Origin of the sequence: Pseudomonas sp. GV071, assembly GCF_003050835.1 — a bacterium.
Lineage (GTDB): Bacteria > Pseudomonadota > Gammaproteobacteria > Pseudomonadales > Pseudomonadaceae > Aquipseudomonas.
In genome coordinates, this window is sequence record NZ_QAOJ01000017.1 from 1 (window position 1) to 112,924 (window position 112,924).

At 61.8% G+C, this 112,924-nt stretch carries 104 protein-coding genes and 1 tRNA gene (1 of these 105 cut by a window edge); 51 read left to right on the top strand and 54 right to left on the bottom strand.

Going from position 1 to position 112,924, the window contains the following annotated elements; genetic code table 11:
- Positions 1-392 precede the first annotated feature (392 nt).
- Entirely contained in the window at positions 393-965 is a 573-nt protein-coding gene (locus C8K61_RS24490; RefSeq protein ID WP_108099141.1) for a DUF2780 domain-containing protein, read from the top strand.
- Here C8K61_RS24490 and C8K61_RS24495 read toward each other — a convergent pair.
- The gene (locus C8K61_RS24495) at positions 958-1,845 is read right to left on the bottom strand and encodes an acyltransferase (RefSeq protein WP_108099143.1); all 888 of its coding nucleotides are present in this window, start codon (positions 1,843-1,845) and stop codon (positions 958-960) included. The two genes, C8K61_RS24490 and C8K61_RS24495, sit on opposite strands and share 8 nt — an antisense overlap.
- Before the next feature lie 177 nt (positions 1,846-2,022).
- On the opposite strand from C8K61_RS24495, the gene C8K61_RS24500 reads away from it, so the two are divergent.
- The 9 genes from C8K61_RS24500 to C8K61_RS24535 all read left to right on the top strand — a co-directional run bounded on the left by C8K61_RS24500 (position 2,023) and on the right by C8K61_RS24535 (position 8,064).
- Positions 2,023-2,523: an ATP-dependent zinc protease gene (locus C8K61_RS24500; RefSeq protein WP_108099145.1), complete on the top strand. Its 501-nt coding sequence runs from the start codon at positions 2,023-2,025 to the stop codon at positions 2,521-2,523.
- Between the two features lie 95 nt (positions 2,524-2,618).
- Positions 2,619-3,299, top strand: coding sequence for a two-component system response regulator CreB (gene creB, locus C8K61_RS24505; RefSeq protein WP_108099147.1), 681 nt, complete (start codon positions 2,619-2,621; stop codon positions 3,297-3,299).
- Positions 3,299-4,726, top strand: a complete 1,428-nt coding sequence (gene creC / locus C8K61_RS24510) for a two-component system sensor histidine kinase CreC (protein ID WP_108099149.1) — start codon at positions 3,299-3,301, stop codon at positions 4,724-4,726. The genes creB and creC overlap by 1 nt, the downstream gene beginning before the upstream one ends.
- A 150-nt stretch (positions 4,727-4,876) precedes the next feature.
- Entirely contained in the window at positions 4,877-5,308 is a 432-nt protein-coding gene (locus C8K61_RS24515; protein ID WP_108099151.1) for a CBS domain-containing protein, read from the top strand.
- 150 nt (positions 5,309-5,458) lie between these two features.
- Positions 5,459-6,838 carry a cell envelope integrity protein CreD gene (gene creD, locus C8K61_RS24520; RefSeq protein WP_108099153.1) on the top strand — a complete coding sequence of 460 codons (1,380 nt, stop codon included), beginning with the start codon at positions 5,459-5,461 and terminating at the stop codon, positions 6,836-6,838.
- A 5-nt stretch (positions 6,839-6,843) separates the two neighbouring features.
- The gene (locus C8K61_RS24525) at positions 6,844-7,146 is read left to right on the top strand and encodes a hypothetical protein (protein ID WP_108099348.1); all 303 of its coding nucleotides are present in this window, start codon (positions 6,844-6,846) and stop codon (positions 7,144-7,146) included.
- The gene (locus C8K61_RS26785) at positions 7,143-7,307 is read left to right on the top strand and encodes a hypothetical protein (protein WP_156684115.1); all 165 of its coding nucleotides are present in this window, start codon (positions 7,143-7,145) and stop codon (positions 7,305-7,307) included. Before C8K61_RS24525 ends, C8K61_RS26785 begins: the two co-directional genes overlap by 4 nt.
- Complete coding sequence (locus tag C8K61_RS24530) at positions 7,295-7,561, top strand: hypothetical protein (RefSeq protein WP_146174333.1); 267 nt, start codon at positions 7,295-7,297, stop codon at positions 7,559-7,561. The genes C8K61_RS26785 and C8K61_RS24530 overlap by 13 nt, the downstream gene beginning before the upstream one ends.
- On the top strand, positions 7,537-8,064 hold the full coding sequence (locus C8K61_RS24535) for a hypothetical protein (RefSeq protein ID WP_146174334.1): 528 nt from the start codon (positions 7,537-7,539) through the stop codon (positions 8,062-8,064). The genes C8K61_RS24530 and C8K61_RS24535 overlap by 25 nt, the downstream gene beginning before the upstream one ends.
- Positions 8,065-8,066: 2 nt before the next feature.
- Here the strand turns inward: C8K61_RS24535 and C8K61_RS24540 are convergent, their stop codons facing one another.
- The 11 genes from C8K61_RS24540 to C8K61_RS24590 all read right to left on the bottom strand — a co-directional run bounded on the left by C8K61_RS24540 (position 8,067) and on the right by C8K61_RS24590 (position 22,823).
- Complete coding sequence (locus C8K61_RS24540; RefSeq protein WP_108099159.1) at positions 8,067-8,696, bottom strand: glutathione S-transferase; 630 nt, start codon at positions 8,694-8,696, stop codon at positions 8,067-8,069.
- Positions 8,697-8,886: 190 nt separating this feature from the next.
- Positions 8,887-11,295: a TonB-dependent receptor gene (locus C8K61_RS24545; protein ID WP_108099161.1), complete on the bottom strand. Its 2,409-nt coding sequence runs from the start codon at positions 11,293-11,295 to the stop codon at positions 8,887-8,889.
- A gap of 103 nt (positions 11,296-11,398) precedes the next feature.
- On the bottom strand, positions 11,399-12,370 hold the full coding sequence (locus tag C8K61_RS24550; RefSeq protein ID WP_108099163.1) for a FecR domain-containing protein: 972 nt from the start codon (positions 12,368-12,370) through the stop codon (positions 11,399-11,401).
- Positions 12,367-12,885 (bottom strand): RNA polymerase sigma factor, encoded by a 519-nt coding sequence (locus C8K61_RS24555; protein WP_108099165.1) that lies wholly within the window; start codon positions 12,883-12,885, stop codon positions 12,367-12,369. Before C8K61_RS24555 ends, C8K61_RS24550 begins: the two co-directional genes overlap by 4 nt.
- 123 nt (positions 12,886-13,008) lie before the next feature.
- Complete coding sequence (locus C8K61_RS24560) at positions 13,009-13,719, bottom strand: PolC-type DNA polymerase III (protein ID WP_256589548.1); 711 nt, start codon at positions 13,717-13,719, stop codon at positions 13,009-13,011.
- A complete protein-coding gene (locus C8K61_RS24565) occupies positions 13,716-15,650 on the bottom strand; it encodes a putative nucleotidyltransferase substrate binding domain-containing protein (protein ID WP_108099169.1) in 1,935 nt (644 codons plus the stop codon). Before C8K61_RS24565 ends, C8K61_RS24560 begins: the two co-directional genes overlap by 4 nt.
- A gap of 143 nt (positions 15,651-15,793) precedes the next feature.
- Complete coding sequence (locus C8K61_RS24570) at positions 15,794-16,873, bottom strand: M14 family metallopeptidase (RefSeq protein WP_108099171.1); 1,080 nt, start codon at positions 16,871-16,873, stop codon at positions 15,794-15,796.
- 115 nt (positions 16,874-16,988) lie between these two features.
- Positions 16,989-18,305 carry an MFS transporter gene (locus C8K61_RS24575; protein WP_108099173.1) on the bottom strand — a complete coding sequence of 439 codons (1,317 nt, stop codon included), beginning with the start codon at positions 18,303-18,305 and terminating at the stop codon, positions 16,989-16,991.
- A 158-nt stretch (positions 18,306-18,463) separates the two neighbouring features.
- Positions 18,464-19,369, bottom strand: a complete 906-nt coding sequence (locus tag C8K61_RS24580; RefSeq protein ID WP_108099175.1) for a LysR substrate-binding domain-containing protein — start codon at positions 19,367-19,369, stop codon at positions 18,464-18,466.
- Positions 19,370-19,591: 222 nt separating this feature from the next.
- Positions 19,592-20,953 (bottom strand): DUF1329 domain-containing protein, encoded by a 1,362-nt coding sequence (locus C8K61_RS24585; protein ID WP_108099177.1) that lies wholly within the window; start codon positions 20,951-20,953, stop codon positions 19,592-19,594.
- A gap of 40 nt (positions 20,954-20,993) precedes the next feature.
- The gene (locus C8K61_RS24590) at positions 20,994-22,823 is read right to left on the bottom strand and encodes a DUF1302 domain-containing protein (protein ID WP_108099179.1); all 1,830 of its coding nucleotides are present in this window, start codon (positions 22,821-22,823) and stop codon (positions 20,994-20,996) included.
- 659 nt (positions 22,824-23,482) lie between these two features.
- On the opposite strand from C8K61_RS24590, the gene C8K61_RS24595 reads away from it, so the two are divergent.
- Genes C8K61_RS24595 through C8K61_RS24605 form a run of 3 tightly spaced genes read left to right on the top strand, consistent with a single transcriptional unit; the run spans position 23,483 to position 26,577 of the window.
- The gene (locus C8K61_RS24595; RefSeq protein ID WP_108099181.1) at positions 23,483-24,478 is read left to right on the top strand and encodes an ABC transporter substrate-binding protein; all 996 of its coding nucleotides are present in this window, start codon (positions 23,483-23,485) and stop codon (positions 24,476-24,478) included.
- Positions 24,479-24,535: 57 nt separating this feature from the next.
- The gene (locus C8K61_RS24600) at positions 24,536-25,390 is read left to right on the top strand and encodes a proline/glycine betaine ABC transporter permease (protein ID WP_108099183.1); all 855 of its coding nucleotides are present in this window, start codon (positions 24,536-24,538) and stop codon (positions 25,388-25,390) included.
- On the top strand, positions 25,387-26,577 hold the full coding sequence (locus tag C8K61_RS24605) for a glycine betaine/L-proline ABC transporter ATP-binding protein (RefSeq protein WP_108099185.1): 1,191 nt from the start codon (positions 25,387-25,389) through the stop codon (positions 26,575-26,577). Before C8K61_RS24600 ends, C8K61_RS24605 begins: the two co-directional genes overlap by 4 nt.
- 169 nt (positions 26,578-26,746) lie before the next feature.
- Here C8K61_RS24605 and C8K61_RS24610 read toward each other — a convergent pair whose 3' ends face one another.
- From C8K61_RS24610 to C8K61_RS24625, 4 genes are all read right to left on the bottom strand, one after another.
- On the bottom strand, positions 26,747-27,151 hold the full coding sequence (locus tag C8K61_RS24610) for a phosphate ABC transporter substrate-binding protein (protein WP_108099187.1): 405 nt from the start codon (positions 27,149-27,151) through the stop codon (positions 26,747-26,749).
- 11 nt (positions 27,152-27,162) lie between these two features.
- On the bottom strand, positions 27,163-28,323 hold the full coding sequence (locus C8K61_RS24615; RefSeq protein ID WP_108099189.1) for a hypothetical protein: 1,161 nt from the start codon (positions 28,321-28,323) through the stop codon (positions 27,163-27,165).
- A 15-nt stretch (positions 28,324-28,338) separates the two neighbouring features.
- Positions 28,339-29,958 (bottom strand): methyl-accepting chemotaxis protein, encoded by a 1,620-nt coding sequence (locus C8K61_RS24620; RefSeq protein ID WP_108099191.1) that lies wholly within the window; start codon positions 29,956-29,958, stop codon positions 28,339-28,341.
- A 274-nt stretch (positions 29,959-30,232) separates the two neighbouring features.
- A complete protein-coding gene (locus C8K61_RS24625) occupies positions 30,233-32,410 on the bottom strand; it encodes a malate synthase G (protein WP_108099193.1) in 2,178 nt (725 codons plus the stop codon).
- 328 nt (positions 32,411-32,738) lie between these two features.
- On the opposite strand from C8K61_RS24625, the gene C8K61_RS24630 reads away from it, so the two are divergent.
- Both C8K61_RS24630 and C8K61_RS24635 read left to right on the top strand, forming a co-directional pair.
- Positions 32,739-33,185, top strand: a complete 447-nt coding sequence (locus C8K61_RS24630) for a GNAT family N-acetyltransferase (RefSeq protein ID WP_108099195.1) — start codon at positions 32,739-32,741, stop codon at positions 33,183-33,185.
- A 50-nt stretch (positions 33,186-33,235) separates the two neighbouring features.
- Positions 33,236-33,754 carry a glycine cleavage system protein R gene (locus C8K61_RS24635; RefSeq protein ID WP_108099197.1) on the top strand — a complete coding sequence of 173 codons (519 nt, stop codon included), beginning with the start codon at positions 33,236-33,238 and terminating at the stop codon, positions 33,752-33,754.
- Here C8K61_RS24635 and rarD read toward each other — a convergent pair.
- From rarD to C8K61_RS24650, 3 genes are all read right to left on the bottom strand, one after another.
- Positions 33,731-34,639: an EamA family transporter RarD gene (gene rarD, locus C8K61_RS24640; RefSeq protein ID WP_108099199.1), complete on the bottom strand. Its 909-nt coding sequence runs from the start codon at positions 34,637-34,639 to the stop codon at positions 33,731-33,733. The genes C8K61_RS24635 and rarD overlap by 24 nt on opposite strands.
- A gap of 76 nt (positions 34,640-34,715) precedes the next feature.
- Positions 34,716-35,690, bottom strand: a complete 975-nt coding sequence (locus C8K61_RS24645) for a serine/threonine protein kinase (RefSeq protein ID WP_108099201.1) — start codon at positions 35,688-35,690, stop codon at positions 34,716-34,718.
- A 60-nt stretch (positions 35,691-35,750) separates the two neighbouring features.
- Positions 35,751-36,491, bottom strand: coding sequence for a ComF family protein (locus C8K61_RS24650; protein WP_108099204.1), 741 nt, complete (start codon positions 36,489-36,491; stop codon positions 35,751-35,753).
- A gap of 89 nt (positions 36,492-36,580) precedes the next feature.
- Here C8K61_RS24650 and bioB point away from each other — a divergent pair, with 89 nt between their 5' ends.
- From bioB to C8K61_RS24690, 8 genes are all read left to right on the top strand, one after another.
- The gene (gene bioB / locus C8K61_RS24655; RefSeq protein ID WP_108099207.1) at positions 36,581-37,639 is read left to right on the top strand and encodes a biotin synthase BioB; all 1,059 of its coding nucleotides are present in this window, start codon (positions 36,581-36,583) and stop codon (positions 37,637-37,639) included.
- 66 nt (positions 37,640-37,705) lie between these two features.
- Positions 37,706-38,893 (top strand): 8-amino-7-oxononanoate synthase, encoded by a 1,188-nt coding sequence (gene bioF, locus C8K61_RS24660; RefSeq protein WP_108099209.1) that lies wholly within the window; start codon positions 37,706-37,708, stop codon positions 38,891-38,893.
- Entirely contained in the window at positions 38,886-39,617 is a 732-nt protein-coding gene (locus C8K61_RS24665) for an alpha/beta fold hydrolase (RefSeq protein ID WP_108099211.1), read from the top strand. Before bioF ends, C8K61_RS24665 begins: the two co-directional genes overlap by 8 nt.
- Positions 39,610-40,410, top strand: coding sequence for a malonyl-ACP O-methyltransferase BioC (gene bioC / locus C8K61_RS24670; RefSeq protein ID WP_108099213.1), 801 nt, complete (start codon positions 39,610-39,612; stop codon positions 40,408-40,410). Before C8K61_RS24665 ends, bioC begins: the two co-directional genes overlap by 8 nt.
- Position 40,411: 1 nt before the next feature.
- Positions 40,412-41,095 (top strand): dethiobiotin synthase, encoded by a 684-nt coding sequence (bioD, locus tag C8K61_RS24675; RefSeq protein WP_108099215.1) that lies wholly within the window; start codon positions 40,412-40,414, stop codon positions 41,093-41,095.
- 92 nt (positions 41,096-41,187) lie between these two features.
- Positions 41,188-41,427: a hypothetical protein gene (locus C8K61_RS24680; protein ID WP_108099217.1), complete on the top strand. Its 240-nt coding sequence runs from the start codon at positions 41,188-41,190 to the stop codon at positions 41,425-41,427.
- 186 nt (positions 41,428-41,613) lie between these two features.
- Positions 41,614-42,228, top strand: coding sequence for a putative metalloprotease CJM1_0395 family protein (locus C8K61_RS24685; protein ID WP_218277842.1), 615 nt, complete (start codon positions 41,614-41,616; stop codon positions 42,226-42,228).
- Between the two features lie 151 nt (positions 42,229-42,379).
- Positions 42,380-44,185: a phenylacyl-CoA dehydrogenase gene (locus C8K61_RS24690; RefSeq protein ID WP_108099221.1), complete on the top strand. Its 1,806-nt coding sequence runs from the start codon at positions 42,380-42,382 to the stop codon at positions 44,183-44,185.
- 80 nt (positions 44,186-44,265) lie between these two features.
- On the opposite strand, the gene C8K61_RS26865 is transcribed toward C8K61_RS24690, so the two are convergent.
- Positions 44,266-44,424 carry a hypothetical protein gene (locus tag C8K61_RS26865; RefSeq protein WP_178086507.1) on the bottom strand — a complete coding sequence of 53 codons (159 nt, stop codon included), beginning with the start codon at positions 44,422-44,424 and terminating at the stop codon, positions 44,266-44,268.
- Between C8K61_RS26865 and C8K61_RS24695 the strand changes: the two genes are divergently transcribed.
- From C8K61_RS24695 to C8K61_RS24705, 3 genes are all read left to right on the top strand, one after another.
- Positions 44,392-45,693 (top strand): diguanylate cyclase, encoded by a 1,302-nt coding sequence (locus C8K61_RS24695; RefSeq protein WP_108099223.1) that lies wholly within the window; start codon positions 44,392-44,394, stop codon positions 45,691-45,693. The genes C8K61_RS26865 and C8K61_RS24695 overlap by 33 nt on opposite strands.
- 122 nt (positions 45,694-45,815) lie before the next feature.
- Positions 45,816-47,609 (top strand): acyl-CoA dehydrogenase C-terminal domain-containing protein, encoded by a 1,794-nt coding sequence (locus C8K61_RS24700; RefSeq protein ID WP_108099225.1) that lies wholly within the window; start codon positions 45,816-45,818, stop codon positions 47,607-47,609.
- A gap of 259 nt (positions 47,610-47,868) precedes the next feature.
- On the top strand, positions 47,869-49,647 hold the full coding sequence (locus C8K61_RS24705; protein ID WP_108099227.1) for an acyl-CoA dehydrogenase C-terminal domain-containing protein: 1,779 nt from the start codon (positions 47,869-47,871) through the stop codon (positions 49,645-49,647).
- Between the two features lie 140 nt (positions 49,648-49,787).
- Here C8K61_RS24705 and C8K61_RS24710 read toward each other — a convergent pair whose 3' ends face one another.
- The 4 genes from C8K61_RS24710 to C8K61_RS24725 form a co-directional block, all read right to left on the bottom strand.
- Positions 49,788-50,447 (bottom strand): endonuclease, encoded by a 660-nt coding sequence (locus tag C8K61_RS24710; RefSeq protein ID WP_108099229.1) that lies wholly within the window; start codon positions 50,445-50,447, stop codon positions 49,788-49,790.
- A 382-nt stretch (positions 50,448-50,829) separates the two neighbouring features.
- A complete protein-coding gene (locus C8K61_RS24715; RefSeq protein WP_108099231.1) occupies positions 50,830-51,585 on the bottom strand; it encodes a hypothetical protein in 756 nt (251 codons plus the stop codon).
- Between the two features lie 204 nt (positions 51,586-51,789).
- Positions 51,790-52,350, bottom strand: a complete 561-nt coding sequence (locus tag C8K61_RS24720; protein WP_108099233.1) for an NADPH-dependent FMN reductase — start codon at positions 52,348-52,350, stop codon at positions 51,790-51,792.
- Positions 52,351-52,430: 80 nt separating this feature from the next.
- Entirely contained in the window at positions 52,431-53,324 is an 894-nt protein-coding gene (locus tag C8K61_RS24725; RefSeq protein ID WP_108099235.1) for a LysR family transcriptional regulator, read from the bottom strand.
- A gap of 171 nt (positions 53,325-53,495) precedes the next feature.
- On the opposite strand from C8K61_RS24725, the gene C8K61_RS24730 reads away from it, so the two are divergent.
- The 3 genes from C8K61_RS24730 to C8K61_RS24740 all read left to right on the top strand — a co-directional run bounded on the left by C8K61_RS24730 (position 53,496) and on the right by C8K61_RS24740 (position 55,796).
- Positions 53,496-54,587, top strand: coding sequence for a polyamine ABC transporter substrate-binding protein (locus tag C8K61_RS24730; protein WP_108099236.1), 1,092 nt, complete (start codon positions 53,496-53,498; stop codon positions 54,585-54,587).
- 11 nt (positions 54,588-54,598) lie between these two features.
- Entirely contained in the window at positions 54,599-55,558 is a 960-nt protein-coding gene (speB, locus tag C8K61_RS24735) for an agmatinase (RefSeq protein ID WP_108099238.1), read from the top strand.
- 79 nt (positions 55,559-55,637) lie between these two features.
- Positions 55,638-55,796 (top strand): YqaE/Pmp3 family membrane protein, encoded by a 159-nt coding sequence (locus C8K61_RS24740; RefSeq protein WP_074939855.1) that lies wholly within the window; start codon positions 55,638-55,640, stop codon positions 55,794-55,796.
- A 117-nt stretch (positions 55,797-55,913) separates the two neighbouring features.
- Here the strand turns inward: C8K61_RS24740 and C8K61_RS24745 are convergent, their stop codons facing one another.
- On the bottom strand, positions 55,914-56,423 hold the full coding sequence (locus C8K61_RS24745) for a hypothetical protein (RefSeq protein WP_108099240.1): 510 nt from the start codon (positions 56,421-56,423) through the stop codon (positions 55,914-55,916).
- A 100-nt stretch (positions 56,424-56,523) separates the two neighbouring features.
- Positions 56,524-56,724 carry a YjfB family protein gene (locus C8K61_RS24750; RefSeq protein WP_108099242.1) on the bottom strand — a complete coding sequence of 67 codons (201 nt, stop codon included), beginning with the start codon at positions 56,722-56,724 and terminating at the stop codon, positions 56,524-56,526.
- A gap of 367 nt (positions 56,725-57,091) precedes the next feature.
- Between C8K61_RS24750 and C8K61_RS24755 the strand changes: the two genes are divergently transcribed.
- The gene (locus C8K61_RS24755) at positions 57,092-58,924 is read left to right on the top strand and encodes a DUF3592 domain-containing protein (protein ID WP_158272541.1); all 1,833 of its coding nucleotides are present in this window, start codon (positions 57,092-57,094) and stop codon (positions 58,922-58,924) included.
- A 74-nt stretch (positions 58,925-58,998) separates the two neighbouring features.
- On the opposite strand, the gene C8K61_RS24760 is transcribed toward C8K61_RS24755, so the two are convergent.
- The 6 genes from C8K61_RS24760 to rpsU form a co-directional block, all read right to left on the bottom strand.
- Complete coding sequence (locus C8K61_RS24760; protein ID WP_108099246.1) at positions 58,999-59,769, bottom strand: nuclease-related domain-containing protein; 771 nt, start codon at positions 59,767-59,769, stop codon at positions 58,999-59,001.
- Between the two features lie 159 nt (positions 59,770-59,928).
- Positions 59,929-60,005 (bottom strand) — tRNA-Ile (locus tag C8K61_RS24765).
- A 16-nt stretch (positions 60,006-60,021) separates the two neighbouring features.
- Positions 60,022-63,756 (bottom strand): bifunctional diguanylate cyclase/phosphodiesterase, encoded by a 3,735-nt coding sequence (locus tag C8K61_RS24770; RefSeq protein WP_108099248.1) that lies wholly within the window; start codon positions 63,754-63,756, stop codon positions 60,022-60,024.
- 142 nt (positions 63,757-63,898) lie between these two features.
- Positions 63,899-65,749, bottom strand: a complete 1,851-nt coding sequence (gene rpoD, locus C8K61_RS24775) for an RNA polymerase sigma factor RpoD (protein WP_108099250.1) — start codon at positions 65,747-65,749, stop codon at positions 63,899-63,901.
- A 67-nt stretch (positions 65,750-65,816) separates the two neighbouring features.
- Complete coding sequence (gene dnaG / locus C8K61_RS24780; protein WP_108099252.1) at positions 65,817-67,826, bottom strand: DNA primase; 2,010 nt, start codon at positions 67,824-67,826, stop codon at positions 65,817-65,819.
- A 320-nt stretch (positions 67,827-68,146) separates the two neighbouring features.
- Positions 68,147-68,362 (bottom strand): 30S ribosomal protein S21, encoded by a 216-nt coding sequence (gene rpsU, locus C8K61_RS24785; RefSeq protein ID WP_002551877.1) that lies wholly within the window; start codon positions 68,360-68,362, stop codon positions 68,147-68,149.
- 198 nt (positions 68,363-68,560) lie between these two features.
- Here rpsU and tsaD point away from each other — a divergent pair, with 198 nt between their 5' ends.
- Complete coding sequence (gene tsaD / locus C8K61_RS24790) at positions 68,561-69,586, top strand: tRNA (adenosine(37)-N6)-threonylcarbamoyltransferase complex transferase subunit TsaD (protein ID WP_108099254.1); 1,026 nt, start codon at positions 68,561-68,563, stop codon at positions 69,584-69,586.
- 3 nt (positions 69,587-69,589) lie between these two features.
- Here tsaD and plsY read toward each other — a convergent pair whose 3' ends face one another.
- Positions 69,590-70,159, bottom strand: a complete 570-nt coding sequence (plsY, locus tag C8K61_RS24795; protein WP_108099256.1) for a glycerol-3-phosphate 1-O-acyltransferase PlsY — start codon at positions 70,157-70,159, stop codon at positions 69,590-69,592.
- 74 nt (positions 70,160-70,233) lie between these two features.
- Here plsY and folB point away from each other — a divergent pair, with 74 nt between their 5' ends.
- Together folB and folK are read left to right on the top strand one after the other, a co-directional pair.
- Complete coding sequence (gene folB, locus C8K61_RS24800; protein ID WP_108099258.1) at positions 70,234-70,590, top strand: dihydroneopterin aldolase; 357 nt, start codon at positions 70,234-70,236, stop codon at positions 70,588-70,590.
- Positions 70,581-71,093 (top strand): 2-amino-4-hydroxy-6-hydroxymethyldihydropteridine diphosphokinase, encoded by a 513-nt coding sequence (folK, locus tag C8K61_RS24805; RefSeq protein WP_108099260.1) that lies wholly within the window; start codon positions 70,581-70,583, stop codon positions 71,091-71,093. The genes folB and folK overlap by 10 nt, the downstream gene beginning before the upstream one ends.
- Before the next feature lie 79 nt (positions 71,094-71,172).
- On the opposite strand, the gene C8K61_RS24810 is transcribed toward folK, so the two are convergent.
- The 12 genes from C8K61_RS24810 to C8K61_RS24865 form a co-directional block, all read right to left on the bottom strand.
- The gene (locus C8K61_RS24810; RefSeq protein ID WP_108099262.1) at positions 71,173-72,402 is read right to left on the bottom strand and encodes a multifunctional CCA addition/repair protein; all 1,230 of its coding nucleotides are present in this window, start codon (positions 72,400-72,402) and stop codon (positions 71,173-71,175) included.
- A gap of 53 nt (positions 72,403-72,455) precedes the next feature.
- Positions 72,456-72,968, bottom strand: coding sequence for a DUF4136 domain-containing protein (locus C8K61_RS24815; RefSeq protein WP_108099263.1), 513 nt, complete (start codon positions 72,966-72,968; stop codon positions 72,456-72,458).
- A 77-nt stretch (positions 72,969-73,045) separates the two neighbouring features.
- Complete coding sequence (locus C8K61_RS24820) at positions 73,046-74,611, bottom strand: SpoVR family protein (protein ID WP_108099266.1); 1,566 nt, start codon at positions 74,609-74,611, stop codon at positions 73,046-73,048.
- A 9-nt stretch (positions 74,612-74,620) separates the two neighbouring features.
- Complete coding sequence (locus C8K61_RS24825) at positions 74,621-75,892, bottom strand: YeaH/YhbH family protein (RefSeq protein WP_108099268.1); 1,272 nt, start codon at positions 75,890-75,892, stop codon at positions 74,621-74,623.
- 126 nt (positions 75,893-76,018) lie between these two features.
- The gene (locus tag C8K61_RS24830; RefSeq protein WP_108099270.1) at positions 76,019-77,941 is read right to left on the bottom strand and encodes a PrkA family serine protein kinase; all 1,923 of its coding nucleotides are present in this window, start codon (positions 77,939-77,941) and stop codon (positions 76,019-76,021) included.
- A gap of 279 nt (positions 77,942-78,220) precedes the next feature.
- Positions 78,221-78,550 (bottom strand): thiosulfate sulfurtransferase GlpE, encoded by a 330-nt coding sequence (glpE, locus tag C8K61_RS24835; protein WP_108099271.1) that lies wholly within the window; start codon positions 78,548-78,550, stop codon positions 78,221-78,223.
- Positions 78,547-79,371, bottom strand: coding sequence for a symmetrical bis(5'-nucleosyl)-tetraphosphatase (locus tag C8K61_RS24840; protein WP_108099272.1), 825 nt, complete (start codon positions 79,369-79,371; stop codon positions 78,547-78,549). The genes glpE and C8K61_RS24840 overlap by 4 nt, the downstream gene beginning before the upstream one ends.
- Positions 79,371-79,751, bottom strand: a complete 381-nt coding sequence (gene apaG, locus C8K61_RS24845; RefSeq protein WP_108099274.1) for a Co2+/Mg2+ efflux protein ApaG — start codon at positions 79,749-79,751, stop codon at positions 79,371-79,373. Before apaG ends, C8K61_RS24840 begins: the two co-directional genes overlap by 1 nt.
- 38 nt (positions 79,752-79,789) lie before the next feature.
- A complete protein-coding gene (gene rsmA, locus C8K61_RS24850; protein ID WP_108099276.1) occupies positions 79,790-80,605 on the bottom strand; it encodes a 16S rRNA (adenine(1518)-N(6)/adenine(1519)-N(6))-dimethyltransferase RsmA in 816 nt (271 codons plus the stop codon).
- 111 nt (positions 80,606-80,716) lie between these two features.
- Positions 80,717-81,703, bottom strand: coding sequence for a 4-hydroxythreonine-4-phosphate dehydrogenase PdxA (pdxA, locus tag C8K61_RS24855; RefSeq protein ID WP_108099278.1), 987 nt, complete (start codon positions 81,701-81,703; stop codon positions 80,717-80,719).
- On the bottom strand, positions 81,700-82,992 hold the full coding sequence (locus C8K61_RS24860; protein ID WP_178086508.1) for a peptidylprolyl isomerase: 1,293 nt from the start codon (positions 82,990-82,992) through the stop codon (positions 81,700-81,702). The genes pdxA and C8K61_RS24860 overlap by 4 nt, the downstream gene beginning before the upstream one ends.
- The gene (locus C8K61_RS24865) at positions 82,973-85,690 is read right to left on the bottom strand and encodes an LPS-assembly protein LptD (RefSeq protein ID WP_108099282.1); all 2,718 of its coding nucleotides are present in this window, start codon (positions 85,688-85,690) and stop codon (positions 82,973-82,975) included. Before C8K61_RS24865 ends, C8K61_RS24860 begins: the two co-directional genes overlap by 20 nt.
- A 126-nt stretch (positions 85,691-85,816) precedes the next feature.
- Here C8K61_RS24865 and C8K61_RS24870 point away from each other — a divergent pair, with 126 nt between their 5' ends.
- The 3 genes from C8K61_RS24870 to C8K61_RS24880 are packed head-to-tail and all read left to right on the top strand — an operon-like array spanning position 85,817 to position 88,283.
- Positions 85,817-86,842: an aminoglycoside phosphotransferase family protein gene (locus tag C8K61_RS24870; RefSeq protein ID WP_108099284.1), complete on the top strand. Its 1,026-nt coding sequence runs from the start codon at positions 85,817-85,819 to the stop codon at positions 86,840-86,842.
- Positions 86,839-87,510: an N-acetylmuramate alpha-1-phosphate uridylyltransferase MurU gene (gene murU, locus C8K61_RS24875; RefSeq protein ID WP_108099286.1), complete on the top strand. Its 672-nt coding sequence runs from the start codon at positions 86,839-86,841 to the stop codon at positions 87,508-87,510. The genes C8K61_RS24870 and murU overlap by 4 nt, the downstream gene beginning before the upstream one ends.
- Complete coding sequence (locus tag C8K61_RS24880; RefSeq protein ID WP_108099288.1) at positions 87,510-88,283, top strand: TerB family tellurite resistance protein; 774 nt, start codon at positions 87,510-87,512, stop codon at positions 88,281-88,283. Before murU ends, C8K61_RS24880 begins: the two co-directional genes overlap by 1 nt.
- A gap of 91 nt (positions 88,284-88,374) precedes the next feature.
- On the opposite strand, the gene C8K61_RS24885 is transcribed toward C8K61_RS24880, so the two are convergent.
- Entirely contained in the window at positions 88,375-89,448 is a 1,074-nt protein-coding gene (locus tag C8K61_RS24885; RefSeq protein WP_108099290.1) for an alpha/beta hydrolase family protein, read from the bottom strand.
- A 111-nt stretch (positions 89,449-89,559) separates the two neighbouring features.
- Between C8K61_RS24885 and C8K61_RS24890 the strand changes: the two genes are divergently transcribed.
- The 12 genes from C8K61_RS24890 to trpC all read left to right on the top strand — a co-directional run bounded on the left by C8K61_RS24890 (position 89,560) and on the right by trpC (position 103,091).
- Positions 89,560-91,947, top strand: a complete 2,388-nt coding sequence (locus C8K61_RS24890; protein WP_108099291.1) for a PAS domain S-box protein — start codon at positions 89,560-89,562, stop codon at positions 91,945-91,947.
- 15 nt (positions 91,948-91,962) lie between these two features.
- Complete coding sequence (locus tag C8K61_RS24895) at positions 91,963-92,592, top strand: response regulator transcription factor (protein WP_108099293.1); 630 nt, start codon at positions 91,963-91,965, stop codon at positions 92,590-92,592.
- A 309-nt stretch (positions 92,593-92,901) separates the two neighbouring features.
- Positions 92,902-94,014, top strand: a complete 1,113-nt coding sequence (locus C8K61_RS24900) for an ABC transporter ATP-binding protein (RefSeq protein WP_108099295.1) — start codon at positions 92,902-92,904, stop codon at positions 94,012-94,014.
- Between the two features lie 60 nt (positions 94,015-94,074).
- Positions 94,075-95,106 (top strand): ABC transporter substrate-binding protein, encoded by a 1,032-nt coding sequence (locus tag C8K61_RS24905; protein ID WP_108099297.1) that lies wholly within the window; start codon positions 94,075-94,077, stop codon positions 95,104-95,106.
- Between the two features lie 89 nt (positions 95,107-95,195).
- Entirely contained in the window at positions 95,196-96,422 is a 1,227-nt protein-coding gene (locus C8K61_RS24910) for an ABC transporter permease (protein ID WP_108099299.1), read from the top strand.
- A 15-nt stretch (positions 96,423-96,437) separates the two neighbouring features.
- Positions 96,438-97,268 (top strand): ABC transporter permease, encoded by an 831-nt coding sequence (locus tag C8K61_RS24915; RefSeq protein ID WP_108099301.1) that lies wholly within the window; start codon positions 96,438-96,440, stop codon positions 97,266-97,268.
- Positions 97,269-97,449: 181 nt separating this feature from the next.
- Positions 97,450-98,124 (top strand): ribulose-phosphate 3-epimerase, encoded by a 675-nt coding sequence (gene rpe / locus C8K61_RS24920; protein ID WP_108099303.1) that lies wholly within the window; start codon positions 97,450-97,452, stop codon positions 98,122-98,124.
- Entirely contained in the window at positions 98,121-98,957 is an 837-nt protein-coding gene (locus C8K61_RS24925; protein WP_108099305.1) for a phosphoglycolate phosphatase, read from the top strand. The genes rpe and C8K61_RS24925 overlap by 4 nt, the downstream gene beginning before the upstream one ends.
- A gap of 164 nt (positions 98,958-99,121) precedes the next feature.
- Positions 99,122-100,612, top strand: coding sequence for an anthranilate synthase component I (gene trpE / locus C8K61_RS24930; protein WP_108099307.1), 1,491 nt, complete (start codon positions 99,122-99,124; stop codon positions 100,610-100,612).
- Positions 100,613-100,624: 12 nt separating this feature from the next.
- On the top strand, positions 100,625-101,221 hold the full coding sequence (locus tag C8K61_RS24935) for an aminodeoxychorismate/anthranilate synthase component II (protein WP_108099309.1): 597 nt from the start codon (positions 100,625-100,627) through the stop codon (positions 101,219-101,221).
- On the top strand, positions 101,218-102,267 hold the full coding sequence (gene trpD, locus C8K61_RS24940; RefSeq protein WP_108099311.1) for an anthranilate phosphoribosyltransferase: 1,050 nt from the start codon (positions 101,218-101,220) through the stop codon (positions 102,265-102,267). The genes C8K61_RS24935 and trpD overlap by 4 nt, the downstream gene beginning before the upstream one ends.
- Complete coding sequence (gene trpC / locus C8K61_RS24945) at positions 102,264-103,091, top strand: indole-3-glycerol phosphate synthase TrpC (protein ID WP_108099313.1); 828 nt, start codon at positions 102,264-102,266, stop codon at positions 103,089-103,091. The genes trpD and trpC overlap by 4 nt, the downstream gene beginning before the upstream one ends.
- Positions 103,092-103,258: 167 nt before the next feature.
- On the opposite strand, the gene crp is transcribed toward trpC, so the two are convergent.
- Positions 103,259-103,903, bottom strand: coding sequence for a cAMP-activated global transcriptional regulator CRP (crp, locus tag C8K61_RS24950; protein ID WP_108099316.1), 645 nt, complete (start codon positions 103,901-103,903; stop codon positions 103,259-103,261).
- A gap of 237 nt (positions 103,904-104,140) precedes the next feature.
- Between crp and C8K61_RS24955 the strand changes: the two genes are divergently transcribed.
- Together C8K61_RS24955 and speD are read left to right on the top strand one after the other, a co-directional pair.
- Positions 104,141-104,563 (top strand): OsmC family protein, encoded by a 423-nt coding sequence (locus tag C8K61_RS24955; RefSeq protein ID WP_108099318.1) that lies wholly within the window; start codon positions 104,141-104,143, stop codon positions 104,561-104,563.
- A gap of 264 nt (positions 104,564-104,827) precedes the next feature.
- Positions 104,828-105,622 carry an adenosylmethionine decarboxylase gene (speD, locus tag C8K61_RS24960; protein ID WP_108099320.1) on the top strand — a complete coding sequence of 265 codons (795 nt, stop codon included), beginning with the start codon at positions 104,828-104,830 and terminating at the stop codon, positions 105,620-105,622.
- 190 nt (positions 105,623-105,812) lie between these two features.
- Here the strand turns inward: speD and coq7 are convergent, their stop codons facing one another.
- The 3 genes from coq7 to C8K61_RS24975 all read right to left on the bottom strand — a co-directional run bounded on the left by coq7 (position 105,813) and on the right by C8K61_RS24975 (position 107,667).
- Positions 105,813-106,460 carry a 2-polyprenyl-3-methyl-6-methoxy-1,4-benzoquinone monooxygenase gene (gene coq7 / locus C8K61_RS24965; RefSeq protein WP_108099322.1) on the bottom strand — a complete coding sequence of 216 codons (648 nt, stop codon included), beginning with the start codon at positions 106,458-106,460 and terminating at the stop codon, positions 105,813-105,815.
- A gap of 65 nt (positions 106,461-106,525) precedes the next feature.
- Positions 106,526-107,329, bottom strand: coding sequence for a formylglycine-generating enzyme family protein (locus C8K61_RS24970; RefSeq protein WP_108099323.1), 804 nt, complete (start codon positions 107,327-107,329; stop codon positions 106,526-106,528).
- Positions 107,329-107,667 carry a histidine triad nucleotide-binding protein gene (locus C8K61_RS24975; RefSeq protein ID WP_108099325.1) on the bottom strand — a complete coding sequence of 113 codons (339 nt, stop codon included), beginning with the start codon at positions 107,665-107,667 and terminating at the stop codon, positions 107,329-107,331. The genes C8K61_RS24970 and C8K61_RS24975 overlap by 1 nt, the downstream gene beginning before the upstream one ends.
- Before the next feature lie 97 nt (positions 107,668-107,764).
- Between C8K61_RS24975 and C8K61_RS24980 the strand changes: the two genes are divergently transcribed.
- Positions 107,765-109,246 (top strand): AAA family ATPase, encoded by a 1,482-nt coding sequence (locus C8K61_RS24980; protein ID WP_108099328.1) that lies wholly within the window; start codon positions 107,765-107,767, stop codon positions 109,244-109,246.
- A gap of 3 nt (positions 109,247-109,249) precedes the next feature.
- On the opposite strand, the gene C8K61_RS24985 is transcribed toward C8K61_RS24980, so the two are convergent.
- The 4 genes from C8K61_RS24985 to C8K61_RS25000 all read right to left on the bottom strand — a co-directional run.
- Positions 109,250-110,038 (bottom strand): SDR family oxidoreductase, encoded by a 789-nt coding sequence (locus C8K61_RS24985; protein WP_108099330.1) that lies wholly within the window; start codon positions 110,036-110,038, stop codon positions 109,250-109,252.
- Positions 110,039-110,080: 42 nt separating this feature from the next.
- On the bottom strand, positions 110,081-111,178 hold the full coding sequence (locus C8K61_RS24990; protein ID WP_108099331.1) for a DUF805 domain-containing protein: 1,098 nt from the start codon (positions 111,176-111,178) through the stop codon (positions 110,081-110,083).
- Positions 111,179-111,269: 91 nt separating this feature from the next.
- Positions 111,270-112,535, bottom strand: a complete 1,266-nt coding sequence (locus C8K61_RS24995; RefSeq protein ID WP_108099333.1) for an alanine racemase — start codon at positions 112,533-112,535, stop codon at positions 111,270-111,272.
- A protein-coding gene (locus C8K61_RS25000) for a nitronate monooxygenase family protein (RefSeq protein ID WP_108099335.1) crosses the window boundary here: on the bottom strand, positions 112,532-112,924 show its 3' end. 570 nt of this gene lie beyond the right edge of the window; 393 of the gene's 963 nt are visible here — the last part of the coding sequence; the start codon falls outside the window, past its right edge; it ends in the stop codon at positions 112,532-112,534. Before C8K61_RS25000 ends, C8K61_RS24995 begins: the two co-directional genes overlap by 4 nt.

Genomic DNA, 112,924 nt, shown 5'->3' on the forward strand with positions numbered 1-112,924 from the left:
CTGCATGCGCAAGCTGCTAGTGATCCTGAACGCCATGCTCCGTGACCAGACCCATTTCGATGCGAATAAAGCTTGATTTGAAACACGGTTGCTCCCTACGTCGTCGCTCCAGGGGCCGGGCTGAGGGCCATCCATGGCCCCATCCCTCTGCGCGGCTCCCGGCCGCTCCGACCCCTTACGCAACGACTCCGCTCGGCCTGCGCTCAAGGGGCGGTAGATCAAGATCACAAGCCACGGCGCGGCGCTTGCGCGCCTTGTAGGTGGGGGCGGGCGGCGATTCGCTTTAGCCTCGAGCTTTTGGTTGTTGTTGCAGGGCATAATTCTCGCCCTCGGGAACATCACCCGTTCCTCCCAGTCCAACCGCTCACTATTCCCCCGCTGAGGTTTTTCCGATGTCTGCTTCCCGTCGCCTGGTGTTGCTTGCTGCGTTGTCTGTGCTGAGTTGCCAGGCGTTTGCGTTCAATTTGAATGATGCGGCCAGCCTCTATTCGGCGAGCCAGGGCGGTGGTGGTAACGATAAGTCGGCGGAGTTGTTGAGCAACCCGCAGAACCTGCAGTTGCTGGCGGCGCTCAAGCAGTTGAAGGTCACGCCGCAGCAGGCGGTGGGTGGTACCGGGGCGATGTTGGGGTTGGCGAAGAATCAGTTGCCGAATAATGAGTACAGCCAGCTGACGCAAACCGTGCCGGGGCTTTCGAAGTTTGAAGGAGCCAATGGGCTGGCACAGTTGGGGTCGTTGAGTGGGTTGCTGGGTAAGTCGGCCGGCAAACCGGTTAGCCCGGAAGCGACCGCGGCCGTTTCTAATGTGAATAACCCGCAAGACTTGAGCGCAGCCTTCAGCGCGCTGGGCATGGACAGCGGCATGATCGGCCAATTCGCGCCGCTGCTGTTGCAGTACCTCGGTCAGCAGGGTGTGGGTAACTCGCTGCTGGGTAACCTGGGCAGCTTGTGGACGCCAGCTAGCTGATCTCGGTTTTCATCGCGCTGAGGCGGGCGTCTTTTTCCGCCCAGCGCTCGGATATCCAGGTCTGCATATACACGCGAAATTGCGGGTCGTTCTGGTAGTCGCCTTGCCACAGCGCCGGGTCCATCGGCAGCGTCTGGATGTCCACCACCACCTTGGGCACGCGCCCGCAGAGCAAGTCCCAGAAGCCTGGAATGCGCTGTCCGGGGTAGAACACGGTGATGTCGAGGATCGCGTCCAGCTGTTCGCCCAGGCTGGCGAGGACGAACGCCACGCCGCCGGCTTTGGGTTTCAGCAGGTGTTTGTACGGTGATTGCTGTTCGGTCTGTTTGGCGGGAGTGCAGCGTGTGCCTTCGAGGTAATTCACTACGCTAACCGGCAGGTTGCGGAATTTTTCGCAGGCTTGTTGGGTAATCAGCAGGTCTTTGCCAGCCATCTCCGGGTGTTTGGCCAGGTAGGCCTTGGAATAACGTTTCATGAACGGGTAGTCCAGTGCCCACCAGGCCAAGCCCAGCAGCGGTACCCAGAGCAGTTCCTTTTTCAGAAAAAACTTGAAGAACGGCGCCTTGCGGTTGAAGGCCTGCATCAGTGCGGGAATGTCCACCCAGGACTGGTGGTTGCTGATCATTAGGTAGGAGCGGTCCATGCGCAGTTCATTGTCGCCACGGATTTCCCAGACGGTGGGCAGGCACAGGGCGAAGATGAACTTGTCGATGTCCGACCAGGTTTCGGCAATCCACACCACCCCGGCGGAGCAGGCCGCGCGCAGCTTGCCTGGCAGAACCAGCTTGAGCAGGGCAAGAATCATCAACGGACCGATCAACACCAATGTGTTGAGCAAAAGCAGCAAGGCGACGGTCATACCGGTGAGCAAACGGCGCATGTAGGCTCCTAACTAGGCGCAGGCGGCCAATGATAATCAGGCCTGGCGGGCCTTCCAAGTCGCTGGCTGGAAGTTTGGCCGACACAGTGTTTTGCATCACCGGCTACATTTTCTTCACCCGATTCCCTGTATGAAGGGGGCACGTTCAGCCCCATAACGACTGGAGTGACCTATTCCGTGAAATCTTTTCTTGCCGTGCTGGCGCTTGTTGCGCTGCCTGTTCTCGCCGCCGAACCAACCGTTTACGGCCGCTACGAATACATAAAACTGCCCGAGCTCGATCAAACCTTCAAAGCCAAGATGGACACCGGCGCACTGACCGCCTCGCTGTCGGCCAAGGACATCGAACTGTTCAAAAAAGATGGCGATGACTGGGTACGTTTCCGCCTCGCCACTAAAGACGCCAGCGACAAGGTGTACGAGCACAAAGTGGCGCGCGTGAGCAAAATCAAAAGCCGTTCCGACGAGGAAGACGGCGAAGAGGGCGCCTCGGTGGCCAAACGCCCGGTGGTGGCCATGCGCATGTGCATGGATGGGGTCAGCCGCATCATCGAGGTCAACCTGACCGACCGCAGCAGCTTCAACTACCCGCTGTTGATCGGTGCCAAAGCCCTGCGTGAGTTCGACGCCGCGGTAAACCCGGCACGGCGTTTCACGGCTGGCCAGCCGAAGTGCTGATTGGTCCGTTGGGTTGAGCGCAGCGAAGCCCAACAAACCGCAACGACGTACCCGTGTTAGATTCTGCGCCTTGCCCTTCATGTTGCAGGACGCACATGCCGACCATTCTGCTGGTCGAGGATGAAGCCTCGATCGCCGACACTCTGATCTATGCCCTGCAAAGCGAGGGCTACAGCACGCACTGGCTGACCCTGGCCGGTGAGGCGCTGGCCTATCAGCAAACCACTCCCGCCGACCTGTTGATTCTTGACGTCGGCCTGCCCGATATGACCGGCTTCGAGGCGTGCAAACAACTGCGGCGTTTTTCCGAGGTGCCGGTGATTTTTCTCACCGCGCGCAATGCCGAGATCGACCGCGTGGTGGGCCTGGAAATCGGTGCCGATGACTACGTGACCAAGCCCTTCAGCCCCCGTGAGGTGGCGGCTCGGGTCAAGGCCATTCTCAAACGCATGCAGCCGCGTGCCGTGCTGCCAGCAGCGCTCGCACCTGCGGTGTTTGCCGTGGATGCCGAGCGCTTCCAGATTCACTACCACGGCCAGCTGCTGAGCCTCACCCGCCACGAATTCCGTCTGTTGCACACCCTGTTGGCTCAACCGCAGCGGGTGTTCAGCCGCGAGCAGTTGCTGGACGCCGCCGGGGTACCTGCCGAGGCCGGTTACGAGCGCAATATCGACAGCCACATCAAGAGCCTGCGCGCCAAACTGCGCCAGGTCCTGGCCACGGCCGAACCGATCCAGACCCATCGTGGCCTGGGTTACAGCATCAAGGCCGACTGATGCCACTCGGGATCCGGATCTTCCTTGTCTACTTCGTGTTCGTCGGTTTGTCTGGCTGGTTTGTGCTGAGCACGGTGATGGACGAAGTGCGCCCCGGCGTGCGCCAGACCACTGAAGAAACCCTGGTGGACACCGCCAACTTGCTCGCCGAGTTGCTGCGCGATGACTTGCGCAGCGGGCGCCTGGATCAGGCCCATTGGCAGGAGCGTTTTCAGGCCTACGGTCAGCGCCAGCCGCTGGCGCAGATCTGGGGCATGACCAAAAGTGAAGTCAGCCACCGTATCTACGTCACCGATGCCCAGGGCAAAGTCGTAGTGGATTCCAGCGGCGAAGCGGTCGGCCAGGATTATTCGCGCTGGAACGATGTGTACCTGACCCTGCGCGGTGAGTACGGCGCGCGCTCCACCCGCGAAGTGCCAGACGACCCGGAAACCTCGGTGATGTACGTGGCCGCGCCGATCAAGGAAAACGGCAAGATCATCGGCGTGATTTCGGTGAGTAAGCCGAGCCGCACCTTGCAGCCCTATATCGAGCGCTCGCAGATGCGCCTGGCCTGGTTTGGCGCCGGGTTGATGTTTCTCGGTTTGCTCGCAGGCGGCTTGTTGTCGTGGTGGCTGAGCGCTTCGCTACGGCGCCTCACCGACTATGCCCAGGCGGTGTCGGCAGGTGAGCGCAGCCCATTGCCGGCGTTGCAGGGCGGGGAGCTGAAGCAACTGGCCGAAGCCCTTGAGCACATGCGCAGTGAGCTGGAGGGCAAGGCCTACGTCGAGCGTTACGTGCACACCCTGACCCACGAATTGAAAAGCCCACTGGCGGCGATTCGCGGTGCTGCGGAGTTACTCGAAGGCGAGATGCCCAGCGAGCAGCGCCAGCGTTTCGTCGGCAATATCCAGACCGAAAGTGCGCGCCTGCAACGGCTGATCGAGCGCCTGCTCAACCTGGCGCTGGTGGAACAACGTCAGGGTCTGGACGAACGCGTGCCGCTGCCGCTGCGGGCGCTGGTCGACGAGCAACTGCAGGCCCAGGCCGCGCGGATTCACAGCAGCCAATTGCAGGTGGTCAACCAGGTGCCGGTGGAGGTGCAGGTGCATGGCGAGCGGTTTTTGTTGCAACAGGCGCTGGCCAACCTGCTGGATAACGCCCTGGATTTCACCCCGGCGGGCGGTGAGTTGCGCTTTAGCGTTGAGCGTCACGACGACCTGCTGACCCTCAGCGTATTCAACCAGTGCGCGCCGATTCCGGACTACGCCCTGGCCCGTCTGACTGAGCGTTTCTACTCCCTGCCGCGCCCCGGCAGTGGGCGCAAGAGCACGGGGCTTGGCCTCAACTTCGTGCAGGAAGTGGCCAGCCTGCATGGCGGTGCTATAACAATTGGCAACGTTGCGGGTGGCGTCGAGGTGCGCTTGAGCCTGCCGCTGGTGCACTAGCAGAGGCCGTTTTCAGCGCTGTAACCGCTCTGCAAAGCGGCTTCAATAGGCTCAGCAGCGCTGCGTTGGCCCCGTGAGCCGGCGCAGTTGGCACTAAACGTGATAGCCACCGTGGGCAGCGACTACAAAAAAAGCCGAAGGAGTCAGGGTATGAAAACCGTTGCGGAAATCCTCAAAGCGAAAACCCGGAACAGCATTTTCAGCGTCAGCCCCGATACCTCGGTGCTCGAGGCGGTAAAGCTGATGGGCGAACTGGGCATCGGCGCCTTGCTGGTGACCGAGCTCGGCGAGCTGGTGGGCATCGTCAGCGAGCGCGACTACGTGCGCAAGATCGCCATGCTCGAACGCGACTCGTCGGCCAAGGTCAGCGAAATCATGACCGCCAAGGTCATCACCGTCAGCCCCAAGGAAGGCAACCGCCACTGCATGCAACTGATGACCGACGGCCACCTGCGCCACTTGCCGGTGCTCGAAGACGGCAAAGTGATCGGCCTGCTGTCCATCGGTGACCTGGTGAAAGACATCATCTCCGAGCAGGAGAGTTTGATTAATCACCTGGAGCAGTACATTCGCGGCGAGTAGGCGTAACGGCCGGCCCTCTCCCCCGGCCCTCTCCCGCAGGCGGGAGAGGGGCTTTTATCGTGCCTCCACACACTCTCCATATTCCCCCCATAAAACCCCCACCCTCACTCCCCACACTCTCTCCATCCCAACCACATGGAGAGCACCGCGATGAATCGCAGCCTGGGCATCAAACTCGGGGCCATCGGCCTTCTGATCGTACTGTTGTTAATTCCCTTGTTAATGATCGACGGCCTGATCGGCGAGCGGCAGTCGGCGCGCAATGGCGTGCTCGACAACATCGCCCGCAGTTCCAGCTACAGCCAGCAGATCACCGGGCCGATTCTGGTGGTGCCGTATCGGCAAAAAATCCGCGAATGGAAAGTCGCGGAGAAAACCGGTGTGCGTTATCAGGAAGAGCACACGGTCAGCAGCCGCTTCTACGTGTTGCCGGAAAGCTTCAGCCTCAACGGCGAAGTCGGCACCGAGCTGCGCGCCCGGGGCATTTACCAGGCGCGTCTGTTCAAGAGTGACAACCAGATCAGCGGCCACTTCGAAGTGCCGGCCAACTACGGCATCACCGAAGACCTCGCCGACTACCAATTCGACGAGCCCTTCCTGGCCGTCGGCATCAGCGACATCCGTGGCATCAACAACGCCCTCAAGCTCGACCTCAACGGCCAGTCGCTGGACTTCGAACCGGGCTTTGGCGACGACATGCTGGCCAACGGCGTGCATGCCCCGCTGGGTAACGTCGACAGCACCAAACTGATGAAGCTCAACTACGCCTTCAACCTGAAACTGCAGGGCACCTCCAGCTTCAGCGTGGTGCCGGTGGGCCGAGACAGCCAGGTGCAACTGCACTCCGACTGGCCACACCCAAGCTTCATGGGCGAGTTCCTGCCGACCGAACGGGAGATCAACGAACAGGGTTTCACGGCTAATTGGCAGACCAGTTTTTTCGCCACCAACATGGAGCAGGTGCTGCGTGACTGCGTGAACAACAGCGGCTGTAGCAGCTTCGATGCGCGCAGCTTTGGTGTGAGTTTCGTCGACCCGGTGGACCAGTACCTGAAGACCGACCGCGCGATCAAATACGCCATGTTGTTTATCGCCCTGACCTTCGCCGGCTTCTTCCTGATGGAAGTGCTCAAACGCCTGCAAGTGCACCCGGTGCAGTACGGCCTGGTGGGCCTGGCGCTGGCGCTGTTCTACCTGCTGTTGTTGTCATTGTCCGAACACCTGGAGTTCGCCCTGGCCTACGCCGCTTCGGCCACCGCCTGTGTGGCGCTGGTGGGCTTCTACGTCTGCCATGTGCTGCACAGCTGGCTGCGCGGCGCGGGTTTTACCCTGGGATTGGCCGGGCTGTATGGCGTGCTCTACGTGTTGCTCAGCGCCGAGGATTACGCGCTGCTGATGGGCTCGTTGCTGGTGTTCGGCCTACTCGCCTGCGTGATGCTGCTGACCCGCAAACTGGACTGGTATGGCGTGGGTAAGGCACCCGCTCCCGAACCACACCTGACCCTCGAACCCGGTTTGCTGGGGGAGTGATGGCCATGCGTATCGTCTTGCAACTGGTTGCGTGCCTGGCCCTGGGTATGTTCGTCGCGCTGCTGATTCTGGCCGGGCTGATGTTTGCCCAGCAGTTCGAAGTGATCAACCTGATCGTGGTCACCGGTAAACCACTGGCGCACCTGGCGCTGGTGGTGTTGCCGGACGCCTTCTGGGACAGCGTGACCGGCGCCACCGATGCCGCTAACAACGATAGCGTGCGCTCGTTTTTGCAGATGACCGCGGCCATCGGCCAGATCGCCCTGCTGGTCGGCGCCGGGCTGTTTCGCGTGAGTCTGGAGGAATGAGCGGGCATGTCGGGTTGCGCGAAGACACGCGCATCGGCGAACGCCTGGCCCGGCGCATCGCCTTGCTCTTTGTCGGATGTGCTGCGCGCACCGGCCTCTACCGCATCGTCAGTCGGTGCGCGCAGCACACCCTACGGGGGATTGCGCCATGGCGACGTTGATGCAGCGCAGCGGCCAGAGGTTTATCGGCCTGATGTGCGGAACCACGCTGGGTTACTGCGTGGAGGTCCTGCTGGGTCTGGTGATCGCCTCCTGGCCCTTCAATCCGCTGTTCACCTCGCTGGCGGTGATTAGCATGGTGCTGCAGGCCAGCTACTGGCAGCGGATGTACAGGGAACCCGGGCTGATGCGCCAGGGCATGGTGGGCGGGCTGATGTTGATGGGGGCGCTATGGCTGTTTTACTTCCACGTGTGAGCCCCTGGCGCCGAACCCTGCGGGTGCTGCAGTTTCTTGCGGTGCTGTGGTGCTCGCTGATGCTCGGTCTGTACCTGAGCTACAAGGTGGTTGAACGGCAGTGGATGATCAGGTCGCTACCGGCGGCCATCGAGCCGCGCGGGGTGGTGTTGTTGGCGGACGACGGTGGTTTTCGCGAGAGCTGTGGCGCGGCGGTTTTTCGCCTCAGTGGCGACACCGCGCAGCGGCTGCAGGAGCATGGTTTGCAGTACCTCGAACAGGCCCTCCAGGCGCGTCGCAACAACGACCGCTACGGCCACTTCGAACAATGGCAGCAGACGCCTCTCGATATCGATGTGGATGAGGGCTTGATCGGGCTGAGTTGTGCAGAACCTGACAAAGACTTGCAGCGGCGTATTTACCAAGCCGCAGGCCGCCCTGGTTCGTTCTACGCGAAGAAAGACGACGGCCTGTTGCTGGTGTTGCCCAGCGAAGGCCTGATCATGTTTGGCTACAGCGGCTGAAATCAAACCGGCGGTTGAGTCGCCAGCATCGACGGCCGCTGACTGACCTCGGCATACCACGCCGCCAGCGTGGGAAACGACTTGCGCCAGCTCAGCTCGGGTTGGCGGAAGTCCAGATAACCCAGGGCACAGGCCACCCCAATCGAGGCCACATCGAAGCGGCTCGGCAGCTCGGCGCTGGCGGCCGTTTCGAACTCGGCCAGGGCACGGGTGATCTTCGCCTGCTGGCCGTCGAGCCAGTCGGCCCAGTGTTTTTCCTCTGGACGGGTGGCGGTTTCATAACGGATCAGCACCGCCGCATCCATCACCGCATCGGCCAGCGAGGCCAGGGTCAGACGCCGCCAGCGCGCGGCACCGTCACGCGGAATCAGCGGCTCGCCACCATGCTGGTGATCGATGTAATCGACAATCACCCGGCTGTCATGCAGCAGCGAACCGTCGGCCAGGCACAGCGCCGGAATCTTCCCCGCCGGGTTATGCGCGTTCACCGCCGCACTCGGGCTGGTGGGGCTGAGTAGCACCGTTTCCAACTCGACCCGCTCGCGCTGACCGGTTTCATGGAGAAACACCAACACCTTGCGCACGAACGGTGAGGCGGGGTTGTGGAACAGCTTCATGGTGGCGGCGGACATGGCGAGCTCCTCGGGTGAGTGGCGATGGGGGTAACCCTACAGGGCTCGGCTGGGAAGGCAAAGCAGGTGGGAGGGGCTTTAGCCGCGATGCTGTTGATTTTGCCTTTTCCAGCGATCGCGGCTGAAGCCCCTCCCACAAGCAACAAAGCCGCCTCGAGGGCGGCTTTGTTTTGGGTTTGAAGCGCGGGGCTTAGAACTCCAGTTGTGCGGAGAACGTCAGGGTACGCGGGTCGCCCAGGTAGTAGCTGTTCAGCCAGTATTCCTTGTTGGCCAGGTTGCTGACGTTGGCGCGCAAGGTGACCTTGTTTTCTGCAACCGGGATAGCGTAACGGGCGCCAAGATCGAAGGTAGTAAAGGACGGCAGGCTGTGTTCGTTGGCCTCGTCGGTGTATTGCTTACCGGTGTAATACGCGCCGCCCGTGACGGCTACGCCTGGAATGGCGTTGATGTCGTACTCGGCATAGAGCTTGGCGAGCTCAGAGGCGACGTTGGTGGGTTTTTGCCCATCGTTGGCCGGGTTGCTGGTTTTCTTCACATCTGGATCCAGCATGGTGAAGCCGCCAACCAGAGTCAGGTCCGGCAATACCTTGCCGTTGATGCCGAACTCAATACCGTTGTTTTCCTGGCGACCATCTTGGACAAACACGTTGCTGGCGTTGGTATACGAGTTGGGTTTGTCGATGTTGAACAGCGCCAGCGTGAGTTGCGCATCGCCTACAGCGGCTTTGACACCAATCTCATATTGCTCGGCAACTTCCGGAGACAGTGCCTGGCCAGGGTTTGCTGCTGTGCTAGGTGCGACGCCGCCAGCCTGCAACCCTTCGATGTAGGTGGCGTAGGTGGTCAGCCATGGCAGGGGTTTGTAGATCAGCGAGTAGTTAGGAGACGTTTCGCTTTTGTCGTAACTGGTTTGGTGCTCGGCGGAACCAAACGCTTGCATCCAGTAGAAATCGCTGCTGTAAGCCTGGATCTGCGTGCGAGTCAAACCAACGATGGTGGACCATTGATCGTTGAACGTGATGACGTCGCCGATCAGGAAGTTATCCGACTGAGTGCGCGAAGCTACGCGTTGGTCGCCATGACCGATGGAGTAGGTGGGCTTATCAACCTGCGGCGTCTGGCTGAAAGGCACTGATGGTGTTACCGAGCTGTACATCGGGCCCGGGTACGGAACGTAGTCCTCGTAGTACTTGGCCCGAGCGATATTGCCTTGATAGCCCGCGGTAACTTTGTGACCGATGCCGCCGGTATCAAATACTGCGTCGGCAAACAGGTTTCCCGAGGTTTCTTCGGTTTCTACTGGAGCGAAGGCATACAGGGGTTGGGTGTACTGGCCGGCGGTCGAGACTGTTGGGCCGGTGTAGGTGTATTCATCGGTGTACTGGGTGTAACCCAATGCGCCACGAAGGCTGAACACGTCATTCAGGCGCCAGTTGAAGCGCGAACCAACGCGATCATGCTCGGAGTCAGCAAACGCCCACTTCTGGCTGTATAGCTTGTCGTTCTTCAAGTCCTTCGCGTCAGGGCGGTTGGCCTGGTCGAAGAAATACCAGTAGCTGCTGACACCACGTGTTTCGCTTTTCTTGTGCGAAGCATCGAACTGGATCAGCAGGTCGTCGCTGACGTTCCAGTCCAGCGCCAGGCTGATCATTTCGCGACGACGCTTCTGCATGTCGATGGCGGTCTCGCCATCTTGGGTCAGCACGTTGAGACGGTAGGCGAAGACACCTGCGTCATCGATAGGGCCGCCGAAGTCGCCATGCAGGTAATAGTTTTCGCCACCTGCGTTGCCGAGCGTCACGCTGTTGTAGCGCTCAGCCGTCGGGCGCTTGAGCACGTAGTTGACCAGACCGCCGGGGTTGCCCGGGCCATAGAGGAAACCGCTGAGACCGGTGAGGATCTCGATCTGCTCCATTTCCTCAACGTAGTTGCCTGCGTCGTACCCGGTGCTATAGCGCAAACCATCGTTGGCGATGCTCAGGTTGCCTGCTGCGCTGTAGCCGCGAATGGCTACCGCACTTGCGTAACCGGCGTTCTTTGGCGAGTAAAGCTGGGTGAACGGGTTACGTTTGAACACGTCATCAGTAGAGGTAGTTTGAGTGTTCTGCAGCATCTCTTTGGAAACGACGCTGATCGAGTACGGGGTGTCCTGCAGGCTCATGCCGCCGAGTGCGCCGACGTTCTTGGCGGCTTCGGTGCGGTAACCGGATGCGGCGCTGCCATCCAGCACGCCTGCCGCATTGATGTCCGTAGCAGGCAGGCTGATGCCGTCGGTCGAGTCTGGAGCCGGTGCCAGACTGAAAGCGCCCGAGCTGTTCGCCACCAAGGCCAAACCACTGCCACGCAACGCCTGGCGCAATGCCGTCTGCGCATCGTACTGGCCCTGCACGGGCTGGGCGGTTTTACCGGCCGTCAGGTTGGGGTCGATGCTCAACACCACACCAGCCTGGCTGGCGATCTGGTTAAGGGTGCTGGCCAGGGGCGCCGAGGGCAGCTGGTAGCTGCGAACGGCAGTGTCGGCGGCGAGGGCCGGCACGCTGGCAAAGGCCATGGCGGCGGCCAATAGCGTCGGGCGGAACAGGTTGATGGTCTTCGACATTGCGAGCGGCTCCCAAGCAGGAATTAATCTCAATGCCCCTATGCCGAAGCAAAATCGAAAAGTGATAGGGCCGTTGAAAACTTTTTTTTAACGGCCGTTTTGTTCAGGGATTTTCAGCCACTGGCGCAGGCACCACGCGCACCCACCAGGCGGCTCGGCGCTGGATTTGCACCGGCAAACTGGGCGGCAGTGCGGCCAGGGCCAGATCGGTGTTGTTCAGCGGGAAGCTGCCGCTGATGCGCAGGTCGGCCACCTGCGGGTCGACGCTGAGGAAGCCCTGGCGGTAGTCGCCAAGCTGCTCGAGCAACTCGGCCAGGCGCATGTTTTCCACCACCAACATGCCGTGGGTCCATGCATCGGCGGTTGGCGGTGCGGCGCGCACGTCGCCGAGGGCGTTCTGCGCCATCAGCACTTGCTGACCTTCGCTGATGATCCGTTCGCCTTCCGCATCGACGGGGTGCGCGGCGACCGCCGATTGCAAGACGATCAGGCGTGTACCAGCCGTTTCGTGGCGAACCAGGAACCGCGTGCCGAGGGCGCGCAGTTCGCCATCGTCGGTGGCGACGATAAACGGCCGGGCATCGCCGTGGGCGGTTTCCACCAGAATTTCGCCGCTGCGCAGGAAGATTCGCCGCTGCTGCGCATTGAAGTCGATATCCAGGGCGCTGCGGCTGTTCAGGCGCACGTTGGTGTGGTCGGGTAGTTCCAGGTCGCGTTGCTCACCGGGGGCGGTGCGCTCGTCGGCCAGCCAGTCGCCGAGTGGGCGGTGTTGTTGGGCCAGGCCGAGGCCCAGCGCGGTGACCAGCATCAGGCCAAGCATGCCGCCGCGGCGCAGCCGGGCTTTGCCGCTGTCGGCGGAACGCAACAGGGCGCGGCGCGCGGGTTGGCTGCTGACGTTGGCGAAGTGCTGGTCGAGACCGCTGAGCTGCGCCCAGGCGCGCGCATGTTCGCTGCTGGCGGCTTGCCAGAGGCGGAATTCGGCTTTTTCCAGGTCGCTGGCTTCACCGGAGCCCAGGCACAACTGCCAGCCGATGGCTTCGTCGAGCACGTTGGCCGAGACGCTGCTGCTATTCATGTCGGCTCGCCATACAGGGCGATGTAGCACTGGCGCAGGCCCTGGGCCAGGTACTGGCGCACGCGGGGCACGGAAACGCCTAGGCGTTCAGCGATTTCGGCGTGGCCCATGTTGTCTATGCGGTTGTACAGGAAGGCTGCGCGGGCATTGCTCGACAAGGTGCCGAGCATGCGGTCGATGGCGCGCAGCGATTCCAGCACCAAGGCTTGCTCTTCGATATCCGGGTGCACCTGTTCCGGCAGCGCAGCCAGCTCTTCCAGGTAGGTACGCTCCAGCGCGCTGCGACGGAAATAGTCGATCAGCAGGCCTTTGGCGATGGTGGTAAGCAGCGCGCGGGGCTCGCGCAGTTGCACCGCTTCGGCTTTGCCGAGCAGACGTACAAAGGTGTCTTGGCTGAGCTCTTCGGCCCGGTGCGGGCAGCTCAGGCTTTTGCGCAGCCAGCCGAGCAGCCAATCGCGATGGTCGCGATACAGCAAGCCCGCCAATTCGTGGTTTGTGGATTCCCCAACCGACACAGCACTCTCCGCTAAAGCAGAACCAACGCGAAATCGAGAATTATTCGCATATGATTGCAGAGAGTGGCATATCGCCGCAATTGCATGCTGTCGGTTTCTTCTGTGGCCGGATTAGCAGCGTCGTTACAGAGAGGGTCGTTGCTGCCGTCGTTGCCAGCGGCCCAGCGCGTCGGCCAGGGCAGCCGGGCTGTCGAGCTGCTGTTTGCGCGCACGGCTGAACAGAATCAACGCCAGTTCAGCGGTCACCAGGGCATCGGCGCTGGCGTGGTGACGTTGCTGCACCTGCAGGCCGAATTGCGCGGTCCAGTCATCCAGGCCGGCTTGGCGCAGGGTGACTTCGGGGCAGAGCATCGGCGCCAGATCGGCGACATCGAGGAAGCGGTGTTCCAGGCTGTAGCCGAGGTCGGTTTTCAACGCCTTGCTCAGCATGTGTTGGTCGAATGGTGCGTGAAACGCCAGTAACGGGCTGTCGCCAACGAACTGCATAAACGCCAGCAGCGCCTCGCCTGGCGCTACGCCGGCCGCCGAGACACTGGGAGCGATGCCATGGATCAGCACGCTGGCGCTGAGTTTTTCCGTGCTGCGCTGCAGGGTGCATTCAAACTGCTGGGCCAAATCGATGGCGCCGTCCTCAATCACCACCGCGCCAATCGATAGCAGCTGATCACGCTGCATATTCAGCCCGCTGGTTTCCAGGTCGAGCACGACAAAACGTTGCTGGCGTAGCAGCTGGTCGCTCCAGGCAAGCGCTTTGGGCAACTGCGCGCAGCCTTCCTGCAGCTGTTCGTCGATGGGGGGAGCGGGACGCCGCCGCAGCCAGGCGAACGGCATCAGAGTTGATACCTCAGGGCCAGGCTGCTTTGCAGGCGCTGCGCCTGGCGGAACGACTCGCGCAGAATGCGCCGGTCGAGGTGGTTGAGGCTGTCCGGGTCGAGGCGGTTGGAGTAGCGCTGTTGCTGGCGCGCCTGCTGCTGGTGCTGTTGCATGCGGGTTTGCTGGATGAAGTGGTAGGCCTCTTCATAGGCGGCGCCATCCAGCGGGTCGATCACCTCTTTGGCGATCAGCTCGCGCAGGCGCTGCAAGGTGTTGCCGGCACTGATGCCATGGGCCAGGGCCAGCAAGCGGGCACCGTCGACGAAGGGGGTGAGGCCCTGCACTTTCAGGTCCAGGGTGTGTTTTTCGCTGCCGCTCTTGGCCACCACGAAGTCGCGGAAACGCCCCACCGGTGGGCGATTACGCAGGGCGTTGGCGGCCATCAGGCGCTGGAAGATCTGGTTGTCGGCGACCTCGACGAGAATCTGCTGGCGCAGGTGCTCGCAGCCTTCCACCGGGCCCCACACCGCGCGCAGGTCGAAGTAGATGCTCGAGCCCAGCAGGTTCTCGGGGCTGGCATCGCGGATAAAACTGCTGAAGCGCCGCGACCATTCCAGCCGCGACAGGCACAACTGCGGGTTGCTCGCCATGATCCCGCCCTTGCACAGGCTGAAGCCGCATTTATCCAGGCTGTGGTTGATGCGCTCGGCCAGCGGCAGCAGCTTGCCGCGTTTGAGCGCTGCGTCGGCGGCGTCGCTGGCTTCGAACAGCATGCCGTTGTCCTGGTCGGTGTGCAGGGTCTGCTCGCGCCGCCCCTCGCTGCCAAAACACAGCCACGTGAAGGCCACGCCGGGGTCGCCGAGTTGCTCAATGCTCAGCTCGATTACGCGGCTGACGGTGTGGTCGTTGAGCAGGGTGATGATCTGGGTGATCTGTGTCGACGAAGCGCCATGGGCGAGCATGCGTTCGACCAGCTGGTGAATGTCGTTGCGCAGCGCCACCAGGGTTTCCAGCTTGTTGGCGTGGCTGATGGTGCGCGCCAGGTGCACCAGGTCGACCCGCTGCAGGGAAAACAGATCGCGCTCGGACACCACCCCGCGCAGTTGACCGTCTTCCACCAGGCAGACATGGGCGATATGCCGCTCGGTCATGGCGATGGCCGCGTCGAAGGCGCTGGCCTTGCTCGGCAGGTAGAACGGGTTGGCGATCATCACGCTGGCAATCGGCGCGTTGAGGTTGTCGCCGCCCTCGGCCACCACCGAGCGCAGGTCGCGCAGGGTGAAGATACCGGTGGGCCGCTGGCCGTCGTCAACGATGACGATGCTGCCTACCTGCTGTTCATGCATCAGGCGCACGGCGGCGCTGATCGGCGTGGCGGCGCTGCAGGTCACCGGTTGGCGCATGGCCAGTTCACGCAGTGGGGTGTCCAGCGAGTACTGCGCACCGAGGGTGGCCACCGCCTGGCGCTGCACCTGCTGATTGACCTGGTCGAGCAGGCTGCTGACCCCGCGCAGGGCGAAGTCGCGAAACGGCGCGGAGAGGGCAAACACCTTGATAAACGCCTCTTTGCCCAGCAGCAGGCAGAAGGTGTCCTCGCCTGCCAGGTGCTCGGTGCGGGTGGCACGCTCGCCGAGCAGGGCGGCCAGCGGAAAACATTCGCCGGTGGTGATCTCGAAGGTGGTCTCGGTGCCGCGTCGGGCGCTGTGCGGGCGCTCGCCGACCACCAGGCCCTGTTTGACGATATAGAAATGCTGCACCGGCCCGCCGCTGGGCTTGAGAATGCTTTCGCCTGCGCCATAGAAGCGCAGCTGGCAGTTCTCCACCAGGTAGCCCAGGTGGGCGTTTTCCATTTGATTGAAGGGCGGAAATTTTTGCAGGAGCTCCATCAGCCCCTGGATGTTCTGCTGCACCGCCACCTTGCCCGCCTGGGCGAATTCATTGGCCTTGCTCATTACGTTGCGTCCGGACCCTGGGTCGAAAGCCCATAGTCCGGGGAATCGGCGGCAGGGCACATACGACCTAAGTGTAGGTTGGGTTGAGCAAAGCGAAGCCCAACAGTACGCGCTACGTTGGGCTTCGTTGCACTCAACCCAACCTACGAATACAACCCCGCCAACCCTTGCTCCATCACTTCCTTCGCCTGTTCCAGCACCTGCTGTTTCCAGTCATCGGCATCGACATAAAACGCGTCGCGCATCTGCTGTTTGATCAACTGGTGCTGGGCCGCTGGCGCTTCGGGGTGGTTGTATAGCCATTGCTCGCCGCGCAAGGCGCTGAGCACCTGCTTGCCGGGCAGGGTGCCGTATTCCAGGGTGACGCCGGTGTACTGCGCTTGCGCGCATTCGGCCATCACCCCGAGGTCGATGGTGCCGTTGAGGTCGGCGGAGGCGGAGTTGCCTTCGGCGGCGTTGGTCACCGCGTTGCCCCACCAGCGGCGGCAGCGGGCGATGTCATCGGCATTCTGCTTGCCTTTGTAGATGCGCTCGCCGTAACCGCGTGGGCCAAGGCCGGTGTGCACGTCGACCCAGGCCAGGCGTTGGCAGCTTTGCCCATATTTGCGCAGGATTTCGCGCAGGCGCAGGTTGCTCCAGGTCGGTTCGCTGCCGGCGAAGAACAGGCCCTTGGGGTCGCTGTGCTGGCCGCGCGAGATGCCGGCCTGCAAGCCCTTGCGGCCGTAGCGCAGGGTCAGGCCCAGCAACTGGAGCAGGTTGCCGCTGCCCACTGGCCATTTTTTCGGCAGCAGCACCGGGGCGATGGCACGGTATTCGGCGTTGTCCGGCAGCGGTTGGCTGAAGTCGACGAAGTTGCGGTTGAGGTCGACGTTCTCGTGGGTCACCCGCCGCAGGTGGGAGAAACCGTAGGGGTTGAGGGCGTGGATGTAGAGCACCGCCAGGTCGTCGCGCTGGGTAGCGGCGAACCAGGCATCGTCGTTCAGACGGTCCACTTGCACGCCTGAGCCGCAGAAGCCTTCCACCCCGTGGCAACCGCTGCTGAGTACCAGCAGGTTGGGTGCATCGGCGTTGCCGTGCAGCGCTACATCGATGGCCAGCTGTTCACCGTCGCGACCGGTCAGCGGGTGGATATGGGATTCAACCGCCAGGCCACGCTGGGCGCAGCTGGCGAGGAAGGCCTGACGGGCCTGGGCATAGCTCTGCGAAAAGCAGGAAAGGTTCATCGAGTGTTCCAATCAGGGGGCACAGTGGGAGCGCGTCGGGCCGCAGCCCGGGCTTGTGGCTCGGGCTGTGAAAGCTGGTTTACCGACGCTGATAGGGATACGTCGAGGCGCCGGGTCAGCGACTCAACGATGGCGCTGCGGACGTGCTTGTGGCCTCGCCCTCGCGCCGGGCAAGCAAACGTTTGCGGGTGGTTTCCGGGGTCAGCATCAGCAAGCCGAGCAGGGCGCAGACCAGGGTGGCCAGGCCAAAACCGTTCACCGACAGCTCGAAGCCACGGGCGATATCGTTGCCCAGCCAGGTGATCATCTTGCCCACCGCCCAGGGCGCGAACATGCCAGCGACAGTCATGCTGCCAACGTGGATGGCGAGCATGGCGCCGCGCTGCTCGCTAGGGGAAATATGCGCGGTGATGGTCATGCCGAAAGCGAACACGGCATTGAGCAGCACGCTGCCGAGGCCGAACGTCACCAGCTTGCCGACCAGGCTGCTGGTAAGGGTGCCCATGGCGATAAAACCCAGCGCGCCGACGATGCAGCAGAGCATCGGCGGCCAGACCATGCTGCGCTGGAGGTCGGCACCTTTTTTCAGTGCCCGTTGCGAGAGGCTCGACACCAGCAGGTTGAGAATGATGATGCAGAGGGTCGCGACAAACATCACATAGCCGGCTTGCATGGCGCTGAGGCCCAGGCCCTTTTGCATGTATACCGCCGACCAGCTGAACGACAGTGCGTTGGGCAGGTAGGCGAGAAAGCACATCAGCGAGATCCACAAAAAGGTGCGGTTGAGCAGCAGATAGCGGTACTTGATCGGCTGGCCGGCAGTGCGCTGTGTGCTGTCATCGCTGCTGGTGTGGCTACCTTCGGCGCCAAACGCCAGCCAGCACAGCAGCCAGATAAAGCTCAGGCCCGCCAGGGTCAGGTAGGCCATGCGCCAGCCGAAGTGGTTGATGCAGAACGGCAGCGCGATGGCACCGAGCAGGCCGCCGAGCATGATCGACACCTGAATCAGCGAAGCCGGCAACACCCGTTCGGTCGGGCCGAACCATTTGAAGCAGGCATGCTGCGTGACAGCCGTACCCGGTCCGGTGCCGGCGCCCAGCAGCAGGCGGCTGGCGATCAGCGCGTTGAGGCTGCTGGTGAGGGTGACCAGCAATTGCGAGAGGGTCCAGACCGAGGCCATGCCCACCAGAATCCAGCGGCTGGGGAAACGGTTGGCCAGGAAGCCGACCAGGATGCCCGACAGCGAATACAGAAAGAAAAACGCGCTGCCGACAAAGCCGAACTGCTCGGGGGTGAGCTTGAGCTCTTCGATAATGTGCACGCCGGCAAAGGCGAAGATGGTTTTGTCCAGCACGCTGATGACCATCACGGCCATCAGCAGCGCGACCACGATCAGGCGTTTGGTTTTGTTCTCAGGGGTTGCGTTGGCCATGGAGAGTCTCTGCGGTTCCGTTGCGTGCAGCATGCCGCAGGGGGGGCGCAGCTGAATAATCACCGATGGGCATGACTATCGTGCTTGGTTATCAAGAGCCGCTCACCCCCAGCCCCTTTCCCGCGTGCGGGAGAGGGGCTGGGGGAGAGGGCCGGCCGTTACTCGGTCTTGGCGTGCGGGCTCTTGTAGACGTAGATCAGCTCATCCGCCAAGGCCTTGGCCTCACGCGTCATCAATTCCGGGTCGCGGCACACCAGGGAAATATTCATGGGCGGAATCGCCTCGACGATGTTCAGCACGCTGAGGCTCTGCATGATGAACTGGGTGCGTTCCAGCACCCGTAGCGACCAGTAGCTGATTGCATCGCTGCTGCTGGCCAGTTCCGAGTAGAGCACCACTGAGGCGCATTCGATGACGTTGTCCGGCAGCGCCAGGCCCTGTTCGGCAAACAGGCTGCCGACGCTGGATTGCTCCATGGAATCCTGCAGCAACCACTCCTGGTCGCTCAGCTCTTTCAGCGACGTTGCGCCGGCCAGCGGGTGGTCTTTGCGCACGGCTAGCACGGTGGGTTGCTGGTACAGCTCGGTCCAGTGAAAACCATCGGCGTTGCGCGCTTGCGGCAGGGAGGTGAGGACCATATCGAGCAGACCTTCGCGCAAGCCCTCCATCAATTTCGAGGGGCGCAGCTCATGGATATGCACCTGCACTTTCGGGAAGCGCTTGCGGTAACGGTTGAGGCTGCTGACGAACTGCTGGCTGGGGGTCACCGGTGACACGCCGATGGACAGCTTGCCGTCCATCACGCCTTTGAGCGTGTCGATTTCTTCGCGGGCGCGGCGCACTTCTTCGAGGATCAGGCGGGCACGTTTGACCAGCCGTTCGCCGTATTCGGTCACTGTGATGCCGCGGTTGGAACGTACCAGCAACGGTACGCCGAGCTCGGCCTCCAGCTCTTTGATGCCTTTGGACAGGGCTGGCTGGGAGATGTGCAGCAAGCGTGAGGCTTCCTGAATACTGCCGCTTTCGCAGATCGCCACAATGGCGCGCAGCTGGTGCAACTTCATAAGAACATCACTGGTTATCGACAAGTAAGTGTCGGAATTTAAAGCAAAATGCGGGCCCTAAAGCTAGCGTGACAATTCATTGATTAGGAGATCCTGTGGGAGGGGCTTTAGCCGCGAGCTTTTCAAAATCAAAAGCATCGCGGCTAAAGCCCCTCCCACAAAAGCAAAAAAAGGCGGCCAGAAGGCCGCCGAAGTGGAGGTACCGATGCAGTAGTTGTCGACTCAACGAATGCCGGTGGCCCGCAGCGCCGACGGGGTGAATTCCTTGCGGCTGAAGGGCACGTTGAATTCGTAGGCGTTCTTCTCTTCGTTGCGCAGCGAGTTCACCGAGTAGCGCCCGGACAGCACGTCGTAGTGGGTCTCGGCGGCGAAGCTCGGCACCTGGTAGTTGTAGAAGAACATCGCGTGGCCTTCGGACACACGCCACAGTTGGCCGCGGCCGTCGTAGGCGTCGGCTTCGGCGGCTTGCCAGCTGTCTTCGTCGATGTAGATGTCGCGCTTGGAGTAGATGTGGCGCTGGCCAGGCTTGAGGGTCGCTTCCAGGTGCCAGACGCGGTGCAGCTCATAGCGCGCGTAGTCCTGGTTGATGTGGCCGGGCTTGATGATGTCGGCGTACTTCAGCGTCGGCGATTCCAACTGGTAGCTGTTGTAGGGGATGTACAGCTCTTTTTTGCCCACCAGTTTCCAGTCGAAACGATCCGGCGCGCCGTTGAACAGGTCGAAGTCATCCAGGGTGCGCATGCCCTCGGCCGCCGGGCTGTCGTAGGCGATCTGCGGCGCCCGGCGTACGCGGCGCTGGCCGGCGTTGTATTGCCAGGCCATGCGCGGCTCTTTCACCTGGTTGATGGTTTCATGCACCAGCAACACGCCACCGGCCAGGCGCGCCGGCTCGAGGAATTCCTCGCGGTAGTAGTTGAGGATGTTGGCCATCTCAGCCGGCTGGTAATCGCTCAGGCCCTGGGGGAACGCCATCTGCTGCTTGACCACGCTGGGGGTGAAGCTGCCGTTGGTTTGCGGCGAGGCCTGCACCACGATGCGTTTCAGCGACTCGCCACGGTAGCGGCCGATATGGTTCCAGATCACTTCCAGGCCGTTCTGCGGAATCGGGAACGGCACCGCGCCGGGCTGGTAGTTTTCCAGGCCGTTACCTCCTTCGACCAGGGTGGTCTGGGTGGCGTTTACCTTGGTCGAAGCCAGGCTCTTGGCCGGCAGCACCACCGAGCGGTGGCTGGTGTAGACCGGAATCTTGTAGGTGTCCGGGTAACGTTTGAACAGCGCCAGCTGGCCAGCAGTCAGCTTGCTCTGGTACTGCGCGGCATTCTGCGCGGTGATCACGAACAGCGGTTTTTCACTGGCGTAGGGGTTGGGCAGAAAGCCGTCGCCATCGACCTTGCCGGTGCTGCTCGGCAGGCCACCGGTGTAGGCCGGGATGCTGCCGTCGGCATTGCCGGCGGCTTGCGCGCCGACGGCGGTGAGGGTCTTGCCCAGTTGCGCGGCCTGGTCGGCGCTGACAGCGGCCATTACCTGACCGGCGAGCAGGCTCAGGCAGAAGCTGCCGGCCAGAAGAAGGTGCTTGTGTGTCATGGAAAACCTCATGGGCATGGCCCGTAAAAATTCCTGGGGCTTAGAAACTCACGCCGACGCTGACGGCGAGGAAGTCGCGATCGGTGTTGGTGTTGAAATCGCCGCCGAAGTAGTCGGTGTAACTGACGCTGGCGGTGTACTGGGACATGAAGTCGGCATCCAGGCCGACACTCACCGACTTGTTGCCTTCGGTGAAGGTCGGGCCGTAGCCCTCTACGTCATGGGCGAAGGCGACGTTGGGGCGCAGGTTGACCCCGGCGATGGCGTCGTTGAAGTCCAGCCCGGCGCGCAAGCGGTAACCCCAGGAGTTGGCGGTGTAGAAGCCTTTGTCGGTGCACTGGTCGGGGTTGGCGGTGTTGAGCAGCTTGGTGCACAACTCGTTGCCGCTGACCGTGCCGACACCCGGAATAGTCACGGTGCCGGCGCTGCTCAGCTCGCCCATGCCGTACACGCTGCTGCGGCCAAAACGCAGGTCGGAGCCGTCGCTGGAGCCTAGGTTGCCGATGTGGCTGTAACCCACTTCGCCCACCAGGGTCAGGCGGTCGCCGCCGAGCACGTTGTCGAAGGTGTGCACGGCGCTGACCTGTGCCTGGGAGAACGGCATGCGTTTGTAGCCCTGCACCAGGCTGCCGCGCGAAGTCTCGGCCCAGTCGGTATCGAACAGCGGCAGGCCCTTGATGTTCAGTAGGGTGGCCAGCGCGCCAACACTGGCGGTGGTCGATACGTCGGTGCCGTTGAGGCTCATCGGCATGTTCGGCCGGTGACTGATTTCACCCGACAGCGCGGTGCCGTCCGGCGTGGTGGTGGCAAAGCTGATGCCGTACAGGCGCACGTCTTCGGGGTAGGTCAGGTAGTAGCGCGCGGTGGCCTGGCCGGGCGCGCCGCTCAGGCCGGCAAGGCTGGCCTGGCCAACTGTCCACATGCTCTCTGGAGTACGGCTGTGGATATTCATGGTGTAGAAGCCGAACTCGGTGTCGTTCAGCTCCGGCACAATCCAGCGCATAGCGGCGCCGAACTGGCCGCCGTCGCGGGCGTCTTCGTCGTCCAGGCGCGGCACGTAGCCGTAAGCGCTGGCCACATCGCGATTGAAGTCGCTGCCGTAGGTGGTCATGTTGGTGTTGCAGCCCTGGGCGGCGGTGTCGGCGCCGAAGTAGGTGCCGCAGTTGTCGAGGACGGTCTTTTCCCATTCCAGTTGGTAGAAGGCTTCCACCGACAGGTTGTCGGTTACGCCCTGGGTGACGTACAGCATGTTCACCGGAATCAGGCCTTCCTTGATCTCCGCGCCAGGGCGGCGGAGCGCGGCGACGTCGGCGGGGTTGATGCTGTTGATCGAGTTACCGATAAAGGTGCTCTCGCCCCAGCTCACTACCTGCTTGCCGACACGCACGCTGCCCGGCAGATCGGCGATGTCGTAGTTGTGGTAGAGGAAGGCGTCGAGCAACTGCGCGCCCGAGGACTTGGCGGCGGCGTCGCGGCCGCTGTCGTCGATGTCATACATCAGCCGGTGTTCGTCTTTGAGCTCGAAGTCGTACCAGTACTTGCCGCGCAGAAACACGCCGGTGTCGCCGTACTTGAGTTCGAGGTCGTGAATGCCCTTGAAGATTTTCGAGAAGGTTTCGCCCTTCTTGAAGTTCAGCCGGCCATCGTCCGAAGTGCGGGTGGAGGCGGTGCCGCCATTGGCCACGCCGATGAATTTTTTGTCCGCATCATCCATGCCCCAGCTGGCGCCGATGGACAAGGTTGAGTCGAAGCGCCCTTCGATTTCGCCGATCTTGAAAGTTTCTGCCTTAACCGGCAGAGCCACAGCGAGCGCTACCGCTACTGCCAGGGCGTGGGGATACATAGTCCCCTTCGTTGTTGTGCTCTTCATCCTGCTCTCCGCCTAGAACCAGTCAAAGAAGCTGGCGGTTGGCCCGGCCAGCGCAGCCTGTGTGTCAGGTGCCGGGGCATGGTAGGGAGCGGGGGCGGTTCTGCATTCTGAGAAAAACCGATGCCTATAACCAAACGCGAAGCGGTGGTTGGTGGGGCTCGGGAAGGGTGCATTTGCTGCACCAGAACGAAGCAGGCTGGGTATTGGATGGAATGGCAATGAGCGGGGTTCTGCTCGGCGATTCTGGATTCCAGCCTTCGCTGGAATGACGGTGACTTGGACAAAAACCTCCGTCATTCCAGCGCAAGCTGGAATCCAGAATCCTGAGTCGACCTCAATACCCCACAGCCCCCATGACCGGGGCGTATCAGCGAATCCCCAAGCCAAAACCAACTTCGTCAATCAAGCGGATTTAGTTAGTCAATTTCAGCAATAAAAAGCCCATTTGCTGTGATCGTGCCAGGTCGTTTTTTGCCTTTTACGGTCATTTCCGGTAGGGTAGCCCGCTGCCTGACCCTTGTATGACCCCTAATTCTGCTTTTGGGGCGCGCCCTCTTTTGCGCCCTTTTCCTGGTGTGGCCCTGCCCACGCTGCTGCGAGTCGCCCTCGGTGACTCATCTTGTAGAGCCTGCTTGGCTCTTGATGTATGGAGACTGACGATGAAGTCCATCACCACCCTGGCGGGTGTCGTGAGCCTTGGCTTATGCACCGTGTCGCTACCGGCACTGGCCGCACCGAAATGCGAGCTCGACCGGCCGGTAAAATTCGGCGGGATGAATTGGGAAACCAACCTGATCATCACCGAGATCGAACGGTTCATCATCACCGAAGGCTACGGCTGCAAGACCGAAGTCGAGTCCGGTGAAACTCTGACCATGCTCGCTGCCATGCAGCGCGGTGACGTCGATGTGAATGCCGAGATCTGGGCCACCACCATCGGTGTGCCATGGGAAAAGGCCGTTACCGGTGGCAAGGTCAAATCCCTCGGTACGGTGTTTGAAGGCACCGAAGGCTGGTACATCCCGCGTTACGTCGCCGAGCGTTTCCCCGCGCTGAAAAGCGCCGCCGATCTGCCCAAATACAAAGACGAATTCACCGACCCGGAAGAACCGGAAAAGGGCCGCTTCTACAATTGCCCGGCCGGCTGGAGCTGCGGCGTGAGCACCGCCAACCTGTTCAAGGCGCTGAAGCTTGACGACAGCTTCACCCTGTTCGGCCCCGGTACCGGCGCCGCGCAAAAAGCGGCGATCACGTCGGCCTACAAGCGCAAACGCAACATCGTTTTCTACTACTGGCAACCGACCACCGTGGTCGGCCAACTGGACCTGGTCAAACTCGACCTGCCGCCGGTTGATGCCGACGCTGCCGCGTGCAACACGCTACCGACCTGTGCCAATCCCAAGCCCACTGGCTACCCGCCGACCCAAGTGCTCACCGGCGTGAACACCCAGTTCAGCGAGCAAGCGCCACAGTTGGCGAGTTTTCTGAGCAAGGTGGCGATCTCCCCCGACCAGCTCAACGCCTTGCTGTCCTGGTACGAGGAAGAAGGCGCGGAGCCTGAAGAAGCCGCCCAGCGCTTCCTCACTCAGCATCCGGAAGTCTGGAGCCAATGGCTGCCGCCGGCCGTTGCCGAGCAGGTCAAGCAAGCGTTGTAGTCGTTCAGCCCGCCCAGCCGCGCTGGCGTGGCTGGGCCGCGTAGAGAGTGTGTTGTTATGTTCCCCGAGTTATTCCCCGCGCGCGATTTGCGCCATGCCATCGACGCCTTTGTTGAGCAGTTGGTGGTGCGTTATGCCGATGTCCTGGAGTCCCTGTCCAAACCCATCCTGCAGGCCCTGGTGTGGCTGGAGCACCTGCTCCGCATCGCGCCCTGGTGGTCGATTGTGTTGGCGGTGTTCGTGTTGAGTCTGGCGGTGAGTCGGCGCCTGTTGTTGAGCGTCGGTATGGCCGCGCTGCTGTGTGTCATCGGCCTGGTTGGCCTGTGGGACCGCGGCATGCAAACCCTGGCGTTGATGATCATGGCCACCGGTCTGTCGGTGCTGATCGGTATTCCCATGGGCATCTTCATGGGCCGGGTGAATTGGGCGCGTCGGGTGTTCACCCCGCTGCTGGATGTGATGCAGACCATGCCCAGCTTCGTGTACCTGATTCCGGTGGTGATGCTGTTCGGCCTGGGCAAGATCCCGGCGATCATCGCCACGGTGATCTACGCCGTACCGCCGGTGATTCGCCTGACCGAACTGGGCATCCGCCTGGTCGATGAAGACGTACTGGAAGCCTCTCGCGCCTTTGGCGCCAACCCGCGTCAGCAACTGTTCGGCGTGCAGCTGCCGCTGGCGCTGCCGAACATCATGGCCGGCATCAACCAGACCACCATGATGGCGCTGTCGATGGTGGTGGTCGCTTCGATGATCGGTGCCCGTGGTCTGGGCCAGGAAGTGCTGCTCGGCATCAACCGTCTGGAGGTAGGGCGCGGCTTGTTGGCCGGACTCGCCATCGTTGCACTGGCGATCATGTTCGATCGCATCACCCAGGCTTACGGCCAGCGCCAGCAAGGAGTTCAGCAATGAGCAAGATCGAGATCCGCGGTATCTACAAAATCTTCGGCCGTCACGAAAAGGCCTGCCTGGAAGCGGTACAGGGCGGTATGAGCAAGGACGAACTGCTCGGCAAGAACGGCCACACCCTGGGTCTGCGCGACATCAGCTTGAGCATCGAAGCCGGGAGTATTTACGTGATCATGGGCTTGTCCGGCTCGGGCAAGTCCACCCTGATTCGCCACTTCAACCGCCTGATCGAACCGACTGCCGGGCAGATTCTGGTGGACGGTCAGGACGTCATGGCCCTCGGCCCGCGTGAGCTTGAGCAGTTTCGTCAGCGCACCATGAGCATGGTGTTCCAGCGCTTCGGCCTGTTCCCCCACCGCAACGTGCTGGACAACGCCGCCTATGGTTTGCAGGTGCAAGGCATGCCCAAGGCCGAGCGCGAGGCCAAGGCCCGTCACTGGCTGGAGCAGGTGGGTTTGAAGGGCTTTGAAAAGCAGTACCCCCGCCAGCTCTCCGGTGGCATGCAGCAACGCGTTGGCCTGGCCCGCGCGTTGGCTACCGACGCCGACATTCTGCTGATGGATGAAGCGTTCTCGGCCCTCGACCCACTGATCCGCCGCGAGATGCAGGACCAGTTGCTGGCGCTGCAGGCCAAGCTGAACAAGACCATCGTATTCATTACCCACGATCTGGACGAAGCCCTGCGCCTGGGCAACCGCATCGCCATCCTCAAAGACGGCGAGCTGGTGCAAGAAGGCGCGCCGGAAGACATCCTGCTCAACCCGGCCAACGACTACGTGCAGGCGTTTTTGCAGGACGTGAACCGCGGCAAGGTGCTGACCGCCTCCCACGCCTTGAGCGAGCGCAAGGCGTTGACCCTCACCACCCGTACCGCACCGGCTCGGGCGCTGGAGCGGTTGCAGGAGCGCGCCTTCGATTACGCCCCGGTGCTGGACGGCCGCAACCTGCGTGGCGTGCTGACCCAGAGTGCGGCGCAGCGTGCGTTGGCAGCGGGGGCGCGGGATATTTCCGCTTACCTGGATGACGTGGCGTCGGTGCCGGCGAGCACCGGGTTGGATGAGGTGCTGGGCCAACTGCTGCGTGAGCCGCAGCCAGTGGCCGTGACGGGTGATGACGGTGAGTTCGTTGGCTGGTTGTCGCGCAAGAAGGTGGTGCAGTTGGTGAGCCCGGCGCTGGATTCGGCGGCGTAACGCCAAACCGTGGGAACGGCGTAGGTTGGGTTGAGCGCAGCGAAGCCCAACAGGTTCGCGATTGTTGGGCTTCGCCTGCGGCTCAACCCAACCTACGATCTACAGGGGATATGTATGCCCATAAAAAAACCGCCCCGGAGGGCGGTTTTTTTGTCGCGCGAAACGGCGCTTACGGCAGGGTGAACAGCACTTTCACCTTGTCGGTCACGGCCGCTTTGTCGACGTAGCCAATGGCGTCGGCTTCGGCGCCAACCTTGGCGACCACGGCGGCGTCATCGGCCACGCTTGGCAGCGGTTGGCCCTTGCCGGTGAACACCAGGCCCGACCAGTAGGACTTCAGCTGCGACTCGTTCTTGCTCGTCACGCCGCTGTAGAACTTGTCTTTGGTGGGGTTCCAGTCTTTCTGGTCGACGCCCTTGAGGGACTTGTCCTTGCCGAGAAAGATGTTGGCCACGTCCGATTGGGTCGGCGCGGCGCTGGCGCCGGCGTTGACGATCACGGCCACTTCGGCCTGGGCGGCGGTGGCAATGGCCACCAGGGTGCAGGCACTGAGAGCGCTGATTACGAACTTCATGGGGGCTCTCCTTAGAATACGAAGTCAACGCCGACGCTGATGATGTCACCGTCGTAGTTGCGCGAAGGCGTGCCTGCCAGGCCGTTGGTGGCCGAGTACACCGCGTGGTTGTAGCTTTCCTGGGCTTTTTCGACGAACACGCCGTTGTAGCCGTTGCCGCTGGTGTCTACGCGTTTGTATTCGCTTTTGACGATCACGGTCGGGGTCACGTTGTAGTTCAGGCCATAGGTCCAGGACGTCTGGCGACCGTCGTCTTCGTCCAACTGGGCATAGGTGACGTGGGCCAGGAAGTCGCCGAAGCGGCGGCCACCCATCAGGTAGAACGCGTCGGTGCTGCCTTGGTCATCGGCTTCGATAACGCGGCTGGTCCACTCGTTGGCGGTCAGCCAGGTACCGTTGTCGTACTGGTAGCCGATCGAGGTGAACTTGCCTTTCTGGTCATCCAGCTGGTTCAGCGGGATGGTGGTCTGGGTGCCGAACGGGGTGGTCACGCGGGCGGTGATATCGGTGTTGATATCGGCCTCGGTGTAGCCCAAACGCACGGTACCGAAGTCATTGGTAGCGAGGCTGACGTTGGCGGCGAAGATCTTCTTGTAGTCGATGTCGTAGAGCTCATCGGCGGCGAAGATGTTGCGGTTCACGGCCTGGCCGCCAGCGACCTGGAAGGCCACCGAGCCGAAGGACAGTGGCAGGGTGTAGATGGCGTCAGCGCCTTCGTAGTTGCTCACCTGAACCTGGCTGTAAACCTCGTCCGGCAGACGCAGCCACGGGTAGGTGAAGCCGACGTCGAGGGTTTCCGAGTACATGTACACCGGGCTGCGCAGACGGCCGGTACGCAGCATCAGGCCGTCGGTGGCCTGCCACGACAGGTAGGCCCACTCCAGGTTGGCTTTCCAGTTGTCCTGCTCAGGCTTGGCAGTGGCTTGCACGGTGACGCCGACGGTGTCGGTGAGGCCGTACTGGAACTGGCCGCCGAGCTTGGACAGCTGGTCGCCGCGCCAGGAATCGTTGGTCTGGCCATTGACGCCGTAGCTGCGGCCATCGTCTTCACCACCCAGGTGGGTGATGCCGGCGGTGCCGAAACCGTTGAAGCGGTATTCGCCCTGGTCGAGGGCGAAAGCGGACGTACTCGCAAGGCAGGCTGCGAGGGTGAGTACTCGGAGTTGGGTCATTCTGGTGCTCTCGTGTTAAACGCGGAATTGGGCCGTAGCGGCGCGCAAATGGTCCCCAGTGCTGACCAACTGCTCGCCAAGGCGTGCGGTCGCATCGGCCCCGTGTGTGGTTGCTTGCGTATCCCTCTGCAACACTTCTGTGTCTTTCTGAATCGAGTTGGACAGGCCGATCTGCTCCTGGGTGAACTGGGCGATCCCGGCATTCAACTCGTCAATCTGGCGAACGGCCTGGGCAATGGCTTCCAGGGTCTGGGTGGCGGCAACCGAGCGTTCAATGCTGGCTTGGGCCTTTTCCCCGTTCAGGGTCATTACATTCAACACGCCGTTGGCACTGCTTTGCAGGCGCTGAATGATGTTCTGGATTTCGGCGGTGCTGGCGGCGGTCTTTTGCGCCAGGTTGCGCACCTCGTCGGCGACCACGGCAAAACCACGGCCCTGCTCGCCGGCACGGGCGGCTTCGATGGCGGCGTTGAGCGCCAACAGGTTGGTCTGTTCGGCGATGCTGCGGATTACGGTAAGCACCGAGCCGACTTGCTGGGTTTCCTCTTCCAACTGCTCCATGGCCTTGACCGAGCCCAACACGCTGCTGCCCAGGTCGCTGATGCTGGAAGACAGGCTGCCGATGTTCTGCCGCGCCGTTTCGGCCTGCTTGGAGGCCGCGCCGGCTTCTTGCGAGGCTTGCTGCGAACGCTGCGCCACTTCCTGGATGCTGCCGGTCATGGTGGAAATGTCGCGGCTGATGGAGTCGGTGTGGCCCTGTTGCGAGCGCGCGTTTTCTTCGGCGCCCTGGGTCAGTCGGTACAGCTCTTTGGACATCCCGCCCAGCGGGCTGGCGGCATCGACGATCTGGCGAATGGTGCCCTGCAGCTTGTCGAGGAAACCGTTGAACAGTTTGATCATCACGCCGATTTCGTCGCTGGTTTCCACGTTGACCCGGCGGGTCAGGTCGCCGTCGCCGCTGGCGATGGCTTTCAGCGAATCGATCACGCCGTGGATGTTGCTCATCACGCTGCGGATCACCATCACCGAGCCGATGCTCACCAGCAGGATCAGGGCGATGCTCAGGCCAAAACCGACACGGGTGGTGGTGGCGTTGTCAGTGCGGGTTTGCGCCAGGCTGGTCTGAAAGTCGTCGTAGGCGTGGGTGCGGAACTGCTCGCCGGCTTTCTGTGCCAGTTGCAGGTCGGTGGCCATGCGGTCGAGGTTGGGGCGCAGGTCGTCAAAGGCGGTGCCTTTGAGCAGTTGTTCGGTGGCCGAAAAGGCGTTGTCGGCGTAGCCCTTAACCGCACTGGTCCAGGTGCGCAGTTCGTCGCTGCGTTGCGGCTGGTCCTTGGTCAGGGTTTGCAGCGCTTGCTGCTTGCTGTTGATCTCTTCGAGCACCTTGCGGGCGTCGTTGAGGGTTTCCATTTCACCGGCGGCAACAGCGCTGTTGAGCAGGCCGGGAATACGCGAGAACTGGAAGATCACCGCGTCGGCATTTTCCAGGGTCGGGTAGCTCTGTTTCTCCAGGGCCACCAGGCGGGTGTCGTTGTTGCTCAGTTGGGTAGCGGTGTAGACCACGAACAGCAATAGGCCGATGAGTGCCACGGCGGGCGGCAGCGAAAGCTTGAGGGTCAGCGACATATTTTTGAACATGGACAGGTTTTCCCGACTGCGCAGAGAGCAAAAGTTAGAAAGTGAAACTTTTTATCTTTTATTGGTCACGACTTGACCATTATATCGACTGGTGCACATTTTTTATCGGCATTTAACCGGCCAGCTGAAGTTTTCAACATAGCCACTGGTCCGGTTGTCTGTAGGGCTTCTCCGGAATATTTTTCGCAATGATGGCAATTGGATGGCATCGCCTGCGATCGCCCATAAAAAAACGCCCCGAAGGGCGTTTTTTCAGTGCCAGTTGCCGGGTGAATTACAGGCCGTTTTTGGCTTTGAATTCACGACGACGACGGTGCAGAACCGGCTCGGTGTAGCCGTTCGGTTGCTTGGCGCCTTCGATCACCAGCTCCAGGGCAGCCTGGAACGCGATGTTGTTATCGAAGTCCGGAGCGAGCGGACGGTACAGCGGGTCGTTGGCGTTCTGACGGTCAACCACCGGCGCCATGCGCTTCAGGCTGGCCACGATCTGCTCTTCGCTGGCAATGCCATGACGCAGCCAGTTGGCCAGCAGCTGGCTGGAGATACGCAGGGTAGCGCGGTCTTCCATCAGGCCGACGTCGTTGATGTCCGGCACTTTCGAGCAGCCGACGCCCTGGTCGATCCAGCGCACGACGTAACCCAGAATGCCCTGCGAGTTGTTGTCCAGTTCGTTCTGGATTTCGTCTGCAGACCAGTTGGTGTTAGCCGCCAGCGGGATGCTGAGGATGTCGTCGATCGAGGCACGGGCGCGCTTGGCCAGTTCGGCTTGACGGGCGAACACGTCAACCTTGTGGTAGTGCAGAGCGTGCAGCGCAGCGGCGGTTGGCGACGGAACCCAGGCGGTGTTGGCGCCGGCCAGTGGGTGAGCGATTTTCTGCTCGAGCATGCCGGCCATCAGGTCGGGCATGGCCCACATGCCTTTACCGATCTGGGCGCGACCTTGCAGGCCGGTGGCCAGGCCGATGTCGACGTTCCAGTTCTCGTAGGCAGCGATCCACTTCTCGGACTTCATGGCCGCTTTGCGCACAACGGCGCCGGCTTCCATCGAGGTGTGGATTTCATCGCCAGTACGGTCGAGGAAACCGGTGTTGATGAACACCACGCGCTCGCTGGCGGCTTTGATGCAGGCCTTGAGGTTGACGGTGGTGCGGCGCTCTTCGTCCATGATGCCGACTTTCAGGGTGTTGCGCGGCAGGCCGAGAACGTCTTCAACGCGGCTGAAGATTTCGCTGGTGAAGGCGACTTCTTCCGGGCCGTGCATTTTTGGCTTAACGATGTACACCGAGCCGGTACGGGTGTTCTTGCGGCTGGTATTGCCCTTGAGGTTGTGCACCGCGATCAGGCTGGTGAACAACGCGTCCTGGATGCCTTCCGGAATCTCGTTGCCTTGGGCATCGAGAATCGCCGGGTTGGTCATCAGGTGGCCAACGTTACGCACGAACAGCAGGCTGCGACCGTGCAGGGTCAGCTCGCTACCGTCGGTCTTGGTGTAGACGCGATCCGGGTTCATGGTGCGGGTGAAGGTGGTGCCACCTTTGGCCACTTCTTCGGACAGGTCGCCCTTCATCAGGCCGAGCCAGTTGCGGTAGATCACGGTCTTGTCGTCGGCATCGACGGCAGCAACCGAGTCTTCGCAGTCCATGATGGTGGTCAGCGCCGCTTCCATCAGAACGTCTTTGACGCCGGCGGCATCGGTCTGGCCGATCGGGCTGGAGGCGTCGATCTGGATTTCGAAGTGCAGGCCGTTGTGCTTGAGCAGCACAGCAACCGGGGCGTCAGCCGGGCCTTGGAAGCCGATCAGCTGAGCGTCGTCGCGCAGACCGGTGTTGCTGCCGCCTTTGAGGCCGACCACCAGTTTGCCGTCGATGATTTTGTACGCGTTGGAGTCGACGTGGGAGCCAGCAGCCAGGGGCGCGGCTTCGTCGAGGAAGGCGCGGGCGAAGGCGATAACCTTGTCACCACGAACCTTGTTGTAACCCTTGCCTTTCTCGGCGCCGCCTTCCTCGCTGATCGCGTCGGTGCCATACAGGGCATCGTAGAGCGAACCCCAGCGGGCGTTGGAAGCGTTGAGGGCGAAACGTGCGTTCATCACCGGCACTACCAGCTGTGGGCCGGCCATGTGGGCGATTTCTTCGTCGACGTTTTGGGTAGTGGCTTGGAAATCTGCAACTTCTGGCAGCAGGTAACCAATTTGTTCCAGGAAGGCTTTGTAAGCCACGGCGTCATGCGCCTGGCCAGCACGTGCCTGGTGCCAGGCGTCGATCTTGGCCTGGAAGTCGTCACGTTTGGCGAGTAGTGCTTGGTTCTTCGGTGCCAGGTCCTTGATGACGCTTTGCGCGCCTTCCCAGAACTGCTCGGCAGAAATCCCGGTACCGGGGATGGCTTCGTTGTTTACGAAGTCGAACAGGACTTTGGCGACCTGCAGGCCACCGACTTGAACGCGCTCAGTCATTACTTGCCTCTCTGCTCAGCTCTTAGCTGTACTCAATAGCTCACTGCGGATAGCCCTGTACGGACCCGGCGTTGGCCGTCTTGTAGTCCGTGGCGCGGCATACTACATCATGATCGGGTGAAAATCAGCGGGCGCGCGTCGAACCGCGACCGGCCTAGGGCCTCGCGGTCACAACGGGGGCGCGGATGTTCTCAAAAAAATGGGGTTTTGTTCCACAAAAATCTGCATTTCGTACACGATTTTGTAGTGTTACTACCTATTTGGCCCGCCTCGACAGCCGTTATCGGCTTTTGCCTATACTGCCGCAACCCCCTATGGAGCGCCGTACATGCCCGTAAAAGCCGTTGTCGCCAGCGATCTCGACGAGCTCGCCGGGTTGTTTGCCGGTTACCTGGAGTTTTACCAGGTGCCGCGGCCGGTTGAAGTGATTCGCGAGTTTCTCGCCGCTCGTCTGCAAAAGGGCGATTCGACCCTGCTATTGGCCCGCGACGCGTCTGGAACGGCCCAGGGCTTCGTGCAGCTGTACCCGTTTTTGTCCTCGTTGGCCCTGGCGCCAGCGTTTTTGCTCAGTGATTTGTATGTCAGCCCGAACGCTCGCCGCCAAGGCGTCGGTGAGCTGTTGATGAACGCTGCCCGCGCACATGCTGACGCCACCGGCGCCTGTGGTTTGCAGCTGGAAACGGCGAAAACCAACGTGGCCGGCCAGGCGCTGTATGAAAGCCTGGGGTATGTGAAGGACGAGGTTTATCTGACGTATTGGTTGAGTCTGGCGTAGGGCGAATATCCGCCTGATCCCGCAACCCGTTAAATTTGAGGAGCCACCCCGTGAACCATTTGGTCCTTACCGTGATTGCCGAAGACCAGCCTGGCCTGGTGGAAAAGATCGCCAGCTGCATCTCCACCCACGGTGGCAACTGGCTGGAAAGCCGCATGTCGCGCATGGCAGGGCAATTTGCCGGGATTCTCAAAGTCAGCGTGCCGGCTGAAGCCCACGCCGAACTGGTGGCCTCGTTGCAAGCCTTGAACGATCAGGGCATTCGCGTGCTGTTGGCGGAAAGCGGCATTGAGCCGGCCTGCACCTGGAAACCGATTCTGCTCGACCTGGTGGGCAACGACCGTCCGGGCATCGTGCGCGATATCACCCGGGTGCTCAGCGAGCTGGAAGTGAACGTCGAAAGCCTGGAAACCGACGTGATGCCGGCACCGATGAGCAGCGAGCCGCTGTTCCATGCCGAGGCGGTGCTGGCGGTGCCGCTGACGTTGTCCCTCGACGTACTGCAAGCACGCCTCGAGACGTTGGCAGATGACCTGATGGTTGAATTAGTTCTGCGCAGCGAGCAGTAGTTTATTGCGCTGCAAACTGCGCCAGGCATCCACGCTATAGATCGCCAACGCCGCCCAGATAAAGGCGAAGGCGGTCAGGGTGCTGGTGCTCAAATGCTCGCCAAACAGCAGCACGGCCTGCAGCAGCACGAGGGTCGGCGCCACGTACTGTAAAAAGCCCAAAGCGGCGTAGGGTAGGTGCCGCGCGGCAGCGTTGAAACACAGCAGCGGCACCAGCGTTACCGGTCCGGCGGCGGCCACCCACAGCCACTGGGTGCTGCTCCAGAACTCAGGCTGGCGGCTCATCGAGTCTGGGTTGAGCAACAGCCAGCCGATGGCGAACGGCACCAACATCCAGGTTTCCACCACCAACCCCGGTAGCGCGGCCACTGGCGCCTGCTTGCGGATCAGGCCGTAGAAGGCGAACGACAGCGCCAGCATCAGCGAGATCCACGGCACATGCCCGGCCAGCCACAATTGCTGCGCCACGCCGATGCTGGCCAAGGTCACCGCCAGCCATTGCAGGCGGCGCAAGCGTTCGCCCAATAACAGCATGCCCAGCAGCACGTTGATCAGCGGGTTGATGTAGTAGCCAAGGCTGGCGTCGAGCATGTGGCCGTTGTTCACCGCCCACACGTAGGTCAGCCAGTTGACGGCAATCAGTGCGCCGCTGGCCACCAGCACGCCGAAACGGCGGGGGTTGCTGCGCAAGTCGGCCAGCCAGCGCGGGTGCTTCCACACCAACAGCAGCAGGGCGCCGAACAGCGCCGACCAGAGCACGCGGTGGACGATGATTTCCACCGCCGGCACGTTGGCGATGGCTTTGAAGTACAGCGGGAACAAGCCCCAGATGATGTACGCGGAAATACCGAGCAGATACCCGCGACGCGGGTTGGCGGCTTGCATGGGGACACCTCGACTGACTGGCCGGCCATTCTAGGGCCAGCCGCTCAGCGGCTCCAGGCGCGTGTCGCGGTTCTGTTCAAAACAGTCGCAGCGGCTCTTCCTGCAGGGCCGACAGCTGCTCGCGCAAGATCAGAATCTGCTCACCCCAGTAACGCTCGGTGCCAAACCAGGGGAAGCTCATGGGGAACGCCGGGTCGTCCCAGCGCCGTGCCAGCCAGGCGCTGTAGTGCATCAGGCGCAAGGTGCGCAGGGCTTCGATCAGCGGCAGTTGGCGCGGGTTGAAGTCGTGGAATTCCTGGTAGCCGTCGACCAGTTCGGCGAGTTGGCCCAGGCGTTCCTGGCGGTCGCCGGCCAGCATCATCCACAAATCCTGCACGGCCGGGCCCATGCGGCAGTCGTCGAGGTCGACGATATGGAACACCTCGTCGCGGCACATCATGTTGCCGGGATGGCAGTCACCGTGCATGCGGATGGCCTGGTAGGGAGTGGCGGCGTAGAGGTCTTCGACCCGTTTCAACGCATCGCGGGCCACCGACTCATAAGCCGGCAGCAGGCTTTTGGGAATGAAGTTGCCTTCCAGCAGGGTGGTCAGCGAGTCGCGGCCGAACGTCTGTACATCCAGCTCGCCACGGTGCGCAAACGGCTTGCTGGCGCCGACGCCGTGCAAGCGGCCCAGCAGTTGGCCGAGGCGATAGAGCTGGTCAAGGTTGCCGGGCTCGGGCGCGCGACCGCCACGGCGGGGAAACAGGGTGAAGCGAAAACCTTGGTGTTCGAATAGGGTTTTGCCGTTGTGCAGCAGCGGCGCCACTACCGGCACCTCGCAGTCGGCAAGTTCTGCGGTAAAGCTGTGTTCTTCGAGAATGGCCGCATCGGTCCAGCGCGCGGGGCGGTAGAACTTGGCAATCAGCGGCTGGCCTTCATCGATACCCACCTGGTACACGCGGTTTTCGTAGCTGTTGAGCGCCATTACGCGGGCGTCGCTGAGAAACCCGATGCTTTCGACGGCATCGAGAACCAGGTCGGGCGTGAGTTCGGCAAATGGGTGGCTCATGGGGCATTCCAGGCGGCGTGGGGCGCCAGTGTACGCCCAGTGGCTGGGCGACGGTGCCACTCACGGTGTTTCGCCGGGTTTCGGTGTGCGCGCCAGGCAATACACGTCAACCCGCCGGGCGCCGGCTTGTTTCAGCTGGCGCGCCAGGCTGTTGGCGGTGGCGCCGGTGGTGAGCACGTCGTCGACCAGCGCCAGGTGGCGGCCCTTTACCCGTGCGGGCTCGGTGAGGCTGAAGGCATTGCGCAGATTGCGCTGGCGGGCAGCGGCGTCAAGGTCTTGCTGGGCGTTGGTTTCTCGTTCGCGGCGCAGCAGGTGAGCATTCACCTCCAGTTGCAACGGTGTACCTAGCCAGTCGGCGAGCATGCCGGCCTGGTTGAAGCCGCGCTGGCGCAAGCGCTGTTTGCCCAGCGGTACTGGCACCAGCAGGTCCGGGCGCGGCAGGCCCTGAGCGAAGGCGTTTAGCAGATGGTGTGACAAAAGCTCCCCCAGCAGACGTCCCACTGGCCACTTGCCGTGGTGCTTGAATCGGGTAATCAGCTCGTCGACGGGAAAGCCGTAGTGCCAGGGCACCACTACCTGATCGAAATAGGGCCGCTGTTTCTGGCATTCACCGCAGATCTGCCCGAGCGCCGGTAACGGCAAAGCGCAGATATGGCAGTGTGCGTCCAGCCATGGCAACTCGGTTTCACAGGGGCTGCAGATGGCGTAGGGATAATTGCCGCGCTGATCGCACAACAAACACAATTGTTTAATATTTAACCAGTTGTAAACCTGCTTCCATCGATCAGGTTGACAGCGCATTTCGCTTCCTTAACTATGCCGAACATCCATACCGCGCTTGTGGGCTTTACGGTTTACGCCCCGCGCACGACTACAAGAAGGATTGCCAGATGAGCGCCACCACCACACCTAACCTGCGTCACGATTGGTCCCTTGCTGAGGTTAAGGCGCTTTTTCAACAGCCTTTCAACGACCTGTTGTTCCAGGCCCAGACCGTGCACCGCGCGCATTTCGATGCCAACCGCGTACAGGTCTCGACCCTGCTGTCGATCAAAACCGGCGCCTGCCCGGAAGACTGCAAGTACTGCCCGCAATCCGGCCACTACAACACCGGCCTGGATAAGCAAAAACTGATGGAAGTGCAGAAGGTTCTCGAGGCAGCGGCGGAAGCCAAGGCCATCGGTTCCACTCGCTTCTGCATGGGCGCGGCGTGGAAACACCCCTCTGCCAAAGACATGCCCTACGTGCTGCAGATGGTCAAAGGCGTGAAGGCCCTGGGCCTGGAAACCTGCATGACCCTCGGCAAGCTGGATAAAGAGCAGACCAGCGCCCTGGCTGAAGCCGGCCTGGATTACTACAACCACAACCTCGACACCTCGCCGGAGTTCTACGGCAGCATCATCACCACCCGCACCTACGGCGAGCGTCTGCAAACCCTCGCCTATGTGCGCGATGCGGGCATGAAGATCTGTTCCGGCGGCATCCTCGGCATGGGCGAGTCGCTGGACGACCGCGCCGGCCTGTTGATTCAGTTGGCCAACCTGCCGGAGCACCCGGAGTCGGTGCCGATCAACATGCTGGTGAAAGTGCAGGGCACTCCGTTGGCTAACGCCGAAGACGTCGACCCCTTCGACTTCATCCGCATGCTCGCCGTGGCGCGCATTCTGATGCCGCAATCGCACGTGCGCCTGTCCGCTGGCCGCGAAGCCATGAACGAACAGATGCAAGCCCTGGCCTTCTTCGCTGGCGCCAACTCGATTTTCTACGGCGAAAAACTGCTGACCACCGCCAACCCGCAGGCGGACAAGGACATGCTGTTGTTCAGCCGCCTGGGGATCAAACCCGAAGAGCGCGAAGAGCATGCCGACGAAGTGCACCAGGCCGCCATCGAGCAAGCACTGATCGAGCAGAAGAGCAGCGAACTGTTCTACGACGCGGCCTCGGCCTGATCGTCCTTTCCCGCGCCGCCTGGCTTGCTCCGGGCGGCGCGTTTTAATGCCGAGCTTTGATCTGCCATGAGCTTCGATCTCTCCGCCCGCCTGGCCGCGCGCCGCGCCGACAACCTCTATCGCCAACGCCCGCTGCTGGAAACCCCGCAGGGTCCCACCGTGGTGGTCGACGGAAAACCCTTGTTGGCCTTCTGCAATAACGACTACCTGGGCCTGGCCAACCACCCCGAAGTGATTGCCGCCTGGCAAGCCGGCGCCCAGCGCTGGGGCGTGGGCGGCGGCGCCTCGCACCTGGTGATTGGCCACAGCACGCCGCACCACGAGCTGGAAGAAGCCCTGGCCGACCTCACCGGCCGGCCGCGGGCACTGCTGTTTTCCACCGGTTATATGGCCAACCTCGGCGCCGTCACGGCGCTGGTGGGGCAGGGCGATACGGTGTTGGAAGACCGGCTTAATCACGCGTCCTTGCTGGATGCCGGACTGCTCAGCGGCGCGCGGTTTTCCCGCTATCTGCATAACGATGCCGATAGTTTGTGTATGCGTATCGCCCGCTCTTCTAAAAAAGAGCCTGAGGGCAACACGCTGGTGGTCACCGACGGGGTATTCAGCATGGACGGCGATCTGGCCGACCTGCCGACCCTGGCGAAAACCTGCAAAGCGGCTGGCGCCTGGCTGATGGTTGACGACGCCCATGGCTTCGGCCCGCTGGGCGCCAACGGCGGCGGCATCGTCGAGCACTACGGCCTGAGCATGGACGACGTGCCGGTGCTGGTCGGCACCCTGGGCAAAGCCTTTGGCACGGCCGGCGCCTTTGTTGCCGGCAGCGAAGAGTTGATCGAAACCCTGGTGCAGTTCGCCCGGCCCTACATCTACACCACCAGCCAGCCACCGGCGCTGGCCTGCGCCACCCTGCAAAGCCTCAAGTTGCTGCGCACTGAGCAATGGCGGCGCGATCACCTGAATAGCCTGATTCAGCAATTTCGCAGGGGCGCCGAAGCCATCGGCCTGCAGCTGATGGACAGCTTTACGCCGATTCAGCCGATTCTGATTGGCGACGCCGGTCGCGCCGTGCGCCTGTCGCAGATGTTGCGTGAGCGCGGCTTGATGGTCACTGCCATTCGCCCACCGACCGTACCGCCGGGCAGTGCGCGATTGCGGGTGACGCTGTCGGCCGCCCACAGCGAAGCGCAGGTGCAGCAGTTGCTCAACGCGCTGGCTGATTGCTGGCCGTTGTTGGAGCCGGCCGATGCGTAATCGTCTTGTCTTGCTGCCGGGCTGGGGCCTGGGCAGTGCACCGCTGGAACCACTGGCCGCGGCCTTGCGCGGCTTGGATGAGCGCCTGCGGGTGCAGATCGAGCCATTGCCGTCAGTGGACTCCAGCGACCCCGCCGACTGGCTGGATGAGCTGGACGCCAACCTGCCGCAAGACTGCTGGCTAGGTGGCTGGTCGCTGGGCGGCATGCTCGCGGCCGAGCTGGCGGCGCGACGTGCTGACCGCTGCTGCGGCCTGGTGACCCTGGCCAGCAACAGCAACTTTGTCGCCAGCAGCCTGTGGCCGCAGGCGATGCCGGCGGATGACTTCGCCAGCTTTCTGCAGGGCTGTGCGGAAAACCCGGACACCACCCTGAAACGCTTCAGCCTGCTCTGCGCCCAAGGCGGGCAAGAGTCGCGCAGCTTGGCTCGGCAACTCGCCGCTGGTGCGCCCCGAAGCGTCCCTGCTGAATTGCTGCAGGGGCTGCAGGTGCTGGCCGCGCTGGATACCCGTGGCGCATTGCAGGCCTTCAGCGGTCCGCAGTTGCATCTGTTTGCCGCGGGCGATGCGCTGGTGCCCGCCGAGGCCGCCGGTGCGCTGTTGGAATTGCTCGGCGATGTCGAAGTGGGCTTGATCGAGCAGGCCAGCCACGCCTTTGTGCTGGAGCGCCCCCATGAAGTGGCGGCGGCGATCCAGGGTTTTTTGCATGAGTCCGGCGATGACTGAATTTTCCCAAGGCAGCTTGCCGGACAAACGTCAGGTGGCCGCATCGTTTTCCCGCGCCGCCGCCAGCTATGACAGCGTGGCGGAGCTGCAACGCGCGGTTGGCAGTCGCCTGCTGGAGCAGGTGCCGGCCAGCGTTGTTGCCGCTGATTGGCTGGATATCGGCTGCGGCACTGGCTATTTCACCCGCGCCCTCGGTGAGCGTTTCGCCGCCGCATCGGGCATGGCCCTGGATATCGCCGAAGGCATGCTGCAACACGCGCGGCCATTGGGCGGCGCCACACACTTTATTGCTGGCGACGCCGAGCGCTTGCCGCTGCGCGATGCCAGCCGTGACCTGCTGTTTTCCAGCCTGGCGGTGCAATGGTGCGGCGATTTTGCTGCCGTGCTCAGCGAAGCCCAGCGCGTGCTGCGCCCGGGCGGCGTGCTGGCGTTCAGCAGTCTGTGCGTCGGTACCTTGCAGGAGCTGCGCGACAGCTGGCAGGCGGTGGACGGCCATGTGCACGTCAACCGCTTCCGTCAGTTCACTGATTACCAACAACTGTGCGCCGCCAGCGGTTTGCAGGTGCTGAACCTGCAGGTGCAGCCCCATGCGCTGTATTACCCCGACGTGCGCAGCCTGACCCACGAACTCAAGGCCTTGGGCGCGCATAACCTCAACCCGGGGCGGCCAGGCGGCTTGACGGGTCGTGCGCGAATTCTGGCGCTGATCGACGCCTACGAACGCTTCCGCCAACCCCAGGGCCTGCCGGCGACCTACCAGGTGCTGTACGCCGTACTGCAAAAAGAAGGTTGATATGAGCGCTGCATTTTTTATTGCTGGCACCGACACCGAGGTCGGCAAAACCACGGTCGCCGCCGGCCTGTTGTGCGCGGCCCGGCGTCAGGGCCTGAGCACGGCCGCCTGTAAGCCGGTGGCGTCCGGCAGCGAAGAAACCGCCGAGGGCCTGCGCAACAGCGATGCCGTGGCGCTGCTCGGGCAGTGTTCGCTGCCGTTGAGTTATGCCGAGGTCAACCCGCTGGCCTTCGCCCCGGCCATTGCTCCGCACCTGGCGGCGCGCGAGGCGGGTGTCGAGCTGACAGCGGCTGCGTTGCTGGCGCCGGTTCGTCATGTGTTGGCGCAGGGCGCCGATTTCACCGTGGTCGAAGGGGCGGGTGGTTGGCGAGTGCCGTTGGCGGCGGGCGGTTATCTGTCGGACTTGCCGGTGACGCTGGGTTTGCCGGTGATTCTGGTGGTGGGCGTGCGTCTGGGCTGTATCAATCACGCGGTGCTGAGCGCTGAGGCCATTGCGCGCGATGGCCTGCAGTTGGTCGGCTGGGTGGCCAATATCGTCGACCCGGGCACTTCGCGCCTGGAGGACAACCTCGTCACGTTGACCGAGTTGTTACCCGCACCGTGCCTGGGTCGCATACCGCGCCTGGGCGATGCCAGTCCTGAGGCGGTCGCTGATCATCTGCAGCTTTCTCACCTGCAGCTATAAACAGTGGCGAACCGATAGCCTTTTGTTTGTACGTTTTTTGATCGCGATCTGCTTAAATTGGCGTCAGAAATTTCTCTTTAATGAGGTTGGCGATGGAAATCTCGGGTAGTGCATTCAGCTCCGGGTTAAGCGGCGTGCAATCTGGCCAGCGCCGGATTGATCAGGCGGCGTCCGATATCGCGAGTAATTCGGTTAGTCGCAACTCCGATGCGGCCAGTACCGCTGACAATCTGGTGCAACTGAGCGTCGGCAAAACCGAAGCCCAGGCCGGCGCCAAAGTGATCGAAACCAGTGATGAGGTGCTCGGCACCTTGATCGATATTCGCGCCTGATCCGGCGCGTTTGCCCGGTTGTTCGGGCCTGTTTACCAAGGGCGCGTCGAGGTGCCCATGCAAATCGGCAGTGCTGCAACGCATCCCTTCTCCACGCCGGCCTTGCTTCCTGCGAGCTTGCGTACGCCTGCCACTCGTGACGCTGTTCCCCCTGTTACTGCGATTGAAGCCACCCCTGATGCGACGGTGACCCTATCTGCGGACGGCACGCGCCTGGCCGCGGAGGACAAGGACGCCACGGGCGCCGACAGCGAGCAAGGGTCGACAGCGCAATCTGATGAAACAAATCCCCGCCAAGCGCAATTGGACCGGCAGAAGATCGCCGAACTCTCCGGCCGCGACGCCGACGTGCGCTCCCACGAAGCCGCCCATGCCTCGGTAGGCGGCGCGTATGCCGGCTCGCCGAGCTACACCATGCAGCGCGGGCCGGATGGGAAGTCCTATGCCATTGGCGGCGAAGTCGGCATCGATGTCAGCGCCGTGCCGAATGACCCGGCCGCCACCATCAGCAAGATGGAAGTGGTGATGCGTGCCGCCCTGGCACCCGCCGACCCCTCCGGGCAAGACCTGCGTGTCGCCGCCGAGGCGCAGGGCCTGGCCTCCGCGGCGCGTGCCGAGCTGGCGCAGGAACGGCGCAACGAGCGGGTCGAACAAGCCGAAGAAAAACGCGCGGAGAAAGACCAGGACGACCCCGCTGCCGACAACGGTGCGGCAAGCGCCGACACTTCCGCTCCACTTCAGGTGTACCAGAGCATCGCCACCCCGCTGGACAGCACGCCGCAAATAGTCGCTATCGCTTAGCGCTGTAGGACGGATGCTTGACAAGGTTTCGGCGTAAACGTATGTTTCAAACGCCTGTTTGATTGCTGGGCTGAATCCTGGCCGCCGGGCAATCGAGAAAGATCTCGCACAAGACCGCCAAGCCGGTCTCCACATCGTAGAGGTTACCGCTATGCCTGATTACAAGGCCCCCTTGCGTGATATTCGTTTCGTACGTGACGAGTTGCTCGGCTACGAAGCGCACTATCAGAGCCTGCCGGCTTGCGCAGATGCTACCCCGGACATGGTCGACGCCATTCTCGAAGAAGGCGCCAAGTTTTGTGAGCAAGTGCTGTCGCCGCTGAACCGCGTTGGCGACCTGGAAGGCTGCACCTGGAGCGAGTCCGGGGTTAAAACCCCGACTGGTTTCAAAGAAGCCTACAAACAGTACGTTGAAGGCGGCTGGCCAAGCCTGTCGCACGACGTTGACCACGGTGGCCAAGGCCTGCCGGAATCCCTGGGCCTGGTGCTCAGCGAAATGGTCGGCAGCTCGAACTGGTCGTGGGGCATGTACCCAGGCCTGTCGCACGGTGCGATGAACACCATCTCCGAGCACGGCACCCCGGAACAACAGCACACCTACCTGACCAAACTGGTATCGGGCGAGTGGACTGGCACCATGTGCCTGACCGAACCGCACTGCGGTACCGACCTGGGCATGCTGCGTACCAAAGCTGAACCGCAAGCGGACGGCTCGTACAAAGTTTCCGGCACCAAGATCTTCATTTCCGCTGGCGAACACGACATGGCCGATAACATCGTCCACATCGTTCTGGCTCGCCTGCCGGACGCCCCTCAGGGCACCAAAGGTATTTCGCTGTTCATCGTGCCGAAGTTCAACGTGAACGAAGACGGCAGCGTCGGTTCGCGTAACGCCGTGTCCTGTGGCTCGCTCGAGCACAAGATGGGTATCCACGGTAACGCCACCTGCGTAATGAACTTCGACGGCGCCACCGGCTTCCTGATCGGCCCAGCGAACAAAGGCCTGAACTGCATGTTCACCTTTATGAACACCGCTCGCCTGGGTACCGCGCTGCAAGGTCTGGCGCACGCTGAAATCGGCTTCCAGGGCGGCCTGAAATACGCCCGTGAACGTCTGCAGATGCGCTCCCTGACTGGCCCGAAAGCGCCGGACAAAGCCGCTGACCCGATCATCGTGCACCCCGACGTACGTCGCATGCTGCTGACCATGAAAGCGTTCGCCGAAGGCAACCGCGCAATGGTCTACTTCACCGCTCAACAAGTGGATATCGTCAAGTACAGCCAAGACGAAGAAGCCAAGAAGAAGGCCGACGCACTGCTGGCCTTCCTCACGCCGATCGCCAAAGCGTTCATGACCGAAGTCGGCTTCGAAGCTGCCAACCACGGCGTACAAATCTATGGCGGCCACGGCTTCATCGCCGAGTGGGGCATGGAGCAGAACGTTCGCGACAGCCGTATTTCCATGCTGTACGAAGGCACCACCGGTATTCAGGCCCTCGACCTGTTGGGTCGTAAAGTCCTGCAAACCCAAGGCGAAGCACTGAAAAGCTTCACCAAGATCGTGCACAAGTTCCTGCAAGCCAACGAAGGTAACGAAGCAATCGCCGAGTTCACCGCGCCGCTGGCCAAGCTGAACAAAGAGTGGGGCGAGCTGACCATGAAGGTCGGTATGGCGGCCATGAAGGACCGCGAAGAAGTCGGTGCCGCTTCGGTCGACTACCTGATGTACTCCGGCTACACCTGCCTGGCGTACTTCTGGGCTGACATCGCTCGTCTGGCCGCTGAGAAATTGGCTGCCGGCACCAACGAAGAAGCCTTCTACAAAGCCAAGCTGGCAACCGCGCGCTTCTACTTCCAGCGTATTCTGCCGCGTACCCGTACGCACGTAGAAGCCATGCTGTCGGGCGCCAACAACCTGATGGAACTGGCAGAAGAAGACTTCTCCCTGGGCTACTAAGTTGTAGCTGCTCCACCGGTTGAAAAGAACCGCTCGCCCCTAAAGGCGGGCGGTTTTTTTATGCCCGGGTTTCTCTGTTCCTACAGCAAGATGTTTCGCTCTCTAATAGAGGAAATTGCGACAGGAAACGGTGCCGAACGCGCAAGAAATAGGCAAAATGCCAGCCGTTCGCTGCCTTCTTCTGGCGGCCCGTGGAACACGCCCCCGTGCATCGCCTGAAAGCCGTTCGACTCAGCCATTTTTTACCCTCCTTGCTGTTGCTGGTAACAGGGATGGTGGCTGCCAGCTTGACGCAGCTGAATGAGTTCTTCACCTCGCTGTTCAATGTGCTGCCAACCTTGCTGCTGATTCTCGGCGGCGCCTTCTGCCTGATCTATTCCCGCCAGCGCGAGCTGTTCCTGCTGGTGGTGGTGTACTGCGCCTACTTCCTGCTCGATACCCAGGTCGACTTCTTTCGAACCACCGGCAAAGCCCGCTCCGACACCGCGCTGGTATTCCACCTGTGCAGCCTGCTGCTGCCGCTGCTGTATGGCATCTACGCCGCGTGGGTCGAGCGCACCCACCTGGTCCGCGACCTAGTGGCCCGCTCGGCGGTGTTGCTGGCGGTTGGCGCGGTGGTGATCGGCCTGGCGCAGCGCTACCCCGAAGGCATGCTCGAATGGCTGGCGCAGATCCGCTGGCCGTCGCTGCACGCCGACTGGATGAGCATGGTGCAGCTGGCCTACCCGCTGTTCCTGCTGGCCTTTATCGGCCTGATCGCGCAATACATTTATAAGCCGCGGCCGCTGCATGCGGCGCAGTTGGTCGGTTTGCTCGGCCTGTGCTGGATGTTGCCCAAGACCTTCCTGCTGCCCCACGGCCTGAACGTGATGAGCAGCCAGGTGATGCTGATTCTCGCCGTGGCAGTGGCGCATGAGGCCTATCAGATGGCCTTTCGCGATGAGCTCACCGGCCTGCCCGGTCGCCGCGCGCTCAATGAACGGCTGCCGCGTCTGGGCCGCAACTATGTGATCGCCATGGCTGACGTCGACCACTTCAAGAAATTCAACGACACCCACGGCCACGACGTGGGCGACCAGGTGCTGCGTGTGGTCGCCAGCCAGTTGCGCAAGATCGGCGGTGGCGGCAAGGCCTATCGTTATGGCGGAGAGGAATTCACCCTGGTGTTCTCCGGCAAGACTCTGGAAGAGTGCAAACCGCACCTGGAAGCAGTGCGCCAATTGGTGGAAACCTACGTGATCCAATTGCGCGACAAGGGCAGCCGTCCGCAGAACGACACCAAGGGTAAACAACGCCGCGGCGCCGCAGCGGCCACCAGTGTGTCGGTGACCGTGAGCATCGGCGTGGCGGAAAAGGAAAGCGACCAGCGCACCCCTGAAGAGGTGATCAAAGCCGCTGACCGCGCGCTTTACGCGGCCAAGGCCGCTGGGCGCAACTGCGTCGTTCAGCATGGCCAGAACCGCCGCGGGGCGGTACGGGTGGCCGCCAGCAAAGCCCCGGCCGCCTGAAGCGCCCGGTACGCTTATAGGCGCGCATTCAGCGCGCACACGGTGATTGTCCCAGGCACGGGGCCGGCAGTAGTTTGTCGGCCTCGATGACGCTTACCGCGTCCCTGCCAAGGAGAATCTCCATGCCCGAATACAAGGCTCCCCTGCGCGACATGCGCTTTCTGGTCGACGAAGTTTTCGACTTCCACGCTGGCTATGCAGCCATGGGCGCAGTCGACGCCTCGCCGGACATGGTCAATGCCATCCTTGAGGAAGGTTCGAAGTTCTGCGAGCAGGTCATCGCCCCGCTGAACCGCTCCGGTGACGAAGAGGAATGCCACTTCGACAACGGCGTGGTCACCACACCGAAAGGTTTCAAGGAAGCCTTCCAACAGTTCGCCGAAGGCGGCTGGATGAGCCTGTCGGTCGACCCGAACTACGGTGGCCAGGGCCTGCCGCACTCATTGGGCTTGTTGTTCAGCGAAATGATCGGCTCCAGCAACTACGCCTGGGGCATGTACCCGGGCCTGACCCAGGGCGCCATGGCGGCCATCTACGCCCACGGCACCGAAGAGCAGAAGCAGGCCTACCTGACGCGCATGACCGCCGCCAGCTGGACCGGCACCATGTGCCTCACCGAAGCCCACTGCGGCACTGACCTGGGCCTGATCAAAACCCGCGCCGTGCCTCAGGCGGATGGCAGCTACGCGCTGACCGGGAGCAAGATTTTCATCTCCTCCGGTGAGCACGATATGAGCGACAACATCGTCCACCTGGTACTGGCCAAACTGCCGGACGCACCAGCGGGCACCAAAGGCATCTCGCTGTTTATCGTGCCCAAATTCATTCCCGGCGCTGACGGTGAAGCCGGCGAGCGCAACGCCGTGAGCTGTGGCTCCATCGAACACAAGATGGGTATCAAGGGCTCGGCCACCTGCGTAATCAACTTCGATAACGCCAAGGGCTTCCTGATTGGTGAGCTGAACAAAGGCCTCAACTGCATGTTCACCATGATGAACCATGCGCGGTTGGGCACCGGTATGCAGGGCCTTTGCCTGGGCGAAACCAGCTACCAGGGCGCACTCAAATACGCCACCGAGCGCCTGCAAATGCGTTCGCTGACCGGCGCCAAGGCCCCGGAAAAATCCGCTGACCCGATCATCGTCCACCCGGACGTACGGCGCATGCTGTTGACCATGAAAGCCTTCAACGAAGGCAACCGCGCGCTGTCGTACTTCTGCGCCCAGTTGCTCGACCAACTGCACGCCGACACCGCCGAACAGCGCCAGCAAGCCGAAGACCTGCTGGCCTTCCTCACGCCGATCTGCAAAGCCTTTATGACCGAGACCGGCCTTGAGGTGACCAACCACGGTATGCAGGTGTTTGGTGGCCACGGCTTTATCCGCGAGTGGGGCATGGAGCAATTGGTGCGCGACTGCCGCATTGCCCTGCTGTACGAGGGCACCAACGGCATTCAGGCCCTCGACCTGCTCGGCCGTAAGGTGCTCGGCAGCCAAGGCAAACTGCTGCGCGGCTTTACCAAGCTGGTGCACAAGTTCTGCGAAGCCAACGCCGCGCATCCGCAGCTGCAAGGGCCGTTCGCCCAGCTGGCGAGCTTGAATAAAGAGTGGGGCGAGTTGACCACCAAGGTCGGCATGGCCGCGATGAAAAACCCCGACGAAGTGGGCGCTGCAGCGACCGACTACCTGATGTTCTCCGGCTATGTGGTGCTGGCCTACTTCTGGCTGCGCATGGCAGTGGTTGCCCAGGAAAAACTTGACGCCGGCAGCGGCGATGCCGCGTTCTACCAAGCCAAGCTGGCCACTGCTGACTTCTACTTCAAACGCCTGCTGCCGCGCACCCTGGTGCACCGTGCCGGCGTGGAAGCGGGCAGCGAAAGCCTGATGCAACTGAGCGCCGAGCAGTTCGCCGGTTAAGCGCCTAGGCTGAACAGGAGCCCGCCCATGTGGCGAGCTTTTTGTTTTCTGCAGCGATGAAATACTCAAGACCGATGCTGATTAAGCTCCCCTTGCCCGCTTGCGGGAGAGGGGACCGACCGCGCTACGGTCATGACTGTGGCGCGACCTATCGGTCGCACCATGACCCTATGTGTCTGAAAAGTTGTTCGGTTAAACTCCGACCCCTGCCCCATACCGGCCGCTGGGCCGTATCGTTGGATCGTTCGAGGATCGTCACATGGCCGACTACAAAGCTCCCCTGCGCGATATGCGCTTTGTCCTCAATGAAGTATTTGAGGTCTCCAAACTCTGGCAGCAGCTGCCTGCGCTGGCAGAAACCGTCGATGCCGACACCGCCGAGGCGATCCTCGAAGAAGCCGGCAAGGTCACTGCCAAAACCATCGCCCCGCTGAACCGCAGCGGCGACGAAGAAGGCTGCCGCTGGAACAACACCGTGGTCAACACCCCGGCTGGCTTCCCGGAAGCCTACAAGATTTACGGTGAAGGCGGCTGGGTTGGCGTCGGTGGCGACCCTACCTACGGCGGCATGGGCATGCCCAAGGTGCTCGGCGCGCAAGTTGAGGAAATGCTCAACGCCGCCAACCTGTCGTTCGGTCTGTACCCGATGCTGACCGCCGGCGCTTGCCTGTCGATCAACGCCCACGCCAGCGCCGAGCTGAAAGAAACCTACCTGCCGAACATGTATGCCGGCGTCTGGGCAGGCTCCATGTGCCTGACCGAACCGCATTCGGGTACTGACCTGGGCATCATCCGCACCAAGGCCGAGCCGCAGGCTGATGGCTCGTTCAAAGTCACCGGCACCAAGATCTTCATCACCGGCGGCGAGCACGACCTCACCGAAAACATCATCCACCTGGTACTGGCCAAACTGCCGGACGCCCCAGCGGGCTCCAAAGGCATTTCGCTGTTCCTGGTACCGAAGTTCATGGTCAATGCCGACGGCAGCCTGGGCGAGCGCAACACCGTTACCTGCGGCTCCATCGAACACAAGATGGGTATCCAGGGTTCGGCTACCTGCGTGATGAACTTCGACGGCGCCACCGGCTACATCATCGACGGCCCGAACAAAGGCCTGGCCGCGATGTTCACCATGATGAACTACGAGCGTCTGGGCGTGGGTATCCAGGGCCTGGCCGCAGGCGAACGCTCCTACCAGAGCGCGGTGGAATATGCCCGTGACCGTCTGCAAAGCCGCGCGCCAACCGGCCCGGTAGCCAAAGACAAAGTCGCCGACCCGATCATCGTGCACCCGGACGTGCGCCGCATGCTGCTGACCATGAAGGCCAGCAACGAAGGTGGCCGTGCGTTCTCCAGCTACGTGGCGATGCAGCTCGACACCGCCAAGTTCAGCGAAGACGCCACTACCCGCAAACGCGCGGAGGAGCTGGTTGCCTTGCTGACCCCGATCGCCAAAGCCTTCCTCACCGACCTCGGTCTGGAAACCACCGTGCACGGCCAGCAGATCTTCGGCGGCCACGGCTTTATCCGTGAGTGGGGCCAGGAGCAACTGGTACGTGACGTGCGCATCACCCAGATCTACGAAGGCACTAACGGCATCCAGGCCCTCGACCTGGTCGGCCGCAAGATCGTCGGCAGCGGCGGTGCGTTCTACAAGCACTTCGCCGATGAGATCAAAGCCTTCACCGGCAGCGCCGACGCCTCGCTGGCCGAGTTCGTCGAGCCGTTGAAAGCCGCCGTCGCCAACCTTGACGACCTGACCGCCTGGGTGCTGGAAAGCGCCAAGGGCAACCCGAATGAAATCGGCGCGGCCTCGGTGGAATACCTGCACGTGTTCGGTTACACCGCCTATGCCTACATGTGGGCACTGATGGCGCGTGCGGCACTGGGCAAGGAAGGTCAGGACGAGTTCTACGCCAGCAAACTGGGCACCGCGCGTTTCTACTTCGCCCGCCTGCTGCCGCGTATCCACTCCCTGACTGCTTCGGTGAAAGCCGGTAGCGAGTCGCTGTTCCTGCTCGACGCTTCGCAGTTCTGATGACGTTTCAGCGCTAACAAAAAGCCCCGCCGATGCGGGGCTTTTTGTTGCAGGTGTCGTTTGCAGGTCGGGCCAATCGCGGCTGAAGCCGCTCCTACGGATTGTGGATCTCGTAGGAGCGGCTTCAGCCGCGATTGCCTTTACTCCTGTGTCAACTGATCCGCTGCCGCCGGCGCATCGATATACCGATTGCGGGTGCCTTGCAGTGCTTCAATCTGGTCGTTGCGGGCTTTTTCCTCGGCGTCTGGCGGATCGATCTGGTTCCACTTCTTGTACATCTGCAGCTGGCCAACAATGGGAAGGCCGTATTCGCTGCGCATGTAAAAAATCGCCCGGGCGACGTTGCCCTTGGCCGAGTCCGGTGGCTCGATCAACTGGAAGCTGGCTTTGAGCTGGCAACCAATGTCACTGAACTTGCTCGACACCCCCTCGCCCAACTCGCCGAATTGCGCGTTTCGCCGCGCCAGTTCCACCAGGCTGAGGGCCGGGTAGAGGTTGTGCAGGTCGCTCAACATAAAGGGGTACTGCGGGTTGGCAGTGGTGCATTGCTCGTCGGTGACGCAGCGCAGCGCCGATTTGATCTGCTTGACCGTGTACACCAGGCTGGCCGTGACCTGGCCGCGCTCACCGGTAAATGGCTTGGCGCAATACAGGGTTGTGCCACCTTTGGCGTAGAGCTGTTTCCAGAAGAATTGGTCGACCGCGACCTTGGGATCGGAGAGTTGATTCTGGCCGCCAGCGAAGGCGGTGGAACAAGCGCAAAACGTTAAACCAACGAAGGCAACTGCTACTGCGCGCATGAGACGAAACCCCAGGGAACTGCTGTATCGGCGTTGTTATAGTTTTGTTGTTTTGTAGGACAAAGCGAGTCTAACAAGAGCCCTGTCACAAAATAAAGCCGGCCTAAGGCATGGTTTACAACGGTGTAAGCCAAAACTTACAAAGCGTGCTGCTAATCGCCGCTACCGCCTGTCACAGAGCGTCGTTAATCTCCTGCCCATGGACGTTGCGCAGGAAGCGCCTAGGAACGAATAGGGATACGCTGGATTTCCATCAGGACGATGGACGATTACGGACGTCAGGACACAGTCTGCAAAGCCCCGCCTCGGCGGGGTTTTCTTTTTTCAGGCAGACCAAAAAAACACCGACTTTGTGTCGGTGTTTTTGTTTGTGCGGATTCTGTTACGCCGCCTCGATGGCCGCCTGATTGTCGCGCCGGTTCTTGTGCACCGTGGCGGCAACCACCAGCAGCAGAAGGATTGCCGCGAGTACCGCTGACGAGCCGATGGTGCCGAAATCCAGGCCGCCTTTTTCGTGTGGCTTGGTTAGCACGTCACCCAGGGTGGCGCCGAACGGGCGGGTCAGCACGAAGGCCAGCCAGAACAGCAGCACCGACGAGATGCGGGTGTAGAAGTGCAGCAGCACGACCACCGCGATGGTGCTGCCAATCAGCAGCGCGCCACCGGCAAAACCCAGGCCCGAGTCGTCGGCCAGGTAATCGCCCAGCGCCGTGCCCAGGGTGTTGGAGAACAGAATCGCGATCCAGTAGAACAGCTCGCCCTTGAAGGTGCGCACGTGGTTCACCGACAGCGAGCCTTCGCTCCAGCGCCAGACGGCCAGGGTGACCAGCAAAATAGTGATCAGCAGCGCCGAGCCGGTGGCGTAACCCAGGCCCAGGGTGCGGTCCATAAAGTCCGACATGGTGGTGCCGGCGGTGCTGGTGGAGAGAATCACGATCCAGTACAGCATCGGGTTGTAGGTTTTGGCTTTGAGTTGGGTGATCAGGGTGATCAGAAACACGCTGATCAGAATCAGTGAGCTGATGGCGTAGCCAACATTGAGGGTCATCGACAGCAAGTCCCCGGCGGTTTCGCCGAGGGTGGTTGCGCAAATTTTCATCACCCAGAAGGCCAGGGTGATCTGTGGAAGTTTATTCATCGGCGTGCATTCCTGAGGCGGAGTAGATGGCGTGATGGCTGTGCACGCCGGACGACATCCTGGCCTGCCAAGAGTCGTTACTGGATGTTTCGGAATGCAGAATGCAAAGGCGGGGGTGAAAAAAAGGTCAACGGCAGATGAAAAAAACATCGCAGGTCAAATAGGGCGGTCTGCCCAGGGCGGACAGACCGTTTTTTGCCGCATTCAGCCTTTGCTGTGCAACGCCACCCATTGCGCGTAGGTGTCGATGAATTTCTGCAGAAACGGCTTGATGCCATCGCTCAATGTGCCGTCCTCGCTGAAGAAACTGCCGGCGCCGCCCAGGTAGGCTTCCGGCTGCTGCAGCATGTGCACGTCGAGAAACACCATGGACTGCCGCAGATGATGGTTGGCCCCAAAGCCACCCACCGCGCCCGGCGAGGCGCTGACCACGCCGCCGGCCTTGCCGCTGAACACGCTCTGGCCATAAGGCCGCGAGCCGACATCGATGGCATTTTTCAGCGGCGCCGGTACCGAGCGGTTGTATTCCGGGGTGATGAATAACAGCGCTTCGGCAGCTTTCACTTTTTCGCGAAACGCCGTGTAGGCGGCGGGCGCCGGGGTAACGTCGATGTCTTCGTTGTACAGCGGCAGGTCGCCGATTTCGACAATTTCCAACTGCAGCGAGGGCGGTGCCAGCTCGGCCAGTGCCAGGGCCAGCTTACGGTTGATCGAAGCTTTACGCAGACTGCCAACCAATACCGCGACGCGATGAACCTTGCTCATGGTGACTCCTCAGGCGGGATGGAAAAGGGTGAGCTAGGAACTATAGCTGGCCTTTGCCGCTGCACCGCCCGGCCTAGAGCCTACGCAAACGTGGAGAACAGATCGGCGACAAACGCCTTCTGCGCCTCACTGGGTTGGCGACCGCGATGGCTGCCCAGATAGAAGTTCACGCTGAAACTCAGCTGCTTGGGCAACAGCGCCCGCAGTCGTCCCGACGCCACCCATGGCGCGGCGATATGGGTGGGTAGATAGCCCAGATGGGCGCCAGACAACACAAACGCCAGCGTGCCTTCCACCTGCTCGCTGCGCGCACTGCTGATCACCGCTTGCCAGGGGTCGTCGGCTTGCTCGAAGCGGTAGGGGTACTTCACCCCGTCCTGCGCGCGCAATTCTTCCAACGTCACTTTCTTGCGCGCGAACAGCGGGTGACCCTCGGCGCAATACAGGGCCTGTTCTTCGGCAAACAGCAGCTGATGATCGATGGCCGCCTGCACCCCGGAAAAATAGCCGATGGCCAGGTGCATCTGGTCCTGCAACAAACGCCGCTCCAGTTCGGCCGGGGCGGCGCTGCGCAGTTCGATCTGCACCGCCTGATTACGCTGGCGGAAACGGCGAATGGCCTTGCTGACTTTGCCCAGCACAAGCGGGTCGAGGGCCTCTGACAAGCCAATGCAGAGATCACCGAGCAGTTTGTCAGCCATGCCTTGGGCTTCGTTCTTGAACACATCCAGCGCAGTGAACAACTTGCGCGTGGCCTGCAGCACCTCTTCGCCTTTGGGCGTCAGACGAAAGCCGGCTTTGCCGCGTTCGCACAGGCGAAACCCCAGGCGCGTTTCCAGCTTGGCCATCTGCGTGCTGATGGTCGACTGGCCTATTCCCAGCTCACCTTGGGCGGCGCTGAAGCCGCCGTTTTCGACCACGGTAATAAACAGCCGCAGCAGTTGCAGATCAAGGTCGCGTACCTGGCTGAGCATGGCGATTCCAAACATTGATGAAGTGCGATGCCAGGGTATATCACTTTGCATTTATCCGAAGCAAAGCGCAGCGCAGTATCACGGCCATCCAGAGCTTCCTGCCGCCCTGTTTGCACCGGAGCGGCCCTGCGAGAGGCGCGGTCACCGTAATCTGCCCAGGAGATCACCATCATGCGAATAGCCGCGTGCGCGTTACTGCTGGCCGCCACTTTGCCCCTGCATCTGCAGGCAGAAGAAAAGGCGCTGAATATCTACAACTGGTCTGAATACATCGGCCCTGAAGCGCTCAAGGGCTTTCAGGCCGAGACCGGCATCCAGATCAAGTACGACGTGTTCGACAGCCCCGAAGCCCTGGACAGCAAACTGCTCACCGGCGGCAGCGGCTACGACCTGGTCTTCCCCTCATCCAGTGGCCTGGCCCGCGCCATCAAGGCCAAAGCCGTGCAGCCGATCGACCCTGCCGGCCTCAAGCTTTACAGCAACCTTGCCCCGGATCTGCTGAGCAAACTCGCCACCTCCGACCCCGACAACCGCTACGGCGTGCCCTACACCTGGGGCACCGTCGGCCTCGGGCTGAACAAGGACGCGGTCAGCAAGCGCCTGGGCAACGACGTGCCGCTCAACAGCCTCGACCTGCTGTTCAAGCCCGAATACGCCAGCAAGCTGAAAGACTGCGGCATCGGCGTGCTCGACTCGCCGCAAGAGGTGATCAGCATCGCCCTCAACTACCTCGGTCACGACCCCTACAGCACGCAACCCGCTGACCTCAAACAGGTGCAGCAACTGCTCGCCGCTCTGCAGCCAAACGTCCGCTACGTGGCCTCCGGCCGGCAGATCGACGACCTGGCCAAAGGTGAGGTGTGTTTGGCCCTGAGCTACAACGGTGACGCCGCCACTGCCGCCGCCCGTGCGGTGGAAGCCAAGCAGCCGTTCGAAGTGGTCTACCGCATTCCTCGCGAAGGCACCCTGGTGTGGTTCGACACCATGGCCATTCCGGTTGACGCCCCGCACCCGCAAGCGGCCCTGGCGTTCATCAATTACATGCTGCGTCCCGAGGCGATCGCTGAGGTCACCAACAGCGTGTTCTTTGCCAACGCCAACAGCGCTGCCACGGCCATGGTCGACCTGGCCGTGACCAGCGACCCGGATATCTACCCACCCGCCGAGGTGCGCGCGCACCTGTTCAGCGAGCAGATGCAAACCCTGGCGCAACAACGCGAGCGCACCCGCCTATGGACCGCCTTCCGCAGCCACTACAAATAAGGACAGCCGACATGGATCAGGCCACCCGTAACGACCAAGCCATCACCCGTGACAGCCTCTATGGCACCGCCGCCGAATCCACCTACGGCGGCATCACCAGCTTTATGCGCCGCCGCTACAGCCGCGACCTTCGCGGCGTCGATGTGGTGGTCAGTGGCGTGCCGTTCGACACCGCCACCACCAACCGTCCCGGCACCCGGTTTGGTCCGCGGGCGATTCGCGCGGCGTCCACGCAAATGGCCTGGGCGCGCCCATCGGCCTGGGAGTTCGACCCCTTCGACGAACTGGCTGTGATCGATTACGGCGACTGCGATTTCGACCATGGCCAACCGCAGCTCACCCCTGGTGCTATCGAGGCCCACGCCGACGAGATCCTCGCCGCCGGCTGCGCCATGCTTACCCTGGGTGGCGACCACTTCATCAGCTACCCGTTGCTCAAAGCCCATGCGAAAAAGCACGGCAGCCTGTCTCTGATTCACTTCGACGCCCACAGCGACACCTGGCCGGACGAAGAGGTGCAGCGCATCGATCACGGCACGATGTTCTACCACGCCGCTCGCGAGGGCTTGGTAGACCCGGCGCGCTCGGTGCAGATCGGCCTGCGCACCACCAACGATGACGTCATGGGCTTTCAGGTACTCGACGCCCGCCACGTGCACCGCCACACCCCGGAGCAGATCGCTGAACAGATCCGCGCCCGGGTGGGCGACAATCCGGTGTACCTGACTTTCGACATCGACTGCCTCGACCCGGCGTTTGCCCCCGGCACCGGCACGCCGGTCTGCGGCGGTTTGAGCAGTCATCAGGCCCTGGAGATTCTCCGTGGCCTGCGAGGCATCAACCTGGTGGGCATGGACGTGGTGGAAGTGGCACCGCCTTACGACCACGCCGAAGTGACCGCCCTGGCCGGCGCCACGATAGCGGTGGAAATGCTCTGCCTGTACGCGGCGAAACATACGCACAAAGATTGAGGCGTTACTGAGGTTGAACTGCGCAGGCGGGTCGCGGGTCGGTTATGGGGTACGTTTTCAACTGAAAGGAACTGACTTCATGGACCTGATCCGCATCCTGATCGCCATTCTGCTGCCGCCGCTCGGCGTTTTCCTGCAAGTAGGTTTTGGCGGCGCCTTCTGGCTCAATATCCTGCTGACGTTGTGTGGCTACATCCCCGGCATCGTCCACGCGGTGTACATCATCGCCAAGCGCTGATCCGTCCTCATCTACCAGCCCCCCACCGTCGTCCCAGCCTGCGCTGGGACGACGGCGGAGAATCTTCGCCCAACAAAAAGCCCCGCAATGGCGGGGCTCTTTTACCTTAGCGGGTGATTACTGCTGCAACGTCAGCTGAATGTCATCACCCAGATCATCCGCCAGCAAACCCAGCGAGAAGCCGGAAATCGAAGCAATGGTGCCGCGCCACAGTAACCCGTCGCTGGCCGGCATCTGCCCGGACGGCGTGCTCAGCTTGGCGTCCTTCAAATGCAGGTACTGCACCGGTGGCGGTGTTTCGCCGTCGGTCTTGGGCAAACGCGACTTGCCCAACTCCGCATAGTGCGCCCGCAGGCGGTCGGCATCGGCCACCGGCCAGGAGCTGGCAAACGCCTCGCCAAACAGGCGGAAATACTGCTCAACGCTGATCAGAATGCCCGAGATAATGCCGGCCGGGGTCGACAAGGTGATCCCCACCTGCAGCTCGGTTTCGTTGGTCAGTTGCACCAGATCCTGCAAAAACCAGTCGGTGGTCCGACCGTGCCAGGTCAAGTCCTTCATCACCGGGTCGACCAGATCCTCGGCCACTTGTTGATGCCAACTTGGTTTTGCATTGTCCTGAGTCATCTTCGCTCCATGCTGCCGATGAAGGCAGTTTTCAGTCATTACGGGTGTCTTGTTATCAGCCCAGTGTAGGCAATGCGCCACACACAAGGCCAATCTGCCGTCAGACCATTACATCAATGGCATTGCCCAGATTCGGTGGATTGCTCGGCACCGCCGATAGATCGGGAATTGCCTGAATCAACGCCATGGCGCTGCTGGACTGCAAGTCCAAGGCTTTGCTGAGCATCTTGATCGACACATCGGATGCGAGCTTCGCGGAATGCGCATTCGAGACCGCCGCGCCAACACTGGAAATGTCCATGCCGTACCTCCGTAGGAAACGGTTACCTAAGGTCGACTGGCCGCTGGGCCCCTAAGTTCAACTAAGGTGCCGGGCGCAGGCGAGGTTGAATCGGCTGTATCGGCAGGGAAGGGGTGTGCTGGAGGGCCGTTGGTCATTCAGGGTGGGTGCCAGGACGAACTGCGCCGTAGACAGGGGGCGGTTGCTTTAGTAGCGTTCCGGCGTGCTCAGGAACCCTCGCGTCAGCGCGACAACCAATGAAAGGACTCACTATGTTCATCAGCGAATTGCCGGCTGTTTCCCGTCTGCGTGTATGCCTCGTCCCCGCTGCCATTGGTGTGCTGGCGCGGTGTGATAGCGGCGATCAGGGGGGATTCTGAATATGGCGATGAAACGTGCATGTGCCCTGTTCCTCCTGGCGTTGGCTGCGCTGTTCCTGTTCGGATTTTTCTCCTCGGTGGCGCGCACGTTGTGGTTCGTCGCCCATGCTGAGGTGCACAGCGCCACGGTCAGCGACTACCGCAACGCCCAGCGCGACCCAGACCGCCCACCGCTCTATGTGCCATTGCTGAGCTATCAACGCGACGGCCAGGCCGTGGTTGCCAGCGACCATGATTCCTCCCGCGAGAAGCCCTACGCCGTGGGAGAGCAACTGAGCATCTACGTCGACCCCAATGCCCCCGACCGCGCGATCATCCGTTCGCTGTCGAGCCTGGCCAGCACGCCCCTGTTTGCCCTGCTGATGGCCTATATCTTTGCCTGGGGCAGTGGCGTGATTTACCGCAGCCTGCCGGCCACACCTGAACAGCAGAGCGCCGGCAAAGTGGACGCCTTCTACGCGCGCTATGGCCACTACCTGAAGCCGAGCACGCTGATTCTGATTCTGCTGTTCTTGCCGTTGCTGGCGTTCGTCAGCGTATTTACCTTTCTCGCCCCGCGCCTGATTCCCTCCTTGCGGCGCAGCAAACGTGACAGCGAGGCCCTGGTGAAAGCGCTGGAAGCCAACGGCTTCTTCAACCTGGAGCACCAGCCGCTGCCGTTGCCGGCGTTCAAAAAACATATCCAGCAGTACTACGCCCTGCACCTGGCGGACTACCGCGTGTGCAACAGCGGGTCCGGCACCTTCGCCGAGCGGGTGCAAAGCATGGCGGCCTGGTTCGGCCGCCGCGGCATTGACCTCAAGGTGCGCGTCGGCAAACAGCCCGGCGAACTGCACTACGGCGAAAACGGCGTGCTGCGCCTGCCAGGGCTCGACGAAGAAGGAGGCCAGGACGTCGATACCCGCCAGATCGACCTGGCCCTGGCGCGCCTGTTCAATCGCTGGCTTAGCCAGCAAGGGCGTGCCGAGCGACTTTACGTACCGTTCCCCTACGGTGAAATGGTCATGCTCAGCGAAGCGCTGCACCAGGTGCTGCTCGAGTCCCCGGTATTTCCCCGTGAACGCATTCCCCTGAGCGTCGGCACCGAAGGCGAAAACAACATCGCCCGCCTGGCCAAAACCCAGAACCACCCGCTGGCCTGGCGCTACCATCGCCTGTTCAAACTGAACGGCGACACCCTCGGCGGCCTGGCTGGTGAAACCTTCGCCAGCCAACTCCAGCAACACCTGAGCGCCTCCGGCAGCCACCTGGGCGCGCTACTCGGCGAAACCCCACAAGGCCGCCTCTACGCCCTTCATAGCCTTGAGGCCGTTGACGAGCCGCCACGACTGCTGCTTTACGTCCTCACCGCCGCAGCCTACGCCCGCGCCGAAGCGATCCCCGACCTGGCCCTCCGCCCCGGCAAGCCGCCAAGCTCCGGCTTGCTCCTGCCTACCCCGCAACACCTGAGCGCCGACAACCGCCTGGTCTACAGCGAAAACGGCACCGCCATCGACCTGCTGGACCTCAACACCCAAACCATCACCCGCATCGCCGAGCCAGACGAATGCCGCGCCTACATGGACCTGACCCTCGACGAAAGCGGGCGCTGGCTCCTGTACTGGTACGTCAACGAAGACCTCGACTTCCCGATGATGACCCTCCACGACCTGCCCACCCAACGCAGCACCGAAGTGGATTACCGCCCGCTGATCGACTACCGCTTCGACACGTTGCGCTGGAAGCAGGCACCGACGTTGTTTAGCGTGAATAACCAACTTACCGAGAGCCAGGATGACTGGCGGCTTGATCCTGCCAGTGGGGAGTTGGAGGCGTTGGAGAGGGAAGAGGTGAGTGCCTGAGAGGCCTTCATTACTCGAAAAGCAGAAACGAAAAAGCCGCGCATTGCGCGGCATTTTTAATGGTGTGGCGAGTATTAAAGGCTCTGCATTGTTCTGCACTTGGGAAATGCCGAGCATCCCCAAAACTGCTTCCCAGCATTGGCACCGGACTTCACCGTTCGTATCAGTAAGGCGCTGCCACACTTTGGGCATTGCCGCTCTGCAGTCGGATCGTTTCTGCGCTTGAGGTTTTGCACGTGTTCGCGGTGGGTGGCGAGCGTCGCTGCGCGCCGGCCGGTTTGCAGCGCCTGCAGAAAAATATCGACTTCTGCCTGGCTAAATATCGGCTCCTGGAAGGCTTTGATATAGCGGATAAAACCAATGCCTTGAGTTACGTTGGCAGGCATTTGCGTTTTGAACGTGCTGCCGCCAACGAAGGTAATCACCGAGTGCAACTGCTCGGCATTCACGCCCAGAGTGGCTTCCAGCGCCTTCAGATGTTTGTAGTTCTGCCGCAGTGGGTTCTGGAATTTGAATGTGTGTTTGTAGAGTTTTTGCGTCCACTGCGCTTGCTTTTCTCCGCCGAAAATCCACCCGCTCATGTTCTTCGTTTCCAGCACAAAGATGCCGAAACGTGAGAGAAACACGTGATCGATCTGCGTGGTGCCGTCAAGCGTATTCAGGGTGACGTTGTGCAGGCGGCGGTAGGTATTTTTATCCAACCGCCAGTGGGCGAATAAGCGTACGAGGAGTTCGCCGATATACCCCTTTGCCCAAGGGGTTTTCAGTAGGCCGACCAGCACCATTAGCGGGATAAACCAGGCAAATGTACCTGAGATCTGGGCAATGATAGGGCTGAAATCCATTTCTAAACCGTCACTCTTCCTGAGGGATTTGGGATCTTATCCAAAGTGATGGCAGATGGCCCAGATAAATTGTCCCTCCCACGGGCTGTGTCTACTTGATAGCGAGCGCTGCGGTTACGGCAGGCACAAAAAAGCCGCGCAGTTGCGCGGCTTTTTAATTGGTGGGCCCACACGGACTTGAACCGTGGACCAAAGGATTATGAGTCCTCTGCTCTAACCAACTGAGCTATAGGCCCTCAGAAAGTGCGCGGATTATACCGGCGCGGTTTGCGGAGTGCCAATTGCGTGGCGCGGGGTTAGGAAAGTCCCTGCAAATTTGTCAGGGGTTACCGCGCGGCTGAGGATGAAACCCTGGATTTGTTCGCAGCCTTCTTGAATGAGGAAGCCTTCCTGTTCGGGGGTTTCTACTCCTTCGGCGATGACGGTCAGTTGCATGCTGCGGCCCAGGGCAATGATGGCGCGGGTAATGGCGGCGTCGTGGGGGTCTTCGGGCAGGCCGCGGACGAAGGATTGGTCGATTTTCAGGGTGTCGAGCGGCAGGCGCTTGAGGTAGCTGAGGGAGGAGTAGCCGGTGCCGAAGTCGTCGATGGCCAGCAGCACGCCAAGTTTTTTCAGGTCGTGGAGGATGGTCAGGGCTTCTTCGGTCTGGTTCATGATGAAGCTTTCGGTGATTTCCAGTTGCAGCATATTCGGCTGCAGGTGGTGTTCGGCCAGCAGGTTGGCGATGCGCTCGACCAGGCGAGGCTGGCGCAGTTGGGCGCCGGCGAGGTTGACCGAAAGCGGGCCGAACGGTTGGTGCTGTTGTTGCCATTCGCCCATCTGCTTGCAGGCTTGGGCCAGCACCCAGTCGCCGATCGGCAGGATCAGGCCGTTGTCTTCGGCCAGGGCGATAAAACGTTCTGGCGGCACGTTGCCAAACACCGGGCTGTGCCAGCGCAGCAGTGCTTCGGCACCCACAATCTGGCGGGTGACCAGGCACAGTTTCGGTTGGTAGTGCAGGCTCAGTTCGTTGCGTTCGATGGCGCGGCGCAGTTCGTTTTCCAGGGCGATGCGGTCGGTGGCCTGTTCGGTCAGGTCGCGGGTGTACAGCTCGGCGCGGTTGCGGCCGTTGGCTTTGGAGCGGTACATGGCGGCGTCGGCGTTTTTGATCAGGGTGGCGACGTCCATGCCATCCTGGGGAAACAGGCTAGCGCCGATGCTGGCGGTGATGAAGAACTCATGGCCGTCAGCCTGGAAGGGCGCGCTCAGGCAGGTGAGCAGTTTGTTCGCCACCCGTTCGGCATCTTCGGCCTGGTGCAGGCCGGGCAACAAGATGATGAATTCGTCACCGCCCAGCCGTGCGACGGTGTCGATGTCGCGCAGTTGGCTGCGCAGGCGCTGGGCGGTGGCTTGTAGCAAGAGGTCGCCGACCGGGTGGCCGAGGCTGTCGTTGATGTGTTTGAAGCGATCGAGGTCGAGGAACAGCACGGCGCCGAGGCTGCTGTTGGATTGGCCGTCGGCGAGCATGGCGTGCAGGCGGTTTTCGAACAGCAGGCGGTTGGGCAGGCCGGTCAACGAGTCGTGGTGGGCCTGGTGGTCGAGTTTGTCCTGGGCGCGTTTGAGCGAGGTGATGTCGGCGAACACGCCGACAAAATGGGCGATCCGGCCCTCGCTGTTGCGCACGGCGCTGATGGTCAGCCACTGGGGGTATAGCTCGCCATTTTTGCGTTTATTGCAGATCTCGCCTTGCCAGTGGCTGGTGGCATCGAGCTGGTGCCACATGGCGGCGTAGAAGGCGCTGTCGTGCTGGCCGGAGGCGAGTAGGTGCGGCGAGCGGCCCAAGGCTTCGGCCTCGCTGTAGCCGGTGATCTCGGTGAACGCACGGTTGACGGCGGTGATGCGTTGTTCGGTATCGGTGATCAGCACGCCTTCGGCGGTGCTTTCGAACACGGTGGCGGCGAGCTGGAGTTTTTCCTGGGTGCGGGTGCGTTCGGTGACGTCGCGGGCAATGGTCAGTACGCAGCGTTCGCCGTTGATTTGCATGCCCTGCATGGATATTTCGCACAGTCGCAGTTCGCCGTTTTTGGCGCGAATGACGGCGGTGTAGTCGCGTACCGTGCCGGTGTCTTTCAGGCGTTGCATGACGGCGGCGCGATCCGCCGGGTTGTGCCACAGGCCAAGGCCGATGGTGGACTGGTTGGCGACGTCGTCATTGCTGTAGCCGGTCAGGCTGCTGAAGCCTTCGTTCACTTCCAGGATCCGGCCGTCCTGCATGCGGGTTAGCAACAAGCCGTCGGGCGAGGCGTGGAAGGCTTTGGCGAACTTCTCTTCGGAAAACTGGAGCTGTTCCTGGGTTTGTTTCACTTGGCTGATATCGCGCACGACGACCACCAGCGCAGGGGTATCAGCGAGTTGGAACTGCTGGGCAGAAATCAGGCCGGTGAAGAGTTCGCCGTTCTGCCGGCGGAACAGCATCTCCAGGTTGCGCAGGCTTTCTCGCTGCAGGCGCTGAAGCACCTGCGGGCCGGCGCCGGGCACGCCCCAGAGGTTCAATTTGGTGCCGTTTTTGCCGAGCGCGTCGGCGGCGCGGATGCCGGTGTGCTCTTCGAAGGACGGGTTCACTTCCAGTAGGCAGCCATCTTCTCGACGGGCGATCACCAGGATGTCCGGGCACTGCTGGAACACTGAGGCGAACTTCTGTTCGGAGAGACGCAGGGCCTGTTCGATCTGTTTGGTTTCGGTGACGTCGATCATTACCCCGCGCAGCACGGCGGCACCGCGGTGTTCGATCAGGGTGACGATGTCGTGCACCCAGATCAGGCGGCCGTCGGCGGCGTACATGCGGTAGTCGATGGTGTGGTCGCGGCCGGCGTCGGTCTCCTGGCGGCAGTAACTCAGGGTGCGTTCGCGGTCTTCGGGATGCAGGGCGTTGGCCCAGAAGTCCGGGTCGTGCCAGGCGCTTAACGGGTAGCCGAAGAGTTTTTCGGCGTGGGGCGATACGTAGGTGTAGCTGAAATCGTCGCGGTTGGCTTCCCAGGTCACCGCCGACAGGCATTCCACCAGGCTGCGAAAATGCTGTTCACTGCTGCGCAGGGCTTGTTCCAGGGTACCGCGGCGGCTGATTTCGCTGCTCAGGCGGCGGTTCACCGCTACCACTGCAATCAATACCAGTAGCAGGATCGCCAGGCCTGGGCCCGCCACCATCAGGGTTTTGCGCCAGACGCTGCGTTGGTCCAGCACGCCACCGAGCCAGTGCTCCTGCATGGCTTCGATTTCGCTGCTGCTCAGGTCGGCGAACAGCTTGTCGAGGATATCCACCAGAATGGCCTGGTCTTTCGGTACGGCCATCGACAGTTGGTAGCGGTAGGGCGTTTCGCCGGTGATGGCGATGCCTTCGAGCTTGAGTTGGCGCAGGCTCCAGACGCTGGAGGCGAGGTCGCCGACCAGGGCGTCTGCCTGGCCAGTGCCGACCGCTTGCAGGGCGGCAGCGACATTGGGTACGGGCAGCAGATTGAGGTCCGGGTGCTGGCTGCGCAGGATTTCGTGCGGTGCGTAGTTTTCTACTACTGCGACTTTCAGGCCGTACAGGTCTTTCAGCTCGCGCGGCTGGCGGCCATTGGTACGGGCGAGGATGACGATGGGGAAGTCGAGGTAAGGGCGGGTGAAGCTCAGGTAGCTTTGCCGCTCCGGGGTGGACATGGCGCCGGGCAGCAGATTGATGGTGCCGGCTCGGGCCTGCTTGAGCACTTCGCTCCAGGTGGTGGGCTCATAGATTTCCATCTTCACGCCCAGGCGTTTTTCCACCAAAGCGATGTAGTCAGCCGCCAAACCCATGTAGCGGCCCTGCTCGTCGCGGTATTCGAATGGTGGCCATGTCGCGTCGACACCCATGCGCAAGGTGGGGTGAGCCGTGAGCCAGGCTTGCTCCTCCTGAGTCAGCGTCAACGCCTGGGCGGGGGCTGTCCAATAGGCCAAACACAGCAGCAGAGTGGCGAGCAGTCGCGGCATGACGCGGCCTCGAGACAGCGTTGTGGAAGATGTGCCGAGTGTAGCCTTGTGGCGCGTTGCCAGCATCCAGAAAGCAAAACCCCCGGTCGAGGCCGGGGGTTTTGTTTGCGCTTTTGTTACGCGTTACTCGTTGAGCAAAAAATCACTCGTCGAGGAACGAGCGCAGGTGCTCGCTGCGGGTCGGATGACGCAGCTTGCGCAGCGCCTTGGCTTCGATCTGCCGGATCCGCTCGCGGGTTACATCGAACTGTTTACCAACTTCCTCGAGGGTGTGGTCGGTATTCATGTCGATGCCGAAGCGCATGCGCAGTACCTTGGCTTCACGCGCGGTGAGGCCGGCGAGTACTTCGCGGGTCGCTTCCTTGAGGCTTTCTACCGTGGCGACATCGATGGGCGACTGCATGGTGGAGTCTTCGATGAAGTCACCCAGGTGGGAGTCTTCATCATCGCCAATCGGTGTTTCCATGGAGATCGGCTCTTTGGCGATCTTCAATACCTTACGGATTTTGTCCTCAGGCATTTCCATGCGCTCACCCAGTTCTTCCGGAGTAGGCTCGCGGCCCATTTCCTGAAGCATCTGACGCGAGATGCGGTTGAGCTTGTTGATCGTCTCGATCATGTGCACCGGAATACGGATGGTGCGGGCCTGGTCGGCGATCGAGCGAGTGATCGCCTGACGGATCCACCAGGTGGCATAAGTCGAGAACTTGTAACCGCGACGGTATTCGAACTTGTCCACCGCTTTCATCAGACCGATGTTGCCTTCCTGGATCAGATCGAGGAATTGCAGACCACGGTTGGTGTACTTCTTGGCGATGGAGATCACCAGACGCAAGTTCGCTTCAACCATCTCTTTCTTCGCGCGGCGGGCCTTGGCCTCACCGATCGACATGCGACGGTTGATGTCCTTGATCTCAGCCAGTTTCAGGCCGGTCTCGGTTTCCAGGGCAACCAGCTTTTGCTGGCAACGCTGGATGTCGGCCTGCAGACGACCAATGGCTTCAGCGTATTTGCTTTTGCCTTTGGCCAGTTGCTCGGCCCAGCTTTCGTCGATTTCGTGGCTTGGGAACTGACGCAGGAAGTCGGCGCGCGGCATACGGGCATCACGCACACACAGCTGCATGATGGCGCGTTCTTGCTGACGCAGACGATCCAGGGCATCACGAACACGGGTAACCAGGACGTCGAACTGCTTGGGAACCAGCTTGATCGGCATGAACAAGTCGGCCAGTTCAGCGAGCTCGGCCAGGCCTTGCTTGCTGTCGCGACCGTGCTTCTTCAGCACCTTCTTGGCTTTTTCCAGCTGATCGGCCACGGCGCCAAAGCGCACGCGAGCGACTTCCGGATCCGGGCCGCCATCACCTTCTTCTTCGTCTTCGCTATCACCGTCGGCTTCTTCGTCGTCGGTTTCAGGTTCGGCAGCAGCTGCGCCGTCTTTGATAACCGGGACGGGTACTTCGGCCGGCGCGGCAATGCCGTCATCCGGGTCGATGTAGCCGCTGAGGACTTCGGCCAGACGGCCGCCCTCGGTGGTGACGCGGGTGTACTCGGAAAGAATGCTGTCGACCGTGCCTGGGAAATGGGCAATAGCGCCCATGACTTCACGAATGCCTTCCTCGATGCGTTTGGCGATTTCGATCTCGCCTTCGCGGGTCAGCAGTTCGACCGTACCCATTTCGCGCATATACATGCGCACCGGGTCGGTGGTGCGGCCAATATCGGTTTCTACCGCAGCCAAAGCAGCGGCTGCTTCTTCGGCGGCCGCTTCGTCGGTATCGGCTTCAGCCAATAGCAGAGCGTCCGCATCCGGAGCACTCTCGAATACGTTGATCCCCATGTCGTTAATCATGCGGATGATGTCTTCCACCTGTTCCGGATCTGAAATATCCTCCGGTAGGTGGTCGTTGACCTCTGCGTAAGTCAGGTAACCCTGCTCACGACCACGGCTGATCAACTCTTTAAGGCGGGACTGTTGTTGCGCTTTTCCGGACATAACACCCTATCCACTGAAGGTCTTGGCGGGCAAAAAACAAGCCGAGGATTATACCAGAGCTGAGACCTCACGCGCCAGTTGAGGTCGGGGTGACGGGAGTTGCGGTACGACTGAGCAGGTCGCGCAGTTGTTCTTTCTCCTCTGCGCTGAGCTCACTTTGACGGGCTTTACGCAGCAAATGTTCCAGGCTGCGCTCACGTTGGCGTGCTGCCAGACTAGTTATAGTGTCGAAAAACTGTTGTTCAAGGTTGTCGGCATCAATCAGCCATTCCTTTTCTGCCAATGCCTTGAGCAGGCGGCCCTGCTCGGTGCCGTGCCAGCGGGCGATCAACTGCAGTGAACGCAGCTTCGGGTTCTTCTGCATGGCTCCCAGCAGGGCGACCAGCAGTTGGGCGTAGGTGTCGTTTTCTGCCGCGAAGTGGCTGGCATCTTCGACTTTCTCCGCCAGTTGCGGATGGTGCAGCAAGGTTCGCAGGGCGGTGAGCGTGGGTGATTCCACGGGCGCCGCGACGCGAGGCCCGCGCGGGAAATCATCGCGGTCGCGGTCGCCCTTCTTGCTCCAATTCTTTTCCCATTTTTTGCCGCCACCCTGGCCTTTGCCCTTGAAGCCGGTTTTCGGCTGCCAGGTCTGCTCGGGCTGTGGCGCGTACTCCTCGTGGCCGTATTCGGGCTGCGCATCGTAGTAGGCGTTGGGGTCGAAATGCGGCGGTTCGTCCATGCCGTGGGCGGCATGCGATGGCACGGCGGGTGTGCTGACCGGGTTGTGATGGGCGCTTGGCTGGCTGAACGATTCGCTGCTCAGGCCAGTGATTTCCGTGAGCCGCTGACGCATCAGAATCTTCAGGTTGGCACCAGGGATCTTGTCGATCAGCGGGGCTGCCAGGGTGGCCAGATGCGCCTTGCCCTCCAGGGAGCGCGGGTCAGCTTCCTGGGTCAGTTGCTGGAAAAAGTAATCCGCCAGCGGCTGGGCCTGTTGGTTGATCCGGGCGCGGAAGGCGTCCGTGCCCTCGGCGCGGACAAGGCTGTCCGGATCTTCGCCTTCGGGCAAAAACAGAAAGCGCGCGCGGCGGCCGTCTTGCAGGCTTGGCAGCGTCGACTCCAGGGCGCGCCAGGCGGCGCTACGGCCGGCCTGATCGCCGTCGAAGCAGAACAGCACGCTGGGCACGATGCGGAACAGGCGCTTTAAATGTTCTTCGCTGGTGGCGGTGCCGAGGGTGGCGACCGCATTGCGCAGGCCTTGTTGGGCCAGGGCGATGACGTCCATGTAGCCCTCAACCACCATCACCTCATCTAGGTCGCGGTTGCTCTTGCGCGCTTCATACAGGCCGTAGAGTTCCTGGCCTTTATGGAATACCGGGGTTTCCGGGGAGTTCAGGTACTTGGGTTTGTCGTCACCCAGCACCCGGCCGCCAAAGGCGATGATGCGGCCGCGGCTGTCGCGAATGGGGAAAATCACCCGGTCGCGGAAGCGGTCGTAGCGTTTGCCGCTGTCGGCGTTCTCGATCAGCAGGCCGGCTTCGATCATCGCTTTCTGTTGCAGCGTGTCGGTGGCCAGGTGCTTCATCAGGTTGTCCCAGCCGGGCGGGGCGAAGCCCAGGCCGAAGTCGCGGGCGATTTCACCGGACAGGCCGCGGCCTTTCAGATAGTCGACCGCAGCTTTGCGGGTCGGGTGGCTTTTCAGCGCCTGGCGGTAGTATTCGGCGGCGGCCGTCAGCAGCGGGTACAGCGGCGAATCGGTGGGCTGCCGCGGTTTATGCGGGCCACCGCGGCCGCTCTCTTCGCGCACCACTTCCATGCCGGCGCTTTTCGCCAGGTCTTCCACGGCCTGGACGAAGTCCAGGTTGTCGTGGTCCATGATGAAACCCAAGGCGTTGCCGCCGGCCCCGCAGCCGAAGCAGTAGTAGAACTGCTTGTCCGGGCTCACGCTGAATGAGGGGGTCTTCTCTTTATGGAAGGGGCAGCAGGCGCTGAAGTTTTTCCCGGTCTTCTTTAGTTGCACGCGCGAGCTGACCACGTCGACGATGTCGGTGCGGTTGAGCAGGTCGTCAATAAAGCTTTGGGGAATCAGCCCGGCCATGGCGCTCTCGAAGTCGGTCGAATCACTGGCGTTGCGGCCGCGATTTCAGGTGTTCGGAAAAAGGTGCAAAGCGCTTTTCTCGACGCAAGAAGCGGCGAGGTGGCTAATCATGCCAAGAGTTCGCGGTCGGCTCTACAGGCCGTGTCGCCTCGGTGGCGTGCGGAAGTTTTCCCGCGCAAACGCGAAAAAGCGAGGCTTATCGTGGTTGCCTGAGCAACGTAGATAACTTCGCTAATGCGTTTGAAGCGTTGTGCTATCGATTCTGCCGGCAGCCCGGCTTGCGGCCGGGCGTGGCAAAACAGGCGGCGTTTGTCTGTGTATTAGTACAGACGAACGGCGCGGCGCTGTTCGCGCTGCACTTTCTTGGCGTGGCGCTTAACTGCGGCTGCAGCTTTGCGTTTACGCTCGGAAGTTGGTTTCTCGTAGAATTCGCGGCTGCGAACTTCAGCCAGAACACCGGCTTTTTCACAGGAGCGTTTGAAGCGACGCAGAGCTACGTCGAAGGGTTCGTTCTCTTTTACTTTGACGGCTGGCATCCAGAGCTACCTTCATTCATTACCGGGGTAGACGTACTCGTTGCAAACTGAGCTGGAGGACGTCGGTTTTTAAGGGTTGCGGATGTTAACGCCTCATCGCCAGGAATGCAAAGCCTCTGATCGAAAACCGCTAGGCGGACTTACGGACGGCGATTATCATGCGCGCCTTCGAAATTGCCCAGTCTGAAGGGAACACCCATGCTCGTGCTGGGATTAGAAACCTCCTGTGATGAAACCGGCGTTGCCTTGTATGACAGCGAGCGCGGCTTGCTGGGCGACGCTTTGTTCAGTCAGATCGACCTGCACAAGGCCTACGGCGGCGTGGTGCCGGAGCTGGCCTCGCGCGATCACGTCAAGCGCATGCTGCCGCTGATTCGCGAAGTGCTGGAACAATCCGGCTGCGCCACCCAGGACATTGATGCCATCGCTTACACCGCCGGCCCCGGCTTGGTCGGTGCCTTGTTGGTGGGGGCTGCCTGCGCTCAGGCCCTGGCCTTCGCCTGGGATATTCCGGCGCTTGGCGTACACCACATGGAGGGCCACCTGCTGGCGCCCATGCTGGAAGAAACCCCGCCGGAATTTCCGTTTGTCGCCTTGCTGGTTTCCGGCGGCCACACCCAATTGGTTCGCGTCGACGGCATTGGTCAATACCAACTGCTGGGCGAGTCGCTGGACGACGCCGCCGGTGAAGCCTTCGATAAGACCGCCAAACTGATCGGCCTCGGCTACCCCGGTGGCCCCGAAATCGCCCGCTTGGCGCTCAGTGGTGTGGCAGGGCGCTTCGTCTTTCCGCGGCCGATGACCGACCGCCCAGGTCTGGATTTCAGCTTCAGCGGCCTGAAAACCTTCGCTCTCAACACCTGGCTGCAATGCCGTGAGGCTGGCGACGACGGCGAACAAACCCGTAGCGACATCGCCCTGGCCTTCCAGACCGCCGTGGTCGAGACTCTGACCATCAAGTGCCGCCGCGCGCTCAAGCAGACCCATCTCAACCGGCTGGTGATTGCCGGCGGCGTGAGTGCCAACCAGGCGCTGCGTCGTTCGCTGGAAAAGATGCTCGGTGAGTTCAAAGGCAACGTGTTTTATGCCCGCCCGGCGTTCTGCACCGACAATGGCGCGATGATCGCCTACGCCGGTTGCCAGCGCCTGATGGCCGGCCAGCACGAAGGCCCGGAAATCTCGGTGCAGGCGCGTTGGCCGATGGAGCAGTTGCCGGCGATCTAAGGCTTAGAAATGCCGTTCGCGCCCAGCCAGCAGGTCGCGTAGATTGCTGCGGTGGCGCCAAACGATCAGGCCGGTGAGCACGCTCATCGGCAGCAAGGCCCCCGGTTGTTGCCAGGCCAGCAAGGGCAGGGTCAGTGGGGTGGCAATCAAGGCCGCGAGTGAACTGGTGCGGGTCAGCCAGAAGGTCAGGCCCCAGCCAGCAACAGCGAGTAGGGCGGCTGGCGGGTAGAGGCCCAAGAGCATGCCGGCGGCTGTCGCCACGCCCTTGCCGCCGCGAAAGTTGAAGTACACCGGGTAGAGGTGCCCGACCACGGCGGCCAGGCCGATCCAGGCTTGCTGCTGAACGTTGAAGCCCAGCGCATAGGCGAGCAATACCGGCAGCAGGCCTTTGAGCAGATCGCCGAACAAGGTCAGAATGGCCAGCTTTTTACCCGCCACCCGCAGCATGTTGGTGGCGCCAGGGTTGCCGGAGCCGGCAACACGGGGGTCGGGACCACCGACCAGACGGCTGAGCAAAATGGCGAAGGACAGCGAGCCGAGCAGGTAGGCGAGGATCGCCAGCAACCAGAACATGGTATCCATCCGGGGCGAGTGAGCCCCGATTCTAGCGGGGCGCAGCGCCCTTGTCGTGCGGCGGAGCAGAGTGCTTGGACAGAGTGTTTATCGAAGGTCTGGAAGTCGACACCGTGATCGGTGCCTATGACTGGGAGCGCGACATTCGCCAGTGCCTGCGCCTGGACCTGAGCTTCGCCTGGGACAATCGCCCGGCGGCGGCTGGTGACGACCTGACCAAGGCGCTGGACTACGCTTGCGTCTCCGCCCGCATTCAATCCTTTGCCGAGCAAGCGCAGTTTCTCCTTGTGGAAACCTTCGCCGAGCGCCTGGCCGAAATGCTGATGAGCGAATTCAACATTCCCGGCTTGCGCCTGAAACTCACCAAGCCCGGTGCGGTGCCGGCTGCCACGGGCGGCGTGGGCGTGGAGATCCAGCGCGGATGTCTCTGACCCCGATCCTGCTGGGCCTCGGTAGCAACGTCGAGCGCGAAGCGCATCTGACTGCCGGCCTTGAGGCCTTGGCGCAATTTCTCCACGGCATTCAGTGTTCGCCGGTCTTTGAAAGCCAGCCAGTGGGGATCAAGAGCGGGCCGTTTTTCAATCTGGTGGTGCTCGCTGAAACCGACCTGCCGTTGCATGAGCTGGACCGCCGCCTGAAACATATCGAAGCCGACAACGGCCGCTATGCACCGAACCGCAAAGGCCTGCCGCTGGATATCGATGTACTCACCTACGGCGATCTGGTGGGCGATTTCGACGGCCTGATTTTGCCGCGGGCCGAGATTCTCAAGAACGCCTTTGTGCTCTGGCCGCTGGCGTTGTTGGTGCCCGAGCACCTGCACCCCGGTGTGCAGAAGCCCTACGCCGAACTATGGCGCGAGGCGCAGATCGAGCAGGTGCTGGCGCCGGTCGCCTTCGAGTGGCGCGGCGAACAATTAACACCAAACGCATGATTCTGGTGGGAGGGGCTTTAGCCGCGATGCTTTTAAGATCAAAAACTCGCGGCTAAAGCCCCTCCCACAAAAGCACAGCTCAGGCGCGTTCGGATGCTTTGTAGGCCTGTAGGGCCTTCAACCGCTCACGCTTGAGCGCCTCACCCAGCTCAGCGCCTTTAAATCCCTGCTCCACCAATGGCTGCACCTTCACTGCCCGCGCGGCCTCGGCGGCGGCGCGCAGGTAAGCGGCCTGTGGGTATTCGCGCTGCTCCAACCCCAGCCGCCCGCGGGCATCCATCTCGCACGCGGCAATAAACTCTTCAAAGCGCTGCGGGCGACGGTACACGTCGAACGTCTGTAGCAGTTCCAACAGCGTCGAAGCCTTCAGCTCCAAAGCCCGATGGCCATGGGTGTGGTACTCGCCCACCAACACCGCCAGCTCCTGGCAATCTCGCGGCGCCTTGCAGCGCTCGTTCACCGCTTTGATCAGCTTGACCCCGCGATGCTCGTGGGCGATGTGCCGTGGCCATTCTTCCGGCGGCGTCAGGCCTTTGCCCAAGTCATGCAGCAAGCACGCCCAGCGCACGGTCAGCGGTTGTTGATGCTCGGCGCATTGGCGCAGCACGCTGAGCACATGCATGCCGGTATCTATCTCGGGGTGATGGGCGGCCGGTTGCGGCACGCCGAACAGCGCATCCAGCTCCGGCAGCATGGCGTTCAAGGCGCCGCAGTTGTGCAGCACCTCGATAAACACGTCCGGGCGATCTTCCATCAGCGCGCGGGAAATTTCCTTCCAGCTGCGCTCCGGGGTCAGCGACGACAGCTCGCCGGACTCGCTCAAGCTGCGCATCAGCGCTTGGGTTTCTTCCGCCACCTGAAAGCCCAGAGGCGCATAACGGGCGGCAAAGCGGGCGACGCGCAGGACGCGTAACGGGTCTTCGGCAAAGGCCGGGGACACATGGCGCAGCACGCGTGCGTCAAGGTCTTTCAGGCCTCCGTAGGGGTCGAGCACGTTGCCGTGGTCATCCTCGGCCATGGCGTTGATGGTCAAGTCGCGGCGGGTCAGGTCGTCTTCGAGGGTGACGTCCGGGCTGGCGTAAAAAGTGAAGCCGCCGTAGCCCCGGCCGCTTTTGCGTTCGGTGCGGGCGAGGGCGTATTCCTCTTGGGTTTTTGGGTGGAGAAACACCGGGAAGTCGTCACCCACCGGGCGAAAACCCTGGGCGAGCATTTCTTCGGCGCTGGCGCCCACCACCAGCCAATCGACATCGGTGACCGGGCGACCTAGCAGGCGGTCCCGCACGGCGCCGCCGACCTTGTAAATCTGCATGTAAAACCCTCCGTTAGCGCCACAGCATACCTGCTGCGCCGCCAGAGGCCAGGCTAGCGGCTGACAGGAATCTGCTGCAGCAGGGTGACCACTGCCGCATGCAGCAACTCGGCGCGCCGCCAGGACGGGCTGAGGCTGGTGGTGATCAGCCCTTGCCACAGAGTTTTGTCGGCACGGTCGCTGACCCGCAGGCGCAGGGTGACGGACTCGTCCTGAAAGCGGTGCACCGCCAGGTAGCTGCCCAAGGGGTTGTTGGGCGGGTTGTCGACGCGAAATTCCAGCGGCGTCTCGTTCAGGGTCAGGGTATAGGCCACTCGCACTTCGGCTTTTTTGCTTTCGCGATAGCCGTGATTGAGCAGGCCCTGGCGCAAGCTGGCTTCCACTTGGGCGTAATCGGCGGTGGGCGGCAGTTGGCCGTCTGTGTTGTTGGTGCTGGGCGGCAGCATCTCAAAACTGTGGCGGGTGCCGAGCGATGGTGTGGCGGTCTGGACCACCAGCACCTGCGGTGAGGAGGTGGCGCAGCCGGCGAGCAGCAGGCTGAGGAGGACAATACGTAGAACAGGCATAAACGACAGGCTCCGCTGAGGATGCAATATGCTCAACGCAAGCCCGTCGTCGGTCAACCAATCAAATGGGCGGCTTTTCAAATAGGCGGAATTACCAGATCCAGCCTTGGGTACTCGCTGCTTTCGTTCTCTCCACGGGGCGGTACATGCTGGGTTTGCACCACTTGGTCACCGCGTACGGTTTCCAGATGGATGTCAAACCCCCACAGCCGGTGCAGGTGTTTGAGCACCTCCTCGGTGGAGTCGCCCAAGGGTTTGCGGTCGTGCTGTTGATGGCGCAGGGTCAGTGAGCGGTCGCCGCGGCGGTTGATGCTGTAGATCTGGATATTCGGTTCACGATTGCCCAGGTTGTACTGCGCTGCCAGGGTTTCGCGAATGGTCTGGTAGCCCGGTTCGTCGTGGATGGCCGGCACCACCAATTCGTCTTTCTGGTCGTCGTCCATCACGCTGAACAGCTTCAGGTCGCGGATCACTTTGGGCGACAGATACTGCAGGATGAAGCTCTCATCCTTGAAGCTCTTCATGGCGAATTTCACCGTCGACAGCCAGTCGCTGCCGGCAATCTCAGGGAACCAGCGTCGGTCTTCTTCGGTGGGTTTCTCGCACATCCGGCGGATGTCGCTATACATGGCGAAACCCAGGGTGTAGGGGTTGATGCCGCTGTAATAGGGGCTGTCGAACGCTGGCTGGTAGATCACGCTGGTGTGCGACTGCAGGAACTCCATCATGAAGCCGTCGGTGACCAGGCCCTCGTCGTACAGATCGTTCATCAGCGTGTAGTGCCAGAACGTGGCCCAGCCTTCGTTCATCACCTGGGTCTGGCGTTGCGGGTAGAAGTACTGCGCGATCTTGCGCACGATGCGCACCACTTCGCGCTGCCAGGGTTCCAGCAGCGGCGCGTGTTTTTCCAGGAAGTACAGAATGTTTTCCTGCGGCTCGGCCGGAAAGCGCCCGGCGTCTTTGTCGTTGCCCTTGTCGGCGCCCTTGGGGATGGTGCGCCACAGATCGTTGATCTGCCGTTGCAGATGCTCTTCACGCTCTTTCTGCCGCTGGCGTTCCTCCTCGGCGGAAATCGGATACGGGCGTTTGTAACGGTCGACGCCGTAGTTCATCAGTGCGTGGCAGGAATCGAGCAGGTCTTCTACCGCGTCGATGCCATAGCGTTCCTCGCACTGCATGATGTACTGCTTGGCAAACACCAGGTAATCGATGATCGAGCTGGCGTCGGTCCAGGTGCGGAACAGGTAGTTACCCTTGAAGAAGCTGTTGTGCCCGTAGCACGCATGGGCCACCACCAGTGCCTGCATGCAGATGGTGTTCTCTTCCATCAGGTAGGCGATGCAGGGATCGGAGTTGATCACGATCTCGTAGGCCAGGCCCATCTGCCCGCGACTGTAGGATTTCTCGGTGCTGAGAAAGTGTTTGCCGTAGGACCAGTGGTGGTAGCCCAAGGGCATGCCCACCGAGGCATAGGCATCCATCATTTGCTCGGCCGTGATTACTTCGATCTGATTCGGGTAGGTATCTAGCGCATAACCTTCGGCGATCCGGCTGATTTCCCGGTCGTAGGCGCGGATCAGTTCGAAGGTCCATTCCGAACCGGTGGAAATGGGCTGGCCTCTTTTCTTCTCTCGAGCGCTCATGGCAACACCTCAGGTAACGAGTCGGCGCTGAAACAGTTCGCGGAACACCGGGTAGATGTCGCCGGCGGACACCAGTTGCTGCTGGGCGAAGGTGTCGGCAAAAGCATCGCCGACCTGTTCGTATTCGAACCACAGCGCCTGGTGCTCACGCGGGGTGATTTCCACGTAGGTGAAGTACTGCACCAACGGCATGATCTGCTTCATCAGAATGTCGCGGCAGATAGGTGAGTCGTCGTTCCAGTTATCGCCATCGGACGCCTGCGCTGCGTAGATATTCCACTCGCTGGTGGGGTAGCGCGCTTCCATCACTTCCTGCATCAGTTTCAGCGCGCTGGAAACGATGGTGCCGCCGGTTTCCCGGGAATAGAAGAACTCTTCCTCGTCCACTTCACGGGCACTGGTGTGGTGGCGGATAAACACCACCTCGATCTTTTCGTAGTTCCGCTTGAGAAACAGGTACAGCAGGATGAAAAAGCGCTTGGCGATGTCCTTGGTGGCCTGGGTCATCGAGCCGGACACGTCCATCAGGCAGAACATCACCGCCTTGGAACTGGGGTTGGGTTGCTTGACCAGCAGGTTGTATTTGAGGTCGAAGGTATCCAGAAATGGCACCTTCTTGATCCGCGCCCGTAGCAGGGCAATTTCGGCTTCTGTGGTCTGAATGTCAGCGAAGTTGTCGGGTTCTTCGGTTTTAAGGCGGTCCAGCTCGGCAATCGCCAGGTGCAGTTTGCTTCGGCTGCTGCCGGACAATGCAATGCGTCGGGCATGGGAGGCGCGCAGGGTGCGGACGATATTGATGCGTGAAGGATTGCCGTCGTTGCTGACCCCCGCGCGCACGGTTTTAAACGTGTCGGTACCGGTGAGTTGGCGTTTCACCAGGTTCGGCAGTTCGAGGTCTTCGAACATGAAATCGAGGAATTCTTCCTGAGTAATCTGGAAGGAAAACTCGTCCATGCCCTCGCCCGAGTTGCTGGCCTTGCCGGCGCCTTTGCCACCGCCACCACCTTGCGGCCGGGGAATGCGCTCGCCGGTGGTGAAGTCTTTATTGCCGGGGTGGACTTGGGTCTGCTTGCCGCCACGGCCGTGGTGCAGCAGCGGCTCATCGATATCGCGGCCGGGAATACTGATCTGTTCGCCATGCTCCATATCGGTGATGGAACGGCGGCTGACCGCTTCTTCCACGGCCTTCTTGATATGGTCGCGGTACCGTCGCAGAAAGCGCTGACGGTTTACCGTGCTTTTGTTTTTGCCGTTCAGACGGCGGTCGATCACATAACTCATGGACGCTCCTTAGAACAGTCCGGGTCTACCGCGCGGGCAGTTCGCTATGACCCCGACTCGCTCATGCGGCCTGCATGCGCATGCAGACCGTGCGGCAACGACGCAGGCCGAAGCCTGCGTTGCAGGTTACTGCGACTTGCGAACCCGCAGGTACCATTCGGACAGCAGGCGAACCTGCTTGTCGGTGTAGCCGCGCTCGACCATCCGCGAGACAAAATCGTTGTGCTTGGTTTGGTCCTCCTTGCTGGCCTTGGCGTTGAAGCTGATGACCGGCAGCAGGTCTTCGGTGTTGGAGAACATTTTCTTCTCGATCACCACCCGCAGCTTCTCGTAGCTGAGCCAGGTCGGGTTCTTGCCGTTATTGTTGGCCCGCGCTCGCAGCACGAAGTTGACGATCTCGTTGCGGAAATCCTTCGGATTGCTGATGCCGGCCGGCTTTTCGATTTTCTCCAGCTCTTCGTTGAGCGCCACGCGGTTGAGTATTTCGCCGGTTTCCGGGTCGCGGTATTCCTGATCCTGAATCCAGAAGTCGGCGTACAGCACGTAGCGGTCGAAGATGTTCTGCCCGTACTCGCTGTAGGACTCGAGGTAGGCGGTCTGGATTTCCTTGCCGATGAACTCGATGTAGCGCGGCGCCAGGTATTCCTTGATGTAGCGCAGGTAGCGTTCACGCACCTCGGCGGGGAATTGTTCCTGCTCGATCTGCTGTTCCAGCACATACAGCAGGTGCACCGGGTTGGCGGCAATTTCGTGCGGGTCGAAGTTGAATACCTTGGAGAGGATCTTGAAGGCGAAGCGGGTCGACAGGCCGTTCATGCCTTCGTCGACGCCTGCGCTGTCGCGGTATTCCTGAATCGACTTGGCTTTGGGGTCGGTGTCTTTCAGGTTTTCGCCGTCGTACACGCGCATTTTCGAGTAGACGTTGGAGTTGTCCGGCTCTTTCAGGCGCGATAGCACCGAGAACTGCGCGAGCATTTTCAACGTGTCGGGGGCGCAATGGGCCTTGGCCAGGGAGCTGTTGAACAGCAGCTTGTCGTAGATCTTGATCTCGTCACTGACGCGTAGGCAGTACGGCACCTTGACGATGTAGATCCGGTCGATGAACGCCTCGTTGTTCTTGTTGTTGCGGAAGCTGTGCCACTCCGACTCGTTGGAGTGCGCCAGCAACACGCCCATGAACGGAATCGCACCGAGGCCTTCGGTACTGTTGTAGTTGCCTTCCTGGGTGGCGGTGAGCAGTGGGTGCAGCACCTTGATCGGCGCCTTGAACATCTCCACGAACTCCATCATCCCCTGGTTGGCACGGCACAGCGCGCCGGAGTAACTGTAGGCGTCGGCGTCATTCTGCGGGAATTCTTCCAGCTTGCGGATATCCACCTTGCCGACCAAGGCGGAAATATCCTGGTTGTTGTCGTCGCCCGGCTCGGTTTTCGCCACGGCGATCTGGTTAAGGATCGACGGGTAGAGTTTCACCACGCGGAATTTGCTGATATCGCCGCCGAATTCGGCCAGGCGCTTGGTCGCCCACGGCGACATGATGGTGCTCAGGTAGCGCCGCGGAATGCCGAAGTCTTCTTCCAGAATGGCGCTGTCTTCGGCCGGGTTGAAGAGCCCCAGCGGCGACTCGAACACCGGCGAGCCCTTGATGGCGTAGAAGGGCACCTTCTCCATCAGCTGTTTGAGCTTTTCTGCCAGCGAGGATTTACCACCGCCCACCGGGCCGAGGAGGTAAAGGATCTGCTTCTTCTCTTCCAGGCCCTGCGCGGCATGGCGGAAGTAGGACACGATCTGGTCGATGCACTCTTCCATGCCATGGAAGTCTTCGAAGGCCGGATAGCGGCGGATCACCTTGTTGGAAAAGATCCGCGACAGTCTGGAGTTGTGCGAGGTATCCACCAACTCGGGCTCACCGATGGCCATCAGCAAGCGTTCAGCTGCCGTGGCGTAAGCGCTCTTGTCCTGCTTGCACAGGTCGAGATATTCCTGAAGGGAATATTCCTCCTGGCGAGTCGCTTCGAAGCGTTGTTGGAAGTGGCTGAAAATACTCATGACGTCACCTCGCTTGATGGTCGAGCCGGGCGGGATCGGTCGTGCGGGTGCTGGCAATCTGCCGACGAGTCGGCAAATGAGAATCCCCCAGAACACCTAAAGGTCGCTGCCGATAGCCCCGGAAGCCGGTGTGCCGGCTCTCCCCTATATGGATGGCCTGAGGCTAAGGATAGTTCGGAATTGGAGAGGTCAAGGACCGACAAACGATAAGCATGTGTCGGTCTTTGTTACAGGAGGGCGAGAGGCCAGGCAGGGCGCGGGGTAGACGCGTGGAAAAAATTATTCGGCAGTGCCTTCGGCGGTCTCGCCCGGATAAGTGGCACGCCACAGTTCGAAGCCGCCATCCAGGCTGTAAACCTCGGCGAAGCCCTGGCTGGCCAGGTACGCCGCTGCGCTCTGGCTGGAGTTGCCGTGGTAGCAGGAGACGATCAGCGGGGCATCGAGATCGGCCTGGGTGATGAAGTCGTGCAGGGAGTGGTTGTCCAGGTGCCGCGAGCCGCTGATGTGGCCCAGGGCAAAGCTTTGCGGGTCGCGGATATCCACCACCACGGCGCCTTGTTCGCGCAGGGCTTGGGCCTGTTCCGGGGGGATGCGTTTGAATTCGCTCATGCTGTGGGTTCCTTGCACTCGCAGCGATGCTGTTCGCCGCTGTCGACGTTGAGAAGGGTCATGGCACCGCCCCATACGCAGCCAGTGTCCAGGGCGGTGATGCCCGGCTCGTCGCAGCGGCCTTCGAGGGCGGCCCAGTGGCCGAAGATGATTTTCTGCCCGCGGGTCTTGCGTTGTTTGTAGCTGAACCACGGCGCATAACCCGGCGGGGCGCTGTCCATGCCCTCTTTGGTTTTCAGGTCGAGGGTGCCATCGGCTTTGCAGAAGCGCATGCGGGTGAAGTAGTTGGTGATCACCCGCAAGCGGGTGACGCCCTTGAGGTCGCTGTCCCAGCGGTTCGGCTCGTTGCCGTACATGCCATCGAGGAACGGCAGCAGGCGGGCGTCGTCGCGCAGCGCTTCTTCGACCTCCTCAGCGCAGCGCAGGGCCTTTTTCAGCGACCACTGCGGCGGGATGCCGGCATGCACCATGACGATGTCGCGCTCGGCGTCGTGATGCAGCAGTTTTTGCTGGCGCAGCCAGTCGAGCAGCTCGTCGCGGTCCGGGGCCTCGAGAATCTCGCGCAGCGTGTCGCCTTTTTTCAGGCGCTCGATGTTGTTCGCCGCGGCCAGCAGGTGCAGGTCATGGTTGCCCAGCACGCATACCACGGCTTCGCGCATGGCATACAGGTAGCGCAGGGTTTCCAGCGACTGTGGACCACGGTTGACCAGGTCACCGACCAGCCACAGCTTGTCTCTGGCTGGATCGAACGCAACGCGTTCCAGCAGGCATTTCAGTGGATCCAGGCAGCCTTGCAGGTCGCCAACCGCGTAAACCGTCATCAGTGCAGGGCTCCGGGGACGGCAAGGCGGAACGGTGCGATGACCGCATCGAAGCGTTTACCGTCATCGGCCAGCATCTGGTAGCTGCCTTGCATATTGCCCACGCGCGTGGCCATCAGGGTGCCGCTGCTGTAGGTGTGGCTGCCGCCGGCGTCGATGGTCGGTTGTTGGCCGATCACCCCGGGGCCGCGCACTTCCTGCACCCGGCCGTCGCCGTCGGTGATCAGCCAGTGCCGCGACAGCAGCTTGGCCGGCAGCTCGCCGTTGTTGCGGATAGTCACGGTGTAGGCGAACGCAAAGCGGTTCTGCTCCGGCTGCGACTGCTCCGGGAGGAAACGGGTAACGACGCTGACGTCGATCTGATAACGGGGATCGGACATGCGAAAGACTCAGTTAAGCGAACAGCAGGGTGTCGAGTTTAGTGTGCTGGCGCTGCAGTTGTCTGCTCATGCAGTTTGTCGGCCAGGCGCACGAAGGCGGCCAGGTCGAGCTGTTCCGGGCGCAGGCTGCCATCGACGCCAGCGGCTTCAATCTGCTCGCCGCTGAGTAGCGCTTTGAGCGTATTGCGCAGGGTCTTGCGGCGCTGGTTGAACGCTTCGCGCACCACGCGCTCGAGCAGGCGGTGATCTTTGGCCGGGTGCGGCAGGGTGGCGTGCGGCACCAGGCGAACGATGGCCGAGTCGACCTTCGGCGCCGGGTTGAACGCACCGGAGCCAACGTTGAACAGGTGCTCCACCGCGCAGTGGTACTGCACCATGATCGACAGCCGGCCCCAGTCGCCGCCCCCTGGCGTGGCAGCCAGGCGCTCGACCACTTCCTTTTGCAGCATGAAGTGCATGTCGCGGATCAGGCTGGCGTTTTCCAGCAGGTGAAAAATCAGCGGCGTTGAGATGTTGTACGGCAGGTTGCCGACTACCCGCAGGCTGTTGGGCGCCGGGTTGAGGCTGGTGAAGTCGAACTTCAGCGCGTCGCCCTGGTGCAGGGTGAAGTTGGCGTTGCTGTCGAACTTGCCTTTGAGGATCGGGATCAGGTCGAGGTCGAGCTCCACCACGTCGAGGGTGCCGCCGCTGGACAGCAAGCCCTCGGTCAGTGCGCCCTGGCCCGGGCCGATTTCCAGCAGGCGCTCGCCTGGCTTGGCGTGAATGGCGCGCAGGATACGGTGAATAACCCCGGCGTCATGCAGGAAGTTCTGGCCGAAGCGTTTGCGGGCGCGGTGTTGGTAATGCTCAGTCATAGGGGCTCTGTCGAATGCGCTGGCAGCCAGAGTGCGGGCTGCTGAAAAAGGGTCATTGCTGCCAGTTAAGGCGCAGGTCGGGATAAAAGAAAGGCCGCCGGCCGCCTCGGGCTAGCGGCTCTCGGCCATCTGGTAGGCGGTTTCCAGGGCTACTTGAAGACTGCCGCTGTCGATCTTGCCGCTGCCAGCCAGGTCCAGGGCGGTGCCGTGGTCCACCGAGGTGCGGATGATCGGCAGGCCCAGGGTCACGTTCACCGCGGCGCCGAAGCCTTTGTACTTGAGTACCGGCAGACCCTGATCGTGGTACATCGCCAGCACCGCGTCGCAGTGTTCCAGGTGTTTCGGAGTAAACAGGGTGTCGGCCGGCAATGGGCCGATCAGGTTCAGGCCGTCGGCGCGCAGACGCTCGAGCGTTGGCTCGATCACTTCAATTTCCTCGCGTCCCAAGTGGCCACCTTCGCCGGCATGGGGGTTGAGGCCGCACACCAGAATGCGCGGCGCGGCGATGCCGAACTTGTGCACCAGGTCGGCATGCAGAATCCGCGTCACCCGCTCCAGACGCTCGGCGGTAATCGCCGCAGCGACGTCCTTGAGCGGCAGGTGGGTGGTCACCAGTGCCACCCGCAGGCCGCGTGTGGCGAGCATCATCACCACTTGCTGGGTGTGGGTGAGGTCGGCGAGAAATTCGGTGTGGCCAGAAAAGGCGATGCCCGCTTCATTGATCACGCCCTTGTGTACCGGGGCGGTGATCATGCCCGCGAAGTCGCCGTTCAGGCAGCCTTCACCGGCACGGGTCAGGGTTTCCAGCACGTAGGCAGCGTTGGCTGTGTCGAGCTGGCCAGCCACTACCGGATTGCGCAGCGGGGTATCCCAGACGTACAGGGTGCCGGCAGGTGCCGGCGCGTCCGGCCAGGCATCCGGCGTTACCGCCAGCGCACGCACAGCCACACCCAACTGGGCGGCCCGCTCATTGAGCAGGTCGCAGCTGGCGATGGCGATCAGGGGGTATGGCTGGGAGTGCTGAGCGAGCAGCAGGCACAGGTCAGGACCTATGCCCGCCGGCTCGCCGGGTGTCAGAGCGAAGCGCGGTAGGGTCACAGTTTGACTTCTACGTACGCCTCGTCGCGGATCTGGCGCAACCAGGCTTGCAGCTCTTCGTCGTACTTACGGTTGCGCAGGGCGTTGAGGGCCTGCTGCTTGCGGAACTCGTCGCTGCTGTCAGTGGCGCGGCGGCCAAGGACTTCGAGAACGTGCCAGCCGTAAGGGCTCTTGAACGGTTTGGAGACTTGGCCGGTAGCAGTGTTGGCCATCACTTTCTGGAACTCCGGCACCAGGGTGCTTGGGTCGATCCAGTTGAGGTCGCCACCGTTAAGCGCTGAACCCGGGTCTTCGGAGAAGGCCTTGGCCAGTTCGGAGAAGTCTTCGCCAGCCATGATGCGGTCGTACAGACGCTGCACCAGACGCTCGGTTTCGGCTTCGCTGCGGATTTCGCTCGGTTTGATCAGGATGTGACGAACATGCACTTCGTCCTTCATCTGGCTGCCACCACCACGCTTTTCCAACAGCTTGATGATGATGAAGCCGCCTGGGGTGCGCATCGGTTCGGTGACATCACCCACCGACAGCGCGCCGACCATACCGTCGAACGGTGCTGGCAGTTGCGCAGCTTTACGCCAGCCCATGTCGCCGCCTTCCAGTGCGGTTTCGCTGCCGGAGCTGGCGATGGCCAGTTGGGCGAAGTCGGCACCTTGTTTCAGCTGCTGGTAGATCTGAGTGGCTTGCTTGTCAGCGGCCTGAATGGTTTCCGGCGAGGAGCTTTCCGGAACCGGGATGAGGATGTTGGCCAGGTGGAACTCTTCGGACAGCTGCATCTTGCCCAGGTCCGAGGCCAGGAAGTTCTGCACTTCCTGGTCGGTCACCTGAATGCGCTCTGCGACACGGCGTTGGCGCACACGGCTGATGATCATCTCGCGGCGTACCTGGTCACGGGCGTCGTCGAACGACAGACCGTCCTGGGCCAGAGCGGCGCGGAACTGCTCGACGCTCATGTTGTTGCGCTGGGCGATGGTGCCGATGGCCTGGTTCAGTTCTTCATCAGTGATGCGAATGCCGGAACGATCGCCAATCTGCAGCTGCAGGTTTTCGATGATCAGACGCTCCAGCACTTGCTGGCTGAGCACATGCTCCGGTGGCAAGGCCGCGCCGCGCTTGGCGATGGTGTTTTGCACTTCGCGCAGGCGGTCGTCCAACTGGCTTTGCATGATTACGTCGTTGTCGACGATGGCCACGACCCGGTCAATGGACTGCACTTCGGCCTGTGCCGCGGTACCCAGAAGCACTGCGCCCAGCAACAGCGGGCGCAGACAATCAGTAAGCTTGGTCTTCACGTTCACGATAACCTTGAATGCCTTGGTCGAGGAAACTCTCAACTTTGTTGCCGACAATGCCACCGAGGCCTTTCAGCACGATTTGCAGGAAGATCCCGCGGTCGCCTTTCTGTTCGCGCTGCAGGTCGAATTCGTCGTACTCGACCCAGTAACGGTTGATCACACGCAGTTTCCAGCAGCAGTTGTCGTATTCGAAACCACCAAAGGCTTCCAGCGTGCGGCTCTGGTTGTAGTCGAACTGCCAGCGAGCGATAGCGCTCCACTGCGGAACCACCGGCCAGATAACCGAGAAGTCGGACTGATCGATCTTGTACTCGTCGCCCGCCACTTCGAACTCGCCAGTGCGCGGGTTGAAGCGTTTGACGTCGTTGCGGTAGCGGTAGCCGGCGTTGACGATCTTGCCCGGGTTGGCTTCTGGCTGGTAATGCGCCATGACGTTGCCCGAGCGGGTTTCGCCGGCGTCCGGATCCCAGTTGAAGTCCGAGCTGACACGCCAGTCGCGGTTGATGCGGTATTGGCCAGTCAGGGCATACGGGGACACCGATGCTTCGTCTTTGGCGTCGATACCGGGCAACTGCACTTTGCGGTCTTCGAAGTAGAGGGTCTGACCGATCGCGACCTGGGCGCGCTCGAAACCGTTCGGTTCGATGAAGCTACTGCTGGTGCCGAGCGACAGCTGGTTGGCGTCGCCAATGCGGTCGCTGCTGGAGAAGCGGTTTTCACGGAACAGCGAGGCATAGCTGAACGGGGTTTCGCTGGTGTCGAAGATCGGAATGTCCGACTGATCGCGGTACGGCACGTTCAGGTAGTACAGGCGCGGTTCCAGAGTCTGGCGATACGCGTTGCCAAACAAGGTGGTGTTGCGGTCGAAGTACAGGCCGCTGTCGACGCTGTACAGCGGTACGCCACGGTCCTGGCTGCTGCTGAAGTCCTGGCCGGGCAGCAGGGAGTTTTTGCCCTGTTGATCGAGGTCCAGGCTGTAGTCGGTGTAGAGGTATTTGACCGTTGGCTTGACGTAACCCCAGTTCCAGTTCAGCGGCAAGCTGGCGCCTGGTTCCAGATGTACACGGTCACCGGTGGCGCGGGTCAGACCTTGCAGGTAGCTGTCCGGGCTGAGGTTGCCGTTGTAGCTGTACTCGTCGAGATTACGGTCGAAGCGCACGAACTCGGTGTTGTAGGTGAAGTTCAGGCCGCCCGGCTGGAACGGCAGAACGCCATCGAAGGTCACCTGTGGCAGACGGTCGTACGGGGTCACGTCGGTAACCGTGGCCAGCTGGTACTGATGCACATTGAGCTTGGCGTCGAAGCTGTCGCCGCGGAAGGTCAGTGCACCCTGCTGGTTGACGAAGGTCTGGTTGCTGACGTCCAGGTCTGTTTCCAGGTCCTGGAAGTAGTACGGGTCGCTGATCTTGGTGTAATCGATGGTGCCCAGCAGGCGCGAATCCAGACCGGTCTGGTTCTGCAAGCTGTACAGGTAACGCTGGTCTTCGTACTTCGGCTCGTCCTTGCGCTCGTCGTCGCCGTCATCCAGGTAAGCGGCGCTGACTTTGCCTTCGCTGCTTTGGGTGAGGTAACGGAACTCGCCTTCCATCATCACGCCGCGCTCGGACATGATGCGTGGGTACAAGGTGGCGTCGTAGTTCGGTGCCAGGTTGAAGTAGTACGGCGTTACCAGCATCAGGCCGGTATCGCTCGACGAACCGATGCTAGGCGGCAGGAAGCCGGACTGGCGACGGTCGTCGATCGGGAAATAGATGTACGGGGTGTAGAAGATCGGGATGTCTTTGACCCGCAACGTCACGTTGGTGGCGGTACCGAAACCGGTCGCCTGGTTCAAGGTGATGTTGTTGCCCTTCAGGTTCCAGGCATTGCTGCCGGGTTCGCAACGGGTGTAGGTACCATCCTTGAGGCGGATGATCGAATCTTCCTGGCGCTTGGCATACAGCGCGCTACCGCGAACGCTGGCCTTGTGCAGCACGTACTCGGCGTTGTCGATTTGCGCTTCGCCAGTGTCGAGCTGAATCTTGGCGTGGTCACCGACCACCAGTGCGCCGTTGTCACGCAGGCGTACATTGCCGTTCAGCTCGCCACGGTTCTCGGCTTGCAGCAGGCTGGCCTCGTCGGCCTGCACCTGCATGCTGCCCTGGCGCATGATCACATCACCGGCAAGGGTGGCGACCTGTTGTTCCTGCTCGTAGCGCGAGGCTTTGGCGGACAGATAAGTTGGCGCGTCTTTCTTCGCCGTCTTGTCGTTCATGCCAGGCCGCTCAGGCTCGATATACGCACCGGAGCAGTACGGGCCGGTTTCGGCCAGTTGCTCAGCGGTGAGCTTGTCGCGCGGAACCCAGTCGAGGTGACTGTAGTCAGCACTGCGAGACTTGAGGGCTTTGCCCTTGCTGTCAGTAACCAGCTGCGGCTTGGCCTCGTCGGCGACAGCTTCACCCGAGGCGACCGTGCTGGTCTTCTCGGCCGAGGTGCCCGCCAGTGAGCTCACCGCACCGGCGCTATGCACGGGGCGAGGAGGCAACACGGCGTTGTCCGCTTTCGGCGCACACGCCCAGCCACCCGAAGGCGACACCTGGCAGTCATACTGCTCGGCGGCGACCACGTATTGGGTAGCAACAGGTTGCAAGGCCAATAGGCTGCCGGTAACCAGCAGAGGGAATTTTTTACGAAACGCGGGGTATTTTACTGCCATCTTGTAGTCCGGGCTTCCTGCGCGCCATCGGCCCGCTAGGACCGCACGCCTCTCGATGGGCTGAAAAAGATGCTGGATAATAAAGCATGACCCGCACAACGGCTAGGGCCGTCGGAGACCCTTGTAATGCTTGATGAAGATGTACGCCTGCAACAGCTGTCGGTGTGGCTCGATGAGCAACTGCCCGCCCTTTTTGCCGCCCGCGGCTGGGGGGCGGTTCCCCCCGCAACCCTTACTGCCGCTAGCAGCGACGCCAGTTTCCGGCGTTATTTTCGCTGGCATGGCGAGGGTCGCACGTTCATCGTGATGGACGCGCCACCGCCTCAGGAAGACTGTCGGCCCTTCGTAAAAGTCGCCGGTTTGTTGGCTGAAGCAAAAATAAATGTGCCGGAAATTTTGGCCGAAGATCTCCAGCGCGGTTTTTTATTGCTGCCCGACCTTGGTCGCCAGACCTACCTCGACGTCATTAATGAAGAGAATGCCGACGCCTTGTTCGCCGATGCGCTACGAGCGCTGTTGGCGTTTCAGCAATTGCCGCAGCACACGCCGTTACCCAGTTACGACCACGCCTTGCTGACTCGTGAACTGCAGTTGTTCCCCGACTGGTATGTGCGCCATGAACTGGGCCTGGAGTTTACTGAGGCGCAACAAGCGGCCTGGCAACGTATCTGCACCGTATTAATCGACAGCGCCCTGGCCCAGCCGAAGGTGCTGGTGCATCGCGACTACATGCCACGCAATCTGATGCTCAGCGAGCCGAACCCCGGCGTGTTGGATTTTCAGGATGCGGTGTATGGCCCGGTTACCTATGACGTCACCAGTCTGTTCAAGGACGCCTTCCTCAGTTGGCCGGAGGCGCGTGTGCGCGGCTGGCTGACCCAATACTGGCAGCAGGCCGGCGCCCTGGGCATTCCGGTGCAGGCCGAGCTTGAAGAGTTCCTCCGCGCCAGCGACCTGATGGGCTTGCAGCGCCACCTCAAGGTGATCGGTATTTTCGCGCGTATCTGCCACCGCGACGGCAAGCCGAAATACCTCGGCGATGTGCCGCGCTTCTTCTCCTATATAGAAGCGGTACTGGCCCGGCGTCCGGAGCTGGCGGAATTGGGCGAGCTGTTTGCCAGCCTGCGCCAGGCCAAGGCGGCCACCATATGAAGGCGATGATTCTGGCCGCAGGCAAGGGTGAGCGCATGCGCCCCCTGACCCTGCACACGCCCAAGCCGCTGATCCCGGTCGCCGGTGTGCCGCTGATCGAGTACCACCTGCGAGCCTTGGCAGCAGCCGGTTTCAAGGAGGTGGTAATCAACCACGCCTGGCTCGGTCAGCAGATCGAAGACCACCTCGGCGACGGCGCGCAGTTCGGTCTGCGCATCGTCTATTCGCCAGAAGGCGAGCCGCTGGAAACCGGTGGCGGCATTTTCCGCGCATTGCCGCTGTTGGGTGAAGAACCTTTCCTGGTGGTCAATGGCGACGTCTGGACGGACTACGATTTTCGCGCGATCCCTCAGCACCTCAATGGCCTGGCCCACCTGGTGATGATCGACAACCCCGCGCATCACCCTGCCGGCGATTTCATTCTGCGTGACGGCCAGCTCAGCGACGGTCAGCCGGGTGCGGCGACCCTGACCTACAGCGGTATCGCCATTCTCGCGCCAGCGTTGTTCGACGGTTGCCAGCCTGGTCCCTTCAAGCTGGCGCCGCTGCTGCGCGAAGCAATGGCGGCAGGGCAGGTGAGTGGCGAACATCACCGCGGGCACTGGGTGGATGTCGGCACCCATGAGCGCCTGGCCGAAGTCGAACACCTGCTGGCGGTGGCCGGCTGATGCTCTGGCCAGCGACCTTTGTCGGGGCCACCGCCGGGTTGGCGCTGGCCAGTATTCCGGGCGCCTTGCTGGGCATTCTGCTTGGCCAGGTGGTGGACCGGCGCATGGCCCTGGAAAGCTGGGACGACTTGCGTGGTCGGCTCAAAGGCGCACGGCCTACCGGGGTGTCAGACCAGGACCTGCTCTTTGTGTTGCTCGGCCGTTTGGCCAAGAGTGATGGCCAGGTGCTGGAAGTGCATATCCAGCAAGCGCGTGCAGAAATGCAGCGTCTGCAATTGAGCGACGGCGAACAGCGCCGTGCCATCGAGGCTTTTACTCGCGGCAAGAATGGTCAGGACGGTTTGCGCCTGCCGCTGCGGCGTTTACGCAGCCAGGTGCTGGCGGGCGAAGAAGTGTTGCGCGCCTGTTGGCGCATGGCTTGGGCCGATGGTCGTGCCACCAGCACCGAGCGTGAGTTGTTGGTGTTGTGGGGCAAATGGCTGGGCCTGCGGCATGACCGGGTGACCGCGCTGGGCGCCGAGTTCGAACCGCGCAGAAGCACTAACGTGGTCAGCAGTGTTACCTATGAACAGGCGCTGCGGGTGTTGAACGTGGCCCATGGCAGCGACGTACAGACCATCAAGAATGCCTACCGCCGCCTGCTCAGTCGTCACCACCCGGACAAGCTGGTGGGCGCAGGTGCGAGCCCGGCCAAAGTGCGCGAAGCCACCGAAAAAACCCGCGAGTTGCACAGTGCCTATGCGGTGGTGCGCGAGCAACGCGGGTTTCGCTGACCCATAGGGGCCCGTAGGAGCGGCTTTAGCCGCGATGCTGTTGATCTAAAAACATCGCGGCTGAAACCGCTCCTACGGGTGAATGCTGTTGTTAGATCCCCGGCGATGTCGGCTCTGGCGGCGGTGGCGGTTCGGGGGCTTCGGCCGGCGCCGGGGCGTCAGGCCTGGCTGCGCCGGATTGCAGGTGTTGGCTCAACCAGCCTTTGACCCGCCGATACAACTGCTCCTGCTCGGTCGCCCGATCCCCCGGTAGCGCGCCCATGGCCACCTGGATATACGCCGGGTGTTTCTGCCGTTTGCTGGCCTCCTTGCGCAACTTGGCGGCGTCGCGGTCGAGGGGCAGGTCTTTGTAATAGAAGTCGCCGGTGGCCAATTTCAACTCAGGCACCAAGTCCTCCAGCACCGGGCTGAAGCCCACCGGTTTTTCCGCTGCCACCAGAATCAGATTGCTCACCTGTTTGGGCTTGTTGTCGGCCAGATAACGCGCCGCCCAGTAACCACCACTGCCATGTCCGAGCAGGACAATGGCTTTGGCTTTCTTCTCTTGGGCAAAGGCGATTGCGGCTTCGATGCGTGCGCTGACGCGGGTGGCGTGGGTGGTGCGCTGTTCTTCGCTGATGCCGCTCGGTGGCGGCGTGTTGTCGGCCGGCACGGCGGCATTTTCAGGTGTGGTGGCTGGCGCGGCTTCTGTGGTGTCGGTAGGTGGCGCATCCGCTTTCTTCTCTTCGCCTGCGGGCGGCGCGGCTTCTTCAATGGGGCGCAGCGGCGGCTCATCGCCTTGAGGGTCGGGCAGGCTCAAGCTCAGGGTATGCCAGCCGGCATCCGGCAGTTTTTCTCGCAGCGGCGCCATGGCTTGCGGCCAGTCTGCGGTCTCGCCGTCGCCTGGGATCAGGATAATCACCCCGGTGGCATCGCCGACATTGGCCAGCTTCCACAGGGCGAGGAATTCTTCATCGCCAGCCTTGAGCAGTTGCTGCTCCTTTTCAGGCACCCGTTTGGCCAGGGCGGCGGCATCGTCGACACTGCGTTCACTCAGCGGCGCCCGTTCGACGGCAGCGGCAGGCGCTTCGCCTTCCTTGGCCGGCACCGACTCATCGGCGGCATGCAAAGCGCCGCACAGCAGCAGCGACAACAGGGCAAGGCGCGGGCGCAGCAGGCGGGGCATCGGGTGAATCCTTGGTGATGGTGATGGGTGCAGCCTAATCGGCTGTCGGCTATTTGTCAGGCGTGGAGTAAGGTAGGCCGCTTTCCACCCCGTCGCCGAGGTTTGCTGGGGATGATTCGTTACCTCCTGGCCACCTGCCTGCTGCTGATTATGTGGCTGCCGGATGCCGCCTTCAGTGACACGGCTGCGCCGCCGCTGGCTTTGAGTGCCGAGCAGAGCGACTGGCTGGCCGCGCACAAACAGCTGCGCGTCGGCGTGGTGCTGCAAGCGCCCTATGCGCAGATGGACCGCCGCGTGCAGAAGCTCTCCGGCGCCCATGTCGACCTGATGAAAGCCCTGGCCAGCGCCCTCAATGTGGAGCTGGTGTGGCAAACCTATCCCGACCAGGCCGCCCTCGAAGCTGCCGCTCAAGCGCGCTTGTTCGACCTTGCGCCCGGGCAGATGCAAACCCCCGCCGGCCTGCGCCAATGGCTGTACTCCGACCCCTATATGCGTGTGCCGCAACTGGTGGTGGGCGCGCGCCTGGGCGGTGCCGCGGTGGACTTCGAGCAGTTGGGTAGCAACGACCCGGTGGCGGTGCGTCAGCCCAGCGCGGTGGCCGATTACCTGCGTACCTCCTATTCCAACCTCAACCTGCAGCGCGTCGACAACGAGCGCCAGGCCCTGCAGAACCTGCTGGCCCAGCAGGTGAAATACGTGGTCATCGACGAGGCGCAGCTCAGTCGACTGTCGGGCGAGGCGGAGTTCGCCGAGCTGGCGGTGGTCGGCGATATCGGTTTTCCGCAGTTGCTGCGGGTGGCTTCGCGGCGTGACTGGCCGGAGCTCTCCGCCCTGGTCGACAAGGCCCTGGCCGCGCTGTCGCCCAAGCAACTGGACCAACTGCATAACCGCTGGGTACAGATCAAATACCCGCGCCTGAGCGAGTCCCCCGGCTTCTGGCAGAACCTCACCAGCCTGTTTGGCGTGTTGCTCGCGGCGGCAGTGGCCTGCCTGTTCTGGCTGCGCCGCCAGGTGCGCAATCTGGAGCGTGGGTTGCTGAATGCTCGCCATGCCCTGGAGCTGCGTGAGGCCGCCGAAGAGGCTTTGCGCCTGACCCAGTTTTCCATCGACCAGAGCACCGTCGGCATTCTCTGGGTCAACTGGGACAGCCACGTGCGCTATGCCAACCGCGCCGCCGAACAGATGCTCGGCTACCCGCCTGGCGGGGTGGTGGAACGGCCGCTGGCGGCCTTCGACCCGAACCTGCACATGGACCGCTGGCTGGCGCTGTGGAAACGCGCACGCGGCAGCGACGGCGAGCCGCTGAGTTTCGAAAGCAATCTGCAGCGCGCCGACGCCAGCACCTTGCCGGCCGATGTGTCGCTGAGCTTTCTGCGTTTTCGCCAGGCCGAATACCTGGTGGTGTACATCACTGACGTCACCGAGCGGCGCCGTGCCCTGGCCGCCTTGCAGGAAAGTCAGGCGCGCCTGCAGGGCATTGCCGCCAACGTGCCGGGCATGGTCTTTCGCCTGGAGCGCCCGCACGTCGGTGCCGAGGTCGAGTTCGCGTTTATCAGCGACGGCAGCGAAGGCATGGTCGGTTATCCCGCCGCTGTGTTGCAGGCTCGCGACCGCGGCCTGCGCAGCCTGGTCTACAGCGAGGACAAGGCCAGCTACCACGGCAGCCAGGACCTGGCTTTCGCCAACGACCGCGACTGGCACTGGCAGGGCCGCATCCTCACGGAGGGTGGCGAGCAGCGCTGGGCCGACATCAAGGCCATGGCCCGCCGTCTGGACGATAACTCGGTGGTCTGGGACGGCATCGCCTGGGACATCACCGACAACAAACGCATCGAGTTGGAGCTGGCCGATTCCCGTGCCCAGCTGCGCGAATTGTCGGCGCACCTGGAGAGCGTGCGTGAAGAAGAAAAAGCCCGCATCGCCCGCGAAGTGCACGATGAACTCGGCCAGGTACTGACCGTGCTGAAACTGGAAACCTCGATGTGCGAACTGGCCTATGCCGAGCTGGACCCCGGTTTGCAGGACCGCCTGAACAGCATGAAGCGCCTGATCGCCAACCTGTTCCAGCTCGTGCGGGATGTGGCCACGGCGCTGCGTCCACCGATTCTGGATGCCGGCATCGCCTCGGCCATCGAGTGGCAGGCGCAGCGCTTCGAAGCGCGCACGCAGATTCCCTGCATCGTGCAGGTGCCGGACAACCTGCCGGCGCTGGCGGATGCCAAGGCCATTGGCCTGTTCCGCATTTTGCAGGAAGCGCTGACCAACGTGATGCGCCACGCCCAGGCGCATACTGTCGAACTGCGCCTGGCCCTGGAGGGTGACCAGCTGTGCCTGACCGTAGTCGATGACGGCATCGGCTTTGTCGCGCAACCGGGGCGCAGCGCTTCGTTCGGCCTGGTGGGCATGCGCGAGCGCGTGCTGATGTTGGGCGGCACCTTGCGCCTGGATAGCGAGGTGGGCGAGGGCACCACCCTGACCGTGCGTATTCCGTTAGTTTGAGTAGGAGAATTTGCCGTGATCCGTGTACTGGTCGCCGAAGACCACACCATTGTTCGTGAAGGCATCAAGCAGCTGATTGGCCTGGCCAAAGACCTCTGTGTTGTTGGCGAAGCGAGCAATGGCGAGCAACTGCTGGAAACTCTGCGCCAGACCGAGTGCGAAGTGGTCTTGCTGGATATTTCCATGCCTGGCGTCAACGGCCTGGAGTCGATTCCACGGATTCGCGCACTGAACAATCCGCCGGCGATTCTGGTGCTGTCGATGCACGACGAAGCGCAGATGGCCGCCCGCGCCCTCAAGGCTGGCGCCGCGGGTTATGCCACCAAGGACAGTGATCCGGCGTTGCTGCTGACGGCGATTCGGCGGGTGGCTTCGGGCGGGCGCTATATAGACCCGGACTTGGCCGACCGCATGGTGTTCGAAGTGGGGCTTACCGATTCGCGGCCGCTGCATACGCGGTTGTCGGAGCGCGAGTTTTCCGTGTTCGAGCGGCTGGTGCAGGGCGCCAACGTCAACGACATTGCCCAGCAACTGGCGCTGAGCAACAAGACCATCAGCACCCATAAGGCGCGGCTGATGCAGAAGCTCAATGCCAGCTCGGTGGCGGACTTGGTTAAGTACGCGATGGAGCACAAGTTGGTCTAACGCGTTTTGCCAATCGTGTAGGAGCGGCTTCAGCCGCGATGCTCTTAAGATCAAAAGCATCGCGGCTGAAGCCGCTCCTACGAAAAGCAAAAGCACTCACATACCTGATAGCGACCCTATTTCCCCCTTTGCCCGCTCTGCCCCCGCATCCCTCGGCCTGGCAATACCCAATCGCGCCAACGGGGTAGGGCGATCCCTACCCTCAGTCTTCCGGCTTGCTTATAGCAATCTCTCATAGCCCCCGATTTGCGCTGCCTTCAGGTGCCTCTAGCCTTAAGGCACGACGTACAAAATCAAAAAGGTGGGGTCATGGTCGAGTCGCAAGTGAACGATGTGCTGGTCAGCTTTCGTGGCGTTCAGAAGAGCTACGACGGCGAGAACCTCATCGTCAAAGACCTCAACCTGGAGATTCGCAAAGGTGAGTTCCTCACCCTGCTGGGGCCGTCCGGCTCGGGCAAGACCACCAGCCTGATGATGCTCGCCGGCTTTGAAACGCCCACTGCTGGCGAAATCCAGTTGGCCGGCCGCTCCATCAACAACGTGCCGCCGCACAAGCGCGACATCGGCATGGTGTTCCAGAACTACGCGCTGTTTCCGCACATGACCGTGGCCGAGAACCTGGCCTTCCCGCTCACCGTGCGCGGCATGAACAAGACCGACGTCAGTGAGCGCGTGAAGCGTGCGCTGTCGATGGTGCAGCTCGACAGCTTCCGCAATCGCTACCCCGGCCAGCTCTCGGGTGGCCAGCAACAGCGTGTGGCCCTGGCCCGCGCGCTGGTGTTCGAGCCGCAACTGGTGCTGATGGATGAACCCCTGGGGGCGCTGGACAAACAGCTGCGTGAGCACATGCAGATGGAGATCAAGCACCTGCACCAACGCCTGGGTGTGACCGTGGTGTATGTGACCCACGACCAGGGCGAAGCGCTGACCATGTCCGACCGTGTGGCCGTATTCCATCAGGGCGAGATCCAGCAAATCGCCCCGCCGCGCACCCTCTACGAAGAGCCGAAGAACACCTTCGTCGCCAACTTCATTGGCGAGAACAACCGCCTCAATGGCCGCCTGGTCAGCCGCGAAGGCGACCGCTGCGTGGTCGAGCTGGCGCGTGGCGAGAAGGTCAATGCTCTGGCGGTGAACGTCGGTCAGCCGGGCGAGCCGGTGACCTTGTCGGTGCGTCCTGAGCGCGTACTGCTCAACAGCGCCAGCGACGTCTGCAGCAACCGTTTTTCCGGCCGTGTGGCCGAATTTATCTACCTGGGCGACCACGTGCGTGTGCGCCTGGAGGTGTGTGGCAAGGCCGATTTCTACGTCAAACAACCCATCGCCGATCTCGATCCGGCATTGGCAGTGGGCGACGTGGTACCCCTCGGCTGGCAAGTGGAACACGTCAGAGCTCTGGATCCGCTTTTGGAACAAGCCTGACCGCTTTGAAGTTCGCAGTTGGTTATCGCGTCATTCAACTCAGCACTGTGGAGAACAACAATGAAACAAGCACTGAAACTAGTCACCGTGGCACTTGGGCTGGCGGTTGCCGCTCAGTCCATGGCGGCCGATCTGACCGTTATCTCGTTCGGGGGAGCGAACAAGGCAGCCCAGGTCAAAGCGTTCTACCAGCCGTGGGAAGCAGCTGGCAAAGGCAAGATCATCGCCGGTGAATACAACGGTGAAATGGCCAAGGTCAAAGCCATGGTCGACACCAACAGCGTGTCCTGGGACCTGGTGGAAGTAGAGTCGCCAGAACTGTCGCGCGGCTGCGATGAAGACATGTTCGAAACCCTCGACCCCGCCCTGTTCGGCAACAAGGCCGACTACGTACCCGGCGCGATCCAGAGCTGCGGGGTTGGCTTCTTCGTGTGGTCCACGGTGTTGGCGTACAACGCCGACAAGCTGAAAACCGCACCGACCAGCTGGGCCGATTTCTGGGACACCAGTAAATTCCCGGGCAAACGTGGCCTGCGTAAAGGCGCCAAGTACACCCTCGAATTCGCCCTGATGGCCGACGGCGTGGCGCCGAAAGACGTCTACAAAGTGCTGGCCAGCAAAGACGGCCAGAACCGCGCATTCAAGAAACTCGACGAGCTGAAACCGAACATCCAGTGGTGGGAAGCCGGCGCCCAGCCGCCGCAATACCTCGCCTCCGGTGATGTGGTAATGAGCTCTGCCTACAACGGCCGTATCGCCGCTGTGCAGAAAGAAAGCAACCTGAAAGTGGTGTGGACCGGCGGCATCTACGATTTCGACGCCTGGGCCATTCCGAAGGGTTCGAAAAACGCCGAAGAAGCCAAGAAGTTCATCGCCTACTCGGTTCAGCCTGAGCAGCAGAAGATCTACTCGGAAAACATCGCCTACGGCCCGGCCAACTCCAAAGCGGTTGCCCTGCTGGACAAAGGCATCCTCAAAGACATGCCGACCACCCCGGAAAACATCGCCGATCAAGTGCAGATCGACGTGACCTTCTGGGCCGATAACGGCGAGCAGTTGGAGCAGCGCTTCAACTCGTGGGCTGCCAAGTAATAGAGCATATGCTGTAACCGCTGTAGGCAAGACCGTCACCTGCGTTCGTGCGCAGGTGGCGTTTACAGATTTCTTTACCGGAGTTAGCCATGGCCGTCGCCGCCCCCACTTTGAAACAACGCCTCGCGCGTGCCGAGCGGGTCAACCGCCTCAAGGCACAAGCGCTGATCGCGCCGCTGGTGCTGTTTCTGCTGCTGGTGTTTCTGGTGCCGATCGTGGCGCTGCTTTACAAGAGCGTCGCCAACCCGGAAGTGGTCAATGGCCTGCCGCGCACCGTGGTGGCTGTCGCCGAGTGGGATGGCAAAGGCCTGCCGGCTGAGCCGGTGTACCAAGCCATCAGCGAAGACCTGGGCGAAGCCCGCAAGAATCAAGTCTTGGGCGATCTGTCCAAGCGTCTGAATATGGAATCAGCCGGCTACCGCAGCCTGCTGATGAAAACCGCGAAAGCGCTGCCGTTCGCGGAAACCCCTGCCTCTTATAAAGAAGCGCTGGAAGGCCTGGATGAACGCTGGGGCGACCCGGCGTACTGGCAAGTGATCCGCCGCAACACCAGCAGCGTCACCCCGTACTACCTGCTGGCGGCTGTCGATCACCGCATCGACGATGTCGGCGAAGTGGCGCCAGCCACTCCGGACCAGGCCATCTACCTGGATATTTTCGCCCGTACGTTCTGGATGGGCCTGGTGATCACCGCTATCTGCCTGGTGCTGGCCTACCCGCTGGCCTACCTGTTGGCCAACCTGCCTTCGCGGCAAAGCAACCTGCTGATGATTCTGGTGCTGCTGCCGTTCTGGACTTCGATTCTGGTGCGTGTCGCGGCCTGGATTGTGTTGCTGCAATCGGGCGGTCTGATCAACAGCGCGCTGCTGGCCATGGGCATTATCGATAAGCCGCTGGAGCTGGTTTTCAATCGCTCCGGGGTGTACATCGCGATGGTCCACATCATGCTGCCGTTCATGATTCTGCCGATCTACAGCGTAATGAAGGGCATCTCACCCACCTACATGCGTGCGGCGATTTCCCTTGGCTGCCACCCGTTTGCGAGCTTCTGGCGGGTGTACTTCCCGCAGACTCTGGCCGGTGTCGGCGCCGGTTGCTTGTTGGTGTTCATCCTCGCCATTGGCTACTACATCACCCCGGCGCTGCTGGGCAGCCCGACCGATCAGATGGTCAGCTACTTTGTCGCCTTCTACACCAACACCAGCATCAACTGGGGCATGGCCACGGCCCTGGGCGGCCTGCTGCTGTTCGCCACCCTGGCCCTCTACGTGGTTTACAGCTGGCTGGTGGGCGCAAGCCGCCTGCGCCTGAGCTGATAAGGAGAACATTCGATGCAAAGCCCTTACATGTCTCCGATCGAACGCGTTTGGTACTACACCCTGCGCGGCCTGTGCGCGCTGGTGCTGCTGTTTCTGATTCTGCCGGTGCTGGTGATCGTGCCGCTGTCGTTCAACTCCGGCAGTTTTCTGGTCTACCCACTGCAAGGCTTCTCGTTGCACTGGTACCAGGACTTCTTTGCCTCGGCCGACTGGATGCGCTCGCTGAAAAACAGCCTGATCGTCGCCCCAGCCGCCACCGTGCTGGCCATGGTGTTCGGTACCCTGGCGGCCATCGGTCTGACCCGCGGCGAGTTCCGTGGCAAGGCGCTGGTGATGAGCCTGGTGATTTCGCCGATGGTGGTGCCGGTGGTGATCGTCGGCGTGGCCAGCTACCTGTTCTTCGCGCCGCTGGGCCTGGGCAACAGCTACCTGTCGCTGATCGTGGTGCATGCCGTGCTCGGCGTGCCGTTTGTGATCATCACCGTGTCGGCGACCCTGCAGGGCTTCAACTACAACTTGGTACGTGCCGCAGCCAGCCTGGGCGCTTCGCCGATTACCGCGTTCCGCCGGGTAACCTTGCCGTTGATTGCCCCAGGGGTGATTTCTGGCGCGCTGTTCGCCTTTGCCACCTCCTTCGATGAAGTGGTGGTGACCCTGTTCCTCGCCGGCCCCGGCCAGGCGACCTTGCCGCGGCAGATGTTCAGCGGCATTCGCGAGAACCTCAGCCCGACCATCGCCGCGGCGGCGACTCTGTTGATCGGCTTCTCCGTGGTGTTGCTGCTGACCCTGGAGTGGTTGCGTGGGCGCAGTGAGAAGCTGCGTACTTCTTCGAGCGAAAGCTGATAAGCAAAAGCTCGCGGCTGAAGCCCCTCCCACAGTGACCGAGTTGGTTGTGGGAGGGGCTTCAGCCGCGATGCTTTTGCTCTCCCCCTACCAAAGCAGCACGCTACGTCCTGATACATGACAGGCGAATTGCAGAACTCCTCGGGTACAATGCCGGCCTTGATTTGTCATGAGGTGCGCCATGCAACCTTTCGCTATTGCCCCATCCATCCTCTCCGCCGACTTCGCCCGCCTGGGTGAGGAAGTGGATAACGTGCTTGCCGCTGGCGCCGACATCGTCCACTTCGATGTGATGGACAACCACTACGTGCCTAACCTCACCATCGGTCCGATGGTCTGCTCGGCACTGCGCAAGTACGGCGTGACCGCGCCGATTGACGTGCACCTGATGGTCTCCCCAGTGGACCGCATCATCGGTGACTTCATCGACGCCGGCGCCACCTACATCACCTTCCACCCTGAAGCCTCCCAGCACATCGACCGCTCCCTGCAGTTGATCAAGGCGGGTGGCTGCAAAGCCGGCCTGGTGTTCAACCCGGCCACCTCGCTGGAAAGCCTCAAGTACGTGATGGACAAGATCGACATGATCCTGCTCATGAGCGTCAACCCAGGCTTTGGCGGGCAGAAGTTCATTCCCGGCACCCTAGACAAGCTGCGCGAAGCCCGCGCCCTGATCGATGCCTCGGGCCGCGACATCCGCCTGGAAATCGACGGCGGTGTGAACGTGCAGAACATCCGTGAAATCGCTGCGGCCGGTGCTGACACCTTCGTTGCCGGTTCGGCCATCTTCAATACCCCGGACTACGCGGCCGTCATCGCCCAGATGCGCGCTGAACTCGCGCTCGCGCGCCCATGAGTGGCTTCGCGCAGGTGCTCGCCGGGCGCATGCCGCGCCTGGTGATGTTCGACCTGGATGGCACCCTGATCGACTCGGTGCCGGATCTGGCCGCCGCTGTCGACCAGATGCTCAAACAGCTCAAGCGCCCGGCCGCCGGTATCGAACAGGTACGTACCTGGGTCGGTAACGGCGTGCGCGTGCTGGTGCGCCGTGCCCTGGCCGGCGACATGGACCACGCCGCAGTCAGCGAGGAAGACACCGAGCAGGCGCTGGCGATCTTTATGGAGCTGTATGCCGACAATCATGCTTTGAGCACCCTTTATCCCGGAGTGCGCGAAACCCTGAAGTGGCTGAAAAGCCAGGGCATCGAGATGGCCCTGATCACCAACAAGCCCGAGCGCTTTGTCGGGCCGCTGTTGGATGAAATGAAGATCGGGCGGTACTTTCGCTGGATCATCGGCGGCGACACCCTGCCGCAGCAGAAGCCTGATCCTGCGGCGTTGAATGTGGTAATGCAGATGGCCGAAGTGTCGGCCGGTGAGGCCGTGTTTGTCGGCGATTCGCGTAGCGATGTGCTGGCGGCCAAAGCGGCTGGCGTGCAATGTGTGGCGATGAGCTACGGCTACAACCACGGTCGGCCGATTGCCGAAGAAGATCCCGCCCTGGTGATCGACGATCTGCGCCAACTGCTGCCTGATTGCGTCGAGCCTGCCGCTGAGATAATGTTGCCCGACGCTGTCAAATCCCCCCGCCCAAGAGATGCCATCGTGGTGGTCACCCGCAAACACTGGTTCGTTAAATCCGGGATGAAAATCCTCAAGGCCCTGGCCCGTTGGCGTTGGCGCGCCTGATTCGAGCCCGGCCGCAAGGCCTACGTGTTTGCCGTTACGACCCTAAACCTGAGCCATACGGTTGCAATAAACCAAGCGAGGGCACGCAGTTGAAGAACTGCCGATAGCCCCGAGGTGCTGCAACCGCAATCAGGTTTTTACCCTCAAGCCATGAGGCTGTTTACATGAACCGCGAAGAATTCCTGCGTCTAGCCGCTGAAGGCTATAACCGCATCCCGCTTGCCTGCGAAACCCTGGCCGACTTCGACACGCCGCTGTCGATCTACCTGAAGCTGGCCGACCAACCTAACTCCTATCTGCTCGAGTCCGTCCAGGGCGGCGAAAAGTGGGGGCGTTATTCGATCATCGGCTTGCCGTGCCGCACCGTGGTACGCGTGCATGACCATCACGTCAGCGTGACTCATGACGGCGTCGAGATCGAAAGCCTGGACAGCGAAGACCCGCTGGCCTTCGTTGAAAGCTTCAAAGCCCGCTACAACGTGCCGACCATCGCCGGCCTGCCGCGCTTCAACGGCGGCCTGGTGGGGTACTTCGGCTACGACTGTGTACGGTATGTAGAGAAGCGCTTGGGCAAGAGCCCGAATCCGGACCCGATTGGTGTACCGGACATTCTGCTGATGGTCTCCGATGCCGTGGTGGTGTTCGACAACCTGGCCGGCAAGATGCACGCGATTGTACTGGCCGACCCGGCCCAGCCGAACGCGTACGAAGAAGGCCTGGCGCGCCTCGAAGAGTTGCTGGAAAAACTTCGCCAGCCGATCACCCCGCGCCGTGGCCTGGACTTCACCAAGGAGTCCGGCGTCGAGCCGAACTTCCGCTCCAGCTTCACCCGTGAGGACTACGAGCGTTCGGTCGACACCATCAAGGAATACATCCTCGCCGGCGACTGCATGCAGGTGGTGCCGTCGCAGCGTATGTCCATCGATTTCAAGGCCGCGCCCATCGACCTGTACCGGGCGCTGCGCTGCTTCAACCCGACGCCTTATATGTACTTCTTCAACTTCGGCGACTTCCATGTGGTCGGCAGTTCGCCAGAAGTGCTGGTGCGCGTCGAAGACAACCTGATCACCGTGCGCCCGATTGCCGGCACTCGCCCGCGCGGCGCCACCGAAGAAGCCGATCTGGCGTTGGAGCAAGATCTGCTGGCCGATGCCAAGGAAATTGCCGAGCATCTGATGCTGATCGACCTGGGCCGTAACGACACCGGGCGGGTCTCGGAAATCGGCACCGTGAAGCTCACCGAGAAGATGGTGATCGAGCGGTATTCCAACGTGATGCACATCGTTTCCAACGTCACTGGCCAGCTGAAAAGCGGGCTGACGGCAATGGACGCCCTGCGCGCAATTCTGCCGGCGGGCACCTTGTCCGGGGCACCAAAGATCCGCGCGATGGAAATCATCGACGAACTGGAGCCGGTCAAACGTGGGGTCTACGGCGGCGCCGTGGGTTACCTGGCGTGGAACGGCAACATGGACACCGCCATCGCGATTCGCACTGCGGTGATCAAGAACGGTGAACTGCATGTGCAGGCCGGGGGCGGCATCGTTGCCGACTCGGTGCCCGCGCTGGAGTGGGAAGAGACGCTGAACAAGCGCCGCGCGATGTTTCGTGCGGTGGCCTTGGCCGAACAAACCACCCACAACCCAGACGCCTAAGGAGCACCTGCCATGCTGTTAATGATCGACAACTACGACTCCTTTACCTACAACGTCGTGCAGTACCTGGGCGAGCTGGGTGCCGACGTGAAAGTGGTGCGCAACGACGAACTCAGCGTGGCTGAGATCGAAGCGTTGCAGCCCGAACGCATCGTGGTCTCGCCTGGTCCGTGCACGCCAAGCGAGGCCGGCATCTCCATCGAAGCCATCGAAGACTTCGGCGGCAAGCTGCCGATTCTCGGCGTGTGCCTGGGCCACCAGAGCATTGGCCAGGCGTTCGGCGGCGACGTGGTGCGGGCGCGCCAGGTGATGCACGGCAAGACCAGCGCCGTGTTCCACAACAACACCGGCGTGTTTGAAGGCCTCAACAACCCGCTGACCGTCACCCGTTACCACTCGCTGATCGTCAAGCTGGAAACCCTGCCGGACTGCCTGGAAGTGACCGCCTGGACGCAGCATGCCGATGGCTCGGTCGACGAGATCATGGGCCTGCGCCACAAGACCCTGAACATCGAAGGCGTGCAGTTCCACCCGGAATCGATTCTGTCGGAACAGGGCCATGAACTGTTCGCCAACTTCCTCAAACAAAGCGGGGGCGTGCGCGCATGAATATCAAAGAAGCGCTCAACCGTGTGGTCGCCCAGCTCGACCTGACTACCGAGGAAATGCAGGACGTGATGCGCGAGATCATGACCGGGCAGTGCACCGACGCGCAGATCGGTGCCTTCCTGATGGGCATGCGCATGAAGAGCGAAACCATCGACGAGATCGTCGGCGCGGTATCGGTGATGCGCGAGCTGGCGGCGCAGGTTGAACTGCCAACGCTCAAGCACGTGGTCGACGTGGTCGGCACCGGCGGCGATGGCGCGAACATCTTCAACGTCTCCACCGCAGCGGCGTTTGTCGTCGCGGCGGCGGGCGGCAAGGTGGCCAAGCATGGCAACCGTGCGGTGTCGGGCAAGAGCGGCAGCGCCGACTTGCTGGAAGCGGCCGGAATCTTTCTGGAGCTGACCCCGGTGCAGGTTGCGCGCTGCATCGACAGCGTCGGCGTCGGGTTCATGTTCGCCCAGGTGCACCACAAGGCCATGAAGTACGCGGCTGGTCCGCGTCGTGAAATGGGCCTGCGCACCTTGTTCAATATGCTCGGCCCGCTGACCAATCCGGCCGGGGTCAAACATCAGGTGGTGGGTGTGTTCAGCCAGGAGCTGTGCCGTCCACTGGCCGAGGTGCTCAAGCGCCTGGGCAGCGAACACATTCTGGTGGTGCATTCGCGCGATGGCCTGGACGAGTTCAGCCTGGCCGCACCGACCCACGTGGCGGAGCTGAAAGACGGCCAGATCACTGAGTACGATGTGCGCCCGGAAGACTTTGGCATCACCAGCCAGACCCTGATGGGCCTGGAAGTGGCCAGCCCGGCAGCTTCGCTGGAGCTGATCCGCGACGCCCTCGGCCGACGCAAAACCGAAGCCGGGAAAAAAGCCGGCGATTTGATTGTGCTGAATGCGGGCGCCGCCCTGTATGCCGCCGATTTAGCGACTAGCCTGCATGAAGGTGTGCAACTGGCCCATGACGCCCTGCACACCGGTTTGGCGCGGGAAAAGATGGAAGAATTGGCGTCCTTTACGGCGGTGTTCCGCCAGGAGAATCAAGCGTGAGTGTGCCTACCGTCCTGGAGAAGATTCTCGCCCGCAAGGCCGAAGAGGTTGCCGCGCGCAAAGCAGTGGTGAGCCTGGCGGAAGTCGAGCGTGAAGCACGCGCTGCCGATGCGCCGCGCGGCTTCGCCAATGCCTTGCTGGCGGCTGCGAAAAGCAAGCAGCCGGGGGTTATCGCCGAGGTGAAAAAAGCCTCGCCGAGCAAAGGCGTGCTGCGCGAAAACTTCGATCCGGTGGAAATCGCCCAGAGTTATGAAGCGGGCGGCGCGGCATGCTTGTCGGTGCTCACCGATATCGACTTCTTCCAGGGTGCCGATCACTACCTGCAGCAAGCCCGTGCGGCCTGCGGTTTGCCGGTGATTCGCAAAGACTTCATGATTGACCCGTACCAGATCGTCGAATCCCGTGCGCTGGGCGCCGACTGCATCCTGCTGATCGTCTCGGCGCTGGATGACGTGCAGATGGCCGAGCTGGCCGCGGTGGCCAAATCGGTGAACCTCGATGTGCTGGTGGAAGTGCACGACGGTGAAGAGCTCGACCGAGCTCTGAAGGTGCTGGATACCCCGCTGGTGGGCATCAACAACCGCAACCTGCATACCTTCGAAGTCAGCCTGGAAACCACCCTCGACCTGCTGCCGCGCATTCCCCGCGAGCGCATGGTGGTGACTGAGAGCGGCATCATGAATCGCGCCGACGTCGAGTTGATGGAAATCAGCAATGTGTACGGCTTCCTGGTGGGCGAAGCATTTATGCGCGCAGCCAACCCGGGGCTGGAATTGCAGCGCTTGTTTTTCCCTGAGCGCAGAGGGCCGGTGAGCATCGATTGAGGTCTGTCCTGTGGGAGGGGCTTTAGCCGCGAGCTTTTAAAATCAAGAGCATCGCGGCTAAAGCCCCCCCACAAAAGCTCCACGTCTGGAAAAACCGACACAAATAAAAAGGCCAGCTCCGAAGCTGGCCTTTTTATTGTTCGCGTTTTTATCCGAGCCTTGTGGGCTTAGCGGGTTCCGAACACCACCATGGTTTTACCTTTGACGTTGACCAGGCCTTGCTCTTCAAGCGCCTTGAGGACACGTCCCACCATCTCCCGCGAGCAACCGACAATGCGGCCGATTTCCTGACGGGTGATCTTGATTTGCATACCGTCGGGATGGGTCATGGCGTCGGGCTGTTTGCACAGATCGAGCAGGGTGCGTGCTACGCGGCCCGTGACGTCGAGGAACGCCAGGTCTCCCACTTTTCGGGTGGTGTTGCGCAGGCGTTCGGCCATCTGGCTGCCCAGGGCGTAGAGAATGTCCGGGTCTTGCTGGGTGAGTTCGCGGAACTTGGCGTAGCTCAGTTCAGCCACTTCACATTCGGTTTTTGCCCGTACCCAGGCACTGCGTTCTTTCTCGATGCCGTCCTTTTCGAACAGACCCATTTCACCGAAGAAGTCGCCCGAATTGAGGTAGGCGATGATCATTTCGCGTCCGTCATCATCCTCGATGAGAATGGTGACCGAACCTTTGACAATAAAGAACAGCGTCTCGCCGCGATCACCTGCGTAGATGATGGTGCTCTTGGCGGTGTAACGACGGCGGTGACAGTGCGCGAGCAGCTTGTCGATGTTCTTTATTTTTGGTGTGAGAGTTATAGCTACCATGCCCTAGCCCCGAAGAAAAAAATAAGTGCAACCCATTGTCTAGCAGCAATTTTTTTAATAGTTATTCGAGCAAGTGTGCCAGTAATTTGTCGTCAGCTTAACAGACAGTCACCGCCGTTAGTCGGTTTTGCGACGTGGCTAACAGTGGCGGCAGTCTATCGACCTGTCGAGCTTGAGTAAGTTGGTCTATAAGCCTGTGCTAAGCTGCCCGTCCCTTTTAACAGCGGAGACGTGGCAATGAAAGCGCGGATTCAGTGGGCTGGCGAAGCTCTTTTCCTCGGTGAGTCTGGCAGTGGCCATGTGGTCGTGATGGATGGCCCGCCGGAGAGCGGCGGGCGCAACCTCGGCGTGCGGCCGATGGAGATGGTGTTGATCGGCCTCGGCGGTTGCACCAACTACGATGTGGTCAGCATCCTGAAGAAATCCCGACAGCCGGTGGAAAGCTGCGAGGCGTTTCTGGAAGCCGAACGCGCCAGCGAAGAGCCGAAAGTGTTCACCAAGATCCACGTGCATTTCGTGGTCAAAGGCCGCGGCTTGAAAGAGGCGCAGGTCAAACGTGCGGTGGAGCTGTCGGCCGAGAAGTACTGCTCGGCTTCGATCATGCTCAGCCGTGGTGGCGTGGAAATTACCCACGACTACGAAATCATCGAACTGGGTTAATCGTCCCGACACGTTCCGATCATAAAGCGGCGCACACTCGGCCCATCGAAGGTCAGTGGCAAAGGCGCTGGCAGCCGCTAGCCGACCTCTGCATAATGGCGCCCCTTTTTCCGGGGCGTCGCCAAGAGCGCGGCGCCACGAACCCATACCCAAAATCGCCAAAGCGAAGAGGTGTTAACCGTCCTACGCAGCTGTGTTGTTCACAACTGACGGGCATGCTCGATCACGCGGCTTTGCCGCATCGTTAAAAGAGAGTTCCTTACGGTGAAAAGCAAACTCAAGCTCCACGGGTTCAACAACCTGACGAAGACCTTGAGCTTCAACATCTATGACATCTGCTACGCGGAAACGCCGGAAGACCAGCAGGCCTACGTCCAGTACATCAATACCGAGTACGACGCAGCGCGGCTGACGCAGATTCTCACGGATGTCGTCGACATTATCGGTGCCAATATCCTCAACATCGCCCGCCAGGATTACGATCCGCAAGGCGCTAGCGTGACCATTCTGATCTCCGAGCAACCGGTCACACCGACCGAAAGCCAGATCGAGGAATCCCCAGGCCCGCTCCCCGATACCATCCTCGCGCACCTGGATAAAAGTCATATCACTGTGCACACCTACCCGGAAATTCACCCGGTAGATGGCATTGCCACGTTCCGCGTGGATATCGACGTATCCACCTGCGGCGTGATCTCACCGCTCAAGGCGCTCAACTACCTGATTCACCAGTTCGACTCGGACATCGTCACCGTCGACTACCGCGTGCGCGGCTTCACCCGCGACGTGCAGGGCAAGAAACACTTCATCGACCACGAGATCAATTCGATCCAGAACTACCTCTCCGACGACACGCAAGCGGCCTACCAGATGACCGACGTGAACGTGTACCAGGAGAACCTGTTCCACACCAAGATGCTGCTCAAAGAATTCGAGCTGGATAACTACCTGTTTGGTGATGCCACGCAGAATTTGTCTGCCGAGCAACGGGAGACGGTGACCAAGCGCGTGAAGCACGAGATGCTGGAGATCTTCTACGCCCGCAATATGGTTGGCTAAGCGAACGGCTGCGCGTCGGCATTGCTGCGTTGAAAAGGCTTTTTGAATGCTCATTGGCTACAGCGCAACTGCGCTTCAAAAAGCCTTTTCGCCTTGCACTGCTCTAGCTCGCTCGTTCTTGAACGGCGTGATGGCAAGACACGCAAAAAGCAAAAAGCCCGCGTAAGCGGGCTTTTTTATGGGCGGCGAATTAGATGCGGTAGGTGCTCTTGGTCATCACCTTCGACAACAAGCTCATGCCGAACTTCACCGGCCGTGGAAAGCGATAACCGCCAGCTTCCAAGGCACTGGCCGAATGCTGCGCTTCATCGCTCAGCATCTGCTCCAGAATCGCCCGCGACTTTTCGTCTTCAACGGGAATCTGCGTGAGGTGATCGTCCAGGTGTTTGCACACCTGATCTTCAGTGGCGGCCACAAAGCCGAGACTGACCTTGTCGCTGATCAAACCGGCCACCGCGCCCACCCCAAACGACAACCCATAAAACACCGGATTGAGAATGCTCGGGTGGCTGCCCAGTTCGCGGATGCGTTGTTCGCACCAGGCCAGGTGGTCGATCTCTTCTTCGGCCGCGTGCTCCATGGCTTTACGTACATGGGGCAGTTTGGCGGTCAGCGCCTGGCCCTGGTACAGCGCCTGGGCGCAGACCTCGCCGGTGTGGTTGACGCGCATCAGCCCGGCCACGTGGCGGGTGTCATCGGCATTCAATTCGACATCGGGTTGGGTCAGCCCTGGGGAGGGGCGATACGGTTGCCCGCTGAACGGCAGCAGGGTACGCAGGGCGGCATCGGCCTGCAGCAGCAGGCGGTCGACAGGGGAGTAGTGGCGTTCGGTAGCCATGGGGGTACCTCCGGAAAAGTCTGTCGGCAGTTTACTCCAATCGCCTGGCACGGTCTTGATCGTGGTCAGGGCAGCTCGCGCAGCACCCGAAACCCTAGCGCATAGTCGTCGGTGCCGGGCTGCTTCTGGTCGCGAAAGCTGCTGCGCAGGTAGGTCGGGCCGCTGTTCCAGGCGCCGCCACGGACTACCCGCGGGCTCTGGTCGAGGGGGCTGGCGGCCTGTTGCTCGCTGCCATCGAAGGGGGTGACGAAGCGCGAGGCGGTCCATTCCCAGACATTGCCGGCGGTGTCGTACAGGCCAAATGCGTTGGGCGCGAACTGGCCGACCTGGCTGGATTTGTACTGGTCTGAGCGCGGCGAGCCGCAGCCTCTGCAGTGCGCGCGCGGGTGGTCTTCCGGGCTGTCGAGCTGCTCGCCCCACCAATAGAAGCTGCTGGCGCCCCCGCGAGCGGCGTATTCCCACTCGGCTTCAGTGGGCAACCGGTAGCGCTGACCGGTGATTTTCGACAGCCACTGCAGGTAACTCTGCACATCGAACCAGGACACATGAATCACCGGCCGCTGCTCGGACAAGCCCCAGCCTTCGTTATCCGGCAGCGCCTTACCCGTGGCGCGGGCATAGCGTTGCCAGTCGGCGAAGGTCAGTTCGAAGCGGCCGATGGCGAAGGGTTTGGCGATGCTGACCGGGTGCGCGGGCTGTTCGTTGTAGTTGCCACGACCAGTACTGTCGCCAAACAGGAACTGGCCGGCCGGCACCTTCACCAGTTCGGGGCCGGGCTCATTGCTGGCCAGGGTGTCGTGGAAGACTTCAACGGCGCCGGCCTGGGTGCTCAACAGGCCGGCCAGGCCCAGGGCAATAAACGACCGCATCAACCCGGCGGCCAGGCCAGTTGGCGCTTACCGAGAACATGCATATGGATGTGGTAGACGGTTTGCCCGCCGTCCTCGTTGCAGTTCATCACCGCGCGAAAGCCCTGTTCGCAGCCTTGCTCTTTGGCCAGGCGTTGGGCGGTGAACAGCATGTGCCCGGCAAGTGCTTTGTCGTCTTCGCCGAGGTCATGCAGGGTGGCGATGTGTTTTTTCGGGATCACCAGGAAGTGCACAGGCGCCTGTGGGCCAATATCGTGAAACGCGACAACCTGGTCGTCTTCATAAAGCTTGCGCGCGGGAATGTCCCCGGCGACGATCTTGCAGAACAGACAGTCCACGGACAGGTCTCCAGCTGGCGATAGGAAGCCGGAGTTTAACCACGCAAGCCAGCGACGGCGAGTACGCATGCCGTTCGGTGGCCGTTAGGGAGCAGGTGTGAAGAACGATATCCATGACTTGGGGCTAGTGCTCGATTCCAAAGTGAAGCTGGTGGTGATCGAGTCCTGGGATGAGCAGCGGGTGATGGAAACCCTCACCAGCCTCGCGGTAAAACGCGGGCTGGGGTTGTACACCTGGGCGGTGACCGAGGGCATGCAGAAGCTCGGCTTTGGCGGCGACCCGCAGGGCGATCTGCCCAGCTTCGAGCCGGACGCTGCGCTGCGCCTGATCAAGCACGACCCGCTGCCCAACCTCTACGTGCTCTGCGACCTGCACCCGTTCATGGAGGAAAACCCCAAGCTGGTGCGCCTGCTCAAGGAAATCGCCATGGCCGAGGGCGCGCACAAGCCCACGGTGGTGTTGGTTTCCCACGCCCTCAAGCTGCCGCCGGAAGTGCAGCGTTATGCCGCGCGCTTCAGCCTGGCGTTGCCTGCCGAAGACGAACTGCTGGCCATCGTTCGTGAAGAGGCGGCGCGCTGGAGTGAGCGCAACCGTGGCGCGCGGGTGCGCACCGACAACCGCACCCTGCAGCAAGTGGTGAAGAATCTGCGCGGCATGAGCCACGCCGAAGCACGGGTGCTGGCCCGCGGGGTGATATGCAACGACGGCGCGATCACCCAGGAAGATTTGCCCGAACTGAACAAGACCAAATTCAAACTGCTCGACCTGGAAGGCGTGCTCAGCTTCGAGCACGACACCGCGCGTTTTGCCGAGGTCGGCGGTTTGCTCAACCTCAAGCGCTGGTTGTCCGAGCGCCAAGACATCTTCCTCGCCGGCAAGGCTGCCGACCTGCCCAAGGGCATGTTGCTGGTGGGTGTGCAGGGCGGTGGCAAAAGCCTGGCGGCGAAAGCGGTGGCCGGGCTCTGGGGCTTGCCGTTGCTGCGCCTGGATTTCGCCTGCCTGTACAACAAATTCTTCGGCGAAACCGAACGCAACCTGCGTGAAGCCTTGCGCCTGGCCGAGCAGATGGCGCCATGCGTGCTGTGGATGGACGAGGTGGAAAAAGGCCTGGCCAGCGGCGACCACGACGGCGGCGTGAGCCAGCGCGTGCTCGGCACCCTGCTGACCTGGATGGCCGAACGCAAGGCGCCGGTGTTCATGGTTGCTACCGCCAACGCCATCGACCGTCTGCCGCCGGAGCTGGTGCGCAAAGGGCGTTTCGATGAGCTGTTTTTTGTCGACTTGCCGGATGCCGAAACCCGCGCCGATATCTTCCGCATCCACCTGCTGCGCCGCGAGCTGGACCCTGCCAGCTTCGACCTGAAGCAACTGGCGACGGTCAGTGATGGTTTTACCGGTGCCGAGATCGAGCAAGTTGTGGTCAGCGCCCTGTATGCCGGGCAGGCCCAGCAACAGGCGGTGGATCAGGCCTTGCTGCTGCGCAATATCAGCGGCACGGCGCCGCTGTCGGTGGTGATGGCCGAAGACCTGGCCGGGCTGCGCGCCTGGGCGGCGGGTCGCACAGTGTCGGCCGGCTAGGACTCACTGCGCCGTAAAGCGCTTATTGATCGCCCCGGCCAGTTTGCGCACCAGCCAGCGCGGGGCGAAGCGAGAGCTGCGTGCGGCCATGCGATTGCGCCAGCCGGGGATGATGATCGCGCGGTTTTTCTCCAGCGCGCGCACGGTGTACAGCGCAAGCTCCTCGGCGTTCATCATCAGCTTACTGTTATCGAGCTTGCCCATCTCCATCGACGCACCGCGGAAAAACGCGGTGCGTGTCGGCCCTGGGCACAGCACCGAGACTTTGACCCCGCGGCCCTTCAGTTCCTCGCGTAACCCTTCGGATAGGTGCAGTACGTAGGCCTTGCCGGCGTAGTAACTGCTCATCCATGGGCCCGGCTGAAACGCTGCCACTGAGGCGACGTTGAGAATCTGCCCACCGCCTTGCAGCGCCATGCGATTGCCCACGGCGTGGCAGAGGCGGGTGAGGGCCAGCAGGTTGACTTCCAGTTGCTGCTGCTCGCGGCCCCAGTCGCTGTCCAGGAACGGCCCGGAGGTGCCGAGGCCAGCATTGTTGACCAGCAGATCGACCTGCAGGTCGTCCTGTTCCAGTTCGTGCACCAGACCGGTGAGTTGGGTGGGGTGGGCGAGGTTGCAGGTACGAAACAGCACCTCGACGCCAAAACGCTGGGTGAACTCGCAGGCGACGCTTTCCAGCACGTCGCGCTGGCGGGCCACCAGAATCAGGTTGCGTCCACGCCTGGCCAGGGCTTCAGCCAAGGCCAGACCGATGCCGCTGGAGGCCCCGGTTACCAGTGCATAACGGGGCATGGGGTTCTCCGCGCGGCTAGTGAGGTGAAAGGCAGCGTCAGCTTACTCGCGTGGCTCGGCTTCGGCCGGTGTCGTGGCTTCGGCAGACACCGCCGGTTGCGGCGCGTGCTGAGACGCTTCGAGAGCACGCAGGCGATATTGGTTGTAGGCCGGGATAGCGATGGCCGACAGGGTGCCGACAACAATCAGCGGCATGATGCAGGCCAACACTATCAGCCCTTTGCCGTTGTGGGGCGGCCGAGCGCCATGTCGGTTGGCCCCGGCGGTGCCAGGCAGGATCAACAGCAGCAGGATGAACAGCAGGTTGACCAGTGGCACCAGCAGAACCAGGCAGAACCAGGCGGACCAGCCGACGTCGTGCAGACGTTTAGCGGTGAAGAACACCAGCAGTACGATCCAGGCCACGACCGAAAGAACGGTCACTGCGCTGTAGAGTATTTCCGATTGGGAAAGAACGGCTGCCAGGCCACCCAGCACGCCACCGAGCAACGCGTTCAGCAGCCATACACCCATCAACCAGCCCAGGTATCGGACCCGGCCGATGCGGCCTTGCACACCAAAGTAGCTCAGATCAGCAACCGCATCGCTGTCGTCATCGACTTGGGCCAGTGGCGTCGCGTACGGAGAAGCTGCACGGCCGTCGGCAGCGGCCAGAGTGGCCAACAGCGAAGAGGATGCGCCTGCCGGGGCGGGCGTTTCTGCAACAGGCGCTGGAGCCGGAGCAGAGGCGGCGGCTTCAGCCAACTGCGCCTGACGGGCCAGGTATTTCTCGATGACGATGCCGCAGGCCGTGCACTCGATGGCTTTGACTTGTTCGTGGCCGCACTTGGGGCAGGTCATGCGCGCGGTTTCTTCCAGCGGCGTGGTGCGGTGGTCATCGGTTTCCACCAGGCTGAGGCTGGCGGCCAGGTCTTGTTCCTTGTAGACCTTGGCGCCGGCGTTCTGCAGGGCACCGATGTACTTTTCCGCTTCATCGGCAGTGAGGTCGCGCTTGAGGGCGACCGGGTTGCCAGTGAACAGGGCGTCGATCTTGTTGCGCTCGCTTTTGAACAGGCGGGCCAGGTTGTCTTTGACGGCATCCAGGGCGGCGGCTGGCATGAGCTCGCCGGTGAATACGATCTTGTAACGTGTATCGGTCATGCGCACGTCCCTGTCTGCGAGAGATGAAGTGGGCACAGCGTACTGGCCCCAATGCGGTTCAGACAAGCTCAGGCGTGACGCGGGTCACGCTTCAGCCCATGTTTTCCGGCAGCCAGCGACCGACCAGGCGGTTATTGCGCAACAGGCGCAGCGAGGCGAAGTCATCCAGCACGCCCTCGCTCAGTTGTGGGCGCAGGAACACCCAGTCATCCACGGCCAAGGCGGTTTGTCGTGAGCCGTTGACCCGCTCCTGATTCGCACTGCGCCCGTACAGGTTGTCGTAGCTCAAGCCGGCGGGGGCGACAGGCTCGGCCGGCCAGCGCCCGCCGTACAGGTAGTAGGCCTGCTGGCGATTGCGGTCCCAGGTTTGCAAAGCGCTTTGCAGGCGGCTCAGGTAAGGCAGCTCGCCGCTTTGCACCTTGAGCACCGGGGTGGCGATCCATAGCGCCGGGCTGTGGGCGCTGAGCAGGTCACTGTCGAACTCGCTGGGCATCAGTAGGGCCGAGCCGACCGAGACTTCATTCAGCGGCGTATCACCCCGCGCATGCAGGGCGTAGGTCAGGCTGCCGGCGCCATTGAGCAGCGGTTGTGTGGGCCACAGCGCGGTGAACTGCCGGGCCGTGGCGAGAAATGCCCGGTAGCGGGCGTTGCTGTCGGCGAAGGCGCGGTCGCGGCCGATCCAGGGTGGCGAGTGGGCGACCTGGGCGTCATAGCCCATCAGTCCGCGCACTGTCAGCGGCGCCTGGCTGGTCTGCAATTGCTGCAAGGCCTCGCCCAGCGCTTGCGGGCTGGCAAAGCCGCCGCGGGCCAGGCCGAGGTCGATCTCCAGGGCGATCTGCAGCGGTTGTTTGAGCGCCACGGCCAGTTCGGCGTATTGCTGCAGGCGCTGCGGGCTGTCGATCAGCCAGGTCACCTGCTGCGCAGGGTCGAACGTCGTGGCATTGCCCAGTTGCTGGTAGAACGCCAGCGCGGCGCTGACCGGCAGAGGTTTGCCCAGCAGTAGATCGGCGTCGGCGAACAAGCGCGCCAACTGGTTCAACTGCGGTTGGTGAAAGGCCATAAAGCGGCCGGTGCCTAGACGCTGCGCGAGGTATTCGAGCAGGCCATCGCTGGCCAGGGACTTGGCCACCAGGCGCAGCGGCAACTTGCTGCCCAGGCGCTGGGCCAGCAGGTCGGCGTTGGCGTCCAGGCGTTGCATGTCCACCACCAGTTGCGGTACGCCGCCGCCCTGTTGCTTGAGCAACTGGTTGAGGGTGGCAAAGTAGTCGTCATAGGGGCGGCCGTGGTCAACCGGCCGGGCCACCCATGCACCCAACAGGCCCAGTGCGCCCAGGCCCAACAGGTGGCGACGGTTCATCGCGGCCAGCGCTGGCCCAGTTGCACGGTGCGCTGCTGGGCCGCGCGGTATTCACGGTCCAGGCGCTGGACCAACTCGGCCACGCTGGGCAGGTCGCTGATATCACCGACGCCCTGGCCGGCCGACCATACGGTTTTCCAGGCTTTGGCCTCGTCGTTGATCGGCTTGAGCTTTTCGCCGTAGTTCACCGCACCTTTTTCTTGCAGCTTGGCCAGGTCGAAGCCGCCTTGCTCCAAGCTCTGGCGCATGAAGCTCGCCGGTACGCCGGAGACCGCCGGGGTGTGCACGATGTCGGCGGCTTTGGCGCCGAGGATCATGTCTTTGTAGGCCTGCGGCGCGTCGTTTTCCTTCACCGCGATCATCCGCGTGCCGAGGTAGGCGAGGTCGGC

What these genes read in the sequence shown, in the direction of transcription:
- C8K61_RS24585 (WP_108099177.1), bottom strand. Translation starts at nt 20,953, where the DNA reads ATGACACACAAGCACCTTCTTCTGGCCGGCAGCTTCTGCCTGAGCCTG.
- C8K61_RS24625 (WP_108099193.1), bottom strand. Translation starts at nt 32,410, where the DNA reads ATGACTGAGCGCGTTCAAGTCGGTGGCCTGCAGGTCGCCAAAGTCCTG.
- C8K61_RS24665 (WP_108099211.1), top strand. Translation starts at nt 38,886, where the DNA reads ATGCGTAATCGTCTTGTCTTGCTGCCGGGCTGGGGCCTGGGCAGTGCA.
- C8K61_RS26785 (WP_156684115.1), top strand. Translation starts at nt 7,143, where the DNA reads ATGAGCGGGCATGTCGGGTTGCGCGAAGACACGCGCATCGGCGAACGC.
- C8K61_RS24915 (WP_108099301.1), top strand. Translation starts at nt 96,438, where the DNA reads ATGCAAAGCCCTTACATGTCTCCGATCGAACGCGTTTGGTACTACACC.
- trpE (WP_108099307.1), top strand. Translation starts at nt 99,122, where the DNA reads ATGAACCGCGAAGAATTCCTGCGTCTAGCCGCTGAAGGCTATAACCGC.
- C8K61_RS24760 (WP_108099246.1), bottom strand. Translation starts at nt 59,769, where the DNA reads ATGGATTTCAGCCCTATCATTGCCCAGATCTCAGGTACATTTGCCTGG.
- C8K61_RS24885 (WP_108099290.1), bottom strand. Translation starts at nt 89,448, where the DNA reads ATGCCCCGCCTGCTGCGCCCGCGCCTTGCCCTGTTGTCGCTGCTGCTG.
- C8K61_RS24605 (WP_108099185.1), top strand. Translation starts at nt 25,387, where the DNA reads ATGAGCAAGATCGAGATCCGCGGTATCTACAAAATCTTCGGCCGTCAC.
- C8K61_RS24815 (WP_108099263.1), bottom strand. Translation starts at nt 72,968, where the DNA reads ATGCCTGTTCTACGTATTGTCCTCCTCAGCCTGCTGCTCGCCGGCTGC.
- C8K61_RS24565 (WP_108099169.1), bottom strand. Translation starts at nt 15,650, where the DNA reads ATGAGCAAGGCCAATGAATTCGCCCAGGCGGGCAAGGTGGCGGTGCAG.
- creC (WP_108099149.1), top strand. Translation starts at nt 3,299, where the DNA reads ATGCCACTCGGGATCCGGATCTTCCTTGTCTACTTCGTGTTCGTCGGT.
- C8K61_RS24580 (WP_108099175.1), bottom strand. Translation starts at nt 19,369, where the DNA reads ATGAAGTTGCACCAGCTGCGCGCCATTGTGGCGATCTGCGAAAGCGGC.
- speB (WP_108099238.1), top strand. Translation starts at nt 54,599, where the DNA reads ATGGATCAGGCCACCCGTAACGACCAAGCCATCACCCGTGACAGCCTC.
- tsaD (WP_108099254.1), top strand. Translation starts at nt 68,561, where the DNA reads ATGCTCGTGCTGGGATTAGAAACCTCCTGTGATGAAACCGGCGTTGCC.
- C8K61_RS24575 (WP_108099173.1), bottom strand. Translation starts at nt 18,305, where the DNA reads ATGGCCAACGCAACCCCTGAGAACAAAACCAAACGCCTGATCGTGGTC.
- bioD (WP_108099215.1), top strand. Translation starts at nt 40,412, where the DNA reads ATGAGCGCTGCATTTTTTATTGCTGGCACCGACACCGAGGTCGGCAAA.
- C8K61_RS24550 (WP_108099163.1), bottom strand. Translation starts at nt 12,370, where the DNA reads ATGAATAGCAGCAGCGTCTCGGCCAACGTGCTCGACGAAGCCATCGGC.
- C8K61_RS24600 (WP_108099183.1), top strand. Translation starts at nt 24,536, where the DNA reads ATGTTCCCCGAGTTATTCCCCGCGCGCGATTTGCGCCATGCCATCGAC.
- folK (WP_108099260.1), top strand. Translation starts at nt 70,581, where the DNA reads ATGTCTCTGACCCCGATCCTGCTGGGCCTCGGTAGCAACGTCGAGCGC.
- C8K61_RS24740 (WP_074939855.1), top strand. Translation starts at nt 55,638, where the DNA reads ATGGACCTGATCCGCATCCTGATCGCCATTCTGCTGCCGCCGCTCGGC.
- C8K61_RS24880 (WP_108099288.1), top strand. Translation starts at nt 87,510, where the DNA reads ATGCTCTGGCCAGCGACCTTTGTCGGGGCCACCGCCGGGTTGGCGCTG.
- glpE (WP_108099271.1), bottom strand. Translation starts at nt 78,550, where the DNA reads ATGAGCGAATTCAAACGCATCCCCCCGGAACAGGCCCAAGCCCTGCGC.
- C8K61_RS24710 (WP_108099229.1), bottom strand. Translation starts at nt 50,447, where the DNA reads ATGCGCGCAGTAGCAGTTGCCTTCGTTGGTTTAACGTTTTGCGCTTGT.
- C8K61_RS24705 (WP_108099227.1), top strand. Translation starts at nt 47,869, where the DNA reads ATGGCCGACTACAAAGCTCCCCTGCGCGATATGCGCTTTGTCCTCAAT.
- C8K61_RS24810 (WP_108099262.1), bottom strand. Translation starts at nt 72,402, where the DNA reads ATGCAGATTTACAAGGTCGGCGGCGCCGTGCGGGACCGCCTGCTAGGT.
- C8K61_RS24620 (WP_108099191.1), bottom strand. Translation starts at nt 29,958, where the DNA reads ATGTTCAAAAATATGTCGCTGACCCTCAAGCTTTCGCTGCCGCCCGCC.
- C8K61_RS24595 (WP_108099181.1), top strand. Translation starts at nt 23,483, where the DNA reads ATGAAGTCCATCACCACCCTGGCGGGTGTCGTGAGCCTTGGCTTATGC.
- C8K61_RS24540 (WP_108099159.1), bottom strand. Translation starts at nt 8,696, where the DNA reads ATGTCCGCCGCCACCATGAAGCTGTTCCACAACCCCGCCTCACCGTTC.
- C8K61_RS24970 (WP_108099323.1), bottom strand. Translation starts at nt 107,329, where the DNA reads ATGCGGTCGTTTATTGCCCTGGGCCTGGCCGGCCTGTTGAGCACCCAG.
- C8K61_RS24830 (WP_108099270.1), bottom strand. Translation starts at nt 77,941, where the DNA reads ATGAGTATTTTCAGCCACTTCCAACAACGCTTCGAAGCGACTCGCCAG.
- rpoD (WP_108099250.1), bottom strand. Translation starts at nt 65,749, where the DNA reads ATGTCCGGAAAAGCGCAACAACAGTCCCGCCTTAAAGAGTTGATCAGC.
- C8K61_RS24715 (WP_108099231.1), bottom strand. Translation starts at nt 51,585, where the DNA reads ATGAATAAACTTCCACAGATCACCCTGGCCTTCTGGGTGATGAAAATT.
- C8K61_RS24530 (WP_146174333.1), top strand. Translation starts at nt 7,295, where the DNA reads ATGGCGACGTTGATGCAGCGCAGCGGCCAGAGGTTTATCGGCCTGATG.
- C8K61_RS24890 (WP_108099291.1), top strand. Translation starts at nt 89,560, where the DNA reads ATGATTCGTTACCTCCTGGCCACCTGCCTGCTGCTGATTATGTGGCTG.
- C8K61_RS24645 (WP_108099201.1), bottom strand. Translation starts at nt 35,690, where the DNA reads ATGAGCCACCCATTTGCCGAACTCACGCCCGACCTGGTTCTCGATGCC.
- C8K61_RS24925 (WP_108099305.1), top strand. Translation starts at nt 98,121, where the DNA reads ATGAGTGGCTTCGCGCAGGTGCTCGCCGGGCGCATGCCGCGCCTGGTG.
- dnaG (WP_108099252.1), bottom strand. Translation starts at nt 67,826, where the DNA reads ATGGCCGGGCTGATTCCCCAAAGCTTTATTGACGACCTGCTCAACCGC.
- C8K61_RS24700 (WP_108099225.1), top strand. Translation starts at nt 45,816, where the DNA reads ATGCCCGAATACAAGGCTCCCCTGCGCGACATGCGCTTTCTGGTCGAC.
- C8K61_RS24730 (WP_108099236.1), top strand. Translation starts at nt 53,496, where the DNA reads ATGCGAATAGCCGCGTGCGCGTTACTGCTGGCCGCCACTTTGCCCCTG.
- C8K61_RS24690 (WP_108099221.1), top strand. Translation starts at nt 42,380, where the DNA reads ATGCCTGATTACAAGGCCCCCTTGCGTGATATTCGTTTCGTACGTGAC.
- C8K61_RS24720 (WP_108099233.1), bottom strand. Translation starts at nt 52,350, where the DNA reads ATGAGCAAGGTTCATCGCGTCGCGGTATTGGTTGGCAGTCTGCGTAAA.
- C8K61_RS24840 (WP_108099272.1), bottom strand. Translation starts at nt 79,371, where the DNA reads ATGACGGTTTACGCGGTTGGCGACCTGCAAGGCTGCCTGGATCCACTG.
- rarD (WP_108099199.1), bottom strand. Translation starts at nt 34,639, where the DNA reads ATGCAAGCCGCCAACCCGCGTCGCGGGTATCTGCTCGGTATTTCCGCG.
- C8K61_RS24910 (WP_108099299.1), top strand. Translation starts at nt 95,196, where the DNA reads ATGGCCGTCGCCGCCCCCACTTTGAAACAACGCCTCGCGCGTGCCGAG.
- bioC (WP_108099213.1), top strand. Translation starts at nt 39,610, where the DNA reads ATGACTGAATTTTCCCAAGGCAGCTTGCCGGACAAACGTCAGGTGGCC.
- C8K61_RS24495 (WP_108099143.1), bottom strand. Translation starts at nt 1,845, where the DNA reads ATGCGCCGTTTGCTCACCGGTATGACCGTCGCCTTGCTGCTTTTGCTC.
- plsY (WP_108099256.1), bottom strand. Translation starts at nt 70,159, where the DNA reads ATGTTCTGGTTGCTGGCGATCCTCGCCTACCTGCTCGGCTCGCTGTCC.
- C8K61_RS24535 (WP_146174334.1), top strand. Translation starts at nt 7,537, where the DNA reads ATGGCTGTTTTACTTCCACGTGTGAGCCCCTGGCGCCGAACCCTGCGG.
- rpsU (WP_002551877.1), bottom strand. Translation starts at nt 68,362, where the DNA reads ATGCCAGCCGTCAAAGTAAAAGAGAACGAACCCTTCGACGTAGCTCTG.
- murU (WP_108099286.1), top strand. Translation starts at nt 86,839, where the DNA reads ATGAAGGCGATGATTCTGGCCGCAGGCAAGGGTGAGCGCATGCGCCCC.
- trpD (WP_108099311.1), top strand. Translation starts at nt 101,218, where the DNA reads ATGAATATCAAAGAAGCGCTCAACCGTGTGGTCGCCCAGCTCGACCTG.
- C8K61_RS24680 (WP_108099217.1), top strand. Translation starts at nt 41,188, where the DNA reads ATGGAAATCTCGGGTAGTGCATTCAGCTCCGGGTTAAGCGGCGTGCAA.
- C8K61_RS24825 (WP_108099268.1), bottom strand. Translation starts at nt 75,892, where the DNA reads ATGAGTTATGTGATCGACCGCCGTCTGAACGGCAAAAACAAAAGCACG.
- creB (WP_108099147.1), top strand. Translation starts at nt 2,619, where the DNA reads ATGCCGACCATTCTGCTGGTCGAGGATGAAGCCTCGATCGCCGACACT.
- C8K61_RS24755 (WP_158272541.1), top strand. Translation starts at nt 57,092, where the DNA reads ATGAAACGTGCATGTGCCCTGTTCCTCCTGGCGTTGGCTGCGCTGTTC.
- C8K61_RS24515 (WP_108099151.1), top strand. Translation starts at nt 4,877, where the DNA reads ATGAAAACCGTTGCGGAAATCCTCAAAGCGAAAACCCGGAACAGCATT.
- C8K61_RS24725 (WP_108099235.1), bottom strand. Translation starts at nt 53,324, where the DNA reads ATGCTCAGCCAGGTACGCGACCTTGATCTGCAACTGCTGCGGCTGTTT.
- C8K61_RS24905 (WP_108099297.1), top strand. Translation starts at nt 94,075, where the DNA reads ATGAAACAAGCACTGAAACTAGTCACCGTGGCACTTGGGCTGGCGGTT.
- C8K61_RS24525 (WP_108099348.1), top strand. Translation starts at nt 6,844, where the DNA reads ATGCGTATCGTCTTGCAACTGGTTGCGTGCCTGGCCCTGGGTATGTTC.
- C8K61_RS24985 (WP_108099330.1), bottom strand. Translation starts at nt 110,038, where the DNA reads ATGCCCCGTTATGCACTGGTAACCGGGGCCTCCAGCGGCATCGGTCTG.
- C8K61_RS24490 (WP_108099141.1), top strand. Translation starts at nt 393, where the DNA reads ATGTCTGCTTCCCGTCGCCTGGTGTTGCTTGCTGCGTTGTCTGTGCTG.
- C8K61_RS24820 (WP_108099266.1), bottom strand. Translation starts at nt 74,611, where the DNA reads ATGAGCGCTCGAGAGAAGAAAAGAGGCCAGCCCATTTCCACCGGTTCG.
- C8K61_RS24610 (WP_108099187.1), bottom strand. Translation starts at nt 27,151, where the DNA reads ATGAAGTTCGTAATCAGCGCTCTCAGTGCCTGCACCCTGGTGGCCATT.
- C8K61_RS24955 (WP_108099318.1), top strand. Translation starts at nt 104,141, where the DNA reads ATGAAAGCGCGGATTCAGTGGGCTGGCGAAGCTCTTTTCCTCGGTGAG.
- C8K61_RS24900 (WP_108099295.1), top strand. Translation starts at nt 92,902, where the DNA reads ATGGTCGAGTCGCAAGTGAACGATGTGCTGGTCAGCTTTCGTGGCGTT.
- C8K61_RS24615 (WP_108099189.1), bottom strand. Translation starts at nt 28,323, where the DNA reads ATGACCCAACTCCGAGTACTCACCCTCGCAGCCTGCCTTGCGAGTACG.
- C8K61_RS24935 (WP_108099309.1), top strand. Translation starts at nt 100,625, where the DNA reads ATGCTGTTAATGATCGACAACTACGACTCCTTTACCTACAACGTCGTG.
- bioF (WP_108099209.1), top strand. Translation starts at nt 37,706, where the DNA reads ATGAGCTTCGATCTCTCCGCCCGCCTGGCCGCGCGCCGCGCCGACAAC.
- C8K61_RS24750 (WP_108099242.1), bottom strand. Translation starts at nt 56,724, where the DNA reads ATGGACATTTCCAGTGTTGGCGCGGCGGTCTCGAATGCGCATTCCGCG.
- C8K61_RS24590 (WP_108099179.1), bottom strand. Translation starts at nt 22,823, where the DNA reads ATGAAGAGCACAACAACGAAGGGGACTATGTATCCCCACGCCCTGGCA.
- C8K61_RS24545 (WP_108099161.1), bottom strand. Translation starts at nt 11,295, where the DNA reads ATGTCGAAGACCATCAACCTGTTCCGCCCGACGCTATTGGCCGCCGCC.
- C8K61_RS24870 (WP_108099284.1), top strand. Translation starts at nt 85,817, where the DNA reads ATGCTTGATGAAGATGTACGCCTGCAACAGCTGTCGGTGTGGCTCGAT.
- rsmA (WP_108099276.1), bottom strand. Translation starts at nt 80,605, where the DNA reads ATGACTGAGCATTACCAACACCGCGCCCGCAAACGCTTCGGCCAGAAC.
- C8K61_RS26865 (WP_178086507.1), bottom strand. Translation starts at nt 44,424, where the DNA reads ATGGCTGAGTCGAACGGCTTTCAGGCGATGCACGGGGGCGTGTTCCAC.
- C8K61_RS24770 (WP_108099248.1), bottom strand. Translation starts at nt 63,756, where the DNA reads ATGCCGCGACTGCTCGCCACTCTGCTGCTGTGTTTGGCCTATTGGACA.
- bioB (WP_108099207.1), top strand. Translation starts at nt 36,581, where the DNA reads ATGAGCGCCACCACCACACCTAACCTGCGTCACGATTGGTCCCTTGCT.
- C8K61_RS24630 (WP_108099195.1), top strand. Translation starts at nt 32,739, where the DNA reads ATGCCCGTAAAAGCCGTTGTCGCCAGCGATCTCGACGAGCTCGCCGGG.
- C8K61_RS24865 (WP_108099282.1), bottom strand. Translation starts at nt 85,690, where the DNA reads ATGGCAGTAAAATACCCCGCGTTTCGTAAAAAATTCCCTCTGCTGGTT.
- rpe (WP_108099303.1), top strand. Translation starts at nt 97,450, where the DNA reads ATGCAACCTTTCGCTATTGCCCCATCCATCCTCTCCGCCGACTTCGCC.
- C8K61_RS24650 (WP_108099204.1), bottom strand. Translation starts at nt 36,491, where the DNA reads ATGCGCTGTCAACCTGATCGATGGAAGCAGGTTTACAACTGGTTAAAT.
- apaG (WP_108099274.1), bottom strand. Translation starts at nt 79,751, where the DNA reads ATGTCCGATCCCCGTTATCAGATCGACGTCAGCGTCGTTACCCGTTTC.
- C8K61_RS24745 (WP_108099240.1), bottom strand. Translation starts at nt 56,423, where the DNA reads ATGACTCAGGACAATGCAAAACCAAGTTGGCATCAACAAGTGGCCGAG.
- creD (WP_108099153.1), top strand. Translation starts at nt 5,459, where the DNA reads ATGAATCGCAGCCTGGGCATCAAACTCGGGGCCATCGGCCTTCTGATC.
- C8K61_RS24570 (WP_108099171.1), bottom strand. Translation starts at nt 16,873, where the DNA reads ATGAACCTTTCCTGCTTTTCGCAGAGCTATGCCCAGGCCCGTCAGGCC.
- crp (WP_108099316.1), bottom strand. Translation starts at nt 103,903, where the DNA reads ATGGTAGCTATAACTCTCACACCAAAAATAAAGAACATCGACAAGCTG.
- coq7 (WP_108099322.1), bottom strand. Translation starts at nt 106,460, where the DNA reads ATGGCTACCGAACGCCACTACTCCCCTGTCGACCGCCTGCTGCTGCAG.
- C8K61_RS24990 (WP_108099331.1), bottom strand. Translation starts at nt 111,178, where the DNA reads ATGACCGATACACGTTACAAGATCGTATTCACCGGCGAGCTCATGCCA.
- C8K61_RS24995 (WP_108099333.1), bottom strand. Translation starts at nt 112,535, where the DNA reads ATGAACCGTCGCCACCTGTTGGGCCTGGGCGCACTGGGCCTGTTGGGT.